Source organism: Cupriavidus sp. 8B (genome assembly GCF_054589115.1).
This window is the reverse complement of the sequence record NZ_BAAILO010000555.1, coordinates 77,627-164,427: the sequence shown is the minus strand read 5'-3', so window position 1 is coordinate 164,427 and position 86,801 is coordinate 77,627. Positions and strand designations below refer to the sequence as shown.

Genomic DNA, 86,801 nt, shown 5'->3' with positions numbered 1-86,801 from the left:
GCCCGCGTCGACGCGGGCAGCGCCCTGGACGATGCCGTCGCCGCCGCGCTGCAGCACTATCGCGACCTGCACGGCAAGTTCGTATCGGGCTTCGGCCACCGCTTCCATCCGGTCGATCCGCGCGCTCCGCGCCTGCTCGCATTGGTGGAGCAGGCCGCGGCCGATGGCGTAGTGAACGGGCGCTACGCGGCGATCGCGCTGGCCATCGAGGACGCACTGTCGGCGGGCCGCAGCAAGCCGATCCCAATGAATATCGATGGCGCCACCGCCGTCATCTATGCCGAGCTCGGCTTCCCGGCACCGCTGGCGCGGGGGCTGTTCTGCCTGTCGCGCTCGGTCGGCATCCTGGCACATGCGTGGGAGCAGACCAATCAGGGCGGCCGCAACAAGGGGCCCATCCCGCGCCAGTTCCTTTGGACCTATGACGGCACGCCGCAGCGCGACGTGCCGGACGTGCAGAAGCGTTGAAGCATTGACTACGTCTCGCCACTGGCGAGACAACGCTTTCGCATTTATCGAGAAAGCGCGGGAGGTATCCATCCTCCCGCTAGGACTTCGCTCGCCCGAGAAAACGCCGCAAGCACTCATGCATGGACGAGCCAATACCAAGGAGACTAGTATGTTGACCCGACTGATTGCAACTGTTGCACTGGTTAGTGCGAGCCTTCCCAGCCATGCGCAAACATGGCCTACCAAGCCCGTGCGTGTCATCGTGCCATATTCGGCCGGCGGTACGACCGACTTTGTCGCAAGGCAGGTAGCGCAAAAGCTGACGGAGAGCACAGGCAAATCGTTCTTCGTCGAGAACAAGCCGGGTGCCAGCGGTACGATTGGCACGATGCAGGTCGCGCGAGCCGCACCGGACGGATACACCTTGCTGGCCAACGACACGACGTACACGATGCTGCCGTCGCTCTTCAAGACGCTGCCTTGGGACCACGAGCATGACCTCGTGCCGGTCACCACCATCGCCCAAACGCCGGTGATCCTCATCGTTCCCGCCGGGTCGCAGTTCAAGAACTTGCAGCAACTGATTACATTCGCCAAACAGAACCCCGGCAAGCTTAACTTCGGGTCTGGCGGCGCGGGCAGCTCCACGCATCTGGCCGCGGAAGTCTTCGAGAAGAACTCCGGCGCCGCTCTGACGCATATTCCATACAAGGGCGCCGGTGAAGCGCTGATGGGTTTGATTGCCGGAAATGTCGACTTGCTGATTACCGCTACCCCGACAGCAATCCCGCAGGTCAAGGGAGGCAAAGCGCGCGCGCTGGCCGTCACCGGTGGTAGCCGTGTCCCTACGCTTCCGGATGTTCCCACTTTCGAAGAAGCCGGACTGAAGGACTACAAGGTGACAAATTGGTTTGGCCTGGCTGCGCCGAAGGGGACGCCGCCAGAGCTGGTGAAGAAGCTCCAAAGCGAAGTGCAGAAGGGCGTGCAGAGCGCCGACATCAAGGAGCGACTGGCGAGCATGGGGGCGCAGCCCGGTGGCATCCCATCCGCGGAATTTGCAAAGCTAATCAAGCAAGACACTGTTACGTGGACACAGGTGGCGAAGGCCGCCAATGTCAAGCCGGAATGAAGCGAAGACGGTGACGTGGCGGGGCAATAGGGAGGCTGCTTGAACCAGGACGTCCGTTAGCGCGATGGCGGCCAACTGCCCTGACTGCGGACCGAAGGTCGCACCGACTCAGCCCAAATGGAAGCGCACTCTCGATTTCTATCTGAGCAACAGCTTTGAGGCAGTCGGTCCCAGGCTTAGTCGCATGTTATGAGGCTGCTGGGGCCGCTTAGGACTGGTTGACCTAGAGTGCGTCGCAGGGCGGGGACATTGGCCTCGGGGGCCGCAGCAGACTATACAGTCTCCCGAGCCGAGATATGTGCCCACGTGCTGCAATGGCCGATGCTTGTCAAGAAGGTGATGAGTTCAGGCTGGGAAAGCGCGACTGTGGCAGAACTGTCGAGCGGGTGGAACAGAAACGTCGTCTCAGACGCCAAGTCGATGTCAAACACCAGTTTGGTACGCGCGTGAAGATCATTGACCAGCGCCAAGGGGCTAAGAGAACCCGGCCGGACTCCGAGGAGCTCGTACATACGGTCAGAAGGTACGAACGAAAGGCGCTTGCTACCGATAGTTTTCGCTAGGGCAGCCAAGTCCAGCGATTTGTCCGCCGTAGTCACCACTAAATAACACTGGCCTAGCCTGTCTTGCAGCAGCAGGTTCTTGCAGCGGGCGCCGTCTAGCGAGAGCGTCAGCTCGCTCGACTCCGCCATATTAAGCACCTGCTCATGCTCTTCGTAGCCGAACGGGAGCCCTTTCTCGGACAGGAGTTGCAGGATATCTTTCTTGGCAAACATTGGACTTTGGAGGTTTGAACAGAGACGCCGCCACCCCGGACGGTGGCGGCGCGCTTCTTCGCTTAGTTGTCGAAGACTGGGATCGAAGCCTTTTGGATTGCAGCTAGGGTCTCAGAACGAGGAAGGGTACTCGCGCCTTGCCGCCCGGATGCGCCATCGACTGCAGATGTACTAAGCTAGCCGGGGAGGTTCTCTCCGCATCACAACTTGTGCTTCAATTCAGGGGAGGACGCGCTGGAAAGGGAGGGGACCGTCATCGGATCGACATATCGTGTCATGACAAGTGAGGACGCTATATGTATGATCCTGCCGCCAAGGAACGAAGCAATACGGATATCTAACGATGAATTCCGAAGATGCGGTGCTTCTCGATACTGAGTCGGACCTCTCGGATCCTCACTACCCGATGCCTCAGATGAGCAGGCAGTCGCGCTACCACTTGATGGCTATGCGCACCTTTGCCAAGGGATGGCCCGATGCCGAGGTCATCGCTCTGCGCGGCGCAGCGATCCTCATCTGTTAGCAATACTTGCTGCCGAGGATGTTCGCTCGAGGATCAACAACATGGCGGCCAAGCGAGCGTTGAGGACTGAGGCCGTGCGGGCCTTTCGACGACGGCGTGGTCTCGGTGACCAGTAACGGACGTAGGGCGGCGGGTGAGCGCGGGTAGACAAGACGATCTGGGTATGGTCGGGTGCCACGCGAAACTATGCCGACATCGCCTCCCTTCGAACAGGCCTTTTGCCGGCGGCAACCAGGAATGAAGGAACTGGCCGGAGGAAGCCGTAGCGGCATCGACCGTCCCAATGGCCCCCAAGGCAGCAGACGCTGAATTTCGGTGGAATCTCTCACCCGAAGACTACGGAGCAGTACCAGGCGAAATCCTCGCAATTTCACCCCCCCGTTGGCGACCGCCGCGGAGTTGTGAAACAAGCCTGACCGTTGCTCGCTGAACCGGCTTTTCGCCGGCAGAAACCAGGGGTGAAAACGCTGGGCTGAGCACGCCGTAGCAACTCAGACATCAAGCGACCCAATCAGGCCGGGGCAGCCACTGGATTTCTGTGGATGTCCTTACCCGAGCAGGGGGCCGTGCAGCTTCGGGAGCAATCGCTACCGGGAACGAGAAAAGGTTCGCCTTCATACCTGTCCGCCCTGGCTGCCCGACCGCGAAGCGGTCCACATCTACACGTATTGATACTCTCGTTCTTCATCCTCACAAATGTGGAGTATGCATCTGGTTATTCCGGATGAAGATGCATACCTTTGTGTAGAAGCTGGAATAACCTTCTATCCTCAATCGAGGATCTCCACACTATTCTTTAGTAAGCATATCCTCGCTTTAGATATGCTAGGGAATGCCGCAGGCCCCCTGGCACTCATAGAGCAGGGAGCCTTCTGCTATCCAGCTCGGATAGCTCCGACAGTCATTCGAGTCACGCGCTATCTTCGCCCGCGTGCTAGTCGTCTCAACTCTTCCCCCACAGAGACCAGTATCCCCCCATCGCTGCCGTATCTAGCCGACCAATGGAGCGGTCACCACCGAAGCCTCCCAGGCGGGGAGGGCGGCCCTATCGTCGGGCGGCTTCGTGCGCGGCCGACGAGTGACAAGAGAGTATACGTTCGCGAGCATGTCATGGACTAGAATCATTCGTCATGTCAAACCTCGTAGTACGCCGGAAGAAATATAAAGCGAGTACTTACGTGAGAGAGGATGGCTCCAATACGTTTGTTAGCTTGCGTAATGCCAGGTGCCATGATCTTTAAGTTCAGCCTCAATAGCTGGCTGTCTGGATGGCAGTTCCCCTCGACACGCGCCGCGACTAGGGCCGTATATGGCCAGACCCGGACATTGCAGTTGCTGGAGTGGGTCAAGACGTTCGTTATGCAGGCATGGAACCAGATTTTCGGGGCCGAAAACTACCTGACAGCGTGGAGCCTTTTCTTTGGATGCAAAACGACACCATCGATCTTCAGTCGTATCGGGGCCACGCGGGCGAATGAGGACGAGGCGTTCTTTGCTCGGTTCCTCGAAGTCTTTCCTGAGGTGGCCGAGCACCATCCGTATCCAAAAGGCGTGACCTGGCTGGTATTTGCATCATTAGGCGGGGCTGGGGCGCTTGAACTGTGCAATGTCGCGCCCGTCGGCGCGAGGCGAGGAACTGCAGGCCTTGGTCGAGACCATTGTTCGCGTATGCAGCCCACCAACCGCATCGTGAGGTCGCGTGTCAACGCATCTTAGCCAGCGCGCTCTCAGGCACCACGATGTGGTTGTCAAAGGTCGATGTGCCCATGTAGTAGAGATCGGCTTTTCGAGCTAGAAGCGCGGGGTGCCGTCCGGCATCGGCCCCGTGCCCTGCGTGGCGCGAATCGCCGGGCACAGGTCGGTCTTGCGCGACAGGCAGAACTTGCACTGGCGGCATTCCGGGGTGTGAGCTTTGCCCTATGGATCCGACAACGCCTCTCGTAGCGGGACCGGTATTTCTTGGGCGTCTGCAAGCATAGCAGCCGGAGCCAAACTTGAGATAATCAATCGTCGTCAGGTGACCCAAACGCCCGAGGCAATCCACCCTAGCGGGGGCGAGGGCCGGGTCTTCCCGACTAGCAATGGCTGGGCCTAGTGCGCAAACTATGCGCCGGGGACATTTAGGGGCCAGCGTAGGGCTTGCTGATGGCTCCGGTAAGGAAGAAGGAACCCCGTCATGCGCCCTTTTGACCCCAGTGTTGTCACTCCCAAAGTGGACGATTCTCCACGCACGCCATCGCTGGACCCCCGAAATCTGAAGGACATGCTCGATTACCGCCTGTATCTGGTGTATCGGGAGTTCGGGGACCATCACGAGCGCATGCTGAACAACGAATTTGGGATTAACCGGAGGCGCTGGCGTCTCATTGCCACCGTGCACGACATGGAGGGGGCAACACTGTCCGATATTGCGGAGCATGCAGAATTGGACAAGGCGCAAGCATCCAGGACGGTGGGCACGATGGTCAGGGAAGGTTTGTTGAAGCGGCTCTCCAATCCCGACAATGCTCGTTTTGCAAAAATCGTGTTCACGGATAAGGGGCGCGAACTGTACGACAAAATCCTTATTCGTTATCGCGAGATGAACCTTGCTTTGGTCGACGCCCTGACGGTAGAGGAAATCCAGCAGTTGGACAAGATAATCAACAAATTAAGGGCTGCTGCGAATTCGTTCGGGAAAAATCATTGATTAATCAATGATGTAAGGTCAAGGCATCTCCCTCTTGAAATTCCATTGGAAAATCAGGGCACTTCGGTGCCCTTTTGTCGTTCCCATGTGAGAGCGTGAAGTAAATCGTCTGTGGAGGCCGTCTGTGCGAAAGGTTTTCTGCTTCTGGCCAACGATTGATTTAGTCAACTCTCCTGATCATGACTATGCTGATTCTGCATCGTAATCAGGGAATGCCGGCCCGACAAGTTCACCGGACCAAGGCCCTTGCCCTGATGCAATCCGTGGCGGCGCGCAATTACGGGTATAGCTGACCGGACCTGTGTGCACTTGTGAAACTATATGGCAGTGGTTGGAATTGACATGGACATCTTTCTTCATCTGTCGATTGAAAACGCGATAAACGTTTTCTTCAACGATCTGGTGCAAAGATACGGAGATTATTTTCAGGGCTTCAGCGCTTTCGTTCTGAGATGGGTGCTGGTGCCGATCGAAACGGGCCTGAAAGGCACCCCGGCGATTGTGATTCTTGGGATCGTCGGCTGGCTCGCGTGGGTGGGATCGAAGAAGTTGACGACGTCAGCTATCCTGGTCGCACTGCTTTATCTCATCGGCAGCTTCGGCCTCTGGGACAAGCTGCTACAAACGCTCGCAATCATGTTGGTGTCGACTACCCTGGCCGTCGTTCTGGGATTGCCGATGGGGATACTGATGTCGCGAAGCGCCTGGCTAAGGAGCGGAGTCAGTCCGGTATTGGACATGATGCAAACCTTGCCGACCTTCGTTTATATGATTCCCGTCCTGATGCTGTTTGGACTTGGCAAGGTGCCGGCAATCATCGCTACAGTCATTTACGCTTTGCCGCCTCTCGTTCGCCTTACCGACCTGGGTATCAGGCAGGTTCCCGAGGATATCGTTGAAGCGGGAAAGTCTTTCGGTTGCACGCAGACGCAACTTCTTCTGAAGGTTCAGTTGCCGCTTGCCCGGCCAAGCATCATGGCTGGTATCAATCAATCCGTGATGATGGCGCTCGGCATGATTGTCATCGCATCGATGATCGGCGCTCGCGGGCTCGGCGAAGACGTGTTGGCAGGCATCAACAATCTGGACATCGGAAGGGGCCTTCAGGCGGGGATGGCCATCGTCATTCTTGCAATCGTCATCGACCGAATCAGCCAGGCATTTGGCAAAGGGCGGCGTCATCGAGCTGTGATGGCAAAAAGAAGCAAGCGCGTTGCGCTCGCGTGATAGGGGAGGGAGACAGGAGATGGCTGCTGCACTACATGTGAAGAACGTCTACAAGATATTCGGTCCGAACAAGAAGTCCATTGACGAAGCACTTCAGCTTGCACGAAGCGGACATGCGAAAGGCGAGATTCTGTCGCGGACCGGTTGTACTTTAGGCGTCAACGATGTTTCTCTTCGGGTTGAAAAGGGTGAGATCTTTGTCATCATGGGGCTGTCAGGCTCCGGCAAATCCACGTTGGTCCGACATTTCAACAGGCTGATCGAGCCAACAGCAGGCGAGATTTTGATTAACAATCAGGATATCGTAAAGCTGCGCGACAATGAGCTTCGTGAAGTCAGGCGACGGCAGATCAGCATGGTATTTCAGAGCTTTGCTCTTCTTCCGCACAAGACGGTGTGCGAGAATATCGCCTTTGGACTTCTATTGCGCGGCGACGATCCAAAGACCAGCCGCGAGAAGGCGTCCGCGTGGGTCAGTGGAAAGATGGGCCTGAAAGGTTTCGGGGAAAAGTATCCCGACGAACTTTCCGGTGGTATGCGCCAACGCGTTGGGCTAGCTCGGGCACTTGTCGCGGAAACCGACATCGTTCTCCTCGATGAAGCGTTCAGCGCGCTGGATCCCTTGATTCGCTGTGAAATGCAGGATCTCCTTTTGCAAATCCAACGGGAAATGAAGAAGACGATTGTTTTCATTACTCATGATCTTGATGAGGCGTTGAAGATAGGTACCCGCATTGTCATCATGAAGGACGGTATGGTGATGCAGGAAGGTAGGCCTCAAGAGATTATCGAATCGCCGGCCAATGACTATGTGAGGAAATTTGTGGAACATCGTGCCGTTGGAGTTCCCTGAATTAAAGTCACCTGCATTTCAACGTAGGTATAAACGCCCGCCGGTCAAGCGGGCGTTTGTTTCTAAAAAGGGGTGCGAATCTGAAAGCATAACAGCTCGCGATATTCTCATTCCGAAAAGCCCATGGCGCTCATGCTGAGGCGGGATAAGGCGACAGTGACGGTGTGTCATGCCAGAACACGATGCCTCGGCCAAGTCACCATTCTGGCCGATATCCTCATCGTGGCCGCGGGGGGCGCCGGGGATGATTGTCGGTACGATGGTCAAGACCGGGTTAGTCGTCATTGACGTCGGCATAAATTGTCTGCCGGATGGAATGATAGCCGGGGATGTGGATGTCGAAAGTGTCAGCAAGATGGCGTCCTTTATCACACCGGTTCCGGGGAGTTGACCCAATGACTGTGACCATGCTCATGGTCAATTCACTGAAGTCAATTGGGCGTGTGAGCAAATCGAGCATCAGCGGAGTCAGCAAGCGGCCAGGTCGGGCGTCTAGCACTAACCGATGCAGAACGTCAGGTGTTGCAGGACGCGATTAGTGCGTGATGGCGTGCCTTGGGAACCCACGGTCGGCGCGAGGTACTTACATTTTTCGTAAGTGCGCGGGAGTAAGCATCCCGTATGGGCGATGCGCTGCGAGGAGACGCCCTCGCAAGCAGGTTGAGGGGCGAGCGATTTCACCGGTCAGCGATGGATATTTGGCCTTCAGCTCAAGGGGCCTGCTGATGAGTACAAAGGGTCAAGAGTGGGAGTTCACCGCGCGGGCGTTCGGATGCGATGCTTCCGACCCATGCTACATGGGTGCGAAGACGCCGAGAATCACTGTCCGCTTACATATTCTGGCAGGGCCGCATTGCGATGCGGCACCTGCCATTGTTCTTGTCAAACGTTACTTGCCGAAATGGGATCGCATTGAATCGATATACCAGTCTAGGAAGGCCACGACGCCATACTCCATGGACGGCGACAGCGGGCCTGGCTGGTATGCCGGCGAGTTAATGCCACGTTGGTTGTTTTCGGCTAGCGTCCTGTCCTGGTCGTTTGTCGCCTTCCATACCGTTGTCAGAGCGTCGAGGTCGTAATCTACCCCTTCCTCTGCATCCTTGTGGACGAGCCATTTTGTTGTGACTGCAGTGGTTTGGGCGTCGATTGGCGTGACACGGAATGAAATAGCGTGATCGCTAAGCGCATGATTCCAGGTGCTTGGGAAGCGCAGGAGACGGACCGAGCCGACGTCGAAGTCTGGCAATGAACCCATGAGGCGACGGGAGGCAGGCTCTCCGGTCATGGTGAAAGAAAGCCCGTGGGTCATTGGCACGCGGATAATCTGCCAACCCTCCTTCGGCTTGGTTTGATGAGCGTAAGGCAGGCTTTGTGTGTCCCAACGCGTTTTGTCGTCTTGTGCCTTCTGGACAAACTCAGGCGAACAACGAGGATCGTCCGTCGCTTCTACGTCTGCGATGGTCCGCATGAGTTCCGGGTGACCGGACTTGCAGTGGTAACACTCACGGTTGTTCTCGATGACAAGCTTCCAGTTGGCTTGTTCGATGAGCGTGGACTCGTAGGCGACCTTCGCGTCCTGCAAACCATGCGGCAGGAGGTAGGGCGACATGGTTTGCTGGAATTCCGTGAAGTCCGGCCCGTCCTCGGATAGGCAAATGAAGATATAGCCAGCTACTTCGCCCACCTTGATCGGCCGCAGGGAATGGGCTTCCTTGTCGAAGGAATCGCCCATGTCGCGCGCATGGATCAGTGTGCCCTTGGTGTTATACGTCCAATGATGGTATGGACAGACCAGATTTCGAGACTTGCCGTGTTCTGTTAGGCAGATTTTCGAGCCGCGATGACGGCAGGTGTTGTGAAATGCGTTGATCTCGCCGTCGTTGCTTCGAACGACGACCACGGAAGCACGGCCAATATTCACGGTGAACCAGCTACCCGCCTCGGGCAAGTCGCAAGTCATTCCGGCGAAAAGCCAGGTCTTATACCAGATGGCTTCCATCTCAGCCTCGAAGATCGACGCACTCGTATAGAAGCCTTGTTGAAGCCCGACGCCGGGGCGATAGGTATCCAATAGTTCCCTGACCTCTGCGCCTAAGGCGTCGCGGTGCAGGGTAATAACTCCAGACATTATGGTCTCCAGTGGGGTCCGACTTGGACGAGGGAGAGTGCTAGTTCCGCTCTCGCTCGACCTCTGGTGGCACATTAATCGCGGGATCCACGATTGATTCAGTCAATTCATGAGGGTCTACGGGGAAACCCTAGACCCTGGATGTGCCAATTGGGCCCCGCATTGGAGTGCCTGACATTTCTGCATGCAATGCATGCGAGATTCCCGCTTTCGCCCGCAGGTCGCGCTTCCTAGAATTCCGACTCCAATAGCCATTCGCGGTGTATCTGTATGAATGAATCAGAAACGATTGCGCTGACCCGCTCTGGGGACGTTGTCTGGGAACTGCGTGATGGAGCCGAAGACAGTGGCGGCGGCATCGCCTGGGTGTCCCGCTCAGCGAGGAACTCGCTTGCGTCGGGATTTGGCCGTCTGAGGATTGGCCGTACACCGCCAAAGACGCTGGACTACGATGAAGTTATCTATGTGCTTAAAGGTGCATTCGGTGTCATTTGCAACGGCGCCGAGGTGGTTGCCGAGGCTGGGGGAGTTCTATCCATCAACCGGGGCTCGACCGTGGCCTATTTCGGTAGCGACGCAGAGTTCTTCTTTGTCGTGACAGCCGCATGATGCACGCATACGAACCTCATGAACCAGGCTGCAGCATGAACGCTCCACTACACTCGGACAAATTGCTTCCAGCGGACGACAAGACGAATGGCTGGTCGGCGATCCTTCCGAGGCGGAATCCTCGCGCGCCGGCGCAAAAATCAGCCAGCTTCGACTGGCTTGTGGTCGGCGCAGGCTACGCCGGCGTGTCTGCAGCCAGACGACTGGCGATGCTGAACCCGTCCCAATCCATTGCGCTACTCGAGGCCCAGCAGGCAGGGGAAGGCGCGCAAGGGCGAAACGCAGGCTTTGCCATCGATCTTCCGCACAACAACGATCACAATCCGGACAATACGGAGAAGGGTTTTCGGCACATTCGGCTGAGTCGCTATGGGATCGATTCTCTCGATGAGCTGGTCCGTGCCCACGCCATAGATTGCCAGTGGAGCAGAAGCGGTCGATATGACTGTGCGGTTTCGCCTGAGATTTCACGCCGGCTTCTTGGTGCCACTGCAGCTGAGCTGGACTCACTAGGGGAACCCTATGAGATCGTGCGCGGGGAGGCGCTCCATGAGCGGATCGGCACCCGATACTACGATTCGGCGGTCTATACGCCCGGGACGCGACTTGTGAATCCAGCCGCCTTGTCGCGGGGTCTTGCCGATACGCTGCCTTCGAACGTGCACCTGTTCGAGAATTCCCCCGTGCTGGAACTGGAGGCCGAACCTACGGTCGCGGCTACCCTGCCGGGTGGTGTGCGCATATCCGCGCGGAAGGCTGTGCTGACAAACAATGCGTTCATCAGCCGCTTCGGGTGCTTCAAGAGGCAGCTTCTGCCCTTTGTGCTGTTTGCGAGCCTTTCCCGGCCTTTGACGCTCGAGGAGCGTAAGCAGCTCGGCGGCACTCTCGATTGGGGCATCACGCCTGCGCACGGAATTGCCGGCGCCACATTGCGGTACACCCAGGATTTCCGCATCCTGTTCCGCTACGGATTTCAATTCGCGCCGACGTTGCGTTGTTCGGATTCGTTGCGCGAGCGTATGAAGCGTTCCCACGAAGTGCTATTCAAGGCTCGTTTCCCAATGCTGGATCAGGTAAAGCTAGAGCACTTCTGGGCCGGCTATCTGTCGTTAAGTCAGAATGGCGCGCCAGGCTGGGGCCAACTGTCGAAAGACGTCTATGCTGCAGTCAATTGCAATGGTGTAGGGATCGCGAAACAAACCGCCGCAGGCGCGCTTATAGCTGAACTGGCATGCGACACCGGCCACCCATTGATTAGCGACATGATGGCGCTGGGATCGCCCGATATGCTGCCGCGTCGTCCGTTCCTGGATGTCGGAGTGCGAACCTATCTGGCCGCCCAGAAGTGGGCGGGCCGGTCCGAGAAGTAGAAAATACGTGGGTGAGACAAAACATAATTATGAGCAGCGAGACACACTATCAAGGAACAGGGAAGGACGCAGGTAGCGGCATCACGAAGTGGTGGGTACTGTTCCTTCTGACGATGGTTTACGCCGTCAACATCGCAGACCGCTACGTGGTATCGACCCTCATCGAACCGATCAAGCATGAGTTCAAGCTCACCGATAGCGAGGTGGGTTTCATGACGGGCACCGCCGTCGCATTGTTTTATGTCACGCTAAGCTTGCCGTTAGGTATTCTGGCGGACAGGGTGAACCGTAAGCGGATGATCGGCATTGCGTTGGCGGTCTGGTCTGGCTTCACCATGTTGTGTGGAGCGAGTAGTACCGCGCTAACATTTTTCATCTCCCGGCTCGGCGTGGGCGTGGGCGAAGCAGGCTGTATGCCGCCGGCAGTCTCGTTGCTGGCGGACAAGTTCCGTCCGTCTTTACGCGGGACGGCAATGAGCCTGTTCTCTGTCGGAGCCGCGATAGGCGCATTGATGGGTTCGGCCGGTGGAGGATGGATTGCGGAACACCATGGGTGGCGCGCAGTGCTGCTCGCATTCGGGGCCATCGGACTTCCGCTGGCAGTCATCGTGATGCTGGGTTTTAAAGAGCCAAGACGTGGCGTGTTCGATAAGTCAGGAAGCGAAGCAATTCGTTCGACCTTCCGGGAAACCTTGCATCACATTCGACATTGCAAGGCACTCCTGCACGTGATTGCGGGAACAACCGTTCTTACGTTCTGGGGATGGGGACTGGTCTGGTGGACGCCTTCGTTCCTTGCGCGGAGCTTCCATTTGAGTGTCGGGGGCGCAGGAGAAACTCTAGGCGCTATTCATGGCATCGGAGGGATCATTGCTATGCTGTGCACTGCGTATGTGCTGAGCCGGCCTTTCGCAAGGTCGGACTTCTCTCAGGCCCGGCTTGTGGCACTGATTACGGCAGTAGCAACAGTGCCTTCGTTCGTTGCTTACGCGTCATCTTCACTGACGCTGACTCACGTGATGCTCTGGGTCTTCATACCGACGATCTATGTGTACATTGGTCCTTCCGCTTCCATGGCGCAGAATCTCACGCCTGCGGCGATGCGAGGGCAGGTCGTCGGTATTATTGTGTTTGCCACGAACGTTGCAAACCTCGTCATAGCACCGCAGGTTGTCGGTTTTTTCTCGGATATCATCGCATCGCGTACCGCAAATCCAGCCGAGTCGCTTCGTTATGTCCTGATGGCGGTATCCCTGACGGGCCTGTGGGCGGCGTGGCACTTTCATGTGGCTGCACGCTACATGCGAACCGGACAAGCTGGCGCTGTATCGTTCCCGACAGCTGTCATGTCCGCGCGCCGTCCTTAAAGAAGGCGTGTCCGACGCGCTTGACCGCGGGTCGGACATCAGACTGCGTGCTGTCCGCCAAGAAAGGTATCGATTTCCAAGCGCTCGCTGGCTGCGTAGTCGAGGATCCATGCTTTGAAGAGTTCAGCGGATTCACTCAAAGGGGAGTCGTTTGTGTGGACTAGGAATTCCCCGTTGCCGGTGGTCACCTGGTCAAGCACAGGTCTAATGAGCGTACCATCCCGAAGATCTCGCAACACACCATACGACCATCCCAACGCGATGCCCTTGCCGGCGCAAACCGCGCGATGCACGAGATCGTGATTTGTTAGCTGCAACGCGATATTCAGGGAATCCTGAGCGATTCCCCGATTTCGGAACCAGGTTCTCCAAGTGGAGTTTGTGGTGATCGAACTATCTAGTTCGATGAGTGGCTCATTAGCCAGGCCCGCAGTATCCAGGGGGGAACGGCCCGATATGAATGCCGGGGAACACACCGGCAGTATCACCTCATCAAACAGTTTGATGGCGCTGACACCCTCCCACGCCCCATTGCCGTAGCGAATGGCGAGGTCCCCTGAGGCGGCTCCCGGTTCTATGACACTGTCACTGGCCAATACGCGAATAGGGATGTCCGGATACGCGGTTTGAAAATCCAGAATAGCGGGCATCAGCCAGAAGCTGGACATGGCAAGGCTGGCGGACACGGTAACGGACTTGTCGCTCAGGTTCCGTATTCTGGCAATGGCACTGCGCAAAGCCAGTAGTCCCTCGGCGATGGCTTCCTGGAATTCCAGGCCTGCGGGTGTCAGGATGATCTCCTTGTGGCGGCGGACAAACAACGGTGTGCCCAGCCTTGCCTCAAGTGACTGCACCTGGCGACTGACCGCGGCTTGGGAAAGATGCAGTTCTTCAGCAGCGCGGGTGAAACTCAAATGCCTCGCGGATGCTTCGAACGCAGCGATTGTGTTCAGCGAGGGCAAGCGTAGATGAAGTGAGCTCATTGGCAACAAGCCTTGGTATGCGATACGTAAAATCAGCGCGGACGACGCGTGTCACGATGATCTGGCGCGTATTGACTGGACTCAGGCGGGAAGGCCGCGACTATTGCCCTGGATCTTACACCTTTGAGTCGGGCAGGATCTATGGTCTGAAAATGCCGCGGTTGGGCATTGCGGGGAGCGGATTGACGGCTGAATTGTCGCGGTGGACAGGAGATCGGGCCGGCCTACTGCCGCAGTCGCCTGTAGCGCGATACCGGCGGTGTTTGCATCAACACCGCAATAGGAAACGAATGGGCGGCGCCGGTGCCGCGAGACTGTTCTTCTCACGCCCCGCGGGCCGGCGCAACGCTTGCCCTGTTAAGGAGCGTTCGTGGCCACGTAGGCCACGATCTCGATCAGCATGTCCGGATGCACGAAATCCTTCACGACCACGCTGGAGCGATTCGGGTACGGCGCCGTGAAGAATTTGCGGTACACATTGTCAATGCAGCCCATATGTGTCGCTTCTTTCATGTAGATCAGCACTTGAGCAACGTCAGAAGAGGTCGAGCCCGTGGCTGCCAGGGCTTGCTTGAGGTTGCTGAACGTCAGATGGGCTTGCTGCTCGATATCCTCGCCAGCGATGCTTCCTGTACCGTCCACCGGTCCGTGGGCCGTGAATATGATGCCATTCGCGCGGGTGGCCCACGAGAATGGCTGAGCCATTGGCTTCAGACCGGTATCGATGACTTCAACCATCAAAGTATCCTTGAAATCTTCTTCCAGCCGACACTTGGCCGGCTGAGCGATGTGGGTTATCCGCGGCGTCGGCGCGCGATGACATCCGCGAGGCCGCTCGCGACCGCGTCAACGTTGCGGGAGTTCAGCCCAGCGATGCAGATGCGACCCGAACGAACCAGATAGATACCGTGCGCTTCACGCATATAGTCGACTTCGCCGGCGCTTAGCCCGGTATAGCTAAACATACCCGTTTGACGGGTCAGGAACTCGGCCGGGTAGTCAGCCTGGGTCTCAAGCGCGCTGCGCAGGGCAAGTCGCATCAAGACCATTCGTGCTCGCATGGACGCGACCTCATCTTCCCATTTGGCCTTGAGTCCGGATGACGACAAAACCGTGGCCGCAAGTTGGCCGCCGAATGCCGGGGGGCTCGAGTAGATCTTGCGGACGATGGCCTTGAGCTGGCCCAAAACATTGTCGCCAACTTGCTTGCTGTCGCAAACGATGGAAAGACCTCCCACGCGCTCGCCATACAGGGAGAAGTTCTTCGAGAAGGAGTTGCTCACAAACAGTGGCAGGCCTTTCTTAAGAATCTTTCGGATTGGCGCGGCATCTTCGTCGAGCCCTCTGCCGAAGCCCTGATATGCCATGTCCATGAACGGAACCAGCTTGCGTGTCTCAACAATCGCAATCACTTCATCGAATTGCTCAGGAGTCAAGTCACACCCAGTAGGGTTGTGACACGAGGGCTGCAAGAGCACTACGCTGTGCGGGGGGAGCGTCTGCAGCGTACTCAGCATTGCGTCGAAGTCGACCCCATTTCCCGCCGCATTTAGATAGGGATACGTGTGGACGGTCAGTCCAGCGGACTCCAGCAGGGTGCGATGATTGTCCCACGTGGGGTTAGAGATCCACACGGCGCTGCCCGGCAGGTATTGCTTGATGAAGTGCGCGGCGACATGAATTGCCCCCGACCCACCAATGGTTTGGATCGTTGCGATCTGACCGCTGGTGACCTGAGGAGCGTCGGGGCCAAAAACCAAGTGTTGAACTGCCTCCCGGTAAGCAGCAACCCCCTCCATCGGCAGATAGGTATGCGGCGTAGGGTTGGCTTGGAGCTGCGCTTTGGCTTCCTGGACGCTTTCAAGAATGGGAATACGCCCATGTTCGTCGTAGTAGAGACCGATGCTCAGGTTGGTCTTCTGTTCGCGGGGGTCAGCAAGGAATCCTTCGAGCAATGAAAGGATGGGGTCGCCTGGGTAGGCCTCGACGTTATGAAACATGGTGGGCTATGAATTTGTCAGGTGGGGTGTTTTTTACAACGCAGTGCGGACACGCCACAGTTCAGGGAAGAGCTCGACATCGAGCATCTTGCGAAGGTAGGAAACTCCTTCCGTGCCACCGGTGCCGCGCTTGAAGCCGATGACGCGCTCAACAGTGGTAGCGTGGCGGAAGCGCCATTGGCGGAAAGAGTCCTCAATATCGACGAGCTTCTCTCCGAGCTGGTACAGATCCCAGTACCCTTCGGGATCGCGATAGACGACGGCCCAGGCAGCTTCAACCGATGGCTGATAAGACAGTGGCTGTGTCCAATCCCGTTCCAGGCACGCCGGATCAACGGACAGCCCTTTTCGTGCCATGAGTTTCAACGCTTCATCATAGATCGACGGGCTATTGAGAACTGCCTCCAAAGGCCCGAGCAGGTCCTCGCGATGTGCATGTGGATGTAGCATCGCTGCGTTTTTATTGCCAAGCAGAAACTCGATCTCGCGGTACTGGAACGACTGGAACCCCGAGGACATTCCCAGGTACGGCCGCATCGCCGAGTACTCGGACGGTGTCATGGTGGCCAATACGCTCCAAGCCTGCACCAGCTGATCCATGATGCGGGATACGCGAGCGAGTTTCTTGAACGCCGGCGCCAGTTTATCGGTGCGGACCTCAGTTCGGGCCGCGTGGAGCTCGTGAAGCATCAGCTTCATCCAGAGCTCGGAAGTCTGATGCTGAATGATGAACAGCATCTCATTGTGGTCGGGGGACAGTGGATGCTGTGCTGACAGAATTGGCGCCAGGCTGAGATAGTCGCCGTAGCTCATGTCCTTGGCGAAATTCATCTGTGCACCGTGCCATTGATCAGCCCCGGCGGTTTTGGTCGCGGTGCGACCGGCGGACATTGGGCAGCTCATCGTCATACTCCAATTAAGAATGTTGTGGGGGGGGTGGCGCTTGCCGTAGGATGGCGCGCACAGGGCTGGCGTCGAGCGCAGCCAGTTTCAGCGGTAAAGCGATCAGTTCGTAATCGCCGTCGAGGATGTCGTCCAGCACTAGGCCTTCCAGGATGGCCATATCGTGCGCCGCAATGCGCCGATGCGCATCCATCGTTTTTGACTCTTGGGGATCGAGTGATGGTGTATCAATGCCCAATAGTTGGACCCCCAACGCAGCCAGTCGGTTGACGGTTGCGGGAGCCACGGCGACAAAGTGCGGATCCCAGGCGACGGGAGACGTCTCGTAAGTACGAAACAAGACGCGGGAAGGCAATGGCCCCTCCCAGAATGATCTCGGAAGGCACTCTGGCTCAATAAAGCCACCGTGATCCGATACCCGGACAAGGCGGCACGGCCCGATATATCTGGTCAAGTCCACTGCCGCGATCCCGAGCCCTTCACGTTCATAGTGGACCGGCGCGTCGGCATGTGCGCCTGTATGCGGGGATAGCGTAATGCGGCCAACATTGACAGGGCTGCCTGCTTCCATGCGCCAGATGTGCTCATGACTGAAGGTTGTGTCACCCGGCCACACCGGCGTTTCCGCATGTATCAATGGTGAGATGTCCCAGATGCCTGCCGCGGCATAACGATGACTTTGCATGAGGCCTCCGTTCCGATACGATCTGCGGAGAATATTACGCGGCTAGTTGCGAAATGTGCTTCGTTTTTCTGCGACGTCGCCGCATCGTGGCGCAAGAAGTTTCGATGAAACAATGAATTTTTATAACTTTATGCAACTCGATCTGGACTCAATCGACATCGCAATTCTTCGCACACTGGAATTGGACGGGAGGATCACAAACCTGGACCTGGCAAAACAGGTAGGGCTTTCGCAGTCTGCTTGCCTGCGCCGAGTGAAGCTCCTTGAACATAGCGGGATCATCAAGGCGTACAAGGTACAGTTGGATCCGACTAACCTTGGTTTAGAGGTGCAGGCGATCGTGCAGGTCACCATGCGCCCGGACGGCGAGGGCTGGCACGAAGCTTTCAAGATGATGGTGGCTGATTGGCCGGAAGTCGCCTATGCGTACGTGATCACGGGGTCAAGCAACTACATCCTGCTGGTGCGTGCGCGCTCGCTCAGGGAATACGCTGATTTCGTGATTGGCCGTCTTTATAAGACCTCTGGAGTGCTGGAAGTGAAATCGAACATCGTGCTGGAAGAGTTCAAGGGAGACGGCTCGCCACTCGAGGTGGTGCTCCGCAACGCGAAGCCCAGAAGCTGATCAGGCAGGCAGCATCCTGACGCGCCATTGTTCGCGCGACTTTCGAGCGTGCGCGCGCCCAGGCCAAGATATGCACCTTTACGTGCGATCTCAGGATAGTCGCGATGCACCCTGGCGCCGCGTTCGAAAGGCGATCTGCCTGACCGACGGACGAACATCTGACCCAGCCACGGGGTTCACGCGATAGTCCGGTTTGGACTTATCCACCAGCCTCTAGCGCCACCTCGACGTTCCGATTTGGTGCATTCCTCCGCACAGCGTGCCGCCTGATTAGCGGCCGTACCCTCCGAACTGTCCTTTCGCGCGCCTATGTTGCGCTGCGACATAGGATTGATTGAGTCAAATGTACGTGCCCACATAAACATATGACTTACCAACGTGACTGTTGGCCCGTGCTGCAGACTTCGATCTTGCACGGCGAAGTCGCTGTTCTGCAAATGCCACGCGCGACGAATAAGTAAGCGCGTATCAGCCTAATTAAATCGCCCCACCCCAGCAGGGTACGTCAGATTAACTGGAGGAAATAATGAAAGGCAAAGCTAAAAAAACGGCACGAGCCGTGGTTGCTGCCGCGTCGCTTCTTTTTGCGCACGCCGCAATGGCGAGCGACACGGCATGGTGTGACGCCAGTCGTCCCATCAAGTTTGCAGAGATTGGCTGGGATAGCGGAAAGTTCTTTTCGGAGCTGATGCGTGAGATCATCGAAAAAGGCTATGGCTGCAAAACTGAAGCGGTGGTCGGGTCTAGCCCAATCACCCAGGCGGCATTGTTGAACAATGATCTCCAGGTATTTGTTGAATATTGGCAGGGTCGCACAGAATCGTTCGAGCGCGCGGCCGAACGTGGCAGCATTCAACTTGTCGGTTCACTCGTCAAGGGAGGTGGTCGGGAAGGCTGGTTCGTGCCTGAATATGTTGTTCGCGGCGATGCGGCACGAGGAATCAAACCGATCGCCCCCAACCTCAAGTCAGTCTCAGACCTCGCAGCCTACGCAGAAGTATTCCGTGATGACGAGGATCCCACGAAGGGACGATTCTACAATTGCCCGACGGGCTGGGCCTGCGAAAAGGATAACACGCAACGCCTGAAAGCCTACAAGTTGGCAGCTGCCTACAACAACTTCCGACCCGGAACGGGTGCCGCTTTCGATGCGGCCATTGCGTCGGCGTTTCAGCGAGGAAAGCCGATCCTTTTCACATACTGGGGGCCTTCGAACATCCTTGGCAAGTATCGGTCGATCCAGCTCCAGGAGCCGGAGTTCAACGCCGAATGCTGGAAGACTATCCATGAAAATCCCGCCACGAACCCCTGTGGGTCGGCTTCCCCAGCTACGAACCTGACGACTGCAGTGTCCAAGGATTTTGCAAATGGCGCTCCGACGATTGTAGCTTTCATGCGCAATGTCAGCGTTCCCATGGAAGATATTAATCGTGTCATCGCAGAGATGGCAGATAAGAAAGTCCCTGCACGCACGGCGGCACGAACCTACATCACTGAGAACAAGAAGACGATTGAACAATGGCTTTCGCCGGATGCGCGTAAGGCGCTGTACGGGTCACGCTGAATTTTCTGACGGAATTCTGCCAGACATGGCAAACATTCTGGTCTAAAGCAGTAGCCAGGGCGAGATCAACCATAGCCGGTGATAAAGGCATAGAAAAGCAAATTGCAATCTAGTCGCAACTTGCTGATTCATAATATTCGATGGTAGGGGAGGAGCTGTGGGACGTAAGAAAATTTTTCTTGTAGGGCTGTCGCTATTGACAGGAACCGCATTCGCACAATCGTCCGTGACGCTCTACGGGTTGCTCGATGCCGGTCTGACGTACACCAATGATGTCGTTAAGAACGGAGTGCAGGGTTCGTCAGTAGAGCTCATGACAGGTGTAGCGCAAGGTAGTCGCTGGGGGATGCGAGGCACCGAAGACATCGGTGGGGGCAACAAGATCATTTTCCAGTTGGAGAGTGGATTCCAGTTGGACACCGGCGTGCTCAGCGCTGGTGGACGTCTTTTCGGCTACGGATCTTATGTGGGAGCTCAGGGAGGATGGGGGACCCTGACCATGGGCCGGCAATATGATTTCATTGGCTGGTACTTCCCGGCTTATGCGGTCGCTTCCAATACACCGGCGGGCCTGCTTGCCTGGAGTCTGCCTTCGTATAGCGCCGGAGGATATTCGCTGGACAACCGGGTTTGGGGCGATTGGGTCGATAACTCGGTCAAGTATGTCTCTCCGAATTTCGGCGGATTCGATTTCGGCGCGATGTACGGCTTTGGCGAAGTAGCCGGCTCACTCGGGAAGAGCGCCACCACCAGCGTTATTGCGAACTACAACAATGGTCCATTTGGTGCGTCGGTCTCTTACTACACGCAGAAGAATGCTGTAGACAGTGACACAAAGCGCATCATCATCGGTGGTGCGGCGTATAGCTTCAAGTCCGTACGACTATTTGGACTAGTCTCCGACGTTCGCATCTCAAGCGCTGTGCGGCCCAGAGCCACGACCTATGAGCTTGGTGCTGTATATACGGTGACACAGCCGCTATCGATTGGTCTCGGCTACCAGTACCAAAGCCGGAATAATGATGTCGGCGACGCTCAACAGCTTACGCTGAGTCTTGACTACCAGCTTTCCAAGCGGACGGATGTGTATCTGGTGGGTGCGTATGGGCGCGATCGTGGCTTCGGCTCGCAGGTGGTGGCGGCAATTGGTGGGCCGTCGTCCGGATCCAGCCAGACCGCGGTGCGGGTCGGGATGAGACATCGCTTCTAAAGGCTATGTGGAATGGTAAGGCGGAGTCCGTTGCTCGCGATTTCGCCTTGCCGTATCCAATTTGCAGATCGAAAGTTCGTTGCCTCAATCTACAGCGAGAATTGGCTGAAATATAACGAGACGCTGTTGAGGTACAACGATACTACGTCAACAGCCAGTGCAGGTAACGATCGTAGGAATCTGTGACGAAGACGTCAAGTCGAAAAATATGATTGTTGACATTAGTACTGCCAGATATGCAAAGGGCGAAGGGCCGGCCCCTAGCCTGGAACGTGGCCTTCGTCTTCTCATGGAATTGGTCAGGCATCGTGCGCCAATGACGGCACCAGAAATCTCGCGACGGCTGAGTCTGTCGCGCATTGCGGTGTTCCGTTTGCTCGCCACGCTGGAAGCCACAGGCTTCGTCGAACGTGCCGGTGCGGGCCGTGGGTACCGAGCTGGCGTGGGGGTGCTTCGGCTTGGCTTCGGTCAACTTGCATCGATGGACCTTACCGAGCTGGGCAGTCCTTTGCTGAAACGACTAAGCGACGAGGTTGGATACCCTTGCCACCTGGCGGTACGCGATGGGCCGTGGATAGTGTATGTGGCGAAAGCCGATCCCAATAGCTGGCTTTTCGGCAACGTTGCCGTTGGCACCAGTTTGCCCGCATACGCCACTATGCCAGGTCGCGTTCTGCTTGGAGAATTGTCGCTATCCCAATTGCGTTCACTCTACCCCGAGACGGAACTGCGGGCGCGGGCCGGTCAAGCGTCGCAAACTGTCATGGATCTTTTTGAAGAAGTGCGACGGGACTATCAGCGCGGCTATGTGATGCATGAAAACGGGTTCGAAGTAGACGTTGCGGCGGTCGCCGTTCCGGTCCGGGATGCGCTGGGAACAATAGTTGCGGCCTTGGGCGTCATTGTCAAGCCGACGTGTCCGAACGGCGAAGAGATGGAGCGCCTGACTGCCAAGATGCGAGAAGCAGCTGCAGACTTATCTTGCTTAGTTGACGAACGGGACTTCGATTCCAGGCATGTGGGCGCAAACGGTGGGGCCGTATAGAAGACACGCGCCCGAGGAATAGGGTTGCAAGAAGGGAAATACAAAGATGAAGCAAGGCAGCTTATTGATGATGAGGGTGCAGGCGATCCGCTACGAGGCACGTGGCGTCGTTAGCCTGGAACTGCAGGGTGCCGGTGGAGAGACATTGCCCGAGTTCAGTCCCGGCGCACATATCGACTTGCATCTGGCCAATGGCTTGACCCGCAGCTATTCCCTGTGTGGCGCGCCAGAAGACCGCGATCGCTACACGGTAGGGGTACTGCTGGACCGCAACAGCCGCGGTGGCTCCCGCTTCGTTCATGAGGAATTGCTTGTTGGGCAAATGCTGCAGGTAGCGCCGCCGCGCAACCACTTTGCTCTGGATGAGGACGCCATGCAGTCGGTACTAGTGGCGGGTGGTATCGGAGTGACCCCCATCCTTTGCATGGCGCGACGCCTGGCCGAGCGTGGTCGCACGTTCACGCTGTTGTACTGTGCGCGATCCCGCGCCGAGGCTGCATTTGTGGAGCAGTTGGCCGGTTACGGTGACGCCGTACGCTTCCACTTCGATGAAGAAGAAGGGGTTCCCCCAGATATCAAGACCATGTTGGCCGGCAGGCACGTCGACACGCATTTCTACTGCTGCGGTCCGGGGCCGATGCTGAGCGCATTCGAGGATGCATGCAAGGCGCATGGTTATCCCAACGTACATGTAGAGCGCTTTGCCGCCGATCCCGCCACTGAGGCAGTGCAGGAAGGTGAGTACAGCGTCGCGCTGGGGCGTTCTGGAAAAAGCGTACTTGTGCCCTCGGGAAAATCGTTACTGGATGCACTATTAGAAGCCGAAGTGCAGGTTGAGTACTCGTGTCGGGAGGGCGTATGCGGATCGTGCGAGACGGCGGTACTCGAAGGCTGTCCCGACCATCGCGACAGCGTTTTGAGCCAGAGCGAACGCGACTCCAACAGGATAATGATGGTTTGCGTTTCCGGGTGCAAGGGGCGACACCTGGTCTTGGATCTTTAGTCACACTAGGAGAAACTTATGTCGAATAACCGTGGGGTGGTCTATGTGGGACCGGGAATCGTCGAAGTTCAGAGTATTCCCTTCCCAGATTTGGTTGAACCTAATGGAAGGAAGGCCAATCATGGGGCGATCCTTCGTGTAGTCTCCACGAATATCTGCGGTTCTGACCAGCATATGGTTCGTGGTAGAACGACTGCTCCCGCTGGACTTGTCCTCGGTCACGAGATTACGGGGGAGGTGATCGAGGTTGGCTCCGATGTTGTTACCCTCAAGAAGGGAGATTTGGTGTCGGTTCCGTTCAATGTTGCGTGCGGTCGATGCCCGATGTGCAAGTCAATGAACACGGGGGTTTGCTTGACCGTCAACCTTGCACGTCCCGGTGGTGCCTATGGATATGTCGACATGGGCGGCTGGATCGGCGGGCAGGCCGAGTACGTCATGGTGCCGTACGCGGATTTCAACTTGCTGAAGTTTCCGGACCATGACCAGGCAATGGAGAAGATCCGTGACCTGACCTGCCTCTCGGATATTCTTCCAACCGGCTATCATGGCGCAGTCACCGCGGGAGTGAAGCCAGGGACGACGGTCTATGTCGCCGGTGCTGGTCCCGTCGGACTGGCAGCGGCTGCGTCGGCGCGATTGCTGGGCGCGGCGGTCACAATCATTGGGGACGTCAACAAGGCTAGACTCGAACATGCTCGTAAGGTCGGCTTCGAGACGGTTGACCTGTCGCTTGATGTCTCCCTTTCGGAGCAGATTGCAGCGATCGTAGGCGAACCGGAGGTGGATTGCGCTATCGACTGCGTTGGGTTTGAGGCTCGTGGCCACGGACATAGCGGCTCCCAGCGGGAGGCGCCAGCTGCCGTTCTCAATTCACTGATGGAAGTCACGCGTGTGGCCGGACAGATCGGTATCCCGGGGCTGTACGTGACTGACGACCCAGGTGCAGTTGACGTTGCTGCCCAGCGCGGCAGCCTGTCTCTGCGTCTGGGGCAGGGCTGGGCAAAATCGCACAGCTTTTTTACTGGGCAGACGCCGGTTATGAAATACAACAAAAACCTCATGCAGGCGATTCTCTGGGACCGGATTGATATCGCCAATGTCGTCAATGTGCAGGTGATCTCATTGGAGGACGCACCACAAGGCTACACACAATTCGATGCAGGTGTGGCCAAGAAGTTCGTTATCGATCCTCACGGAATGTTGAAAGCTGCTGCGTGACGCCGAGAGAAGTGACCATGCCCTCGCTTGTAGGGCATGGTTTTTATTTTAGTAAAGTAAGGGTCTATGCCGGAACCGAGCTTTCGCTCTGTCTACGCATTATCCGACTACGTAGGCAGCATACGGTCAAACTGGGTCGGATGCGTTGGATCATGGGTCTGCATTCGTGAACTAGGTCTGGCGAGAGGCGCCATTCATTGCTCCATCCGTCGAGGTGGGCTGGATGTTGAGGCTGTGGAGGGTTAACCATTCCCACTTCGTCAGTGCTACTGTCATTACGGCAGTGCAGTAAACGCAGCGCGCCGCTGTTTTCAATCGAACTCGACGAGCAGAGCCCTAGCTGCCCGCAGGTCCACCGTGTCAAAGCCTTCGGTGAACCAGCCATAGCACTCAGCCAGCATCTGGCGGGCGTCAGGGGATTTGCCCAGCTGCTGCCACAGCCGGCTCAAAGCGACCACCGCACGCAACTCCAGAGATCGGGCGCCTTGGCGGCGGGCAATCGCGATAGCCTGAAGGAAGCAGACTTCGGCGTCGGGCCGGCCGTTGTTCCCTTGGCCTCCGTAGCTTGGCACCAGAAGCGTTAATTCCCCCTTGAGCCGGTACAGTTCCGCTTCGTACACACGTTCCTCGGTCGGGTCCGCCAGCGCCAATGCTTCGGCCAGCGCCGCAAGGCCTAGCTTGGCTTGTCCTGCTCTTGTGCACGCTTCGGCCAACAGGGCTAAGAAATGGGTCCGCCAAAGCTCGGCTCCGGTGGCGCGGTAGGCGCTCAATCCCCGCTGTATCATGTCAACGCCTTCCGCTGCACGGCCCAGGTGAGCCAGTGCCCAGCCTGAGAGGATGGTCCCACAAGCCGAGCCGAACGGTAAGCCGTAATCGGTTGCGAGGGTGAGGAGTGCCTGCGCCAGATCGTGTACAGGCTGCACTTCGCGGCGGAACAGACGGACCTCAGCGGCGAAGATAAGGGCATCAGCCGAGTCAGGAGGATGGGATGGGGTCAGGGCCAAGGCGAGCGCCTCATGGCTGCGTGCGAGAGCTTGGTCCGGATAGCCGAGAAGCCACAAGTCCATGGCTACGAGGGCCAGCCCCTGTACACCGGGTTCGAGTCCATAAAAAAAGCCGTGTGACCGATGTTTCCCGGGGTTGTAGAGCGCAATGGCTTCCTCTAACTGTGCGCGGGCGGGGTTCAGCTCGCCGAGACAGAATAAGCTGGCCGCTAACGCCCGCCGCGCTTGTACGAGCAATGCGGGGTCCCGCGCCTTTTCGGCTAGCGCCAGCAGTTGCTCCGCCAACTCGCGCGCGGTCTGGAGTTCCGCGCGGACTATGTAAAACGTGCGCAGCCCCAGTAGGGCGGGGAAGAGCTGGATCGTCTCCCCGAGTTGGTGACACAGCGCCAGAGCGCGCGTGTAAGTCGCCTCCACTTCCGGGGCAGCGAATCCCTTGGTAGCCATCCAGGCCGGGCCGAGGGTGATTTGAATGACGAGTTCGTGCCGTGCGCGCTCAGGAGTATCAGGCAGCGTTGCGAGCAAGGCCAGTGCCATGGTGAGGTGGGTGACAGCTTCGGCATCGGCGGAACGTTGCACTGCTTGGCGCCCGGCGCAGTGCAAGTATTCCACCGCCTTCGGCGCGTTGCCGCTGCGGCTGAAATGATGCGCCAGCTCGCTGCAGTGCTCCTCTATCTGGGCGCCAAAGAGAGCCTCAATCGCCTGAGCGATGCGCTCATGCAGTGCCTGACGCTGCTCACTCAGCAGCAAGCCATAGGTTACTTCCTGTGTTAATGCATGCTTAAAGCTGTATTCCACCTCTGGGAATGCTGGCTGCTCGTAAATGAATTCCCCCTCTTGCAGCCGCGTCAGCAGTCTCTTCGTCGTGTCTTCGGGCTGCCCGACGACTCGCGCGAGCAGGCTCCAGGGAAACACCTTGCCGATCACGGCCAGGGTCTGCAGGAGTGCCTTCTCGGCTGGCCGCAGGCGGTCGATGCGGGCTGCGAGCACCCCCTGCACGGTGGGCGGGATGTGCAGTTTTCCGGGGATACGTTCTAGACGGTAATGGCCACGCTCACCACGTAGAACCTGTTCCTCGACCAGCGTCTGCACCACCTCCTCGATGAAAAACGGATTGCCCTGGGTCTGCTCCAAGATTAGGTGCTCGAGGGGGGCGAGCCCGGCTGCGTCGCCCAGCAGGGCTCGCAGTAGTTCTTGAGCTTCGGCTTCGCGCAGAGGATATAGCCGCAACTCGGTGTAATAGCTCTTGGAGCTCCAATGGTGCCGATACTCGGGGCGGCAATTCACTAGCAGCAGGATGCGAGCGCCAGCCAGGCTTTCGCCGAGAAAGTCTAGGAAAGCCTCGGTTTCGCTGTCGAGCCACTGCAAATCCTCAACGATCAGCTCCAGCGGCTGGGCTTGGCTCTCACGCACCAGCAGCCGCTTGACAGCCTCGAATGTATGCTGCTGGCGGATCTGGGCATCCATCTGAGCCAGCGCCGAGCCCGGCTCGGCGGCTCCCAGCAGGTAAAGCAGATAGGGCAGGTTGTCTTCCAGCGCGCGGTCAAGGGTCAGGACCTTGCCGGTGAGCTTTTCACGCCGCCGGCGCTCATCGTCCTGCGCCGTGATCTGGCAGTAGTTCCGCAGCAACTCGATTAATGGTAGATACGGATAAGCTTTGCCGTGAGAAACCGAGAAGGTTTCCAGCACGAGGCAAGCGCGAGGCGCAAGAAGCTTAAACTCGTGGCATAGCCGCGACTTGCCGACTCCCGGCTCACCGACCACGCTGACGATCTGACCATGGCCGGCCTGCGCCCCCGCCCGCGCTTCGCGCAACCGCTCGAGTTCACGCGTACGGCCGACAAAGCGCGCCAGCCCGCGGCTGGCCGAGACCTGGAGCCGAGTGCGCAGTGGACCGAGACCGAGGACTTCGAAGACAGCGAGCGGCTCGGGGAGCCCCTTGATCGGAGTCGCGCCAAGCGCCTTGAACTCGAAATAGCCTTCGGTCAGGTTGTGGGTGTGTTCGCTCGCAACAATTGAGCCGGGCAACGCGATGCTCTCCATCCGCGAAGCAATATGGATCGATTTGCCAACAGGATCGTAGTCGGTGTGCAAATCCTTGATGCGAATTGTGCGCACTACCACTTCACCGGAATTGATGCCGACGCGGATCTGCAGCGCGATCCCTTGGGTGAGACGCACCTCGTCGGCGTACCGACGCATCGCTTCCTGCATGCGTAGCGCCGCAAGCAGAGCGCGCTGCGGATGGTCTTCGTTCGCGATTGGCGCGCCAAACAGCGCCAGGATGCCATCGCCCATCGACTTGGCTACATAGCCTTCATAGTGATGCACGGCGTTCATCATCAGCGCTAGCACAGGGTCAATCAGTCGCCGTGCGTCTTCCGGATCGAGGTCGTGGATCAGCGCGGTCGAGCCGGCCATGTCGGCGAACAGGGCGGTTACCGTCTTGCGCTCGCCATCCGCCGCGCCACGAGCTTCCATGCCCGTCTGTGCCGCTCGAATGCGCTCGGCCAAGTATGGGGGTGTGTAGTCGATGGGGGCGCTCGGCGCAGGTGCCGTGATAGGGGACGTCGCGCTCATTGGCGCGCCGCATTCGCTGCAGAATTTGGCTCTGGCACTGGCCTTTTGCCCACAGGCCGGGCAGACGCGAACAAGCTTTGCGCCACATTCCTCACAGAATTTGACGCTTGCCGGATTCTCGAACCCGCAGCTTGCGCAGCGCATGGGGCTTATCCCTTCCAGGATCTGGAAGACTTAACTACTAGATCTTATCAGCGCGGGGAAGGGCTAGCGAACCGGCCTAAGCGCGCGCGAGCGCCACGGAAGCTCTGGGCTGGCGTGCTCTCGGCAGCAAAAGCACCGGCGCGTGGAAATGCGTGAGCGCAGGCCAAGAGTCGGGGCACCTACCGACGTGATGGACCAAAATGATGCTCTGTGTCCATTGGGAGTGTCTGCAGAGGTGCACAATTCTTCACGTTGCTCAATTCTGGCAGGCGGTTCAGGCTCTTCCTTATGAAGCCGTCCACGGTTTCCCGCCACGACTGCGCTCAGCCCTGTTCAGCTCGGATGAGTGCAATTTCGTCGTCGAGTGGCGCAGGCTAGTCCGCTTGACTGCGCTCCAAGACAGCCCGCGCCTGCAATTCGGACGAGTTCAGCCAAAAGCGGGCATATATCCCATTCAGACAACGCGCGTCTGACCCGACGCAACTCAGGGCGGTAACAGCGCGGCGCGGGCGGCGGCGAGAACTTCGCGATTCAAACCTTCGAGCAATCCTGACGCCGCACGTACGTGTTGCCAGTGAAGCGGTACATCAAGCGGGGTGTTCGGCACCAACTCGACGAGTGAACCGTCCTCAAGATGAGGGGCGATCAGTGCCTCCGGATGCAATGCCCAGCCCATGCCAGCCAATGCTGCGGTCACAAAGGCGTGGGACGAAGGCAACGTGTGCCGGGGAAGCTCCACGTGCCGATGGCACAAACGCCGCACCCACCGCGCCTGCAACTCATCTTTGGTGTTGAACACTAGGCTGGGCGCCTGCGCCAGACTGCCAGCGCCGACCCCATCGCCGAAATGGCGTTGGATAAAAGCTGAACTGGCGGCCGCCAGGTAGCGCATGGAGCCCAACGGGCGGCTGTTGCAGCCTGCGGCAGGACGGGCTGTGGCCGTTACGGCGGCCAGGACTGCGCCGCTGCGCAACCACTCCGTGGTGTGGTCCTGGTCGTCCACCGCCACCTCCATCAGCACGGGACTTTCAGCAGCGAAGGCGGCGATGGCCGGCGCGACCCAGGTGGCCAGGCTGTCGGCATTCACCGCAATGGGCAGCGCTACCCGTGCAATGCCCTCCGGGGCAAGCGCCGGTAATGCCCCTTGCAACTCTTGCTCGAGCAGCCGCACACGGTCAATGTGTTGGCAAAGCCGGCGGCCCGTCTGCGTGGCCCGGCAGGGCTGATCGCGCACCACCAGCGCGCAGCCTACGCGCTCCTCCAGCAGCCGAACGCGCTGCGAAATCGCCGAAGGCGTCACATGAAGAGCGCGGGCGGCACGCTCAAAGCTGCCCTCCCGAACCACGGCAGCCAATGCGGACAGAGCGGAGTAATCCAGCATAGGTTAAGTTTGGCTAAACAGAATGAAGAAAAGGTAGTTTGTCTTCATTCGCTGGTGCAGGCAAGCTAGATGTATGAACACCTCGCTTGCCTTATCCGTTTCCGTCCAGGGCCTGGCCCTGAGCCTGGGCCTCATCGTGGCTATCGGCGCACAGAACGCATTCGTACTGCGCCAGGGTCTGCGTCGTGAGCATGTGGGCAGCGTGGTGCTGTTGTGCGCCATGGCGGACGCATTGCTGATTGCGGCGGGTGTCATGGGCATGGCCCAAGCATTGGGGGAGCGCCCCGGCCTCGCGCGTGTCCTGGCACTGGCCGGTGCCGTCTTCCTGGCGGTATATGGATGGCAGGCACTGCGCCGTGCGCGGCATGCTCACCAGTTGAAAGCATCTGACGGTGGGAAGGGTCTCAGCCGGGGTGCCGCATTGGCGCAGGCGGCGGCTTTCACGCTGCTGAACCCCCATGTCTACTTGGATACTGTGCTGCTGGTTGGCAGCATCGGTGCCCAGCAACCAGCAGCGCTACGGGGCTGGTTCGTGGCGGGAGCAAGCTCTGCCAGCCTGTTGTGGTTTGGGCTTCTCGGATTTGGCGCGCGCTGGCTGGCGCCGTGGTTCGCCCGGCCGAGGGCCTGGCAGGTGCTGGATGGTCTCATCGGTACGACCATGTTCGTCCTGTCCGCTCTGCTGGTGCGTCACGCCCTCGAACGACTCTGAGCTCTCGTGCACTTCCGTCGCGCGCTTCTTTGCATTGATTTCCGACAAAGCCATCCATCGTGGCTCGCTTGAGAGCGCTACGCAACCAGTCATGGTTGTAGATGGGCGACCACAGAGCGGCCCAGACGGGAAAGCCGGGATTGAACGACTCGGGAAACGCGATCGACTGGGCGCCCTCGCGGTGGCTTCGCCAATCAGGGGCAACGCCTTCCGCAGCGTTGCCTCGCGGTCCAGGAATACGGGGGCGGCGCGGACTGCGGCGACTTTGACAATGGGCAAGGACATGATAGGTAATCTCGTCCGGAGTAGGGTTTAGAAATGTGGATTGATGTGGTTGACGTCCTCCCTGCCCTCTGCCCACGGCAGCTGCGCTGAGCGCGAGAAGGACAGGGGCACGTCCGCGGGCGCGGATGTTCTTGGCGGCGTTGACGTCGCGCTCGTGGACCGTTCCGCAGGCGCCGCATGTCCATCCTCTTACTCCAAGACCTGCGACACCTTTCGGCGCCGTGGGCGAACCGCAGCACGAGCAGGTCTGGGTGGAAAGTGCTTCCTCGACTTCCTCGAACCACACGCCTGCTGCGGCGCCGACTGGTGCAACGCAAGTCTCACAGCCGTAGCCGGCTGCTGCCGGCGAAGGGTTGCGCGCCAGTGGCTTGCAGTTCTCCGGCCTAAAGGCCTCCGACTGCGAGATGTTGAGCTGCAAACACTGAGCCGCAACGTCATCACATTTGTACTGCAGCATGGTTCTCCGGTCCGGAAGGGGACTCCTAGGCTTCAGAATTCAGCGGTCAGGCTAAATGGTCGAGCGAGAAGAGATCACACGGCCGGCGTGGTGGTAGGCAGCGTGGCCGCCGTACTGCGCCAGGCGTGCCAGAAGCACCCTGTCCCCAGGGGCCTCAATTTGCCCGTTCGGCCGGGTGGCCGCCGGCCCGGGCGCGGCTGGCGTAGCCATGACTGGCAACATCAACGTGTCGTTCTCAACCGCAGGAGCACCGACATGACCAGATCGAAAGACCATATTCGCGTTTAGATCGCTTCCAGCGCTAGCTTTGAAAATGGACACGCCTGGCACGCAAGCAGGCTCTGCCTCCTACGTGTCAGTTCAATCGAAGTGATTGCGACTGCCCTGCAGGCGGCTACCCCGCTTTGCCACGAGGTCCAAAGTAGCCCCTGCCAAGTTCTGATGGGGGCTCTGCAGACATTCGTCCTACGCGGCTACACGAATCAACCGACAACTACATCGCATTCCCGGCCATGGAGGCTTGTCAGTCCAGGACGAACGGGATAGTATGATATGAACCGATCCGTATCGTATCTAGTAATTCTATTCAACTTTTGCACGCACTGGCCAACCTGGACATTTCCATGGCGGAAAGATGCCTACCCAGATTCAGATAAGACCTATATTGCGAACGAGATTCAGGAGACACATGCAAGCATTCTGCAGATACGTAATGAGGCGGAGCGTGAAGAATAGGAGGGCCCAAGGATGAGTGGCAAGACGATCGATATTGGTCGGATCCTCGACGATGGGCCGTTCAGCAGCATACAGAAGCTAGCCGTCCTGCTCGCCAGTCTGGCAGTTGTGATGGATGGCTTCGATGGCCAGCTTATTGGCTTCGCGGTTCCGGCGATACTGCGTGAATGGGGCATGACACGTGAAGCGTTCGCCCCCGTCGTTGCGGCGGGCCTCCTCGGAATGGCAATTGGCAGTGTATCGGTCGGCGCCGTGGCTGACCGGGTGGGTCGCAGGGTTGCACTCATCGCCAGCATAAGCTTTTTCGGCACAGCCACGCTTGCCATGGGCTTCTCAAACAGCCTGCTAGAACTGGGCGTGCTGAGATTCATGGCAGGGCTGGGAATCGGGGGCGCGTTGCCCACGGCGTCTATCATCGCGGTGGAGTTCACGCCAGCGAGAATGCGTACCCTAGCGGTGACAGCGACCGTGGTCTGTTATCCGGTTGGCGGGATTGTCGCCGGAATTCTGTCCGCCATCGTGCTGCCATATTCCGGCTGGCGCAGCCTGTTCTTCCTTGGTGGGCTGCTGCCACTTGCCCTCACCCTACTGTTAGCACTTTCCCTGCCTGAATCGCCCCGATACCTAGCACGGCGCGCGCACCGGCAGGAAGATCTCCGGCGCCTTCTTACCCGCATGCGAGGAGCTATTCAAGAAGGCGCCCATATTGTTGACTCGACCAAGATGGGCGCGGATGCAAATATGGGCTTGGCGAACCTGTTCACGGCACGCTGGATACGTGATACGGCAGCACTCTCTGGCGCGTTCTTTATGTGTCTGCTGGCGCTTTACAGTGCGTTTAGCTGGCTCCCGGCAATGCTGGCCTTTGAAGGCATGGAGTTAGTTATTGCGAGTCACGGGCTTACGGCTTACAACGTCGGAGGTCTGGTCGGAGCACTACTCTGCGCGGGCCTCGTCTCCAGATTTGGGTCGCGCGTCACCTTGGCAATTGCTGCGCTGGGGGCGATGCTAACCGCACTGTTACTACAGGCGTGCTATACCCGCATCGGTGTGAGCGCCTTTATTGTCGGTATCGGAATTCATGGATTCTTTGTCAACGCCGTTCAGGGTCCGATGTATGCACTCGGAGCTCATCTGTATCCAACGGAGATACGGGCCCGCGGTGTCGGTGCGGCTACGGCCTTTGGCAGATTGGGAGCGATTGTCAGCGCTTTTGCCGGCGCAGCGGTCATTTCCCTAGGTGGGGCGGCCGCCTACTTCACGCTCTTGGCTCTGGCAATGTTGTTCGCACTGATATGCATTTGCGTAATCAGTAATCACATTCCGGCGAGGAAGCAACATGGGCTTCCGGAGATTGCATCTGCCGAATAGCCCAGCCTTCAGCCGCCACTCCGGATTGCATACCGTCCTTAGCAGCTGAAAACAATGAAATTTGCCTCGGAGCAGCCTTGCCTGACTTCGGGTGTCCGAATGTGAAGCGGCAAGATGAGCTTGGAACTCTGCGCGGACACACGCGCGCCACAAAAAATGCGAGCCGTTGTGAATTCAAGATGTGTTTCATTGACAGACGGATCTGAGCAGCGACTGGTGGTTGAAACAAGAACACAACTGGTGGAGATATTAAGTTCGGAGCGGTACCTCAATGCCTTGTCCATGCGAACCAATTCCTATGCCATTGTGCTTCACGATAAGTTGATCAAAAAGGGCAGTGGAGTTACTGGCAGCCTGTGCGTCAGGCACAAGTTCAGATGTCCGTGAGAGGAACGCTGGCATTGGCGGCTGCCCTAAGCATGGCATCGATGCGCGCCTGCGATGTCCTGCTTCCGGCACTGTCGGTCGATTTCGGGGTGCCAATCGGCGAGGCAGGGTGGTCCATATCGGCATTTGTCCTGGCCTACGGCATTCTGCAACTCGTATATGGCCCGCTAGGCGACCGCTTTGGCAAGCTGCGTGTCATCGTTGTTGCGCTGGCTGCGAGTTCGGTGGCGAATATGCTAACGGCGCTCGCCCCAACAATGACCGCGCTTGCTATTGCACGGGGTCTTTCCGGCGCGGCGGCCGCAGGCATTGTTCCGATGAGCATGGCGAGAATCGGCGATACGGTGCCCATCGAGCGCAGGCAACAGGCTCTGGCCCGTCTTCTCCTCGCCACAATTGGAGGCCTGATTGGCGGTCAATGGATGTCGGGACTTGTTGCGGATGCACTGCACTGGCGCGTCGTGTTCATCGTGCTAGCGGCGGGCTTTGGCCTTGTCGCCCTTCGTGTCCGGACGAAGGCGTTGGGTGCGGCGCCAGACTCGCCACTTCGACGCTCCATTGGCGGACAGGTCTGGGGGGTCTTCCGGCAGCGATGGGCGCGACTTATTCTCTTGGTGACGGTGCTGGAGGGTTTATTCACGCTCTCGGGCTTCGCGCTTGTCCCCGCCTACTTGCACATGCAGTTCGGGTTGAGTCTGGGTGCAGCCGGTACGGTTATGGCGATGTACGGTGTCGGCGGATTGGTCTATGTAGTCTTATCGGGCATGCTGACTCGGCATCTCTCGCGAGCAGGCCTAGCAGGCCTGGGTGGTCTCTTTCTGAGCTCAGGCTTTGCCATTGTGGCTGGCGGATCGCGCTGGGAGTGGAGCGTACTTGGCTGCTTTCTTGGTGGACTTGGATTCTATACGCTTCACAACACTCTGCAGACCGAGGCAACGCAGATGTCGCGGGAAGCGCGAGGCACTGCGGTCGGACTTTTTGCTGCGACGCTTTTCTTTGGACAGGCGATTGGTATGAGTCTTGCGGCTGTCGTGGTTGACTCCTTGGGACAGACAATCTGGTTCTACTCTGCCGCCTTGGTGCTACCGATCGTAGCTTTTTCCTTTGGCAGAGCGGTCGGGCGCAGGAGTGCTTGCCTGCCTACACTTGACAGGTAGCGGGCCTTCGTCGGTACCTTGCCGAACTTCATCGGTTGGGGGCCGTGCTATCGGTCCCGGCTCTAGCGGCACGCGTTGCAGCGTCCGCGTGCGAGGCGTCAACGAATGGATGCTGTTCGAGCAGTTGCCGGCTGTCGTGCCGCCGAGTCTGCTGGGTGGAATGGCCCTGCAATACCGGGAGCGGAACGGCAACCGTTTCGGCAAACAGCTAGGCCAACCGACGACGAACGGCCGGATCGCGTTTTCAGTGGCAGTCTCTGCCGATGGTCAGGTTCCCATTTCGTGACCTGACCGACACGGTACGGCCCGCTCGCATGCCCACCAGCCTTGGAAGATTGGCAATCCGGTGCGTGAAAAGCGGAGCTTACGTCTCTTGTGCGGCAGCGGGAATAATCTGTTCGGCAAGTTGAGCAATCAGTCGACGAAGTTCGCCAGCGCCGGCTGCGGTGCCGTAGACATAGTGATCTGGACGGATGATGGCCGCCTTCGCTCCGAGCGACGAAAGCCATTGGTCAAACAACCCGTCCCTCTCTATCAAGCTCAGAGTTGGCAGGCGTACGAAACTTGGCGTAGTGCTGATGATCACTGTTCTTCCGCCGATCTTTTCCAAAGCATCGGTCGTACTTGCATCAAACCAGTCCGGCACATCTGAGGAACCAGCCACAACCAGGAACCCCGGTGGTAGTAGATCGTCTAGGCGCCTGACTTCGTCACCACTATGGATCCATGGTTGAACAAAAAGCTCGCCTGCGCCGACCTGTATATGTTGGTCAGTATCTCTGCCGATAAGTCCAACCTCGAGTCCGGGAATGAACTTCTGCCGTACAGTTTCTGCCTTGCCCGATGCAAGCAACTCGGCGAGTTCACGGTCCCGCTTCCGGGCGGCGGCTTCGTCCAATTCGCCGATGATCAGTCCGAACGATTTGGCATGGCCGACTATTGTCCTCACGTGGCGCTTTCGCTCCTCGGTGTATGAATTGAGCAGTGCCTTCGAGTAGCCGAGACGCTCTACGCCGTCGATCTTCCAGGCGAGATTGAGCGCATCTCTGATGCCGGCACAAAGCCCTTGACCAAGGAACGGTGGCATCTGATGAGCGGCGTCACCCATCAGGAACACACGCCCATCTTGCCATTCGTCAACCACTAAGGCATGGAAGCGGTAGATCGCCGTTCTGCAGACTTCCAGATGGGTAGTGTCTACAAATGTGGATAACACTTGCAGCACCGCTTCGTCACTTTTGAAGTCGTCCGGCGTTTCACCGGGCAACATCTTGATTTCCCACCTGCGTAAGTTATCCGGCCCAACGATGTAGGTTCCAGGGCGGGAGGGCCGGCAATATTGGACGCAACGCGGCGGCAGATCGATTGGACCGCGCATCCATGCATCCACTACTATCCACCATTCATCGAACGCGAGATCCTCAATCTTCGCTCCCATCTGCCTCCGCACAGTGCTTCGCCCGCCGTCGCAACCGAGCAGGTACTTTCCACTGACAGTGAAGAGGGTGTCCCCGGCTACCTGCTTGATCGTTGCAATAACCCCATCTTTACCCTGGGAGCATTCGACGAACTCGTACCCGAGAAATTCTTGAACCCTCGGATATCGGGCCAATCCTGCCCGAAGCGTTGCTTCAAGTTCGGGTTGCACAAACATCCATGTCGACTCCCATGCTAAAGGTGATGGAGGTGGTGCAGGGTAAAAGCACTTTATGAGCTGCCCCTCCATGCCAATGAAGTCAGTCCCGGGATGAGGGGTCGTTTTCCTAGAGACCTCTTCCGCCAGTCCGCACTCCTGGAACACCCGCATCACTTCCTGGTCTGCGGTAATCGCACGGGGCTTATCGTAAATCTTAAGCGTCTGATCGAAAACGGCAACACTGTAACCGCGCTTGCCCAGTAGATTTGCCATCGTCGCGCCGGCAGGGCCGTAACCGACGATAAGCACATCGAATACGGGGTCCCCACGTCCTAACAATTCCATGCTCAATTCGTCTCCTTTCAGTTCTTGGTTAGCCGATAAGCAGCCCCGGCTTCGTCCCTCCTGGTGGGGCCCTCTCTGGCTATCAATCGCCCGTCGAGACCAAGGGCCTCGATCCGCATAATTCCTGGGTAGCACTGTAAGAATGGAAAGGTTAGATGACTAGCGCTTTTCCGTATAATGAACAGGACTTGAGCGGCTTCTTTGCCCAGGGAAAACAGATTTCTATGACTTCGAATCATGATGGCGTCGGCACCATTCGCCGCGCAAACCTGCTGCTGAGGCTGCTGGCAACTGCAGGCAGGCGCGGCCTGGCACTGACGGAGATATCCTCGCGAAGTGCCCTCCCGCATCCGACTGCCCACCGCTTGCTTAAGCAGTTGCACAGAGAGGGCCTGGTGGTTCAGAACGATGAGTCACGCCGGTATCTGCTGGGACCGGTAGCTTATGAACTGGGATTGGCAGCGGCTGAGATCTTTGACCTGCGACACGTTTGTCGGCCGGCGTTAGAGACGGTGAGCGCGGAGACCGAGGACACGTCCTATTTCGTGATGCGTAGCGGGCTCGATGCCGTGTGCATTGATAGGATCGAGGGAACATTTGCGATCCGGACGATCATGTTGGAAGTTGGAAGCCGCCGGCCACTTGGGGTAGGCGCAGCCGGCCTGGCCATCCTAGCGGCCTGTGACAATGACGAATGTGAACGGATATTGCATGTGACGGCTTCGCGCCTGCCAGATTTCGGCAGACTAGACGTGGAGCAGCAAAGGGAGGCAATTGCTCGCACGCGTGAAGCGGGTTATGCACTCGTCAAGAACCGCGTTACCTTAGGCGTGACGGCATTAGGTATGCCGTTACATGATTCCATGCGCCGCCCCATCGGCGCCATCAGTGTTGGGGCCATCGACGCACGCATGCGCGAGCAACGACGTAGGCAGATTGCCCAACTATTGAAGGAACAGGTGCTTAAGATCGAGAAGGCAATTCGCGAATTGAATCCTGTTCTCTTTGAGCGCTAGACCAGTGCTCTATCGAATTATTATAACGTGATGTAAGCACGGGTGCTTCTGTTCGGAACACCAGCTCGGAACAGAAGCACCCCATCAGACAGAACGCCTGCAGTCGCACCTTTGCTCGCTAGTTGTTGCGCTGATACCCGGTCGCACCGCCGAACAACTTTGCACGCTGCGACCAATCATGGGTCTGGTCCCAAAGGTTCAGCACGTCCATTGCATCCCTCTCAAAGTACGCGTCCTGTTCCGGAGTTGATATGTGCGCACTGAGTTCGAGACGGTGTCCGGAAGGATCAAAGAAGTAGATAGACAGCAGAAAATCGTCGTGGTTAGTCGGGCCGAGCACGCCAATTCCCTTCGATTCCAGGTCCGCCTTTGCCTTCATTAGCGTGTCCTTGTCGGCGACACGGAACGCAAAGTGCTGTACCCAGTCCGGTGTTTCCGGATCCCGCCCGGAAGGTTGCCCCTCATCTCTTGGCAATTCGAAGAAGGCTATGCAGCTGCCATCCTCCATTTGGAGGAAGATATGAATATGCGGACTGTATTTTCCGGTTGAGGGAACGTGATCCTCGCCCATTGCATGGATGAATTTCAGGCCCAGCACGTTCGTGTAGAAATCGACCGTCTCACGTGCGTCTTTGCAGCGAAACGCGGCGTGGTGCAAGCTTTTGCAAAGCATGTTGTTCTCCAGTTATGTACGAAAGAAGCGGAGTGAACAGGTGGAACTTCCACTGACTTCTAACGCGCGCCAGCGACGCTCGTGACGAACTTTTGGTCAATGCAGCCAAAGACAGAATGCCCGTTGCGGTCAACGTGTTCAATCTTAATGTGGTCACCGAACCGGAAGAACGGCGTGGTTGGCCTGCCGCCCTTCAACGTTTCTAGGGCGCGGACTTCGCCGATGCAGGCGCAGCCCACCGACTCGTCTTCGTTCGAGACGGTACCCAGTCCCACGATAGAGCCGGGCTCGAAGTTGCGGGTTTGGGCAACGTGCGCTATTAGGTCGCCGTAATGGAAAGGGGTATCGATACCCGTCTCGATCTTTCCGACCGACTCGCCACGCACCCAGCATTGCATTGTGCCGGATACCAAGCGACCGTCCCACAGATCACCAAGCTCATCAGGAGTGACGGCAATCGGCCCCATGCTGGACGCCGGCTTGCCGGTCAGAAAGCCGAAAGTGCGCTTCAGCTCTGGCGGGATTAGGCTGCGCAACGATATATCGTTTAGCAGTACGAACAGGCGTATATACTTTGTTGCGTCCTCTGGAGACACTCCCATTGGTACATCGCCAGTTACTGCAGCGATTTCTGCTTCGAAATCGATGCCAAGTTCCTCATTTGGAAGCCGCACATCTTCATTCCAGCTCATAAAGCCGTGGGAAATGCCCTGATAGACCAACGGTTTTTGCAACAAGTCCTTCGGCAATGCTTCTCCACGAGCAGCACGGTTGCGCTGGATATGGCTAACGTAAGCTGCGCCATCTAGGTACTGGTAGGAGCGCGGAAGCGGCGCGGCGAGTGTGTTCAGGTCGAGCGCAAACGCTCCTTGCGCGTCACCTTGATTAAGCATGCGATACATATGCTCAAGTGCCGGATACGCCGCGTCCCAGTTGTCCAGCGCATCTTGCATCGTAGGCGCCGTTTGGCCCGCCTTTATCGCAATGCGCAGATCTTCGCTTACAACGATTAGTTCGCCGTCCCTACCGGACCGCAATGAAGCCAGTTTCATAGTCTCTCGCTTTCTTTATTTAACAACCCGATGCGCGAATGCGCAGCATGAAAAATGGTAGATAAATAGCTGGACCGTGCCACGGTACTGTTCGACATTCGGACACGGCTTTCGACGAACTTCGGTCTCGTCACTCTTGCCATTGAGGCGAAAAGAATGCCGCGGGCACCAGAATCTTCGACTCTTGGCTTTGGAGCAGCGGCAGCATCTTCACGACATACGACCTCCAATCTGGATCGTCCATCAGAACCGTGCGTCGTTCCTCGCGCTCGTTTATGTCTCGGTATCCCCACATATGAATTACCTGGTTGAGTGCGCCGGCTTCCGTGCGGTAATAGCCGACCATACGTCCCAGGATGCGCTTCTGAATCTGCAGGCCCTCGGCCTCGTATAGTGCGAGATAGTCTCGCCACTTGCCGGGGTGTGTCGTATAGGTTCTCATCTCGACCAACATGGGCTGTTCCTCAGGTAGTTTGTGCTGAGCCGGTGTCGGTACGGTGGTCCAACAGCCGGCAAAGGCAATAGCAACCGTGCTTGCCATCCTCGTAATGACGAAGAGGATAGGAACCGCAAATATAGGAAAGTGCACGGTAGTTGGGCGTGCCGTTTCCAATTACCGGACAACAGTTGCAGTGCCCGAGTGTCGCGTCTTACTGGAGACCGTTCCCGCTATGAAAAATAGCCGGAAGGCAGGCTGCTCCTACTGCTCGATTGTTGCCTTAGGGCCGCTCAACCAGAAAATGACCAAAGTTCGACGTCAACGCCAGAAGCTCTACCTCTCGCCGGTGATGGACCTTTACGCTGGCAAGATCATTGCTTACCAAACTGAGCGCCGGCTAGTGTTTGGCCAGGTGGCAAGCGTGTGAACAAGCTTCCGCTCTAACTAAAAGGCCTGAGCCCGTTGCAGTACCGGACTCAGGCCTTGGCTGTCTAGCTTTTAACCCAACTTCTTGGGGCAGTTCATAAGAGGGGCTTTTGCATTTCGGTGGGTTTATTGTTTCGTCGTCGGAATTAGACGCAAATCTGTCGTTGCCGACCGAGACTTTCGATCTCGGCCTCAATCACGTCTCCCGCACGCAGGTAGCGGTTGTAGTGCGTGCCGTTGCCGGAGGGCGAGCCGGTGCAGATGATGTCGCCCGGCAGCAGGCGTGAATAGCGTGAGATGTATTCGATCTGGCGTACGATGTCGAACAGCATATCGGCCGTGGATTCGTCCTGCATGATCTGACCCGAAACGGACAGGCGCATTTTTAGGCGATGTGGGTCGTGCACGAAGGCTTTCGGCACGAGGTAAGGCCCCAGTGGCAGGAAACCGGGCTGTCCCTTCGAGCGTAGCCAATCGGTGCCGAGCATTTTGTAGTCGGTGCGTGGTATCAGGTCGCGCGCCGAGATGTCGTTGACGATGCAGTAGCCTGCTATGTAGTCCAGCGCCAGTTCGCGCGGAATCTGGTAGCCGCTCCGGCCGATGACGACGGCTAGTTCCAGCTCCCAGTCGGGTTGGGTGGTCGTGTTCGGCAGTACCAGCGGGTCATACGCGCCGGACACCGTGGAAACCGGCTTGGTGAAAGCATAAGGTTCGCCCGTGGCGGCTCGTTCGTCCATCATGTTCTCGGCCCAGCGGCGCAGGCCGGCTTCGTCCAGTCCCGGCGGGCCGACCTTGGCGTCGACCGTCATGTCGACCACATGCTTGCGGTAGTTGGCGCCGGTGCAGAATATCTGCCGGGGTAGATCGACGGCGGGGTGTACACGCAGCGCGTCCAGCGCGTGCCAATTTTCTGCCTTGCCATCGACCGCCATGGCCAGTCGGTCTAGCGCGGGGCAGCTGGCGTCCCAGGTGACCAGCAAGGCTAGCACCGATCCGGCGCCGGCTAGCTCCGGCGCGTCGTACAACCTGACCAGTTCCGCCAGGTCGGCCACGCGATCTTCCATGACCAGGCCCACGAACTTGGGGCCGTCCTGCCAATGCGAAAATGTACCCAATGCATACGATTTCATTGATCTTTCCCCAAGAAGACGTCGAGCAGTGAAGGATCGACGATGTTTGCGTAAGTGTCCTCGGCGCCCGGCAGGCCCAGCAGCCGGCGGTGCTCGATCAGCAGCACAATGCCCTCGGTGGTGGGCCGTAGCGAATCTAGGTCTTGTATCTGCCGCCGCGCCTGCTCAAGCTCGCGCAGCCATGCTCCGATGCGCTCACGCGCCGGGCTCGCCTGGCGCATGACAATGCCTTGCCCGGGAAAGGCCGGGTAGGCTTGCTGCACGCTGGCGATCTGCATCAACCCGGTCTCGGCGGCTTGCCTCGCGAAGGGCTGCCCCAGCAGCGTGGCATCGCCACGGCCGGCCAGTAGCGCCTCATATCGTTCTGTCACTCCGCCAGCGGGGGTAAAACGGCAGGTGTTTTCATTGATGCCCGCTTCGCGCAACATGGCTCGCAGCGCGATGACAAAACCATTGTCCACCGCGTCGACGAGCAGGTTGGCACTGCACAGGTCGGCCATGCTCTTGTGACCAAGTGCGGCGATCAGCGCCAAGGGCGTGGTCCGCTCGACTTGCGCCACCACGCGAAAATCCTTGGGGCCAGGGCGACGGTTCCAGCCGATGACGTTGTCCATCGCCGTCACGACAGCATCGGCTTCGCCCGCGACCAATGCGTCGAACTGCACGTCGGAAGAGGGGGTGCGGCTGGCCTGGATGGGGGTTGCCCGTGGAGCTTGTGCTGCCAGCACTGCCAAGGGCGGCGGGACGAACCACATCACGTTTAGGGGATTCGACATGCTTTGAGCTCCTCAGTGCGACGCGCCGCGTGCCGGTTTTAGTAGGAAATGCGCCAGCGCAGGCAGCAGGATCAGGGCGCCCAGCATGTTCCATAGGAACATGAAGGCCAGCAGCAGACCCATGTCAGCTTGGAACTTGATCGGGCTGGCGACCCAGGTGACGACGCCGATGGCCAGTGTCACTCCGGTGAGCATCACGACTTTGCCGGTGAAGAGCAGGGCGCGGTAGTAGGCTTCCGACAGGCTCTTGCCCTCTCGCAGCTGGGTCAGCGTTACCGACAGGATATAGAGCGCGTAGTCGATGCCGATGCCCACGCCCAGCGCGATCACGGGTAACGTGGCGACTTTCACGCCCATGCCAAGAGCCACCATCAGCGCCTCGGCCAGCACGGAAGTTAGCATCAGCGGCAGTACCGCCACCACCACCGCGCGCCACGAGCGGAAAGTGATGAAGGACAGCACCACCACCGCACCGTACACGAGGTACAGCATTTTGCGCCAGGCGTCCTTGACCGCGATGTTGGTCGCCGCCTCGATGCCGGCACTCCCGGCTGCCAGGAGGAACTGCACGTCCTGGGTGTTGTTTTCCCTGGCGAAGGCCTCCACGTGTTCAACCACGCGAGTCAGCGTGTCAGCCTTGTGGTCGCGCAGGAAGACGTACAGGGTGAGGAGACCGCAGCTATCGTTGTAGAGGCCGCGCGGCGCGCCGGCCGTGACGGTGTTGAGCATGTCCTGGTTGGAAAGGAGCTCATACCACTTTGGGCTACCTTCGGTCAGGCCGACTAGCATGCGGCGGTTCAGGCGAGCAAGTGAATTTGTGTCTTCCACGCCGTCGAGCTTGCGTAGTTGCCATTCCAGCGCGTCGATCTTGTTGAGCGTGTCGTACTGGGAGCAGTCGCCTTCCGGCGTCTTGACCATGACCGCGAGCACATCACTGGAGGCGCCGTAGCTCAAGTTCATGAACCCGACGTCGCGGTTGTAGCGGCTGTCGGCGCGTAGCTCTGGTGCTCCCGGGTCGAGGTCGCCGATCTTGAGTTGAGTGCTGGTGGCATAGCCACCAATGCCCATAGCCATCGCCGCGATCACGGCGATGGAAGCCCATTTGCGCTGGGTGAATCGGTCCAGGAAGGCCCACAGCGGATGCTTGTCCTTGCCGGCGGCGTCCGCGGCTTCGGCGCGCAGGCTGCGTACAGCGGCCGTCGCGCTGACGCCAGTGTAGGACAGCATGATGGGCAGCAGGATCAGGTTCGTGAAAATCAGTACGGCCACGCCAAGCGAGGCAGCGATGGCCAGTTCGCGGATGACCTGGATGTCGATGACTAGCAGCACGGCGAAGCCCACCGCATCGGCCAGGAGCGCCGTCAGGCCGGCCAGGAAAAGGCGGCGGAAGGTGAAGCGCGCCGCCACCAGCTTATCCATGCCGCGCCCGACGTCCTGCATGATGCCGTTCATCTTTTGCGCACCGTGGCTCATGCCGATGGCGAACACGAGGAAGGGCACGAGGATGGAATAGGGGTCAAGCGTGTAGCCGAGCGTCGGCAGCAGGCCGAGCTGCCACACCACGGCGACTAGCGATGCCGCGACCACAAGCAGGGTGGAGCGGATGCAGCGCGTGTACCAGAAGACCATAGCTGCCGCGATGGCCACCGCCAGTGCGAAGAACATCAGCACCGCGCGTACGCCAACGATGAGATCGCCCACCAGCTTGGCGAAGCCGGTGATGTGGACCTTCAGGCCCTCCTGCTCGTATTTGTCGCGCAGCGCTTCGAGCTTGTCGGAGAAGTCGGCGTAACTCAGCGTGCGGCCGTCGGGGGTGTTGGCGAGCAGCGGCACGTAGATGACGGTCGAGCGCGCGTCCAGCGACACGATCTGGCCGATCTCGCCGGAACGCGCGATATTGGCCGCGAGCGTCACCAGGCTTTCCTGCGACTCGTTGTAGCCGTCAGGTATCACGGGGCCGCCTTCCAGGCCGTCCTCGGTCACGCCGACCCAGCGGGTCGAAGATGTCCATAACGATTTCATCTTCATCCGGTCGACACCAGGCAGCAGGAAGATCTCGTCCGAAAGGCCACGCAGTGCGCGCAGGTAATTCGCGTCATAGATGGTACCTTTCGGGTTCTCGACGGCGATGCGTACCGAGTTGCCTAGGCCAGAGAGCTCATTCTGGTAGCGCAGGTAGTTCTGGATATAGCGGTGGTGGGATGGGATGGTCTTTTCGAAGCTGGCGTTCAGGTGAAGCTTGGTGGCCTGCCAACCCAGTAGGGCGGTGAGGATCGCGCACACTATCACCACGATCAGACGGTGGTTGAACAGCGCACGCTCTATGAGCGAGCCGGAGCGCGGATTGAAAGTGCCGGCTGTATTCATGTCGATAGCGAGAACAGATTTCATTTCTGGCCTCCATTAGGGAGGGACCCAATGCCCTGGATACTGAGTGTGAGGAGCGAACCGTTGCGTTTGGGGAAAATGCCGGTCAGGGATGGCAACGGGGTGCTGTTCATCGGAACGAGAGCGCCTTTGCTTTCACTGAGCACCATGCCCGCCTGGTTCACCAGCACCAGTGAGCCATCGGCGCGCAAGGCCGAGCCGGTGATGGACGCAGTATCTTGCGCCGTGATTTGCTTCCAGTTCGCGCCGGCATCCAGCGAGCGCAGCATATTGCCGCGTAGCCCGGCCACCACGATTTCGTTGTCAGAGGGAAGCTCGGCGGTGAAGAAGCTACCGTTATAGGGGGGCTTGGCCGCAGCGAAGGTCTGGCCGCCGTCTTGTGATACCCGCACTAATCCCTGTTCTCCGCACACGAGAATGCGTTCGCCATGACGGCGTATCGCATACAGGTGCAGGCCACGAGGGTTATCTAGGCGATCCGCCCAGGAGGTCCATCTCTGTCCGCCGTCCGTGGTGGAGTACGCCATGCCGTAGGCGCCGATGACGATCGCGCGCCGTGCGTCGAGGACTAGCAGGTCGAGCAGGGGTTTGTCAGGGCCCTCGGCCACCAAGCGCTCGGCGTCGCGCAGGGCCGTCGCGTTGCCGCTGGCCTGGGCTGCGGCAAGGGAAATCCGCGCGGCCTGACGGCCGTCGAGCACGCGTGTCCAGGTTTCGCCGCCGTCGGCAGTAGCAAGCACGGTGCCGCTGTGACCGACCGCATAGCCATGCTTATCGTCGGCAAAGCGCACAGCAGTCAGCGTCACACTGACCGGCGTCACCACTTGGCGCCATTTGGCGGCATCGTCGTCCGACACCACCACAATGCCGCGTTCGCCCACCGCGACCAGACGCTTGCCGACCTGCGCGATGCCGAGTAGTACCGATTGCGCTGCCCGCTGCGAGAGGACGGCGGGGCGATCCAGTGCGGAGCTGATAGGCGCGGACCAAGCCGCGCCCACGCCAAATGTGCCGATGCATGCGGCAAGCAGAGCTCGCGTGCGCCACCGGGCGTGGTGATGGAACATGGGATTGTCTCCTGTCTGTTGCTTTCTAGTAATTTGCGCTTATAAAACGATACGGCGCGTATTATAATATCGATGTACCGTGCCCTCGTCAAACAAATAGGATCTGTCCTCAGGGCTGCATGGATGTGAACAGCGAGACGGTTTGACGATCCCAACCGTCACTATGGAGAAAAAGGCATTGACTTCGAGCATTACCGTCCCTGAGGCAAGCCCGGCTCGGAACAAGCGTTCGCCAGGACGCACGCGTAGCGAGGCCGCGCGTGTCGCTATCCTGAACGCCACCCTGAACTTGCTCGAAACGCAGTCGCTGCAACAGATCACAATCGAGGCTATCGCGAAGGAGGCGGGGGTGGGCAAGGCGACCATCTATCGTTGGTGGCCCTCCAAGGCTGCCGTGGTGATCGACGCATTCGTGCAGAACCACGTCGTGCAGACGCCTATGCCGAAAGGGGGTAGTTGCCGAGAAGCTATCACCGTGCATCTGCATCGCATGGTGCAGCAGTATGGCGGTCGGGCCGGCCGACTGGTCGCTCAGATACTGGCCGAAGGGCAGTCGGAGCCGGAGGTTCTTCGTGAATTTCGCGAGCGATTCTTCTACGGCCGTCGCGCCATGGTCCGCGAAGTCATCGAGGAAGGGCGTCGCAACGGCGAATTCCGTACGGACATGGAGTCTGAGTTTCTGATGGACATGGTGTATTCGCCGGTATATTTCCGGCTCATGATGGGGCACCTGCCGTTGAGCCAGAAGTTCGCTGATGAACTTGCCGCAAGTGCGATGGCTGTTTTGTGCGCACCCGCGCAGATGCAGCGCTGATTTCTCGCTCTGCAGCGAGGAGTTTTCGATGCGGAAGCATTTGATCATCGTCACGCTGGCGATGCGGCGGGGCCGACTTGGGCGGGCTTTGAACGGGTTGTCAAGTGCAACGACGCCATGCGGTTCGGACTGAAGGAAATCACTGTCGGCAAGCCGTGAAAACAGTACACCGGCAACCTTGAGGCGCACGGGACAACTATCCAATGCGGCCATGGGCACTGCTGCCAAGGCGCCGACTTCCAGCGCGTGGCGAAGCCCGACATGTCCGCCGGCGCGGCCAGCGATTACGTGCCAAGGATGCGCCCGTGGTTGCTTATGCCAAAGTGATAGGCCCGGGGATGAGTCCGTCGCCGCTACCTTCAATGTGGCCTAGTTGGCGGCCGGCCATGTTTTTCTTCTGCTCCTTTCCCGGCCATTGGGCCATGATGAATGGCGAGCTCAGCTCGTAGTCGTCGATCCGTAAAAACCTTGTCGGCTCGCTCCGTGAACAGCATGTCGACTGCTCGCCGCAGTCAGCTTTGAGGGTGGATTGGTCGTGGTGGTGATCGGTGCATTACCAGTTCATGTGGCTGCATGAGCTGCTCCGCCAGCTTGTGCGCGCGGTGGCCGCCCTATCCAATGACGAATCCCTGAATTGACGGATCGATACGCGCAGTTTGCTCAAAAATAATTCGGAACGAGTCGTATTTAAACGTGTTGACGCGCGTTCCTTGTCTGTGCTAGTCTTTGCAAAACGATACGACTAGTATCGTATATAAAGAGGGCGGCCAGCGGATGGCCTGCTCAGTCTTGGGCGTCTTGGCAAGATGGGCCACGCCGCCAATTTTCAAGTGATGTAACAACTCGAACCCTCGCTCAACCTATTTCATCCAACAGGGAGACATGAATGAAATTTGGCCGTATTTCCCGCGAAAGTCCTGATGGCGCTATCGCCCGCTTGGTCGTCGTCGAACCCGAGAAGGGGCGCGTAATCGATCTGGCCCGTGCTGGCGCTCTGCATGCGATGGGCAAGCGGCACGCCACGCAGGCCGCCGCCGTACGCCTGGCCCAGGCGCAGTTCCCAGGTAGCATGGCTCAGGCTTTGGGTGCGAGCGACATCCTGGTCGAGACTGCCACTGAAGCGATTCAAGGCAGCTATGGCGATGATGCGTCGCTTGATATCAATAACGTTACATGGCTGCCGGCTTCCGATCCGCCCGTGCTGCGCGACGGCCTGACTTTCGTCGGCCACATTAAGGGCTGGCACGAGCGCATGAAGCGCGAAGTACCGGAAAGCATGTTGCTGATTCCCGGCTTTACCAAGAACTCTCCTAGCACTGCCATCGGCCACAACTCGGTGGTGCCGTGGCCCGGCTATATCAAGAGCAAGATGGATTATGAGTTGGAGCTGGGCTATGTGATTGGCCGGGAGGGTGGCAGTGTGCCGCCCGAGGACGCAATGAAGTACGTCTTCGGCATCACGCTGTACAACGACTTCAGCGGGCGCGATCTGCAGCACAACGAATTGCCGATCGGCATGGGCAGCACCAAGAGCAAGGACTTCGCGCACGCCATCGGCCCATGGATCACGACGCTGGACGAATTCAAAGATCTGGATTCCATCCCGATGGAAGTGCGCGTCAATGGCGAAACCTGGGGCAAGGGTAACAGCGGCGGCAAGCTATGGACGGTGGCGGAGTTGGTCGCCTATGTCTCGCTGGGCGAGAAGATCTTGCCGGGCGACGTGATCGGTTCAGGCACGATGGGCGGCGGTTCCGCGCTGGAGCTGGGTCGCGAGCTGAAGCCGGGCGATGTGGTCGAACTGGAAGCCGGTGGCGTAGGCGTGCTACGTACCACCATGGGCCAGCCGATCGACGGCCTGTGGTGGCCGGAGCGTCGCAAGCCCTTCATGTGATGAGCGACAACCCGACACGGGCACATGTCGCGGCGGCGGTGGCCGCCGGCCGCCGCGACGTTCCCTTGGACACCAATCCCGCCTCGGCCAGCTTGGGCGCGGTGTTGTGCGAAGGCAAACCAGGGGAACTGCGCTTGCGCTTTGTCGCGCCGCCCGAGAGCGCACAGGGTAACGGCGTAGTCAGCGGAGGTACGCTGGCCAGCATGCTGGATCTGGCTATGGCAATGACCGTGCTGTCAGTGCTGCCGCCGGGGCGCACCTGCGCCACAGTCAACCTGTCCGTCAACATGATGGCCGCGGCCAAGGTCGGGTCACTTGTGGCCACTGCCAACGTCGAGCATGTGGGGCGCAGCGTTGGCTTTGCCAGCGCATCGCTGTTCGACGCGAGCGGCGAACGCCTGCTGGCTAGCGGGACTTCGGCTTTGTCTGTATTTGACGAGCGTCCGGCTCCATCAGACGCATGACGCTGTCACAGTGTGCTTCGGCGAACTCTTGGGTCAATGGGGAATGTCCCGAAAGCAGATGGAAATAGATGGGCGAGAAGAGCAGGTCCAGCTGGGACTCGGCCGGAATGTCGTCGCGGAACTCGCCTAGCCGGCGAGCTTCATTGACGAGTTCCAAGGCCATGGCATGCCGGCCGTACCAAAAGCGTTCGCGGAATTCGCGCAGCACATCAGGGTCGCTCTGACCTTCGGCGATGATCTGCGCCACGATGCGACCTTCCGGCCCTGCGTACTCCTTAATCAGCAAACGCAAAATATGAGCCAAGGCCTCCCGAGGCTTCATGCCCTTAGGCACCGTGACGCGGCTGACATGGTTGATCAGGAAGGCTTCGATTACCACGGCCGCCTTGGAGGGCCACCAACGATAAATGGTGGCCTTGCCGACACCGGCCTCACGTGCGATGGCCTCAATCGAGATCTGCTGCAGTGATTGCTCTTCCAGCAGTTTCAGCGTGGCGTTCAGAATCGCCAAGCGAGAGGCGGTGCTACGTGTGCGCCCCGGGGAGCGTAGTGCCGCTTTTGTCACAGGTCCTCGACGGTTGATGAAGATGCCCGCTATTTTACAGCGTGCAAGCGGAATATTCCGTTGGATGTACCTACCTCGCCACAGTGAAGCATCGCCAGACGCTTGGTGATGAGCACGTCCCGGGTGGGATGCGCCGCCCGGTGAGACTGAGTTGGGCCTATACTGATTGATTTATGAAACGAATCGTCTAGTATCTAAAATAATCAAAAAGTACTCATCATAAATGTGGAGACAATCATGAACCGACCCGTGGACAGCTTGAAAGGCTGGACTTCCCTTGTGTTGTGCCATTGCTCGGGGCTGATTGACCTCGTTGCCATGCCGGTGTGGATCGGCATCGTGCTGATTGGTATGTATGGATTGGACCCGCAGAGTGCGGGCGCTCTAGTTTCGTGCTTCCTGGGGGCGGCGGTGCTCAGTAGCGCTGTCGTTTCTCCGCGTGTCAACCGCATACGCGGAGCGGTGGCCGTACCACTGGGCTACGGCACGGCCGCTGCGGCCTTCATCGCCATGGCCACGACTCGCGACTACAACGCGATGATCGCGCTGCATCTCGTTGGCGGCCTGGGTGTCGGCGTAGGGCTTTCGATGGCACACGCCGCCATGGGGGCCAGTTTTAATCCGCACCGCCTGATGGCCACCGCATTCCTGGCCTTGACTCTTGTGTCGCTGGGCTTCCTGGGTGGTGTGTCCAAACTTGTGGTGGCATACGGTGGCCCGGTACTGTTCCTAGCCCTGGGTTGCATCATGCTCGTGACGGCGTTGTTCGCGCTCATCGGCTTCCCATCTCGGCGCCCCAGCGTCTCGTTTCCGGATGCGCCGGTTCATCACGGGAAGCTGCCGAGGGTAGTCTGGCTAGCAATGATAGGCACTAGCTTCGCACTGTTGAACCATTCGATGATGTTCGCCTTCGTGGAGCGCGTGGGCGACGCGCACAAATTCAGCCGCGAACAGCTCATGAACACTATGCTGATGATCGGCGTGGTTAACCTTTCCCCCGGCATCCTCGCCGCGTATTTGGAGAAGAAAATCTCGCCCAAAGTCGTCATCGTGTTTGGGCCGTTGCTACATGCGATGTTGTGCCTGATGCTGACCCAGACGATGTCTTACACCGTTTATACAGTGGGCTCCTGCCTGTTCCCGGTGGTAATGACCTTCACGCACACCTTCATCTTCGCGTACCTGGCTCGCCTGGACCCTTCCGGCCGTGCAGTCGCCGCTACGCCTGTGATGTTGATGACCGGTTCGGCCATCGGCCCCTTCCTGGGGGGCACGGTGGCGCAGAGCTTTGGCTATGCAAGCCTGGGCTGGATGGTCGTCGCGCTGGCGGCAGTCAGTGTGAGCTTCTTCCTGGCGGCGGTGCGCGGCGAGTCGCGCAGAACCACCGGCCTGCCGAAGGCCGCATGACCACGGAAATCCGAACGATCGCAAGCCTCGTGCCGTCGCATCAGCCGATGCGATGTACGGCAGGCTGCACTAGCAGTAGATCCTCTCCCAAGAATCCGTGCCAAGTGAAATTGGAGAATTCCGGCATGATGTTCACGCTGGAGAGCAGGAGGTCATGCCGTGAAGAGGGCCAGGTACACCGAAGCGCAGATCGCGTATGCGCTGATGCAGGGAGCTGCGGACGCCGGTGGCGGAGATCTGCCGCGAGATAGCCATCAGTGACGCGACGTTCGACAACTAGCGCACGAAGTACGGTGGGCTAACAGCGTCGGAGGTCAAGGGGCTGAAACAGCTCAAGGAAGAGAGCGCCAAGCTCAAGCGACTGGTGGTCGATCTGTCGCTGGGCAAGACCAACGGCGAGGCTTTGGCCATCGAAATCGGTACGTCGATTCCTGCGCGTCGGCTCATTCGGACGTTGAGTCGTCCGATCGACTGGTATGGGCCTCCCAACTCCATCCGGCCCGACAACGGACCGGAGATGCCTTCACATGACTTCACCCAGTGGGCCACCAGTAAGGGAGTTGCCCTGCGCTTTATCGAGCCGGACGAACCAAATCAGAACGCCTACATCGAGCGCTTTAACCGAGCCTTCTATGAGGGCAAGGAAGTCAACGCCAATCAGTATTGGATTTCAGGTAGCTGGATACGTCTTTCCTTGCAAGCCATTGGTTTTCGTTCGCGGACTGACACAGCGGCGAAACCGAGGTCGGGATGCTCAATACCGGGCTACTTGTACCGCGACTACTTTCTATCCGTGCTGGCGCAGAGCCGGGCACTCCAGGCCACTGCCCCCACGCGCCGCTCGCCGGCGTGGTAACGCATCGACATCGCCCGTAGTTTGTCACCGTCGATCCGGTCGGTCTGGCGCGCCGCACAAGACGGTTGACTTCGATGCTTGCCGAATACACCACGAGGTTATGGATACCTTGCTCGGCTAGCCAGCGGTGCAGCCAGAAGCCATTGCGCCCCAGCTTCGTAGCAACTGCGCACCGGGGCTTGCGGCGTCAGGCCGCAGCGTGCCTTGGCTTCGGCGATCACTTGCAGGACTGCCTGCAGGTCGCCAGCCATCAGCGTATGCCGGCTCGGTCCGTGCACGCCGTCCCCCAGCGACAGCTTCCAGTTCTTCTCGCCCAGTTCGAAAGCTTCGCCTACACAGCCGATCATCGGCGTATTCTGCCCATAGAGGCTGTGTCAGGCGCGTTCATTTGCGTGCTCCTTCGGAGAAACGAGAGTATGAATCTTCGTTTTACTCCAGAGGCTGACTCCGCGGCCCTTCATGGTATCTATCGGCACGAGGTGGTGGATGCCTACCCGTTCCAGACGACGCGAAGAAACATAGCGACAATCATCACGCTTTTCATCTGGGATATTCCTTGTGGCCCTCGTTCAGCGTCACCGTGAAACTGGGTCGGCAGCGAGCCTATTCCCAGGAATCAATCATTCCGTACAACTCCACCGCATGTACGGGTGGCGGTGCGCCGAGTAAGGGCACAAGTACAGCTACAGTACTGTAAAGAATATTTCTGGATAGAGAAATTGCTTCGGGAAGTTCGATTTGTCTGATGTCAGTCAAACTTCAGTTTTGCTTGGGTAATGACCTTGCGATACAAGGCTGCATCCTCTCGAAGCTGTTGCGTCATGCGAGCCGGACTTCCACCCGCTGGCACCAGACCAAGTTCTTGATAGCGTTTGCGCAGTTCCGGATCCTGCAGCGCAACATTCATGGCACGATTGATCTTTTCGACGGTGGCCTGTGGCGTCTTCTGGGGAGCAAGGACGCCAATCCACCCATTGATATCAAGACCCTTTACACCTGCCTCCGCAATTGTTGGTACGTTGGGCATGCGCGGATCGCGTTTCGGCGCTACTAGGGCCAAAACTCTTACCTTCCCAGCGTCGATGAGCGGCTTGGCGGACGCATCGAAGGTCATGTCGATTTGACCTGCGGCAACATCGTTCAGTGCATTCACAGTCGAGCGATACGGGACATGAGTGATGTTCGTCCCAGTCAGCGCTTTTAGGTACTCGCCAATGAAATGAGCACCGCTCCCGATTCCTGAGCTGCCATAGGAAAGCTGTCCGGGATGTGCTCGCGCATGGGTCACCAGCTCTTCGAGGTTCTTCGCCGGCAGCGATGGCCGCACGACTAGTGCCGCGCCCGAGAGCGTCGCTACCACCCCGACTGGCGCGAAGGAGTTGACCGGATCATATCGGACGGTGGAATCGGTAAGAGGCAACGTGCTGAAGCTCATGTTCGTGAACAGCACGGTATCGCCATCAGCGGGCGCACTCTCCACGGCCATCGTGCCAATTCGGCTGCCACCCCCAGGCTTGTTGTCGATGATGAGGGCCTCGTTCAGCACCATCGACATGCGTTCCCCGAGTATCCGCGCTGCCTGGTCGCTGATGCCGCCGGCAGCATACGGGACAACCATCTTGATGAACCGCTTCTCTTGCGCGTGCAGCTGGGGAGCCGTTAGTCCGATGATCGTAGCAAGCAAGCCGAAGTGAAAGGTCCGAGCAATTCTTGACATGAGAATCGGCAAAGGTGTTTTGGCCAACATGAGCTCTCCAGTAACATTGTTTCTCCGAGTCGGAGGAAAGAATTGTTGCGAGAGGATTGCTGATTTCAAACGAGGACGCTGACATAGCGCCCTTCTTCTATGCGCAAGGGCACGGCCTCCAGCACTCGTCCCTGACATGGGCCCAGCACGCAGAGGCCGTCGTCAAGCCTGAAGCGCGCCCCGTGACCATGGCAGATGATGTGCTCGGCTGCGCCGTCCAGGTAAGCATGCTTGCGCCAGGGCATCGAAGCCCCCGGCCAGTGCGGACAGGAATTTCGGTAGGCGCGCAGGAGACCGCCGCGTCGCACGATGAATAGGTCGTCGGTGCCCCGACCCTGTAGATCAAAACCATGCGCCCCCGTCTGGGGCAGTTCGCTCAGTTCGCAGAGTCTGAGCCAGACGGGGGCCTTGGGCGTGACCGCTTGCATTCGGCGGTCAGGGTTGACCGTCGGGGCCATTTGGTGCCCAAGTTTCACGCCAGTTGAAAAGGAAGATCTGCGAACGGTCGGCTTGGGCATTCTCCACGCGGGGTACCCAATTGTCGTCGTGTAGATCCATGTCGGCGTCGTACTCGATGTGGCAGCCAAACGGGGAATTGAAGTACCAGAACCAGTTGCTACCCATGACATGACGGCCTGGTCCCCAGTACGACTCATATCCCTTGCGCGTCATGTTTTGGCCAGCCAGCAGTACTTCGGTGGGCCCGCCCATGTGGAAAGTGAAGTGCTCGCAGCCGAGCATGTTCGGCGGCGTCTGGATGAGAAACATGGTGTGGTGTTCGATGCAGCCGGCCGGGCGCAGGAAAGGCCCCATGCCAACGAAGCGGTCGGACAGCCGGAACCCCAAGCGCTTGATATAGAAGGACTCGGCCTTGTCGATGTCGGGTACAAAATAAACGACGTGCGACAGGGACCGGGGCTTCGGCAGCGGCGGGTTGGGGCCGCTGTTTACGCCATTGACATTGAAGCCGCGTTGCGGGGCGTTGGGGGCGTTGACCTGCTCGCCCGGTAGGTCCAGCTTGCGCCGCACCGTGACCTGAAAGCCCAGGGTGAAACCCATGTCATCGACGGACTCTATCGAGCCGTCGGCCAAGGTCTTCACCTCGCGATCCTTGGCTAGTTCCCCGGCGATAGCGTTGAGCGTCGCTTTGTCGGCCACGCCATAGATTGTTTTGCGCAGTTGGTTGGTTGTGGGTTGGCTCCACTTGGGCAGGCTGGGGTCGCTGCTCTGACGGATGATGACGCCGGTGCCATCGAGCGCTGTGAAGTGGCCGTCGCCCCTGTTTTCCAAGCCATAGTCGGTCAGGAACTGGGCACCCAACGCCAGGTCCTCGACCGCAAACACAAGATAGTCGGGTCCAATAATGTTCATTATGTCTCCTTATATGGGCGGCTTACAGCGGTTCGCCGGGCACCAGGTCCAGCAGTACGAAGGCCATGCGACAGGGCTTGTCGGAGCGGTTGGACCAGCTATGGTTGGTAGCGCGCTGGATGAGGATGTCGCCTTGGCGCATCAGCACTTCGCCCTCGTCCATCATGGCGTAGATCTCGCCTTCCAATACGATTGCGTAGTCCAGGGACTCAGTCTTGTGAAACCAGAAGTGGCGCGGCTTGTTGTTGTCGCGCACGCCTGATTCGTCGAGGAACTTCAGCAACTCCTCTTGGTTGTAGAACGAGTCCGGAGCGAAGTCGGCAACGCGCAGGATCGAGCCACGCGACGAGTGGAAGGGGAACTTGTGTCCCTTGGGCGCCGGCTCGTCGCCGGGCGCACGCGCTTCGCCGGTGGCCCACAGCACATGCGCCGCGGGGCGGCCCGGCTCCCAGAACGCGTTGGGCGCGTCCCCGTCGGACTCGATGTACGAACAGCCCTTAGCGTTGGTGCCAGTAACGATTCGGCGCACCGGGCGGTATTCGAGCTGGCGCAGGTCTTGTTTCTTAACTTCTTTTGTTTGCATGGTAATACTCATGAACGATGTGAGGGATTAGCGGACACTCTCGCCTGCCATGTTCTCCGGCGCGAAGAACGATCTCGAATAGGGTGCCGTGTTGATCTTGTATTGCATCTTCTGCTCGGCGCCGAGCTCCATGGCGACGTAGCTGCCCGCCAGCAAGTCGTAGGCGCCAAAGCCGAAGGCGATTTGGCCGGGCACGTCGGGCATGGCGACAGGGGTCGAGAAGGCCATGCGCCAGAGCTTGTCGTTGGCGTCATAGCGGTCTGCGAGTACAGCCAACCACGTGTCTTCATCGAGATAGTAGACAGACTTCTTCGAGGTGTGACGCTGGCCCGGCTTCAGCGTAGCTTCCACCACCCAGACACGGTGCAGTTCCCAGCGGATGTAGTCCGGACTTAGGTGATGCGCGCCAAGGATGTCGCTGTCTTTGGTGGCCGTTAGCACACGATTGGAGTTGTAGGGGATGTACATCTCCTTCTTGCCTATCAGTTTCCAATCGAAGCGATCCATGCGACCGTTGAAGGTTTCGATCTCATCAAACGAAAGGACGCCGGCGGCGGCTGGGGTCGGCGTGTCACAGCAGGCATTGGGCAGCTTACGCACGCGACGCTGGCCCACCAAGTAGACCCAGGTGTTGGTGTTGGTTTCGTCTATGGTCTGGTGGCCGACGATGGCCTCGCCCGCTCGGATGGCCGGGCCGTGAGTGTCGAGGCGCACCATCCAATAGAGGTCGTCGAGCTTGTCGGAACGCCCGTCCTTGAAGTAATAGGGCGTGTTGTTCTGTTGGGTGATGTCAGACAGCAGCACAGGCTTGCCGTCGGACGTGACCTGCCAGTTGTGTGCGTCCTTGACCCAGGACTCGCTGCGCCAGCGCAGTTTGTGGTTTAGCATGGCTTCCGCCCCGCTCTTCGGGATGGGGAAGGGAATGCCGCCGTAGGCGTCCTTGGGAATCGGACCGGCGCTGGAATCAGTCAGCGTGGTGCGAGTGGCATTCTGGAAGGTGTTGTCGTACACATACTGCGGCGCGGCGGCGGAACGGTGCGTCGGGTAGACGTCGAGGCGGTAGGTGTCCGGGTATTTCTGCAGCAGTGCCTTCACGCCCTCTGTCAGTTTGTCGGCATACTGATCCATGTTCTTCGCGTTGATTCGCAGCGTGGGCTTTTCATTGGCGAAGGGGTCGGGGCGGCGGCCGCCGTTCTTGAAGCCGGGGGTGGGCGTGGTCAGGCCGCCGGTCCAGGCAGGGATGGTGCCTTCCTTGTTGCCCGCCTTTTCGGCGCCGAACGGGGTTAGATCGCTTTTTAGGCGGGCGGCGTCGGTTGCAGCGACGCCGGCGAAGGCAGGCGCCATCGCGGCCAGGGCGGAAAGCACTGTCGCAGCGCGGGTGAGTTTCAGGAATGTCATGGATTGCTCCTCTCTTGTCTTACTGGGTCACAACGTACGGCTGATGGACAGCGAGATGAAGTCGCGGTCCTTCATGAACTGTTGATAGGTGAAAGTCGGGGGGAAGCCAGTCATCATCGGACGGCCTGCACCGTAGAAGTGCGTGTAGGCCAAGCTGAAGCGCCATACGTCGAGGTAGCTGCCCTTCACGCCGATGCTCATGTCGCCGCCGTTTTCTGCGGGCAGCGAGGGTCCCAAGGCTTGCGAACGCGAGCCGCCGGGGCTCCAACTGAAGCCAACGGGCACGCTGATGTCCAGGCCAGGCAGCACTTGGCGGTAGGTTGGTTCCAGCACCATGCGGAATGCCCAAGCGTCGCGAGTGGAATTGGGGTCGAGCGCCTGGGGATTCTTCTGTACCGACAGCACGCGGTTCCACATGACTTCGGCGATCAGCGAGGCTTCACGGGCCAGGAACGACGAGGGCAGGGTCGAGAGCGTGCTGATGTTGATGTGGCCGGTGCGGCCCACAGCGTAGGCGGGGTTGTTGCTGTTGTTGTTGGCCGGTGTGCCCAATAGCGCCGAAACGTCGTTGGCGCTGGTGGAGGCCAGGTCCTGGTTGTGTCGGACTGACCCCTCGATCGCCAATTGCATGTCGCCGAAGGTGTGCGAGGCGCTGGCCCCAAAGGCGGTGATGCCCTCGTGGTAGACCAGGTGGTAATTGCTAGGAAACCCGGGGGGCACGATGTCATTTACGATCTGCTGATTCTTGCTGTTGAAGCGCACCGCGTACAGGCCGAAGTCTGTGTCAAGCGCCGAGAAGCGTAGTTGCAGGCCTCCCTGGCCGCTGTTCTTCGCGTTCTGGTCTGGGCCGCGGAACAGCGGCTGGGGGGAGCCGGGGATGAACATGGCTTCCCCGCCCGCTGGCTGGAAATCTAGGCCGGAGAAGTAGCTGCCGGCTGCTGGCAGGCGATTAGATCTCCATTCGAACTGGTAGAAGGCGCCAAGCGAGACGGCGGGGGTCAGTTGCCATTGCGCCGATACTTGCGGCACGGGCAGGAGCGCTTCCTTGAATTGTGTGCTGGGCACCGATGCCAGCTTGATGACGTCGACGGGGGCCATGGCGCCCGCAATGGCGTTGCTGCCGAAGAATAGGCTTTCGCCCCATAGAACCGAGTGCTGACCGGCACGTAGGTTCAGGCGCGTGTTGCCGAGATCGAATCCGCCGAACACGAAGGCATCCAGCAGCTCAGCGTCGCGGCCATGCAGGGTGCGTGTTGTGGGGTTGAAGCTGTTGTAGGCGCCGGAGAAGCGATTGGCCGTACCCGGGGAGTTGTTGTCGTTGCTTGTGTTGTAGACGCTGTCGTACCAGGCGGCGCCGCTGACGCGCATGCCGTAGCGCTTGGCATAGACTACGTCGAGCTCGCTCAGCAAGTCCACGCGGTTGGAAATCAGGCCCCGATTGAAGTTGCGGTTGCCGTCGTCCGTGTTGGCAGAGAAGGCGTTGCCGGTGAGCATGGAGTCGCTCTGACCGTGCACGCGAAACGCATTGCTGTATTTCAGTGTGTTGTCCCAGCGGACGGAAAGATCGTCGTTTCCGGTGTCGATATCAAAAGCATGAGCCCGGGGAATGGCGCAGATAGCCGCTGCTAATGTCAGCATGCGTATGCCGTGCTTGCGTTTTTTGCTGTATTTCACCGTCTGTCTCCCATGTTGTTGGTCTATTGGTTGGTGCGCGCTACATCGGCTCACCGAGGAACTTGTAGGTGTCCAGCAGCAGCGCGGCGGTTTTCTGAGCGTTGCCGACGGGGTCTTCGCGTTCCCAACGAGAAATCTGGAACGATGCTTCCCAGACGCGCTTGACACGTCGGATGCGGCGGTTGCTGTAGGCCTCGAGCGCCTGCGCGGCTGTGCCCGGGGCGGCTAGGCACTGAGCCAGCACCACGGCGTCCTCGATAGCCATGCCGCCACCCGAGGTCAGTTGGGGCGTCGGCGCGTGCGCGGCGTCGCCCATCAGTACGACACGGCCCTTGTGCCACCAGGGGCCGGGCATCAGGCAAGCGTCGAACGGGCGGAACAGTACCTGCTTGGGGTCACTCAGTTGATCGACTGCTTGGCGGATGAGCGGAGCGGTGTAGGCGGCCAGGCGTTCCTTCAGCAGCACGTCCAGCTTGTCGGCTGGCATGTGCAGCGGCTTGTCGCTGTTTTCCAGGATGAACAGGTAGCAGCTGTCCTTGGAGGTCGGAATCGCCCCGACGCCAGCGCCCTTGTGGCGGAACAACCAGAAGCCGTCGTGCTCGGGCAGGCGGGGCGCCGAGAAGCGCCAGCAGCTCTGCCCGACGAACTCGGCGTCGTACTCGGCGCCGAACACCGTGTGGCGGATCTTCGAATAGACTCCGTCGGCGCCCACCACGACGTCGTATACACCGACCTCGCCATTGCTGAAGGTAACCTTGACGCTGTCGCCCAGATCTTCCAGTTCGGTGACGGTGGTGTTGTGTTCGATCTTTGCGCCGACCTCGACGGCGGCGCTTTCGAGCACGTGAGCCAGGTCAGGGCGCTTGATGCCGATACCGGGCGGAGTGGGGTTCTCGCTGATTTGGTTACCCGTGGCGTCGAACTGGCGGAAATGGTCGATCTGCTGTCCGTGTTCCAGGCAGGGCTCGGCCAGCTCCACCTGGCGCAGAGCACGCATGGTGTTGTGCAGCAAGCAGATGCCGGTGCCGGCGGCCGAGCTTTTCGGCGCGACTTCCACGCAGTGTGTCTTGATCCCGACGCGCGCCAAGGTATATGCCGCCATCGCGCCGCCGATGCCGGCTCCCACGATCAGGGCGCTTTTCACGTCTGACATGACATTCGTCTCCTGTTGTTTGTTTGTTTTGTTTGGAAGGTGGCTTAGAAGGCGACTTCGTTTTTGCCTTTCAACTGCAAGAGCTCTCGCACTTCGTCAGGCTTGGCGATCTCCAACCCCAGCTCCGTGAGAATGGTGCGGATCTTGCGCACCTGCTCGGCATTAGATTGCGCCAGCTCGCCGCGGCCGATGTAGAGACTGTCCTCCAGGCCGACGCGCACGTTGCCGCCGAGAATTGCCGACATGGTGGCCAGCGGCATCTGATTCTTGCCGGCGGCCAGGATGGACCAGTGGTAGTCGTTGCCAAACAGGCGGTCCGCTGTGCGCTTCTGGTGCATCAGGTCTTCGGGGTGGGCGCCTTGCGCGCCGCGCAGGCCGAACACGCTCTGCACGAACAGCGGCGGTTTCACCAGACCGCGCTCCAGGAAATAGGCCAGCGTGTACAGATGGCTGATGTCGTAGCACTCGAACTCGAAACGGGTGTCGCCGGCACGACCCACGTTTTCGAGGATCCATTCGATGTCTTCGTAGGTGTTGCGGAAGATCATCCCGTTGGTGGACTGCAGGAAGGGCTTCTCCCAATCGTATTTCCAGGCGCGGTCCTTCTGCGCCATTTCGGACAGGACCAGGTTAATTGAGCCCATGTTGAGCGAACACATCTCGGGCTTGAGTGCGCGGCCGGCCTCGGCGCGTTCGGCGATGGGCATGCTGGGGCCGCCACCACCCGTGGAAATATTGATGACGGCGTCGGTGGCGTCCTTGATCTTGCCGATGAACTGGCGGAAGACATCGGGGCTGCCGGTAGGCTTGCCGGTGAGTGGATCGCGGGCATGCAGGTGGACGATGGCTGCGCCAGCCTCGACGGCTTCGATGGAGTGCTGGGCGATTTCCTCGGGCGTCACCGGCAGGTGCGGCGACATCGAGGGGGTATGTGCGCCCCCCGTGACTGCGCAGGTGATGATGACTTTCTTCATCGTTGTCTCCTGTAGGTTATTAACGGATCGAACCGTATCGTTTCACAAACAAGTGAGCTGGTCAATCGGATTTCAAGCTAGTGCTTGTAGGGGATTTCTCGGGTAGGTGTCAGCGCTGGCCGAACAGTCGGGTGCGTACCGACCGCAGATGCTCGCGCATGGCTTGCTCGGCGCGGTCGGGATTGCTCGCGCGGATGGCATCCACCAGTTGGTGATGCTCGTCGTCGGTGTCCTGACGTGGCCCGGTCATGGGGGAGTAAACCGCCTCGATGCGCGAGTCGAGGTTGACGCGAATCTGGGTGCGCATGGTGTCGTACATCATCAGCAGTAGGGCGTTGTGCGTGGCTTCTGCGATGGTGCGGTGCAGCCGCTCGTCCAAGCGCTTCCAGTGCATGAAAGGCCCCGAGGCTTCCATCTCGGACAGGCACTGCTCCAGCGCTGCGATGTCTGCAGGGGTGGCGTGGATGGCTGCTTGGGCGGCTAGCTGAGGCTCCAACACCAAGCGCGCATCCAGTAGGTCGTCCATGCTGATTGCGGCAGAGAGGCTGGTGTCATCGGCTTCTATCTGGCGCGGGCCGATGAAAGTGCCCTTGCCGACGTGGCGCCAGATTAAGCCTTCATTTTCCAGCCGCTTGAGCACCGTGCGCAGGCGTCCGCGGGACATGCCTAGCGTTTCGCCCAGCTTGGGTTCCGGCGGCAGACGCAGGTCGTCCTCTGTGCCCACGCGGGCTTGGATGTAGTCACGCAGGCGGGTGACGTCGTCATCAATCAAGTTCATGTTTGCAAATCAATCTGGTAATTGATGTGTATCATATCGGTCAATGATACATAACTGAGCTGCTAATGGTTCAGTATTTTAACCACCAAAGGAGCAATCAAATGACAAATCCTATTGCATGGGTGCTTGACCCGGCACATACCCATATCGGGTTCTCGGTTCGCCACCTCGGGCTGACCAGCACGCCCGGGGTGTTCAAGCGGTTTTCCGCGCAATTGCAGTTCGATGATCAGCGCATCGATGCATCCAGCGTGTCATTCGAAATCGATGTGGCCTCCATCGACACGGCGCTTGAGGTGCGCGATGAGCACCTGCGCGGCGCCGATTGGTTCAACACGCAGGCGCATCCTAGGGCAGTGTTCGTTTCCCGTGCGGTGCGGAGACGCGAGGGCGCGGACTTCGTGATTGAAGGCGACTTGACCCTGCGCGGCGTCACCCTGCCGGTCGCTTTTGACGCCGCGCTTAGGGGGCGCGCGGTTAATCCCTGGACCCAGGCGCCTGTGGTCGGGTTCTCGGCGGTCGCCACCATCAGTCGTGAGGCATATGGCATGGGTGCCTTTCCCGCTGCATTGTCAGATGAGGTACGCTTGAAGATCGAGATCGAGCTAACTTCACAAAATGATGCGCATCAACAAACAGATTGACACGTCATTTGTTGCAAATTAAGCTGTCCTGACTTACCCAGTCGACGACCATCATGAGCACATCCCATCCCCCTGTTTTCGTTTCAAGTGATACGGCACGGTCCGTATTTAATTGGAGGGACGCTATCCAGGCCCTGCAGGCCGCCTATTCCCAGCCCATTCCGCCCCTCTCGACGCCGGCCCGCAGCGTAGCCGCCGTCGGCAAGACGTGGTTGCGCACGCTGTCGGCCGTGCCGGTGGGCGGACGCTACTACGGTGCCAAGGTGATGGGCGCGGCGATGGGTAGCGCCAAGCCTGGCGTGGAATACGTGATTGTCCTGTTTGACCGTGAAACTAGCCGCATCGCGGGTCTGGTCGACGGCGCGCTGGTGACCGGCTTTCGTACCGCGGCCACCTCGGCCGCCGCGATTGACCGTCTGGCGCCACCGAATCCGGCGCGCCTGGCCGTGCTGGGCAGCGGGCTTGAGGCCTCGATGCACGTGCGCGCTATCGCCAGCGTGCGCGAACTGGCCGAGGTGGTCGTGTTCAGCCCGACGCCCGAGAAACGCGCTGCGTTTGCCGAAGCGGTGACGCGCGACTTGGGCGTGTCGGCGCGCGGCGTCTCCTCCGGCCAAGAGGCAGTGGACGGCGCTGACCTCGTGCTGTGCGCGGCGCGTTCGCGCGATGAGCTTCCCATCTTATACAGCGACTGGCTCAAGTCCGAGGCGACGATTGTTTCCATCGGTTCCACCGTGCCTTCGCAGCGTGAGATCGACGCCTCGGTCGTGGCGCGCAGCGACATCATCGTTTGCGACATGCTGGAAGAGGTGTTGGAGGAAACCGGCGACATGCTCGCCGCCAAAGAGGCGGGCATCGCCTTTCACGATAAGTCTTTCAGCATGGTCGACCTGATGTGCGGCAAGCTCGAAGAGCAAGTACGGGGTGCGCGGACGCGCATGTTCAAGTCGGTCGGTGGCGGTCTACAGGACATCGTGGTCGCCGAACTGATTTTGACCCGCGCACTGGAGAAGGACCTGGTGACGCGCCTGCCCATCGAATTCGAAAACAAGAGCATCTGAACAACAACCACGGAGAACACGCATCATGGCTAGTTACACCAAGAAGGAAGCCCGTGAGTGGGCAAAGCAAGCCCTTGTCGGCGTCGCCAACGTCACGATCCCGACGATGACCAATGACTTCACGCGTATCAACGAGAAGGCGATCCGCCACGACGTGCGCCTGTCCATTGAGCACGGCTTCATCGGCTCCCTGGCGGTGTCTGAAGTGCCGCTGACGCTGGAAGAGCACGATCAGTTCCAACAAATCATGGTCGACGAAGCCAAGGGCAAGCTTCTCGTCGTGCACCACGCCATCTTCAACACGCTGGAAGACAACATCGCGGCGGTCAAGCGTGCCGAAGCCAATGGCGCCGATCTGGTGCTGCTCGGCTACCCGCCGCACTTCTATCCGAAATCGCTGGACGAAGTGTATGAGTACAGCAAGGCAGTTTGCGATGCGACCAATCTCGGCGTAATCATCTTCCCGGTGCCGACTTGGGGCTTTGGCCGCCTGCATCCGGCCGACATCCCGGTGGCACTGCTACGGAAGCTGGTCGACAACTGCCCGAACGTGGTCGCGATCAAAGCCGAGGGCGGCATGCCGTACTTCATGTCTGCCATTGAGGTGCATCGCAATTTCCACAAGGAAGTGGTGATTTCCTCGCCGCTAGAATACGAATACATCCCGCTGGCACAGGTTCTCGACATTCCGTTCTGCGGTACCAATTACAGTGCCTTCTTCGGTCCGTGGATTCCCCGTGCGCACAAGCTGATCCGCGAAGGCAAATACGATGAGGCTACCGAGCTGTACTACAAGCTCGAGCCAATGCGCCGCGCGGTGTCCGCACTGGGCTTCGGTGGTCAGGGCCTGTCCAACCGTCTGTTGTGGAAGTACCAAAGCTGGCTGCAGGGGTACAACGGCGGCCCGATCCGACATCCGACCGCGCGCGTGCATGGCAAGGACATGGCGTTGCTGCGAAACGCTACTCAAGCGGCCGGCCTAAACCCGACCAGTTCGCCGGACGAAGAATTCTTCATCGGTCGCAACCCAGTCTGAGGTATAGCCATGAGTGACATGAAGAAACTACCGCTGAAGGATCCGGACCTGCTGCGCCAGGCCATGCTTATCGACGGCAAGTGGGTGCAAGCCGACAGTGGACAGACCATTGATGTCGTCAACCCAGCTACCGGCGAACTGGTGGCGTGCGTCCCCAACGGCGGCGCGGCAGAGACCAGGCGTGCAATCGAGGCGGCCGAGCGCGCCATGAGCGGCTGGCGCAAGACTTTGCCCAAGGAGCGTGCCAAGGTGCTGCGCAAGCTGTACGACCTGATGCTCGAGAACATCGAGGACCTGGCCGTCATCATGACCGCTGAGCAGGGTAAGCCGCTGGTCGAGTCGCGCGGCGAAATCCTCTACGCTGCCGGCTTCATCGAGTGGTTCTCGGAAGAGGCACGCCGCGTTTACGGCGACATTATTCCGCAGAACGTGGACGGCCGCCGCATCCTGGCACAGAAGGCGCCCATAGGCGTGTTTGCGGCAATCACGCCGTGGAACTTCCCCTCGGCGATGATCACCCGCAAGGCTGGCCCGGGCTGGGCCGTGGGCTGCGCTGGCGTCATTAAGCCCGCCAGCCAGACGCCGCTGTCGGCTCTGGCGTTGGCCGTTCTGGCTGAGAGAGCGGGCCTGCCACCAGGCGTGTGCAATGTAGTCACCGGCTCGGCCCGAGCCATTGGTGGAGAACTGACGGCTAATCCCGTCGTGCGCAAACTGTCGTTTACGGGCTCCACTGAAGTGGGTGCGCAGTTGTTGGCCCAATGTGCGCCGACCATCAAGAAGACAAGCATGGAGCTGGGTGGCAACGCGCCCTTTATCGTGTTCGACGACGCCGACCTGGACGCCGCTGTGAAAGGCGCGCTGGCGGCCAAATACCGCAATACTGGCCAGGCCTGTGTCGCGGCGAACCGCTTGTTGGTGCAATCCGGCATCTACGACGCTTTTGCGAAAAAGCTGGCCGAAGCCACAGCCGCACTGAAGGTCGGCAACGGCATGGAAGAGGGCGTGGTGCAGGGGCCGCTGATCAACGAGGACGCGGTGCTCAAGGTCGAGGAACACATCACCGACGCCGTGTCCAAGGGCGCTCGCGTGGTCGCCGGCGGCAAGCGGCACGAGCTGGGTGGATTCTTCTTTGAGCCCACCGTGCTGGCCGACGTGCCGCACGACGCGCTGATCTTCGAAGAAGAGACCTTCGGTCCGGTAGCGCCCCTGTTCCGTTTCGAGACAGAGGCTGAAGCAATCTCCTTGGCCAACGACACGCCGTTTGGCCTGGCTGCGTATGTTTATGCGCGCGACGTGGGTCGCATTTTCCGCGTCGTGGAGGAGCTCGAATTCGGTATGGTCGGCGTCAACGAGGGCATCATCTCGACCGAGGTTGCGCCGTTCGGCGGTGTCAAGACTTCCGGTCTGGGACGCGAGGGCTCCAAGTACGGAGTCGACGACTACCTGGAAATCAAGTACGTGGCTCTTGGGGGTATTTAATATACGATACGAGTCGTATAATATTTGACCAAAAAAAGCCAGCAAGGCTGGAGGAGACAAAGTTATGTACAAGGCCTTAAGCCTAGAGGGCAAGGTCGCCATCGTCACGGGCGGAGCGGGCGGTATCGGCCACGCCGCAATCGAACTGATGATAGGCCGTGGCGCGCGCGTCGCCATTGCCGACATCGCGCTGGATCGCGCGCAAGCGGTCGCTGCGCAGTACGGCGATGCCGCGATTGCCATCGGCATGGATCTCTCCGACGAGGCCTCGATCAAGGCCATGGTCGCGCGTGCGGTCGAACATTTCGGCCGCCTCGACATCTTGCACAACAATGCCACCGCCGTCGGCCAGCAACTGGTCGCCGCCGATAACGGCATCGGTGAGATGGCGACCGAAACCTGGGACACCTTCTTCAACACCAATTGCCGCGGCACCATGATCGTGACCCGTGAAGCGCTGCCACACCTGGTCAAAAGTGGTAATGGAGCCATCGTCAACACCGTGTCCGGCATGGCCTTGCAAGGCAACATCCGATTCCACGCCTACAGTGCGACCAAGGCCGCGATGATGCAGATGACGCGTGCTGTGGCCACGGCCTACGGGCGCAAAGGCGTACGCTGCAACGCGGTCGCACCAGGCTTGGTGATGACCGAAACCGTGGCCAAGGATTTCCCCCCAGCGATGCTCAAGCTGGTGCTGGATGAAACCCCACGTGATCGCGTCGGCGCACCGGAAGACATTGCAGAAGCCGTGGCCTTCCTGGCTTCGGACGCAGCACGAAACATCACTGGGCAGACGCTCGTTGCCGATGGTGGCGTGTCGATCCACATTCCGGGCTTTTCTGCATACCGCGAATTTTTCGGAGATTGAGGATGGGTTTTGAAGACCTCCGGTTGAGCCGCCGCGCGTTGCTCATCGCCACTGGCAGCGTCACGGCGCTAGCAGCGCTTGCGCATCCTTCGATGTTTGTTGCTGGAATCTCCGCACCAAAGAATGAGTCAAGTCCTTTCGACATCCGTTACATCGTCACGGATCGTCGTTTTTCGGAAAGTTTGGCGCATGCCAGGGCGCTGGCAGTGCAAGGTGGCACGACGCTTGACGTGAGCGGCGGCCTGACCCGGCTGTGGCAGGAGAATCTGCAGCCGCTGTGGCAACGGCGCGAAGGCGCCGTTGCCGGCCTGACCACGCGCTCGGTGTGGCACTGCCTCGCGGAGCAAGCTCGTAGTCATGCGCTTCGTACCCGTGTACTGACGCCGCTGGGTAACGACGATGGCCATCCCGACGACCTCCTTTCCTGGATCATCGCCTGACGCCATGAGAACTCCACCGAACGTATCTCCGCAAGTCTTCGCCACTGCACTGCGGGAATTCGCCAATGTCGTCGGCAAGGACTGGGTATTCACCAGCGACGAAGACCTATTCCCGTACAAGGATTCCTATTCACCCCTGCGCGACACAGAGATTGACCGCAGCGCTTCGGCTGCGGTCGCGCCGGCCTCGGTCGAGGACGTGCAGGCGGTGGTGCGCATCGCCAACAAGTACAGGATTCCGCTGTACACCATCTCCACCGGCAAGAACCTCGGCTACGGCGGTTCGGCGCCAAACCATTCCGGCAGTGTGGTACTCGACCTCAAGCGTATGAATCGCATCATTGAGGTCAACGAGAGCAACGCCTATGCCATCGTTGAGCCCGGCGTAAGCTATTTCGACCTGTACAACTACCTCCGCGAAAAAGGGCTGAATCTGTGGCTGGACGTGGCCGACCCGGGCTGGGGCAGCGTGCTTGGCAACGCTCTCGACCATGGTGTGGGTCACACCTTGTCGCGCTACCGCAACCATTTCGACGCGCATTGCGGTATGGAAGTGGTGCTGGCCAATGGTGAGTTGGTGCGCACCGGTATGGGTGCGCTGCCCGGATCCAAGACCTGGGCGCAGTACCGGCACGGCATGGGGCCGGTGGTGGACGGTATCTTCTCACAGTCCAATTTTGGTGTTGTCACCAAAATCGGCATGTGGCTGCTGCCCGCGCCGGAAGCCTTCATGGAGGGCATGATTTTCGCCCCGCGCTATGAGGATCTGCATCCGCTGGTTGAATTGCTTAAGTATGCCGAAAACACCGGCTTGGCTCCCGGCACGCCGGAGTTGCTCAGTCCTTTGCTTGGCGTCAGCAACAAGACCAAGAACCTTGTCGAAGCCTTCTACAAGGGGCCGCCTCAGTTGCCGAAGCGGCAGGCTGATCTCGTCGCCCAATCCAGGGTTGGCTACTCCGATGAATTGGCGAAGTACGGCGCGGACAACAAGATTCCGTACTGGGGCCTGAGCCTGAAATTCTACGGCCCGTCGAAGGTGGTAGCTGCGCAGTGGGAAGCGGTGAAGGAGCTGGCGAGCAAGGCCATCAAGAATGTCGCCTTCCAGGATGGCCCCATCCAGAGCGATCCGCGCAAGGCTGCCGACGACTGGACTTTCTATCCGCAGGATGTGGGCGTGCCGAACATGGATTTCTTCGGCATGGGCACGCGCGCCGGCGGCAATCCGAATCCGATGCGCGGCCACATGTGGTTCTCGCCGGTCATTCCGCAAACTGCGGACGGCATCCTCGAAGCCAACCGCGTGTTCGACGAAGCCGCCCGCACCATTCCTGCTTTGCAGAAAGTTCCGATCTGGAACCTCAGGCCGTTCGCGCTGCCTGCGCCCTTCTATGAACGGAATTTCCTGTTCATCGTCGGCTTCCCGATCACCGATGACAAGGAATTGAACAAGTCCATCGTCGTGGCGTACAGAACACTGCTCGACATCGGTGCGAAGCATGGATGGGGCGAATACCGCTGCCATCCGGAGTTCCAGGATCAGGCCATGGGTCTGTATTCGTTCAACAACAACAGCCTGCTGCGCCTGCACGAAACCATCAAGGACGCCATTGACCCGAACGGCATCCTGTCTCCAGGCCGTTATGGCATCTGGCCGAAGAAGCTGCGCAAAGGCGAGAAATGATGACGAACCTCAACACGATATTGGCGGCGGCGATGGTGGCCTGGGCAACCTCCGCCATGGCCTATGACACCACGACCTTGAACGCGCGAGGCAAGCAAGTATTCGACAAATCGTGCGCGTCCTGTCACGCAGCCGGCGACCGTATGCCCGGTACTGCGTCGTTGGAGGCCAAGTATGGTGGCAGCATCCCCGCCGCGCTGGAAGAGCGCAAGGACATGAACCCAGATTTCATCCGCTATTTCGTGCGCAATGGCGTTCTGATCATGCCGTCATTCCGCAAGACCGAGATCAGCGACGCCGACCTGGTCGCACTGGCCGCATATCTGAGTCATCAATAGGAATTCGGATGAAATACGAAGCAAACATCAGCAAGGGTCCGTGCGCCGGCCGCTTGCAAGACAAAGTCGCGCTTGTCACGGGCGCCGGCGGCGGCCAAGGCCAGATCGTCTCGCTGCTGTTCGCCGAGGCGGGCGCCAAAGTGTGTGCCAGCGACATCAACCCGGCCACGCTGGAGCAGACCCGCGCCCTGGCCGAGCAGCGCGGCCTCAAAATCGACGTCGCCACGGTGGACGCGTCCTCGCCGGAACAGGTCAACGCCTGGGTCGACGGCGTGATGCAAAGGCAAGGCCGCATCGACGTGCTCTACAACAACGGCGCGGGCGTGCACATGGCACCATTCGCAGATATGACTTTCGAGCAGTGGAAGGAAACCATCCGGCTGGAGTTGGACGTCATCTACTTGCCCACCAAGGCTGTCTGGCCCATCATGACCAAGCAGAAGGGTGGCTCCATCATCAACATCGCCTCCTGCGCAGGCATGTTGGCCGCCGAGGGACTGGGCACAACCGCGCACGCCGCTGGCAAGGGTGGCGTGATCGCGCTGACCCGGCAGTTGTCACTGGAAGGCGCGCCGCACTGGATTCGCGTGAACTGCATTTCGCCCGGCCCAATCATGGGTCCCGCGCTGCAGCGTCCCTACGACGAAAGCCCGTATTTCCGCAAGTTGTTCGACAGCACGCCGTCACTGGACAGGCACGGCTATCCGCTGGACATTGCCTATGCGGGCTTGTTCCTGGCTTCCGACGAATCCACCTTCATCACCGGGATCAATCTTCCCATTGACGGCGGCGCGACCAGCAAGGTTGGCGCGATGATGGGCAGGAGCTGAACGATGACAAAGGCCAATGTGCTTGCAAGCCCCCTCAAGATCAACAACCTGGAAATCAAGAACCGCATCATCCTCGGGCCGATGGCGGTGCTGCGCCCGACTGCAGACGGCCGGCCCAGCGACCAGACCCTTGCGTTTCTGACGCGACGCGCCAAGGGTGGCGTGGGCCTTATCATTGTCGGCGGCTCGGTGGCGAGCGAACGGGCGTGGAACGAGTCACCGTTCTCCCCGAACATCCGCTATGACAAGGACGAATTTATCCCCGACCTCAAGCAACTCACGGATGCCGTGCATGCGTACGGCACACCGGTCTTCGCGCAGCTCTTCCCGAGCTTCGGCCGCATGGGTGTGCCCCGCAACGGCAACTGGATATCGTCGGCGAGCCCGAAGCCGGTCGACATGGGGGCGGGCAGCCTGCCAGAAAACCTCTATATTCCGGGCGGCCGCGTCACGCCGCTGCCCAAAGAGGCCACGATCGGTGAGATTAAGGAACTGGAAGCTGCGGTCGTCTCCGCGGCGCGCCGTGCCAAGGCGGCAGGCTTCGACGGAGTCGAGATTGGCGCGCACATGTGCTATTTCTACTCATCGTTCCTTTCGCCGCTCGCAAACCAGCGCACGGATGAATATGGAGGCTCGGCCGAGAACCGCGCCCGGGCGCTGCACGACGTGGTCGCCGCGGTGCGTGCGGAGGTCGGCCCCGATTATCCGGTCGGCATTCGCATGAGCGTTAATGATCACATGCCCGATGGTCAGGGGCCGCAAGGCTTCGCGGAGGTGGCCGCGCACATCGTCAAGGCCGGCGTGGATTTCATTTCGCTCAGCGAAGGCAACTATGAGTCCATGGGTGAGAACGTCACGAGCATCTCTGGCAACATGCTCGCGCACGGCGAGCCGCAGGCTTTCCGCAAGGCGGTGGGCAGGGATGTTCGGCTGTTCCTTTCCAGCACGCCCGATCCGAAGCAGGCCGCCGAGGCTATCGAGGCCGGGCATGTCGACGCAAGCATGCTCGCCCGGCAGATGCTGGCTGACCCGGACTACGCCGTGAAAGTTGCCGAGGGACGCGAGCGGGAAATCGTGTGGTGTGACCACGCAAATTCTTGCCTACGCCGGCTAATCCTCAACGTCCCGGTCGCTTGCCATAAGAATCCGGAGATGGGCCGCGAGGATACCGGCGCCACGCGATCCAGCCTCGTCCAGAACGCAATCGTGTGGGCCACCGGCAACCGGACGCTGATGACATTGGCCGACAAGCTGGTTCGCATGGCCCAAAAATAATCAACGCGGACGAAGTGGGCCTTCATATGTTCGCCAAGCGGGCCTGGGTGCTCGCCCCTGCGCGGGGCGGCCGAGGTCTCTACAAGGCCGGCATCAGTACCGCGCTGCTTGCCGAGGGGCGCCGCTCGGTCTCATTGCGCTCGTGGCATAACACGGGGATCGACTAATGGCGAGGCGGACAGCTCTGGAGGCGGATCAGACCCGGCTGACCATTATGTGCGCCGCTGTGCAAATGTTCTGCTCCGCAGGTTATGCAGATACTACGTTGGAGGCAATCGCCCGCCTTGCAGGAGTGACCCGAGGCGCTGTGTACTGGCACTTCGAGAGCAAGCAAAGGTTGCTGGAGAGCGTGTGCCACGATGCCGCGGAGGCTTTCGAGGAAGCCTTTTCGACGGGCTCGCCTTCCTCGCCGCTCCAGGCGATGGTGGCTACTGCCGAGTCCCTGTTTCGCACCGTGGCCGGGCGGGGCGACGCTCTGAATATCAGCGCGCTGCTCTTCAAATGGGGCCGGCATGGCGGTCCCGATATCATCCGCGACCAGCGCATCGCGCTCAGCGTCCGGTTGCGCAACCATGCCGGCGGCTGCCTTGAGCACGCCATCGCTGCGCGGCTGTTGCCAGCGGAGACCAATATACCGACGGCGGCGTTTGCCTATGAGGCCTATGTGTTCGGGATCGTGGAAAGCTGGCTCTTAGAGCCGAGCTTTGACCTGGCCGCGCGAGCGGGCGAACTGGCGGGCAAGACGGTTGCTCTGGTTGGGGCGTTACAGTCACTCCTTTCAAGGTGATTAGACGACACGTCCAGCCTTGATGACACGGGCGGTAGAAACATGCCGCCGTGCTACGCATCCGGCCACATAGCCTTTCTTCTTCGGCGCTTTCGGTCCCCGCGCATGTTTGCGCATCGCGCGGGGATCAACGTGCGTCGCCATGGTGATCAACTCGCGACCGAGCTGAGCTGGGGTGAGGAGATCATAGGCCTGCCACACCTCGGGCGGCACCGCGATCATCATGCCGGCATACGTTGCCCGGATCTCGCTGGCGAGGTAATACGGTGAGAGCTCGATGTCGCTGGTATCCAGCTCATGCCGGATTCTCACCGCACTAGCAATCACGCTCAGTACGTTATACGCGAGCGCCGCCACGCCGAAGGCCGGCAGCGCCGCGCGCGATTGGCTCAACGAGCGAATCTCACTGTTGAGCACCGATTCCAGCCGCTGAAACAGATTCTCGATGCTCCAGCGTCGCCGGTATAGCCGGGCGACCGCCTCGGCCGTTAGATGGGCGGCGGGACATTGGTCAGCAGGCATTAACGCAAACATGCTGTTCACGTGGCGCCGGCGCTATCGAGCGCAGCAGCAGTAGGAAGCTAGCGCTTCCTACTGCGCCGTCCACCCTCCATCCATCGCCAGCGCTGCACCGCGGATTTCTGCGCCAAGCGGCGAGCACAGCGTCAGCACCAAATTGCCGAGTTGCTCCGGCGTGACAAACTGTCCTGACGGTTGCTTCTCCGCGAGCAGGCGCTGCTGCGCGGCATTCCTCGAAATGTCATCCCTAGCCGCGATGTCGGCGATCTGCTGTGCGACCAGCGGCGTCAGCACGAAGCCGGGACAGATCGCGTTGCAGGTGATGCCTGTGCGCGCCGTCTCCAGCGCCGTCACCTTGGTCAGTCCAACCAGTCCGTGCTTGGCGGCCACATAGGCCGACTTGCCGGCGGAGCCAACCAGCCCGTGCACCGACGCGATATTGACGATCCGCCCCCAGCCGCGCGCGCGCATACCGGGCAATGCATGGCGGATGGTATGGAAGCTCGACGTCAGGTTGATCGCCAAGATGGCGTCCCACGAATCGGGCGGAAACGATTCGACCGGCGCGACGTGCTGGATGCCGGCATTGTTGACCAGAATGTCGACGCCGCCGAAGCGTTCGGCAGCCGCGTGCACCATGGCCTCAATTTGCTGGGGTTGGCGCATGTCGGCGGGGTGGTGGATGGCGGCTGCGCCGCTGGATTGCACGGTGGACAGCGCGCCGGCCACGTCACCGTAGCCGTTCAGCACGATATTGGCGCCGGCATCGGCCAGCGTCCGGGCAATTCCCAGGCCGATGCCGCTGGTCGAGCCGGTGATGAGGGCGGTCTTTCCTTTCAGGTCGGTCATTGCTTTCTCCTTACACTAACCCGGTCATGTAGAACATCGTGATTACGAAGAAGACGGCTGCCGTCTTGATCAGGGTGATGGCGAAGATGTCGCGGTACGACTGGCGGTGCGTCAGGCCTGTGACTGCAAGTAGCGTGATCACGGCTCCGTTGTGAGGCAGCGTGTCCATGCCGCCGCTGGCCATCGACACCACGCGGTGCAGCACGTCCAGCGGAATCTGCGCCGCTTGCGCGCCCAGGATGAAGCTATCGGACATGGCCGCCAGCGCGATGCTCATGCCGCCCGACGCCGATCCGGTGATGCCGGCCAGCGAACTGACTGACACCGCGGCGTTGACCAGTGGGTTGGGGATGCCTCGCAGCGCGTCGCTGACCAGCAAGAAGCCGGGCAAGGCGGCGATCACGCCACCGAAGCCGTATTCCGCCGCAGTGTTCATTGACGCCAGCAACGCGCCGCCGACGGCGGTCTTGGTCCCGTCGGCAAAGCGCTCTCGTACCGCGCCGAAGGCGGTGACTAGCACCACCAGGATGCCTAGCAGCAGTGCCGCTTCCACAGCCCAGATGGCCGTGACGCTGGCGATCTTGGTTTCCACCGGCCTGGACAGGCCCGGCAGCGTCACCGTGTTCGTGGCGCCGTACCACTGGGGAATCATCCGCGTCAGCCAGAAGTTCGACACGCCCACCACCACCAGCGGCAGGATTGCCAACAGCGCCGGCGGCAACTTGGTGCCCTCCACACGCTGCGGTTCGTTCAGCAGCTCGGTGCCGTAGCCCTCGCCGGCCGCTGCTGCGGCGCGGCGGCGCCACTCCAGGTACGACAGACCCACGATGATGATGAAGAGTGAGCCCATCACGCCTAGCGCCGGTGCGGCCCACGAAGTGGTCTTGAAGAACGTAGTCGGGATGATGTTCTGGATCTGCGGCGTGCCCGGCAGTGAATCCATCGTGAAAGAGAAGGCGCCTAGCGCGATCGCGCCCGGCATCAGCCGCTTGGGAATATTGCTCTGGCGGTACAGCTCGGCCGCGAAGGGGTACACGGCGAACACGACCACGAACAGCGACACGCCGCCATAAGTCAGCAGCGCGCAAACGGCCACAATGACCGCATTGGCGCGCGAGCGTCCGATGTACCGGATCGCAGCCGCGACGATCGACTTGGAAAAGCCCGATAGTTCGATCACTTTGCCGAACACAGCGCCCAACAGGAAGACGGGAAAATACAGCTTCACGAAGCCGACCATCTTCTCCATGAAGATGCCGGAGAACACCGGCGCCACAGCCGACGGGTCGGTCAGCAGCACGGCGCCGAGGGCGGCGAGCGGGGCAAAGAGGATGACGCTGTAGCCGCGATAGGCGGCCAGCATCAGGAACGCAAGGGCTCCAATGACGACGGCAAAAGACATGTGGTCTCCGAAAATTGTTCTTGACCCAGCGCTTCCGGACCCGGAGGTTGTCGGGGGCGATGGCATATTCCTGCGGCGGATTGCGGTGAGCGCCATCCGTCCAGGGGCGGGCAACGTCTGCAGATATCGTGCCAGCCTCTCTCGGGAACCATATGGCAGGCGAAGGACGAAATATGCGTCATGCAGCACTAACAAAATCTCGATTATGAGACTCTTTCAGAGCGCCGGTTCGTCTAATCCAAAATGTGAGAAACTAATGTCTCTATTTTGAGAATATGCAGCCGCTCGTAGACAGCCCTATGGAACGCATCGCATCCCCCGGCAACGCCTTGCTGCTCGACTACAACGACGTCGCCCGCCGCGCAATGGATTCGCTGTTTCGCACCTTCGAGAACTTCAGCGAAGGCACGTTCGTCGTCGACGAGCATGCGCGCGTGGTCTGGATCAACAAGCGCTACGCCGCGCGCTTCGGCTTCTCCGACCCGCAGGACGCAATCGGCCTGGACTGCGAGCAGGTGGTGCCGAACAGCCTGATGCGTGAGGTGGTCACCACCGGCAAGCCGATCTTCCTCGACGTGATGGAAACCGACCGCGACCCGATGGTCGTCACCCGGCTTCCGGTCAAGGACGACAGCGGGCGGACTATCGGTGCGGTCGGTTTCGCGCTGTTTGATGAGCTGAAGACGCTGACGCCGCTCTTCGCGCACTACTCGCGCATGCAGACCGAATTGGCCGCGGCTCGGCGTTCGCTCGACCAGGCGCGCCGCGCCAAGTACACCTTTGCCAGCTTCGTTGGCGCCAGCCCGGCGGCGCAGGAAGCCAAACGCCAGGCGCGGCGCGCGGCGCAGGTCGATTCGCCAGTGCTGCTGTTGGGCGAGACGGGCACCGGCAAGGAGCTGCTGGCGCATGGGATCCACGCAGTGTCCGCGCGGGCCGAGCAGCCGCTGGTGACAGTGAACGTGGCGGCCATCCCCGACACGTTACTGGAAGTCGAGTTCTTCGGCGCGGCGCCAGGCGCCTATACCGGCGTGGACCGCAAGGGGCGCGTTGGTAAGTTCGAACTAGCCCACGGTGGCACGCTGTTCCTTGACGAAGTGGGCGACATGCCGCTCGCGCTGCAGAGCAAGCTACTGCGTGCGTTGCAGGACAAGGAATTCGAGCCACTCGGCTCCAACCGCATCATGCGCGCCGATGTGCGTTTCATCGCCGCCACCTCAGCCGACCTGCCCGCGCTGGTGGCTTCGGGCAGGTTCCGCCCCGATCTCTACTACCGCCTCAATGTGCTCACCATCGAAGTGCCGCCCCTGCGCGAGCGCCGCCATGACCTGCGGGCCATGGCCTACGCCATTGTCGAAGAGCTTTGCGTGAAGGCAGGCAGAGAGGCACCCACGCTCGGTGAGGATGCACTGCAGATGCTGGCCAACTACGATTGGCCGGGCAATGTGCGCGAGCTGCGCAATGTGCTGGAACGGGTAGTGATGTTGTGCGACGAGGACGCCATCGACGCCGCCACGCTAGCGCCGGTCTTTGGCAGACGGGGGACTTCAGCGCCGGCCGCCTGCGTCGCAGCAGCGCAGCCGTCATCTGTTGCGGCACCGCTGCAGACAGCGGCGCCGGGCTCGCCGGAAGTCGACTTGCCGCAAGACCGCCTGCGGGCGTCACAATCATACGCTGCCGCCATGGCTGCATTCGAAGCCGACTACCTCTTGCGAGCACTCGACGCCTGCGGCGGACGTGTGGCCGAGGCTGCCGCCCGCGTCGGCATCAGCCGGGCGGCGTTCTACAAGAAGCTGGCAGCAGCCAGGCAGCGGGCCAGGATCGCATCGGACTAGAGTAGTCCCCCGCCGTAACCCTCGCAGCTCCGTTCCGACAACAGTTAACACCGCCCTATATGCTAGCGGCGCGGCGGCAACCAGGAATGAAGAAGCTGACTCCGGGCGGCATGAACCTGACTGCCAATGTCCCGAAGGCCGGGGCAGACATCGCATTTCCGTGGATTCCCCTACCCCGAGCACTATGGCTGCCTTCGCATTGCGCGAAGAGCTTCGAACTTTGACGTCATCTCGGCCATGAAGGACCCGGATTCCTGCTGCAAGACGGCTGCGACGCCAACTGCCACAGCCCTATATCTCGCAGACGAAGGCGCGGAGCGCCGAATGGCCGCGGACAGTGGCTTGCAGCTCTGCGCCTTCGGCTCCGACTGCGAGATTTAGAGCGGCAAACACTGATTCGCAACCACGTCCGGCCCCGACAAGTTGGAGCAGGGCCGACTTGCAGCGTACTTGCGCGTGAACATCTGCACTTGATGCCCGGGCGCGCAAGCTGCAACGGCGCGGTGGATGTGCCGCAGCGATTCGACAAAGCGCGGGGCTACGCTGGATAGATTGTTCACATACTCGATGCTTGCGTCGACAACCCCATACAGGTTACGCCCCTGTGTGCCTGTACCACTTCCGCCAGTGCACTGATTGCCATCGGCGGAAGATGTAGCGGTTCAATCCGGAACCGCCGGGACTATTCGGCGGAAATGGAGGCGCGCTTGATCAGGATGAGACTTTTGCTGATCTCGCTTTTGATTGCTTGCGAAGCGACCGCAGGTGTGCTGCCTACCGGCACGAAGCCCTGTGCACTAAATGCTTCCCGGGCGGAAGGTGTCGCGAGCACTTTTCCGACTTCGGCTTGTAGCCTTTCGGTGATTGCAGGATGCAGGCCGGCTGGCCCGATTAAGGCCACCCAGGCTTCATAGTCGTAGTCCGTGACGCCGGCCTCCCCCAGCGTCGGCACGTTTGGTAAGCTCTCGGCGCGGCGCGTGGTGGTGACGCCCAGCGCAACCAGCTTACCTGCCTTGATCTGCGGCAGTGCGGAAGGAATACCTAGGAACGCCATCTGGATCTGCCCGCCCATCAGGTCAGTCATCATGGTGTTGACGCCACGATACGGCACATGAAGCATTTTTACCCCGGTCTTGTCGAGGAACATCTCCGCGGCCAGATGCAATATGGTGCCCTTACCGGAAGAACCGAAGCTGATACCGCCAGGCTTGGCTTTAGCCGCGGCCACGAGATCCTGCACGGCTTTGTAGGGGGAGTTGCCACCTACCACCATGACCATTGGGGAGGTACCTACGATGGATATTGGGGTGATGTCCTTGATCGAGTCATAGGGAAGATGCTTATAGAGGCCAGGGTTCGTGGCGTGGTTCGAGGATACGATGGCGATGGTGTATCCGTCCGGGGCGGCAGTGGTTAGCTGCCGCGTGCCGGGAATACCGGCAGCACCCGCGTTGTTCTCCACATAGATGGGTTGGCCCAGCCGCTTGCCCAGCCCCTCTGCAACGGTACGGGCCACCATGTCTGCGGTCGAGCCCGGTGAATGCGGCACGATCATCTTGATTGGCTTGCTTGGGTAATTGTCCGCGGCGTGAGATGGCAAGGTGCAGCAGGCCAACGCAAAGGCGACGGCAACGCGCGCAGTGGCTCGCAGTAGGATGGGATGCATGGTTGTCTCCATTTGCAGTTGTTGTAGGCTGATGAGGGTCTGCTGCCCTTGCCGTACTAGCACCAGGGAAAGCGCTGTTTGCAACGCGTTGTTCGATCGTTTAGCCGATGCGCTCAAGGCTAGTCTTGTGCTGCCGGGCGCGTTGTACGTAGTCGAGGGCATTCGCTCGCAGCCCTGCGATATCGGCCTCGCTAAGCTGCCTCACGGCCTTGGCCGGGGCGCCCAGTATTAGCGAGTTGTCCGGAAAGACCTTCCCCTCGGTGACAACCGCGCCAGCGCCAACTAGGCAGTTGCGGCCGAAAACCACTCCGTTCAGCACTACGGCCTGGATGCCGATCAGGGTGCCGTCACCCACCGTGCAGCCGTGGAGCATGGCCTGATGCCCCACTGTCACATGGCTTCCTAGTGTGAGTGGAAAGCCTGCGTCGGTGTGCAGAACTGCGCCTTCCTGTACATTACTGCCCGGGCCAATATCGATGATTTCGTTGTCTCCGCGTAGCACGGCTTGCGGCCAAATGCTGCTGTCTTCACGTAGAGTAACCTTGCCGAGGACTGTAGCGGCGTCGGCCACGTAGCAGCTTTCGTGGATGGTCGGCGTGTGGTCGCCATAACGGTAGATTGTCATGCTCGTCTCCTTGCCTTTGGATGGATGGTGAACTCAGGCAGCATCGGCAGTGCAAGCCGACGCGTCGCCCAGCTTTGCCACACCGGAAGCAACAAGCTCGCGCAGTTGCGCTTCGCTATAGCCGAGGCCGAGTAGAACCTCGCCGGTGTTCTCACCAATCGTCGGGATTGCCCGGCGTGGCAGCAAACGACTGCCATCCAGGGAGAACGGCAGTAGCGGCATCGGCGTAGTGGAGCCATCGTCTAGCTTCAGGTCTGCGAGGCCGCCACTGGTGAGTAGATGCGGATCGTTAAAGAGTTCCTCGGGCCGGCGGATGGCAGCAAAGGGTATCTTGGCGGCCTCAAGTCGCGAGGCCAGCGTGGTGACATCGGTCTCACGTAGGGCTCCTGCCACGATGGGCAAGATGCGCTCACGGGCTAGGACACGCTGATTGTTGGTCGCCAGGGTCCCGTCGGCCAGCAAAGCGCCGAGTCCGAGCAAGTCGCATAGCGACTTCCACTGGCCATCGCCAGTCGCCGCCAAGAACATTTGCTCGCCGCCGGCCAACTGGAATACGTCGTACACGGCCCAAGCGTTGATACGCTCCGGCATCGGCGCTGCGGGCCGGCCAGTTACGGCGAACTGCTGCATATGCTGGGCGCATAGCAAAACGCAGTTCTCGAACAGCGCGCTCTGGACTTCCTTGCCGACACCGCTGTGCTCGCGCGCGTAGAGCGCGGCTAGGGCACCAATGGCGCCGAACATGCCACCCATGATGTCATTGACCGAGCTGCCTGCACGCAACGGCCGGCCCACTGGTCCAGTCATGTAGGCTAGGCCGGCCATCATCTGCACCACCTCGTCAAGCGCCAGCCTATCCTCGTAAGGGCCGCTAAGGAATCCCTTGTGCGACACATGGATCAAACGCGGGTTCTCTTGATGTAGCGTGGCGTAGTCAAGCCCCAACTCGGCCATGCGGCCGGGCTTAAAGTTCTCGATAAAGACGTCGGCGGTAGCCACAAGTCGCTGCAGCGCCTCGCGACCGGCCGGCTGATCTAGGTCGAGCGATAAGCTTTTCTTGTTGCGATTGAAGGTGCGGAAGAAGCCCGCGCCGGCGCCAAGCAGGCGGCGCGTACCGTCGCCCCGCGGCGGCTCGATCTTGATGACCTCGGCACCGAGGTCGCCCAGGATCATCCCGCAAGTGGGTCCCATCACCATGTGCGACATCTCAACCACACGGATTCCCTCAAGCGGCAGCCTGGCGGGATCCGCCACAGTGTCTACCATCGGTTTAGGCGCGGGCTCGCGTGCTACCTCGTCGTGCAACACGTCTGCGAAGTTCTTCGGAAGGCCGCTGCGCGCGATGTGGCCGTGCAACGGCTCACCTGGTAGGTAGTCCTCCAGAAGAGCGCGAGAAGCGACCAGCCGGCCAATGTCGATCCCAGTGGAATACCCCATACTTTCCAGCATGAAGACCAGATCTTCGGTCGTGACATTGCCCGATGCGCCCGGCGCAGCCGGGCAGCCGCCAAGCCCGGCGAGCGAGGCGTCAAATTCGCGGATGCCGTGCTGCATCGCAGCAATGGTGTTGGCCAGGCCCATGCCGAGCGTGTCGTGGAAATGCAGGGCCATGGGCATCTCGCCCACCACTGCCCGCACGGCGTCGATGAGCCTCCCCACCTGGCCCGGCGTAGCGTAGCCGGTGGTGTCGCCCAGGGAGAGCATGTCGCATCCGGCTGCGACCGCCAGTCGCGTGATCTCGCACACGTCGGCAGTCGGGACGTGACCCTGGCGCGTGCAGCCAAATGCGGTCGACAAGCCGGCGATTAAAGTCGTTGTAGCGCCGCGAGGATCGCCGTCCAGCAACTCACGTATGCTGCGGAATTCGTCGATCATTTGCCGGGGTGTCTTGCGGACATTGGCCAGGCTGTGTTCGATACTGACGGAGATCGGGACAACGATGCGGTGCGCTCCAGCCGTCACTGCCATTTCTGCGCCGCGCAAATTGGGCACGAGCGCCGTAATCACCAGCCCTGGCAGGGAGCGCGCGTGCGCGATCACTTCAGCTGCGTCCGCCATCTGCGGCAGAAGCCTCGGCGATACAAAGGAAGCCACCTCCATATGCCGTACACCTGCGTCGTAGGCGGCGTCAATCCACTTTTGCTTGCCAATCGTCGGCATGGTCCGCACGACAGCCTGCAAGCCGTCGCGCAGACCAACTTCATTCACGACAACGGTGTTTCCTTGAACGGCCATGCCTAGTCTCCTGATGCATTTCTTTGAGACTCGAGGCTAACCGGGGGTGCCTACTAGGGGAAAGACGTGGTTGGCGAGCGAGTCCATCGCGGTTCGCGATGGTGACTATCCCGCCCGGTCAGGGCAAGGAGGGGGGAGGGGAGCAAGGCACGGGGACGCGTGCCAGCAAATGGTCGAGCAGCTTGCGCGCTGCCAGCGAGAGTGAATCTGTATTGCGCACGCATATCACGAATTGGCCGGTTGCCCAAGCGTCACTAAGGGGAATGGCGCGCAGGCCATACATTTCAGCATAGCGCCCTACGGCTTCAATCGGCAGGATGCCGAGTCCCAGCCCGGCTTGGATTAGGCGGTAGGCGCCGTCTATCGTCGATACATGGGTACGGATTCGGAGGGTGCGGCCTTTCTCGGCGGCGAGGCGGGTCATCAACGTGTGCAGCGAGTTTGTCGATGAGAGACCAAGCTGATCGTAATCAAGGGTGTCCTCAAAGCACAATGTGTGGCTGGCGGCCAGTGGATGATGCGCATTGACCACTACGGCGAGATGATCTGCGCGATAGGGGATAGTCTCGAGATCACCGGTTGCCACATAACTGCGGCAGATCCCGAGGTCGGCATTACCCTCCGCTACGCTGCGGACGACATCAGGGCTGATGCGCTCCTCGAGGTCCACCTGGATGCCGGGGTTCTGCTGGAGGAAGCTGGTCAGTTCCTCCGGCAGGAATTCAACCATGGAAGAAACGTTGGCGAGCATGCGAACATGACCACGCACACCGTCGGCGTACTCGCCCAACTCGGCATGCAGGCGTTCAATGTCGCGCATGATCTGGCGTGCATGGCGCAGCAATGCTTCTCCCGCCGGCGTTGGCGTTACGCCGCGTTGACTGCGGATTAGCAAAGGGGTGTGGAAGCCGTCTTCAATATCGGCGATGCGTTTGCTGACCGCGGATGGGGCGATAAATTCTCGCTCGCTGGCGCGGGCGATGGTGCCCTCTTCGCAAACCGCGATAAAAAGGCGAAGAGAGGTAGGATCAACTTGCCACATGTACAAACGGCTCGGAATTGGGTGGAGTTTGGCATCTACGGTATGTTACTTTGCCACACCCGAGCGAAGTGCCCGGATTCACCCTATGGCGTCAGCCCGGCGCGCGGTCTCCCCGGCCTGCAGGCAGGAAGCGACCGGCGGCTTTGGCCGAGAACTGGCAACAGGCCGGGGCGGGGGGCACGGACGGGGCGACAAGGAGAAGGGGGGGCGAAGAGGGGCTACGGAGCCGTAGACTGACGGACCTATGTGCTTACCAGGGACCGCTGCACGGGCAAGCAACACACAACGCAATCGGCGGGAATATCGGGCGGCATCACAATAGCAATACTCCGCCCTGGCTGCCCGACCGCGAAGCGGTCCTCACGCACACGTATAGTTAGCCTCGTCCTTCATTGCAAACAAATACCGAAGTAAGCATTTGGTTATTCCGGGGGATAGAGGCATACACATGTGTAAGATTTGGAATAACCTACTATCCTCAATTGAGTATTTCCAAACCTTTTTTAAAGAAACATATCCTCCCTTTAGAGTTGCTAGGGACGGCCGAAAGGCCCCCTGGCACACATAGAGCGGGGAGCCTTCCACCATCCATAGCTTGGCTGGTTCCGACAGTCATTCGAGTCACGCGCTATCTTCGCCCGCGTGCTGGTCGTCTCAACTCTTCCCCCACAGAGACCAGTATCCCCCCATCGCTGCCGTATCTAGCCGACCAACGGGGCGGTCACCACCGAAGCCTCTCAGGCGGGGAGGGCGGCCCTATCGTCGGGCGGCTCGTGCTCGGCCGACGAGTGACAAGAGAGTATACGTTCGCGAGCATGTCATGGATTAGAATCATTCGTCATGTCAAACCTCGTAGTACGCAGGAAGAAATATAAAGCGAGTACTTACGTGAGAGAGGATGGTCCCAATACGTTTGCTAGCATTGCGTAATGCCAGGTGCCAAGCGAGCTTCAAGCGCAACCATCAAGCTCTGGCTGGCATGAGGCAGTTCCCCTCGACATAGAAGGCAGCCAATCGCATTAGGATAATAACTTCACTATCGTGAAATAATATAGCCAGCAGCGTCCGCGCTGGCTTGCCTGCCCTGCTTCACGGGACGGGCCTCCACGCCGGGACCATTACCAAGGCGCGCGGAAAGCTCCGGCCTTTAGGCCGGAGATGTAGAGCGCATCGAGCGCGAACCTGAAGGCCCGACACAAAACATGGGCCATGCGTATGCCTATACTATGCATGACCAGTACGGACTTCACCACTCGCACCTTGCGCCTGCGCCTGAAAGACCGGCATGCAGCTTTGCTGCGTGCGCAAGCACGGGAGGTGAATTTCGTGTGGAACTATTTGAATGAGCTGTCCCTAAAAATCCTCGAGCGCGAAGGCCGATTTTGCTCCAGTGCGGAGCTGGACCGATACACGGCAGGCGCGGCGAAGCAAGGCCTGTCTTTGCACTCGCAAACGGTGCAGGCTATTAGCAAGGAGCTGGTGACACGCCGCCGGCAGTTCAAGAAACGCCGCCTGGCGTGGCGCAAGTCAGCCGGTACACGGCGCTCGCTCGGCTGGATTCCGGTGAAGGCCTCGGCCTTGCGATACAGGGGCGGGCAGGTCTGGTACTGCGGCAAGCCACTCTCATTGTGGGACAGCTTTGGCCTGCAACAGTATGAGCTGGGCACTGGCTGCTTCAGCGAAGACAGCCGCGGGCGATGGTATCTGAATGTCACCGTTCAGCGCAAACAGCCGCCGATGTCGCGAGAGACGAAGGCGGTTGGCATTGACCTTGGTCTGAAGGATTTCTTCGCTACGAGCGATGGGTTGAAGGTTGAGGCCCACCGCCTCCATCGCGACCTGGAACCGGCAATCGCTGCCGCCCAGCGCGCGAACAAGAAGCAGCGTGTTGCCGCACTTCACGCCAAGGTGAAGGCCCGTCGCAAGGACGCGCTTCATAAACTTAGCACTGGGCTCGTGAACGAGTACAGTGCCATCTTCATCGGCAACGTGAACGCGTCCGCCCTAGCGCAGACCCGACTGGCAAAGTCGGTGCTCGACGCGGGCTGGAGTGCGTTCCGGACCATGCTGCAGTACAAGGGCGCAGACGCCGGCGTATGGTTCGAGGAAGTCGATGAAGGGTATTCAACCCAGACCTGTTCGTGCTGCGATTCGCGCACGGGCCCGAAAGGTGCAGCAGGTCTTGGAATAAGAACCTGGAGATGCGAGTTCTGTGGCACGCTGCACGACCGTGACGTCAACGCAGCAAAGAACATCCTCAACAAGGGGATGCTCGCCCGTGCCGTAGGCACGGGGCTGCAAGGCGGCCCGACATCTTCCAGTTTCGCGGCCGGACGTGGCCGTCTTGTAGAAGGAATCCCCGCCCTTTAGGGCGGGCGAGGACGTCAATTGATGCGACCGCGACCGCGACCGCCACCGCCACCGCGAGCGCGACCGCCACCGTCGCGCTCGACGATTTGCGCCATTCACCAACTGGGCGACCGCATTCGAGCATCTCGGGCAGGGGAAGGGATGCCAATTGATCAGCCGGCGAGGAATTGCGGTGTCTCTGTCGGCATGCTGTCCAAGCTCGAGAACGGCAAGGGCGTCAAACTGGAGCACGCCCTGCGTGTGATGAACGGACTGGGGTTGACGATGCTGGTCGTTCCCAAGGCGCATGCACCTTGGATCGAACAGGCGGCGGTCCATGCGGCCAAGATCGACGAGGATGCGGCCAGGGAACAGCATGCCCGGCTGGAGGAGTAGAGACGCCGTAAAGGATGGGCGTTATTCTCGGATGCGGTCCTCGATCGGTGTGGAAATTCCCTTCGCTTGGCTTGCTGACGCGCCTTCCGCCTTGCTGAGATTATCGTGCCGATTCAGCTTGGTGACGACGTCTTCGACGGTTTGGATCGCGCCGTGGGGGTATGCCTCGCTTGCAGTTGCTGCGCACGCTTTGCATCCTCCGGTCGGACGTGCCCGGCCTCCTCGCCGGCCAGATCCACCCGCGATGCGCCTTCGATAAGGCAAGCCCAGTAGCGGGTGCCGCGGCACCAGGTGCGGATCGCCTCGCGCAATTCCGCCTCGCTCAGGGAGAGGTCCTGCTCGCATGGGACGAGATCCTCGAAGATGCCGATCTTGAGCGGCACCTTGGGTGCCGGGTTCTTCGGAAAGGCTAGCGGAAAACGCCGTCGGCCACTTCCACTGCGTACTTCAGATACCAGCGCTGACGCGCCTTGTCCCACATCACTTCAGCACGCTTACGCGTTCCGCGATACCGTTCGCAACCCACATACTTCATCGAGAGCCGGCCCTTCGAGCGAAGGTCGGCTGGCAGGGTCAGGCGGAAGGCATCGGCGACATCATAGGTGCGTGCCGACTTGATGGGGATGAAATCGAAGGGCCGCTGCTCGGACTTGAGCTTGCGGTCCTTGCGATACCGTGGCAGGCCGGGCTTGTGCTTCAGGCGCCCCGCCTTCCATTCCTGGCGCAGCGCGCGGAACGATTTCCAGGCCTCGGCCAGTTTCTTGAGCGTTTCCTGTGCGATGTCCGACGGCAGCGCGCGATAGTCAGTCTTGTATTCGACTGGGAGACGCGCGCACAGCGTCGCATAGCTTGGAATAGGCTTCCCGGCAACGAATGCTTGCCGGCAGAGATAGTTGGCTGCATTCCACAAACGCGATACGCGTTCGCCTAGCACGCGCAGCAGCGCCTCTCCCTCTCGGGAGGGCGCCAGTCTGAGGGTGTTGGTGCGAAGTTCAGCCATATCGTCGTATAGCTCGACGATATGGTCATGTTTTCACCTTGATGCGCTATCCCTCACCGGCCTGAAGGCCGGTGCTTCTCGCGCAACCAGGTGATTACTTGCTGGGTTTGTCGGTGGCCCTGTGCGCCCGCGGCCGTGGCTTGCGGCTTGGCAGCTGGGAGGCTTGACTGAGGGCGAGCTCGCTCTGATGGCCTTGAGCCGTGCACTTGCATGCGAGTGGTCCAAGACCGCGGGCGCGATGCGCTGACAAGACGGAGGGAGGGCAACCAGGAACGACGCTTGGCGGGCGCACACGCTATTCAGGCAGCAATGACTGCGAGCATGACGCCCCGCTTGAGCTTCTCGACGTCCTGGCCTCTGTATCTCCCCAGCCAAATCTCATCGTAGATTCAACGTCCTTATCGCGCTCTGTCCAAGTGTCGGTCCCGCTGTCCGTCCTGGCCGCCCTGAGCCTCGCCACAGATGCGAAATCAACGCGATTGCGGGATAGCTTCCGGCTGTACGCCAGCACACAAGCCTTAGTTTTTCCGCAACTCATGTCTTGAAATGGACATACCTCGTCCCCATAATTAGCACTCGTCAGGGGAGAGTGCCAAGCGTCTCCCCTTGCGACACTCTGAACATTTCAGACGGCCGTCGCCTCGGTAGCTGGCTGATTGTGATTAAAAATACACCTTGCATCTAGGAGTCAATATGAACCTGCGTCCTTTGCACGACCGCGTCATCGTGAAGCGTCTGGACAACGAAACCAAGACCTCGTCCGGTATCGTGATTCCTGACAATGCTGCCGAGAAGCCCGACCAGGGCGAAGTGCTGGCAGTCGGTCCCGGCAAGAAGGATGACAAGGGCAACAACATTGCCCTGGATGTCAAGGTTGGCGACCGCGTGCTGTTCGGCAAGTACGCCGGCCAAGCCGTGAAGGTGGATGGCCAGGAGCTGCTGGTCATGCGCGAAGAAGACATCATGGCGGTGGTCAACAAGTAAGCCGGCGCCCGTCACACCAAACAAATACCCCAGATTCCCGACCGTCCCCCTCTCATATCTCTCATATAGAGACGGCGCGCGACGGTCTTTCCAGATTCGGAGATTCAAGACATGGCAGCAAAAGACGTAATTTTCGGCGACGCCGCACGTGCCAAGATGGTGGAAGGCGTGAACATCCTCGCCAACGCCGTTAAGGTGACCCTGGGCCCGAAGGGCCGTAACGTGGTGTTGGAGCGCAGCTTCGGCGGCCCGACCGTGACCAAGGACGGC

General features: G+C 59.7%; 80 protein-coding genes and 5 pseudogenes. 45 read left to right on the top strand and 40 right to left on the bottom strand.

What is annotated here, in order from left to right; genetic code table 11:
• Positions 1-468 (top strand): citrate/2-methylcitrate synthase (locus tag ACYP5B_RS48660; RefSeq protein ID WP_459574618.1); only part of this gene is annotated, 468 nt, incomplete at its 5' end.
• Positions 469-586: 118 nt separating this feature from the next.
• Positions 587-1,579, top strand: coding sequence for a Bug family tripartite tricarboxylate transporter substrate binding protein (locus ACYP5B_RS48655; RefSeq protein WP_459574616.1), 993 nt, complete (start codon positions 587-589; stop codon positions 1,577-1,579).
• 272 nt (positions 1,580-1,851) lie between these two features.
• Here the strand turns inward: ACYP5B_RS48655 and ACYP5B_RS48650 are convergent, their stop codons facing one another.
• Complete coding sequence (locus tag ACYP5B_RS48650; protein ID WP_459574614.1) at positions 1,852-2,355, bottom strand: YbaK/EbsC family protein; 504 nt, start codon at positions 2,353-2,355, stop codon at positions 1,852-1,854.
• 343 nt (positions 2,356-2,698) lie between these two features.
• Here ACYP5B_RS48650 and ACYP5B_RS48645 point away from each other — a divergent pair, with 343 nt between their 5' ends.
• Both ACYP5B_RS48645 and ACYP5B_RS48640 read left to right on the top strand, forming a co-directional pair.
• Complete coding sequence (locus ACYP5B_RS48645) at positions 2,699-2,878, top strand: hypothetical protein (RefSeq protein WP_459375132.1); 180 nt, start codon at positions 2,699-2,701, stop codon at positions 2,876-2,878.
• Positions 2,879-4,108: 1,230 nt separating this feature from the next.
• Positions 4,109-4,594, top strand: a complete 486-nt coding sequence (locus ACYP5B_RS48640) for a hypothetical protein (RefSeq protein WP_459574612.1) — start codon at positions 4,109-4,111, stop codon at positions 4,592-4,594.
• Here ACYP5B_RS48640 and ACYP5B_RS48635 read toward each other — a convergent pair.
• Positions 4,584-4,786 (bottom strand): annotated as a pseudogene (locus ACYP5B_RS48635) (S-(hydroxymethyl)glutathione dehydrogenase); the annotation flags it as partial. The gene ACYP5B_RS48640 and the pseudogene ACYP5B_RS48635 sit on opposite strands and share 11 nt — an antisense overlap.
• A gap of 268 nt (positions 4,787-5,054) precedes the next feature.
• On the opposite strand from ACYP5B_RS48635, the gene ACYP5B_RS48630 reads away from it, so the two are divergent.
• The 5 genes from ACYP5B_RS48630 to ACYP5B_RS48610 all read left to right on the top strand — a co-directional run bounded on the left by ACYP5B_RS48630 (position 5,055) and on the right by ACYP5B_RS48610 (position 8,038).
• Positions 5,055-5,567, top strand: coding sequence for a MarR family winged helix-turn-helix transcriptional regulator (locus tag ACYP5B_RS48630; protein WP_459375133.1), 513 nt, complete (start codon positions 5,055-5,057; stop codon positions 5,565-5,567).
• Between the two features lie 342 nt (positions 5,568-5,909).
• Positions 5,910-6,794, top strand: coding sequence for an ABC transporter permease (locus ACYP5B_RS48625; protein ID WP_459574610.1), 885 nt, complete (start codon positions 5,910-5,912; stop codon positions 6,792-6,794).
• Positions 6,795-6,813: 19 nt separating this feature from the next.
• Positions 6,814-7,647 (top strand): quaternary amine ABC transporter ATP-binding protein, encoded by an 834-nt coding sequence (locus ACYP5B_RS48620; protein WP_459574608.1) that lies wholly within the window; start codon positions 6,814-6,816, stop codon positions 7,645-7,647.
• 123 nt (positions 7,648-7,770) lie between these two features.
• A complete protein-coding gene (locus ACYP5B_RS48615) occupies positions 7,771-7,935 on the top strand; it encodes a hypothetical protein (protein ID WP_459574606.1) in 165 nt (54 codons plus the stop codon).
• The gene (locus tag ACYP5B_RS48610) at positions 7,892-8,038 is read left to right on the top strand and encodes a hypothetical protein (RefSeq protein ID WP_459574605.1); all 147 of its coding nucleotides are present in this window, start codon (positions 7,892-7,894) and stop codon (positions 8,036-8,038) included. Before ACYP5B_RS48615 ends, ACYP5B_RS48610 begins: the two co-directional genes overlap by 44 nt.
• 498 nt (positions 8,039-8,536) lie before the next feature.
• Here ACYP5B_RS48610 and ACYP5B_RS48605 read toward each other — a convergent pair whose 3' ends face one another.
• Positions 8,537-9,778, bottom strand: coding sequence for an aromatic ring-hydroxylating oxygenase subunit alpha (locus tag ACYP5B_RS48605; RefSeq protein WP_459574604.1), 1,242 nt, complete (start codon positions 9,776-9,778; stop codon positions 8,537-8,539).
• Between the two features lie 270 nt (positions 9,779-10,048).
• On the opposite strand from ACYP5B_RS48605, the gene ACYP5B_RS48600 reads away from it, so the two are divergent.
• From ACYP5B_RS48600 to ACYP5B_RS48590, 3 genes are read left to right on the top strand one after another with little or no spacing between them, the layout of a single operon-like run.
• The gene (locus ACYP5B_RS48600) at positions 10,049-10,387 is read left to right on the top strand and encodes a hypothetical protein (RefSeq protein ID WP_459375138.1); all 339 of its coding nucleotides are present in this window, start codon (positions 10,049-10,051) and stop codon (positions 10,385-10,387) included.
• A 35-nt stretch (positions 10,388-10,422) separates the two neighbouring features.
• Positions 10,423-11,757, top strand: coding sequence for an NAD(P)/FAD-dependent oxidoreductase (locus tag ACYP5B_RS48595; protein WP_459574602.1), 1,335 nt, complete (start codon positions 10,423-10,425; stop codon positions 11,755-11,757).
• 29 nt (positions 11,758-11,786) lie between these two features.
• A complete protein-coding gene (locus ACYP5B_RS48590) occupies positions 11,787-13,124 on the top strand; it encodes an MFS transporter (RefSeq protein WP_459574600.1) in 1,338 nt (445 codons plus the stop codon).
• A gap of 38 nt (positions 13,125-13,162) precedes the next feature.
• Here ACYP5B_RS48590 and ACYP5B_RS48585 read toward each other — a convergent pair whose 3' ends face one another.
• From ACYP5B_RS48585 to kynB, 5 genes are all read right to left on the bottom strand, one after another.
• Positions 13,163-14,107 carry a LysR substrate-binding domain-containing protein gene (locus ACYP5B_RS48585; RefSeq protein WP_459574598.1) on the bottom strand — a complete coding sequence of 315 codons (945 nt, stop codon included), beginning with the start codon at positions 14,105-14,107 and terminating at the stop codon, positions 13,163-13,165.
• 357 nt (positions 14,108-14,464) lie between these two features.
• Positions 14,465-14,845 carry a RidA family protein gene (locus ACYP5B_RS48580; protein ID WP_459574596.1) on the bottom strand — a complete coding sequence of 127 codons (381 nt, stop codon included), beginning with the start codon at positions 14,843-14,845 and terminating at the stop codon, positions 14,465-14,467.
• Between the two features lie 56 nt (positions 14,846-14,901).
• On the bottom strand, positions 14,902-16,107 hold the full coding sequence (locus ACYP5B_RS48575) for an amino acid aminotransferase (protein ID WP_459574594.1): 1,206 nt from the start codon (positions 16,105-16,107) through the stop codon (positions 14,902-14,904).
• Positions 16,108-16,140: 33 nt separating this feature from the next.
• Positions 16,141-16,998 carry a tryptophan 2,3-dioxygenase gene (gene kynA, locus ACYP5B_RS48570; RefSeq protein WP_459574592.1) on the bottom strand — a complete coding sequence of 286 codons (858 nt, stop codon included), beginning with the start codon at positions 16,996-16,998 and terminating at the stop codon, positions 16,141-16,143.
• A 25-nt stretch (positions 16,999-17,023) separates the two neighbouring features.
• On the bottom strand, positions 17,024-17,695 hold the full coding sequence (gene kynB, locus ACYP5B_RS48565) for an arylformamidase (protein ID WP_459574590.1): 672 nt from the start codon (positions 17,693-17,695) through the stop codon (positions 17,024-17,026).
• Between the two features lie 112 nt (positions 17,696-17,807).
• On the opposite strand from kynB, the gene ACYP5B_RS48560 reads away from it, so the two are divergent.
• The 6 genes from ACYP5B_RS48560 (at position 17,808) to fdhA (ending at position 24,363) form a co-directional block, all read left to right on the top strand.
• Positions 17,808-18,320 carry an Lrp/AsnC family transcriptional regulator gene (locus tag ACYP5B_RS48560; RefSeq protein ID WP_459574588.1) on the top strand — a complete coding sequence of 171 codons (513 nt, stop codon included), beginning with the start codon at positions 17,808-17,810 and terminating at the stop codon, positions 18,318-18,320.
• A 526-nt stretch (positions 18,321-18,846) separates the two neighbouring features.
• Complete coding sequence (locus tag ACYP5B_RS48555; protein WP_459574587.1) at positions 18,847-19,884, top strand: glycine betaine ABC transporter substrate-binding protein; 1,038 nt, start codon at positions 18,847-18,849, stop codon at positions 19,882-19,884.
• Positions 19,885-20,041: 157 nt separating this feature from the next.
• The gene (locus ACYP5B_RS48550; protein ID WP_459574585.1) at positions 20,042-21,094 is read left to right on the top strand and encodes a porin; all 1,053 of its coding nucleotides are present in this window, start codon (positions 20,042-20,044) and stop codon (positions 21,092-21,094) included.
• A gap of 208 nt (positions 21,095-21,302) precedes the next feature.
• Complete coding sequence (locus tag ACYP5B_RS48545; protein WP_459574583.1) at positions 21,303-22,139, top strand: IclR family transcriptional regulator; 837 nt, start codon at positions 21,303-21,305, stop codon at positions 22,137-22,139.
• A 46-nt stretch (positions 22,140-22,185) separates the two neighbouring features.
• Entirely contained in the window at positions 22,186-23,142 is a 957-nt protein-coding gene (locus tag ACYP5B_RS48540) for a PDR/VanB family oxidoreductase (protein WP_459574581.1), read from the top strand.
• Between the two features lie 18 nt (positions 23,143-23,160).
• Complete coding sequence (gene fdhA, locus ACYP5B_RS48535) at positions 23,161-24,363, top strand: formaldehyde dehydrogenase, glutathione-independent (protein ID WP_459574579.1); 1,203 nt, start codon at positions 23,161-23,163, stop codon at positions 24,361-24,363.
• 311 nt (positions 24,364-24,674) lie between these two features.
• Here fdhA and ACYP5B_RS48530 read toward each other — a convergent pair whose 3' ends face one another.
• Both ACYP5B_RS48530 and ACYP5B_RS48525 read right to left on the bottom strand, forming a co-directional pair.
• Positions 24,675-28,088 (bottom strand): adenylate/guanylate cyclase domain-containing protein, encoded by a 3,414-nt coding sequence (locus tag ACYP5B_RS48530; protein ID WP_459574577.1) that lies wholly within the window; start codon positions 28,086-28,088, stop codon positions 24,675-24,677.
• Between the two features lie 484 nt (positions 28,089-28,572).
• Positions 28,573-29,469: a LysR family transcriptional regulator ArgP gene (locus tag ACYP5B_RS48525; protein ID WP_459574575.1), complete on the bottom strand. Its 897-nt coding sequence runs from the start codon at positions 29,467-29,469 to the stop codon at positions 28,573-28,575.
• Positions 29,470-29,542: 73 nt separating this feature from the next.
• Here ACYP5B_RS48525 and ACYP5B_RS48520 point away from each other — a divergent pair, with 73 nt between their 5' ends.
• On the top strand, positions 29,543-30,178 hold the full coding sequence (locus ACYP5B_RS48520) for a LysE/ArgO family amino acid transporter (protein ID WP_459574573.1): 636 nt from the start codon (positions 29,543-29,545) through the stop codon (positions 30,176-30,178).
• Here ACYP5B_RS48520 and ACYP5B_RS48515 read toward each other — a convergent pair.
• Positions 30,114-30,920 (bottom strand): zinc ribbon domain-containing protein, encoded by an 807-nt coding sequence (locus tag ACYP5B_RS48515; RefSeq protein ID WP_459574572.1) that lies wholly within the window; start codon positions 30,918-30,920, stop codon positions 30,114-30,116. The genes ACYP5B_RS48520 and ACYP5B_RS48515 overlap by 65 nt on opposite strands.
• Before the next feature lie 747 nt (positions 30,921-31,667).
• Between ACYP5B_RS48515 and ACYP5B_RS48510 the strand changes: the two genes are divergently transcribed.
• The 3 genes from ACYP5B_RS48510 to ACYP5B_RS48500 all read left to right on the top strand — a co-directional run bounded on the left by ACYP5B_RS48510 (position 31,668) and on the right by ACYP5B_RS48500 (position 34,856).
• Positions 31,668-33,026, top strand: coding sequence for an MFS transporter (locus ACYP5B_RS48510; RefSeq protein WP_459574570.1), 1,359 nt, complete (start codon positions 31,668-31,670; stop codon positions 33,024-33,026).
• Positions 33,027-33,427: 401 nt separating this feature from the next.
• Complete coding sequence (locus tag ACYP5B_RS48505) at positions 33,428-34,570, top strand: MFS transporter (RefSeq protein WP_459574569.1); 1,143 nt, start codon at positions 33,428-33,430, stop codon at positions 34,568-34,570.
• A gap of 109 nt (positions 34,571-34,679) precedes the next feature.
• Positions 34,680-34,856, top strand: a complete 177-nt coding sequence (locus ACYP5B_RS48500) for a hypothetical protein (protein ID WP_447431678.1) — start codon at positions 34,680-34,682, stop codon at positions 34,854-34,856.
• A 78-nt stretch (positions 34,857-34,934) separates the two neighbouring features.
• Here the strand turns inward: ACYP5B_RS48500 and ACYP5B_RS48495 are convergent, their stop codons facing one another.
• Positions 34,935-36,551 (bottom strand): bifunctional 3-(3-hydroxy-phenyl)propionate/3-hydroxycinnamic acid hydroxylase, encoded by a 1,617-nt coding sequence (locus tag ACYP5B_RS48495; RefSeq protein ID WP_459574567.1) that lies wholly within the window; start codon positions 36,549-36,551, stop codon positions 34,935-34,937.
• Positions 36,552-36,706: 155 nt separating this feature from the next.
• Between ACYP5B_RS48495 and ACYP5B_RS48490 the strand changes: the two genes are divergently transcribed.
• The gene (locus ACYP5B_RS48490) at positions 36,707-37,567 is read left to right on the top strand and encodes an IclR family transcriptional regulator (protein ID WP_459574566.1); all 861 of its coding nucleotides are present in this window, start codon (positions 36,707-36,709) and stop codon (positions 37,565-37,567) included.
• A 118-nt stretch (positions 37,568-37,685) separates the two neighbouring features.
• Here the strand turns inward: ACYP5B_RS48490 and ACYP5B_RS48485 are convergent, their stop codons facing one another.
• The 3 genes from ACYP5B_RS48485 to ACYP5B_RS48475 form a co-directional block, all read right to left on the bottom strand.
• Entirely contained in the window at positions 37,686-38,240 is a 555-nt protein-coding gene (locus ACYP5B_RS48485) for a VOC family protein (RefSeq protein WP_459574565.1), read from the bottom strand.
• A gap of 59 nt (positions 38,241-38,299) precedes the next feature.
• Complete coding sequence (locus tag ACYP5B_RS48480) at positions 38,300-39,292, bottom strand: fumarylacetoacetate hydrolase family protein (RefSeq protein WP_459574563.1); 993 nt, start codon at positions 39,290-39,292, stop codon at positions 38,300-38,302.
• A 130-nt stretch (positions 39,293-39,422) separates the two neighbouring features.
• The gene (locus tag ACYP5B_RS48475) at positions 39,423-39,746 is read right to left on the bottom strand and encodes an NIPSNAP family protein (RefSeq protein ID WP_459574562.1); all 324 of its coding nucleotides are present in this window, start codon (positions 39,744-39,746) and stop codon (positions 39,423-39,425) included.
• A gap of 217 nt (positions 39,747-39,963) precedes the next feature.
• On the opposite strand from ACYP5B_RS48475, the gene ACYP5B_RS48470 reads away from it, so the two are divergent.
• Entirely contained in the window at positions 39,964-40,158 is a 195-nt protein-coding gene (locus tag ACYP5B_RS48470) for a hypothetical protein (RefSeq protein ID WP_459574638.1), read from the top strand.
• Between the two features lie 145 nt (positions 40,159-40,303).
• On the opposite strand, the gene ACYP5B_RS48465 is transcribed toward ACYP5B_RS48470, so the two are convergent.
• From ACYP5B_RS48465 to ACYP5B_RS48450, 4 genes are read right to left on the bottom strand one after another with little or no spacing between them, the layout of a single operon-like run.
• Positions 40,304-41,287 carry a fumarylacetoacetate hydrolase family protein gene (locus ACYP5B_RS48465; RefSeq protein ID WP_459574560.1) on the bottom strand — a complete coding sequence of 328 codons (984 nt, stop codon included), beginning with the start codon at positions 41,285-41,287 and terminating at the stop codon, positions 40,304-40,306.
• Positions 41,284-42,063, bottom strand: coding sequence for an ABC transporter substrate-binding protein (locus tag ACYP5B_RS48460; protein ID WP_459574558.1), 780 nt, complete (start codon positions 42,061-42,063; stop codon positions 41,284-41,286). The genes ACYP5B_RS48465 and ACYP5B_RS48460 overlap by 4 nt, the downstream gene beginning before the upstream one ends.
• 12 nt (positions 42,064-42,075) lie before the next feature.
• Positions 42,076-44,454 carry an efflux RND transporter permease subunit gene (locus ACYP5B_RS48455; RefSeq protein WP_459574556.1) on the bottom strand — a complete coding sequence of 793 codons (2,379 nt, stop codon included), beginning with the start codon at positions 44,452-44,454 and terminating at the stop codon, positions 42,076-42,078.
• Complete coding sequence (locus tag ACYP5B_RS48450) at positions 44,451-45,515, bottom strand: WD40/YVTN/BNR-like repeat-containing protein (protein WP_459574554.1); 1,065 nt, start codon at positions 45,513-45,515, stop codon at positions 44,451-44,453. The genes ACYP5B_RS48455 and ACYP5B_RS48450 overlap by 4 nt, the downstream gene beginning before the upstream one ends.
• Before the next feature lie 142 nt (positions 45,516-45,657).
• Here ACYP5B_RS48450 and ACYP5B_RS48445 point away from each other — a divergent pair, with 142 nt between their 5' ends.
• The 3 genes from ACYP5B_RS48445 to ACYP5B_RS48435 all read left to right on the top strand — a co-directional run bounded on the left by ACYP5B_RS48445 (position 45,658) and on the right by ACYP5B_RS48435 (position 48,687).
• Entirely contained in the window at positions 45,658-46,329 is a 672-nt protein-coding gene (locus tag ACYP5B_RS48445; RefSeq protein ID WP_459574553.1) for a TetR/AcrR family transcriptional regulator, read from the top strand.
• 886 nt (positions 46,330-47,215) lie between these two features.
• On the top strand, positions 47,216-48,223 hold the full coding sequence (locus tag ACYP5B_RS48440) for a fumarylacetoacetate hydrolase family protein (protein ID WP_459574552.1): 1,008 nt from the start codon (positions 47,216-47,218) through the stop codon (positions 48,221-48,223).
• Positions 48,223-48,687, top strand: a complete 465-nt coding sequence (locus ACYP5B_RS48435) for a PaaI family thioesterase (RefSeq protein ID WP_459574551.1) — start codon at positions 48,223-48,225, stop codon at positions 48,685-48,687. The genes ACYP5B_RS48440 and ACYP5B_RS48435 overlap by 1 nt, the downstream gene beginning before the upstream one ends.
• On the opposite strand, the gene ACYP5B_RS48430 is transcribed toward ACYP5B_RS48435, so the two are convergent.
• Entirely contained in the window at positions 48,629-49,198 is a 570-nt protein-coding gene (locus tag ACYP5B_RS48430; RefSeq protein ID WP_459574549.1) for a TetR/AcrR family transcriptional regulator, read from the bottom strand. The genes ACYP5B_RS48435 and ACYP5B_RS48430 overlap by 59 nt on opposite strands.
• Positions 49,199-49,489: 291 nt before the next feature.
• On the opposite strand from ACYP5B_RS48430, the gene ACYP5B_RS48425 reads away from it, so the two are divergent.
• The 3 genes and pseudogenes from ACYP5B_RS48425 to ACYP5B_RS48415 all read left to right on the top strand — a co-directional run bounded on the left by ACYP5B_RS48425 (position 49,490) and on the right by ACYP5B_RS48415 (position 51,515).
• Positions 49,490-50,659, top strand: a complete 1,170-nt coding sequence (locus ACYP5B_RS48425) for an MFS transporter (protein WP_447431691.1) — start codon at positions 49,490-49,492, stop codon at positions 50,657-50,659.
• Between the two features lie 204 nt (positions 50,660-50,863).
• Positions 50,864-51,047 (top strand): annotated as a pseudogene (locus ACYP5B_RS48420) (transposase); the annotation flags it as partial.
• Positions 51,024-51,515: a DDE-type integrase/transposase/recombinase gene (locus ACYP5B_RS48415; protein ID WP_459574636.1), complete on the top strand. Its 492-nt coding sequence runs from the start codon at positions 51,024-51,026 to the stop codon at positions 51,513-51,515. The pseudogene ACYP5B_RS48420 and the gene ACYP5B_RS48415, both read left to right, overlap by 24 nt.
• Here the strand turns inward: ACYP5B_RS48415 and ACYP5B_RS48410 are convergent.
• The 10 genes and pseudogenes from ACYP5B_RS48410 to ACYP5B_RS48365 all read right to left on the bottom strand — a co-directional run.
• Positions 51,479-51,903: pseudogene (locus ACYP5B_RS48410) on the bottom strand (IS110 family transposase); the annotation flags it as partial. The gene ACYP5B_RS48415 and the pseudogene ACYP5B_RS48410 overlap by 37 nt on opposite strands.
• A gap of 360 nt (positions 51,904-52,263) precedes the next feature.
• On the bottom strand, positions 52,264-53,262 hold the full coding sequence (locus tag ACYP5B_RS48405; protein WP_459574548.1) for a Bug family tripartite tricarboxylate transporter substrate binding protein: 999 nt from the start codon (positions 53,260-53,262) through the stop codon (positions 52,264-52,266).
• A 65-nt stretch (positions 53,263-53,327) separates the two neighbouring features.
• Positions 53,328-53,690, bottom strand: coding sequence for a Rieske (2Fe-2S) protein (locus ACYP5B_RS48400; RefSeq protein ID WP_459574546.1), 363 nt, complete (start codon positions 53,688-53,690; stop codon positions 53,328-53,330).
• Between the two features lie 7 nt (positions 53,691-53,697).
• Positions 53,698-54,633, bottom strand: coding sequence for a VOC family protein (locus ACYP5B_RS48395; RefSeq protein WP_447431694.1), 936 nt, complete (start codon positions 54,631-54,633; stop codon positions 53,698-53,700).
• Between the two features lie 22 nt (positions 54,634-54,655).
• Positions 54,656-55,216: a cupin domain-containing protein gene (locus ACYP5B_RS48390; protein ID WP_459574544.1), complete on the bottom strand. Its 561-nt coding sequence runs from the start codon at positions 55,214-55,216 to the stop codon at positions 54,656-54,658.
• A gap of 27 nt (positions 55,217-55,243) precedes the next feature.
• Positions 55,244-56,614 carry a DUF1329 domain-containing protein gene (locus ACYP5B_RS48385; protein ID WP_447431696.1) on the bottom strand — a complete coding sequence of 457 codons (1,371 nt, stop codon included), beginning with the start codon at positions 56,612-56,614 and terminating at the stop codon, positions 55,244-55,246.
• Positions 56,615-56,641: 27 nt separating this feature from the next.
• The gene (locus tag ACYP5B_RS48380) at positions 56,642-58,252 is read right to left on the bottom strand and encodes a DUF1302 domain-containing protein (RefSeq protein ID WP_459574543.1); all 1,611 of its coding nucleotides are present in this window, start codon (positions 58,250-58,252) and stop codon (positions 56,642-56,644) included.
• Positions 58,253-58,328: 76 nt separating this feature from the next.
• Complete coding sequence (locus tag ACYP5B_RS48375; RefSeq protein WP_459574541.1) at positions 58,329-59,441, bottom strand: FAD-dependent oxidoreductase; 1,113 nt, start codon at positions 59,439-59,441, stop codon at positions 58,329-58,331.
• A 44-nt stretch (positions 59,442-59,485) separates the two neighbouring features.
• Positions 59,486-60,415: a beta-keto acid cleavage family enzyme gene (locus ACYP5B_RS48370; RefSeq protein WP_459574540.1), complete on the bottom strand. Its 930-nt coding sequence runs from the start codon at positions 60,413-60,415 to the stop codon at positions 59,486-59,488.
• 109 nt (positions 60,416-60,524) lie between these two features.
• The gene (locus tag ACYP5B_RS48365) at positions 60,525-61,193 is read right to left on the bottom strand and encodes a FadR/GntR family transcriptional regulator (RefSeq protein WP_459574539.1); all 669 of its coding nucleotides are present in this window, start codon (positions 61,191-61,193) and stop codon (positions 60,525-60,527) included.
• A gap of 101 nt (positions 61,194-61,294) precedes the next feature.
• On the opposite strand from ACYP5B_RS48365, the gene ACYP5B_RS48360 reads away from it, so the two are divergent.
• The 11 genes from ACYP5B_RS48360 (at position 61,295) to ACYP5B_RS48310 (ending at position 71,632) form a co-directional block, all read left to right on the top strand.
• A complete protein-coding gene (locus ACYP5B_RS48360; RefSeq protein WP_459574538.1) occupies positions 61,295-61,837 on the top strand; it encodes a YceI family protein in 543 nt (180 codons plus the stop codon).
• 53 nt (positions 61,838-61,890) lie between these two features.
• Positions 61,891-62,895 (top strand): ornithine cyclodeaminase family protein, encoded by a 1,005-nt coding sequence (locus ACYP5B_RS48355; RefSeq protein WP_459574536.1) that lies wholly within the window; start codon positions 61,891-61,893, stop codon positions 62,893-62,895.
• Between the two features lie 25 nt (positions 62,896-62,920).
• Complete coding sequence (locus tag ACYP5B_RS48350) at positions 62,921-63,931, top strand: dihydrodipicolinate synthase family protein (RefSeq protein ID WP_459574534.1); 1,011 nt, start codon at positions 62,921-62,923, stop codon at positions 63,929-63,931.
• Between the two features lie 9 nt (positions 63,932-63,940).
• Positions 63,941-65,410, top strand: coding sequence for an NAD-dependent succinate-semialdehyde dehydrogenase (locus tag ACYP5B_RS48345; protein WP_459574533.1), 1,470 nt, complete (start codon positions 63,941-63,943; stop codon positions 65,408-65,410).
• A 64-nt stretch (positions 65,411-65,474) separates the two neighbouring features.
• A complete protein-coding gene (locus ACYP5B_RS48340) occupies positions 65,475-66,281 on the top strand; it encodes an SDR family NAD(P)-dependent oxidoreductase (RefSeq protein WP_459574531.1) in 807 nt (268 codons plus the stop codon).
• Between the two features lie 2 nt (positions 66,282-66,283).
• Positions 66,284-66,721, top strand: coding sequence for a hypothetical protein (locus ACYP5B_RS48335; RefSeq protein ID WP_447431705.1), 438 nt, complete (start codon positions 66,284-66,286; stop codon positions 66,719-66,721).
• Complete coding sequence (locus ACYP5B_RS48330; protein WP_459574530.1) at positions 66,681-68,402, top strand: FAD-binding protein; 1,722 nt, start codon at positions 66,681-66,683, stop codon at positions 68,400-68,402. Before ACYP5B_RS48335 ends, ACYP5B_RS48330 begins: the two co-directional genes overlap by 41 nt.
• Positions 68,399-68,740 carry a c-type cytochrome gene (locus ACYP5B_RS48325; RefSeq protein ID WP_459574528.1) on the top strand — a complete coding sequence of 114 codons (342 nt, stop codon included), beginning with the start codon at positions 68,399-68,401 and terminating at the stop codon, positions 68,738-68,740. The genes ACYP5B_RS48330 and ACYP5B_RS48325 overlap by 4 nt, the downstream gene beginning before the upstream one ends.
• Before the next feature lie 8 nt (positions 68,741-68,748).
• A complete protein-coding gene (locus tag ACYP5B_RS48320) occupies positions 68,749-69,570 on the top strand; it encodes an SDR family NAD(P)-dependent oxidoreductase (RefSeq protein ID WP_459574526.1) in 822 nt (273 codons plus the stop codon).
• Between the two features lie 3 nt (positions 69,571-69,573).
• Positions 69,574-70,845: an oxidoreductase gene (locus tag ACYP5B_RS48315; RefSeq protein ID WP_459574524.1), complete on the top strand. Its 1,272-nt coding sequence runs from the start codon at positions 69,574-69,576 to the stop codon at positions 70,843-70,845.
• 166 nt (positions 70,846-71,011) lie between these two features.
• Positions 71,012-71,632: a TetR family transcriptional regulator gene (locus ACYP5B_RS48310; RefSeq protein ID WP_459574523.1), complete on the top strand. Its 621-nt coding sequence runs from the start codon at positions 71,012-71,014 to the stop codon at positions 71,630-71,632.
• Here the strand turns inward: ACYP5B_RS48310 and ACYP5B_RS48305 are convergent, their stop codons facing one another.
• The 3 genes from ACYP5B_RS48305 to ACYP5B_RS48295 are packed head-to-tail and all read right to left on the bottom strand — an operon-like array spanning position 71,633 to position 74,402.
• On the bottom strand, positions 71,633-72,166 hold the full coding sequence (locus ACYP5B_RS48305; protein WP_459574522.1) for a transposase: 534 nt from the start codon (positions 72,164-72,166) through the stop codon (positions 71,633-71,635).
• A 57-nt stretch (positions 72,167-72,223) separates the two neighbouring features.
• Positions 72,224-73,000 carry a 3-hydroxybutyrate dehydrogenase gene (locus ACYP5B_RS48300; RefSeq protein WP_459574521.1) on the bottom strand — a complete coding sequence of 259 codons (777 nt, stop codon included), beginning with the start codon at positions 72,998-73,000 and terminating at the stop codon, positions 72,224-72,226.
• 10 nt (positions 73,001-73,010) lie between these two features.
• A complete protein-coding gene (locus ACYP5B_RS48295; RefSeq protein ID WP_459574520.1) occupies positions 73,011-74,402 on the bottom strand; it encodes a GntP family permease in 1,392 nt (463 codons plus the stop codon).
• Between the two features lie 299 nt (positions 74,403-74,701).
• Here ACYP5B_RS48295 and ACYP5B_RS48290 point away from each other — a divergent pair, with 299 nt between their 5' ends.
• Positions 74,702-76,234 carry a sigma-54 interaction domain-containing protein gene (locus ACYP5B_RS48290; RefSeq protein WP_459574519.1) on the top strand — a complete coding sequence of 511 codons (1,533 nt, stop codon included), beginning with the start codon at positions 74,702-74,704 and terminating at the stop codon, positions 76,232-76,234.
• A gap of 682 nt (positions 76,235-76,916) precedes the next feature.
• Here ACYP5B_RS48290 and ACYP5B_RS48285 read toward each other — a convergent pair.
• From ACYP5B_RS48285 to ACYP5B_RS48265, 5 genes and pseudogenes are all read right to left on the bottom strand, one after another.
• On the bottom strand, positions 76,917-78,017 hold the full coding sequence (locus ACYP5B_RS48285) for a Bug family tripartite tricarboxylate transporter substrate binding protein (protein WP_459574517.1): 1,101 nt from the start codon (positions 78,015-78,017) through the stop codon (positions 76,917-76,919).
• Entirely contained in the window at positions 78,001-78,525 is a 525-nt protein-coding gene (locus ACYP5B_RS48280; protein ID WP_459574515.1) for a gamma carbonic anhydrase family protein, read from the bottom strand. The genes ACYP5B_RS48285 and ACYP5B_RS48280 overlap by 17 nt, the downstream gene beginning before the upstream one ends.
• 33 nt (positions 78,526-78,558) lie before the next feature.
• The gene (locus ACYP5B_RS48275; protein WP_459574634.1) at positions 78,559-79,791 is read right to left on the bottom strand and encodes a CaiB/BaiF CoA transferase family protein; all 1,233 of its coding nucleotides are present in this window, start codon (positions 79,789-79,791) and stop codon (positions 78,559-78,561) included.
• A gap of 120 nt (positions 79,792-79,911) precedes the next feature.
• A pseudogene (locus ACYP5B_RS48270) lies at positions 79,912-80,760 on the bottom strand (hydroxymethylglutaryl-CoA lyase); the annotation flags it as partial.
• A gap of 118 nt (positions 80,761-80,878) precedes the next feature.
• The gene (locus ACYP5B_RS48265) at positions 80,879-81,802 is read right to left on the bottom strand and encodes a LysR family transcriptional regulator (RefSeq protein WP_459574513.1); all 924 of its coding nucleotides are present in this window, start codon (positions 81,800-81,802) and stop codon (positions 80,879-80,881) included.
• A 1,230-nt stretch (positions 81,803-83,032) separates the two neighbouring features.
• Between ACYP5B_RS48265 and ACYP5B_RS48260 the strand changes: the two genes are divergently transcribed.
• On the top strand, positions 83,033-84,172 hold the full coding sequence (locus ACYP5B_RS48260) for an RNA-guided endonuclease InsQ/TnpB family protein (protein ID WP_459574511.1): 1,140 nt from the start codon (positions 83,033-83,035) through the stop codon (positions 84,170-84,172).
• 186 nt (positions 84,173-84,358) lie between these two features.
• Positions 84,359-84,547: a hypothetical protein gene (locus ACYP5B_RS48255; protein WP_459574509.1), complete on the top strand. Its 189-nt coding sequence runs from the start codon at positions 84,359-84,361 to the stop codon at positions 84,545-84,547.
• Between the two features lie 113 nt (positions 84,548-84,660).
• Here ACYP5B_RS48255 and ACYP5B_RS48250 read toward each other — a convergent pair.
• Positions 84,661-84,975 (bottom strand): annotated as a pseudogene (locus ACYP5B_RS48250) (ProQ/FinO family protein); the annotation flags it as partial.
• On the bottom strand, positions 84,957-85,547 hold the full coding sequence (locus tag ACYP5B_RS48245) for a nuclease/transposase family protein (protein ID WP_459574508.1): 591 nt from the start codon (positions 85,545-85,547) through the stop codon (positions 84,957-84,959). The pseudogene ACYP5B_RS48250 and the gene ACYP5B_RS48245, both read right to left, overlap by 19 nt.
• Positions 85,548-86,240: 693 nt before the next feature.
• On the opposite strand from ACYP5B_RS48245, the gene groES reads away from it, so the two are divergent.
• Complete coding sequence (groES, locus tag ACYP5B_RS48240) at positions 86,241-86,531, top strand: co-chaperone GroES (RefSeq protein ID WP_459574506.1); 291 nt, start codon at positions 86,241-86,243, stop codon at positions 86,529-86,531.
• Positions 86,532-86,801: the final 270 nt, after the last annotated feature.

What these genes read in the sequence shown, in the direction of transcription:
- ACYP5B_RS48655 (WP_459574616.1), top strand. Translation starts at nt 587, where the DNA reads ATGCATGGACGAGCCAATACCAAGGAGACTAGTATGTTGACCCGACTG.
- ACYP5B_RS48650 (WP_459574614.1), bottom strand. Translation starts at nt 2,355, where the DNA reads ATGTTTGCCAAGAAAGATATCCTGCAACTCCTGTCCGAGAAAGGGCTC.
- ACYP5B_RS48645 (WP_459375132.1), top strand. Translation starts at nt 2,699, where the DNA reads ATGAATTCCGAAGATGCGGTGCTTCTCGATACTGAGTCGGACCTCTCG.
- ACYP5B_RS48640 (WP_459574612.1), top strand. Translation starts at nt 4,109, where the DNA reads ATGATCTTTAAGTTCAGCCTCAATAGCTGGCTGTCTGGATGGCAGTTC.
- ACYP5B_RS48630 (WP_459375133.1), top strand. Translation starts at nt 5,055, where the DNA reads ATGCGCCCTTTTGACCCCAGTGTTGTCACTCCCAAAGTGGACGATTCT.
- ACYP5B_RS48625 (WP_459574610.1), top strand. Translation starts at nt 5,910, where the DNA reads ATGGACATCTTTCTTCATCTGTCGATTGAAAACGCGATAAACGTTTTC.
- ACYP5B_RS48620 (WP_459574608.1), top strand. Translation starts at nt 6,814, where the DNA reads ATGGCTGCTGCACTACATGTGAAGAACGTCTACAAGATATTCGGTCCG.
- ACYP5B_RS48615 (WP_459574606.1), top strand. Translation starts at nt 7,771, where the DNA reads ATGGCGCTCATGCTGAGGCGGGATAAGGCGACAGTGACGGTGTGTCAT.
- ACYP5B_RS48610 (WP_459574605.1), top strand. Translation starts at nt 7,892, where the DNA reads ATGATTGTCGGTACGATGGTCAAGACCGGGTTAGTCGTCATTGACGTC.
- ACYP5B_RS48605 (WP_459574604.1), bottom strand. Translation starts at nt 9,778, where the DNA reads ATGTCTGGAGTTATTACCCTGCACCGCGACGCCTTAGGCGCAGAGGTC.
- ACYP5B_RS48600 (WP_459375138.1), top strand. Translation starts at nt 10,049, where the DNA reads ATGAATGAATCAGAAACGATTGCGCTGACCCGCTCTGGGGACGTTGTC.
- ACYP5B_RS48595 (WP_459574602.1), top strand. Translation starts at nt 10,423, where the DNA reads ATGAACGCTCCACTACACTCGGACAAATTGCTTCCAGCGGACGACAAG.
- ACYP5B_RS48590 (WP_459574600.1), top strand. Translation starts at nt 11,787, where the DNA reads ATGAGCAGCGAGACACACTATCAAGGAACAGGGAAGGACGCAGGTAGC.
- ACYP5B_RS48585 (WP_459574598.1), bottom strand. Translation starts at nt 14,107, where the DNA reads ATGAGCTCACTTCATCTACGCTTGCCCTCGCTGAACACAATCGCTGCG.
- ACYP5B_RS48580 (WP_459574596.1), bottom strand. Translation starts at nt 14,845, where the DNA reads ATGGTTGAAGTCATCGATACCGGTCTGAAGCCAATGGCTCAGCCATTC.
- ACYP5B_RS48575 (WP_459574594.1), bottom strand. Translation starts at nt 16,107, where the DNA reads ATGTTTCATAACGTCGAGGCCTACCCAGGCGACCCCATCCTTTCATTG.
- kynA (WP_459574592.1), bottom strand. Translation starts at nt 16,998, where the DNA reads ATGTCCGCCGGTCGCACCGCGACCAAAACCGCCGGGGCTGATCAATGG.
- kynB (WP_459574590.1), bottom strand. Translation starts at nt 17,695, where the DNA reads ATGCAAAGTCATCGTTATGCCGCGGCAGGCATCTGGGACATCTCACCA.
- ACYP5B_RS48560 (WP_459574588.1), top strand. Translation starts at nt 17,808, where the DNA reads ATGAATTTTTATAACTTTATGCAACTCGATCTGGACTCAATCGACATC.
- ACYP5B_RS48555 (WP_459574587.1), top strand. Translation starts at nt 18,847, where the DNA reads ATGAAAGGCAAAGCTAAAAAAACGGCACGAGCCGTGGTTGCTGCCGCG.
- ACYP5B_RS48545 (WP_459574583.1), top strand. Translation starts at nt 21,303, where the DNA reads ATGATTGTTGACATTAGTACTGCCAGATATGCAAAGGGCGAAGGGCCG.
- ACYP5B_RS48540 (WP_459574581.1), top strand. Translation starts at nt 22,186, where the DNA reads ATGAAGCAAGGCAGCTTATTGATGATGAGGGTGCAGGCGATCCGCTAC.
- fdhA (WP_459574579.1), top strand. Translation starts at nt 23,161, where the DNA reads ATGTCGAATAACCGTGGGGTGGTCTATGTGGGACCGGGAATCGTCGAA.
- ACYP5B_RS48530 (WP_459574577.1), bottom strand. Translation starts at nt 28,088, where the DNA reads ATGCGCTGCGCAAGCTGCGGGTTCGAGAATCCGGCAAGCGTCAAATTC.
- ACYP5B_RS48525 (WP_459574575.1), bottom strand. Translation starts at nt 29,469, where the DNA reads ATGCTGGATTACTCCGCTCTGTCCGCATTGGCTGCCGTGGTTCGGGAG.
- ACYP5B_RS48520 (WP_459574573.1), top strand. Translation starts at nt 29,543, where the DNA reads ATGAACACCTCGCTTGCCTTATCCGTTTCCGTCCAGGGCCTGGCCCTG.
- ACYP5B_RS48515 (WP_459574572.1), bottom strand. Translation starts at nt 30,920, where the DNA reads ATGCTGCAGTACAAATGTGATGACGTTGCGGCTCAGTGTTTGCAGCTC.
- ACYP5B_RS48510 (WP_459574570.1), top strand. Translation starts at nt 31,668, where the DNA reads ATGAGTGGCAAGACGATCGATATTGGTCGGATCCTCGACGATGGGCCG.
- ACYP5B_RS48500 (WP_447431678.1), top strand. Translation starts at nt 34,680, where the DNA reads ATGCTGTTCGAGCAGTTGCCGGCTGTCGTGCCGCCGAGTCTGCTGGGT.
- ACYP5B_RS48495 (WP_459574567.1), bottom strand. Translation starts at nt 36,551, where the DNA reads ATGGAATTGTTAGGACGTGGGGACCCCGTATTCGATGTGCTTATCGTC.
- ACYP5B_RS48490 (WP_459574566.1), top strand. Translation starts at nt 36,707, where the DNA reads ATGACTAGCGCTTTTCCGTATAATGAACAGGACTTGAGCGGCTTCTTT.
- ACYP5B_RS48485 (WP_459574565.1), bottom strand. Translation starts at nt 38,240, where the DNA reads ATGCTTTGCAAAAGCTTGCACCACGCCGCGTTTCGCTGCAAAGACGCA.
- ACYP5B_RS48480 (WP_459574563.1), bottom strand. Translation starts at nt 39,292, where the DNA reads ATGAAACTGGCTTCATTGCGGTCCGGTAGGGACGGCGAACTAATCGTT.
- ACYP5B_RS48475 (WP_459574562.1), bottom strand. Translation starts at nt 39,746, where the DNA reads ATGTTGGTCGAGATGAGAACCTATACGACACACCCCGGCAAGTGGCGA.
- ACYP5B_RS48470 (WP_459574638.1), top strand. Translation starts at nt 39,964, where the DNA reads ATGAAAAATAGCCGGAAGGCAGGCTGCTCCTACTGCTCGATTGTTGCC.
- ACYP5B_RS48465 (WP_459574560.1), bottom strand. Translation starts at nt 41,287, where the DNA reads ATGAAATCGTATGCATTGGGTACATTTTCGCATTGGCAGGACGGCCCC.
- ACYP5B_RS48460 (WP_459574558.1), bottom strand. Translation starts at nt 42,063, where the DNA reads ATGTCGAATCCCCTAAACGTGATGTGGTTCGTCCCGCCGCCCTTGGCA.
- ACYP5B_RS48455 (WP_459574556.1), bottom strand. Translation starts at nt 44,454, where the DNA reads ATGAAATCTGTTCTCGCTATCGACATGAATACAGCCGGCACTTTCAAT.
- ACYP5B_RS48450 (WP_459574554.1), bottom strand. Translation starts at nt 45,515, where the DNA reads ATGTTCCATCACCACGCCCGGTGGCGCACGCGAGCTCTGCTTGCCGCA.
- ACYP5B_RS48440 (WP_459574552.1), top strand. Translation starts at nt 47,216, where the DNA reads ATGAAATTTGGCCGTATTTCCCGCGAAAGTCCTGATGGCGCTATCGCC.
- ACYP5B_RS48435 (WP_459574551.1), top strand. Translation starts at nt 48,223, where the DNA reads ATGAGCGACAACCCGACACGGGCACATGTCGCGGCGGCGGTGGCCGCC.
- ACYP5B_RS48425 (WP_447431691.1), top strand. Translation starts at nt 49,490, where the DNA reads ATGAACCGACCCGTGGACAGCTTGAAAGGCTGGACTTCCCTTGTGTTG.
- ACYP5B_RS48405 (WP_459574548.1), bottom strand. Translation starts at nt 53,262, where the DNA reads ATGTTGGCCAAAACACCTTTGCCGATTCTCATGTCAAGAATTGCTCGG.
- ACYP5B_RS48400 (WP_459574546.1), bottom strand. Translation starts at nt 53,690, where the DNA reads ATGCAAGCGGTCACGCCCAAGGCCCCCGTCTGGCTCAGACTCTGCGAA.
- ACYP5B_RS48395 (WP_447431694.1), bottom strand. Translation starts at nt 54,633, where the DNA reads ATGAACATTATTGGACCCGACTATCTTGTGTTTGCGGTCGAGGACCTG.
- ACYP5B_RS48390 (WP_459574544.1), bottom strand. Translation starts at nt 55,216, where the DNA reads ATGCAAACAAAAGAAGTTAAGAAACAAGACCTGCGCCAGCTCGAATAC.
- ACYP5B_RS48385 (WP_447431696.1), bottom strand. Translation starts at nt 56,614, where the DNA reads ATGACATTCCTGAAACTCACCCGCGCTGCGACAGTGCTTTCCGCCCTG.
- ACYP5B_RS48380 (WP_459574543.1), bottom strand. Translation starts at nt 58,252, where the DNA reads ATGCTGACATTAGCAGCGGCTATCTGCGCCATTCCCCGGGCTCATGCT.
- ACYP5B_RS48375 (WP_459574541.1), bottom strand. Translation starts at nt 59,441, where the DNA reads ATGTCAGACGTGAAAAGCGCCCTGATCGTGGGAGCCGGCATCGGCGGC.
- ACYP5B_RS48370 (WP_459574540.1), bottom strand. Translation starts at nt 60,415, where the DNA reads ATGAAGAAAGTCATCATCACCTGCGCAGTCACGGGGGGCGCACATACC.
- ACYP5B_RS48365 (WP_459574539.1), bottom strand. Translation starts at nt 61,193, where the DNA reads ATGAACTTGATTGATGACGACGTCACCCGCCTGCGTGACTACATCCAA.
- ACYP5B_RS48360 (WP_459574538.1), top strand. Translation starts at nt 61,295, where the DNA reads ATGACAAATCCTATTGCATGGGTGCTTGACCCGGCACATACCCATATC.
- ACYP5B_RS48355 (WP_459574536.1), top strand. Translation starts at nt 61,891, where the DNA reads ATGAGCACATCCCATCCCCCTGTTTTCGTTTCAAGTGATACGGCACGG.
- ACYP5B_RS48350 (WP_459574534.1), top strand. Translation starts at nt 62,921, where the DNA reads ATGGCTAGTTACACCAAGAAGGAAGCCCGTGAGTGGGCAAAGCAAGCC.
- ACYP5B_RS48345 (WP_459574533.1), top strand. Translation starts at nt 63,941, where the DNA reads ATGAGTGACATGAAGAAACTACCGCTGAAGGATCCGGACCTGCTGCGC.
- ACYP5B_RS48340 (WP_459574531.1), top strand. Translation starts at nt 65,475, where the DNA reads ATGTACAAGGCCTTAAGCCTAGAGGGCAAGGTCGCCATCGTCACGGGC.
- ACYP5B_RS48335 (WP_447431705.1), top strand. Translation starts at nt 66,284, where the DNA reads ATGGGTTTTGAAGACCTCCGGTTGAGCCGCCGCGCGTTGCTCATCGCC.
- ACYP5B_RS48330 (WP_459574530.1), top strand. Translation starts at nt 66,681, where the DNA reads ATGGCCATCCCGACGACCTCCTTTCCTGGATCATCGCCTGACGCCATG.
- ACYP5B_RS48325 (WP_459574528.1), top strand. Translation starts at nt 68,399, where the DNA reads ATGATGACGAACCTCAACACGATATTGGCGGCGGCGATGGTGGCCTGG.
- ACYP5B_RS48320 (WP_459574526.1), top strand. Translation starts at nt 68,749, where the DNA reads ATGAAATACGAAGCAAACATCAGCAAGGGTCCGTGCGCCGGCCGCTTG.
- ACYP5B_RS48315 (WP_459574524.1), top strand. Translation starts at nt 69,574, where the DNA reads ATGACAAAGGCCAATGTGCTTGCAAGCCCCCTCAAGATCAACAACCTG.
- ACYP5B_RS48310 (WP_459574523.1), top strand. Translation starts at nt 71,012, where the DNA reads ATGGCGAGGCGGACAGCTCTGGAGGCGGATCAGACCCGGCTGACCATT.
- ACYP5B_RS48305 (WP_459574522.1), bottom strand. Translation starts at nt 72,166, where the DNA reads ATGTTTGCGTTAATGCCTGCTGACCAATGTCCCGCCGCCCATCTAACG.
- ACYP5B_RS48300 (WP_459574521.1), bottom strand. Translation starts at nt 73,000, where the DNA reads ATGACCGACCTGAAAGGAAAGACCGCCCTCATCACCGGCTCGACCAGC.
- ACYP5B_RS48295 (WP_459574520.1), bottom strand. Translation starts at nt 74,402, where the DNA reads ATGTCTTTTGCCGTCGTCATTGGAGCCCTTGCGTTCCTGATGCTGGCC.
- ACYP5B_RS48290 (WP_459574519.1), top strand. Translation starts at nt 74,702, where the DNA reads ATGGAACGCATCGCATCCCCCGGCAACGCCTTGCTGCTCGACTACAAC.
- ACYP5B_RS48280 (WP_459574515.1), bottom strand. Translation starts at nt 78,525, where the DNA reads ATGACAATCTACCGTTATGGCGACCACACGCCGACCATCCACGAAAGC.
- ACYP5B_RS48275 (WP_459574634.1), bottom strand. Translation starts at nt 79,791, where the DNA reads ATGGTAGACACTGTGGCGGATCCCGCCAGGCTGCCGCTTGAGGGAATC.
- ACYP5B_RS48265 (WP_459574513.1), bottom strand. Translation starts at nt 81,802, where the DNA reads ATGTGGCAAGTTGATCCTACCTCTCTTCGCCTTTTTATCGCGGTTTGC.
- ACYP5B_RS48260 (WP_459574511.1), top strand. Translation starts at nt 83,033, where the DNA reads ATGACCAGTACGGACTTCACCACTCGCACCTTGCGCCTGCGCCTGAAA.
- ACYP5B_RS48255 (WP_459574509.1), top strand. Translation starts at nt 84,359, where the DNA reads ATGCTGTCCAAGCTCGAGAACGGCAAGGGCGTCAAACTGGAGCACGCC.
- ACYP5B_RS48245 (WP_459574508.1), bottom strand. Translation starts at nt 85,547, where the DNA reads ATGGCTGAACTTCGCACCAACACCCTCAGACTGGCGCCCTCCCGAGAG.
- groES (WP_459574506.1), top strand. Translation starts at nt 86,241, where the DNA reads ATGAACCTGCGTCCTTTGCACGACCGCGTCATCGTGAAGCGTCTGGAC.